The 112243-nt window shown below is 68.0% G+C and carries 109 protein-coding genes (1 of these 109 cut by a window edge); 59 read left to right on the forward strand and 50 right to left on the reverse strand.

The window, feature by feature from the left end:
* Positions 1-402 precede the first annotated feature (402 nt).
* The 5 genes from BW41_RS19200 to rpoN all read left to right on the forward strand — a co-directional run bounded on the left by BW41_RS19200 (position 403) and on the right by rpoN (position 4825).
* Positions 403-1023 carry a ribonuclease D gene (locus BW41_RS19200; protein ID WP_037536786.1) on the forward strand — a complete coding sequence of 207 codons (621 nt, stop codon included), beginning with the start codon at positions 403-405 and terminating at the stop codon, positions 1021-1023.
* Positions 1024-1032: 9 nt separating this feature from the next.
* Positions 1033-1671 (forward strand): LPS export ABC transporter periplasmic protein LptC, encoded by a 639-nt coding sequence (gene lptC, locus BW41_RS19205; RefSeq protein ID WP_037536787.1) that lies wholly within the window; start codon positions 1033-1035, stop codon positions 1669-1671.
* Positions 1672-1677: 6 nt separating this feature from the next.
* Positions 1678-2235, forward strand: a complete 558-nt coding sequence (locus tag BW41_RS19210) for an LptA/OstA family protein (protein ID WP_037536790.1) — start codon at positions 1678-1680, stop codon at positions 2233-2235.
* Between the two features lie 171 nt (positions 2236-2406).
* Positions 2407-3186, forward strand: coding sequence for an LPS export ABC transporter ATP-binding protein (gene lptB, locus BW41_RS19215; protein ID WP_037536982.1), 780 nt, complete (start codon positions 2407-2409; stop codon positions 3184-3186).
* Between the two features lie 160 nt (positions 3187-3346).
* Entirely contained in the window at positions 3347-4825 is a 1479-nt protein-coding gene (gene rpoN / locus BW41_RS19220; RefSeq protein ID WP_037536792.1) for an RNA polymerase factor sigma-54, read from the forward strand.
* 27 nt (positions 4826-4852) lie between these two features.
* Here the strand turns inward: rpoN and BW41_RS19225 are convergent, their stop codons facing one another.
* Entirely contained in the window at positions 4853-5851 is a 999-nt protein-coding gene (locus BW41_RS19225) for a ligase-associated DNA damage response exonuclease (protein ID WP_037536794.1), read from the reverse strand.
* A gap of 126 nt (positions 5852-5977) precedes the next feature.
* Here BW41_RS19225 and BW41_RS19230 point away from each other — a divergent pair, with 126 nt between their 5' ends.
* Complete coding sequence (locus BW41_RS19230) at positions 5978-8383, forward strand: ligase-associated DNA damage response DEXH box helicase (protein ID WP_081793202.1); 2406 nt, start codon at positions 5978-5980, stop codon at positions 8381-8383.
* A gap of 163 nt (positions 8384-8546) precedes the next feature.
* Here the strand turns inward: BW41_RS19230 and BW41_RS19235 are convergent, their stop codons facing one another.
* On the reverse strand, positions 8547-10481 hold the full coding sequence (locus BW41_RS19235; protein ID WP_037536795.1) for a potassium transporter Kup: 1935 nt from the start codon (positions 10479-10481) through the stop codon (positions 8547-8549).
* Between the two features lie 137 nt (positions 10482-10618).
* Here BW41_RS19235 and pdeM point away from each other — a divergent pair, with 137 nt between their 5' ends.
* The gene (pdeM, locus tag BW41_RS19240) at positions 10619-11281 is read left to right on the forward strand and encodes a ligase-associated DNA damage response endonuclease PdeM (RefSeq protein ID WP_037536798.1); all 663 of its coding nucleotides are present in this window, start codon (positions 10619-10621) and stop codon (positions 11279-11281) included.
* 339 nt (positions 11282-11620) lie between these two features.
* On the opposite strand, the gene msrA is transcribed toward pdeM, so the two are convergent.
* The 4 genes from msrA to pabB all read right to left on the reverse strand — a co-directional run bounded on the left by msrA (position 11621) and on the right by pabB (position 15643).
* Positions 11621-12274 (reverse strand): peptide-methionine (S)-S-oxide reductase MsrA, encoded by a 654-nt coding sequence (msrA, locus tag BW41_RS19245; RefSeq protein ID WP_037536800.1) that lies wholly within the window; start codon positions 12272-12274, stop codon positions 11621-11623.
* A 54-nt stretch (positions 12275-12328) separates the two neighbouring features.
* Positions 12329-12475, reverse strand: coding sequence for a hypothetical protein (locus BW41_RS21675; protein WP_200870477.1), 147 nt, complete (start codon positions 12473-12475; stop codon positions 12329-12331).
* A gap of 155 nt (positions 12476-12630) precedes the next feature.
* Positions 12631-13830 carry a pyridoxal phosphate-dependent aminotransferase gene (locus tag BW41_RS19250; RefSeq protein ID WP_037536802.1) on the reverse strand — a complete coding sequence of 400 codons (1200 nt, stop codon included), beginning with the start codon at positions 13828-13830 and terminating at the stop codon, positions 12631-12633.
* A 34-nt stretch (positions 13831-13864) separates the two neighbouring features.
* The gene (pabB, locus tag BW41_RS19255; protein ID WP_037536804.1) at positions 13865-15643 is read right to left on the reverse strand and encodes an aminodeoxychorismate synthase component I; all 1779 of its coding nucleotides are present in this window, start codon (positions 15641-15643) and stop codon (positions 13865-13867) included.
* Positions 15644-15723: 80 nt separating this feature from the next.
* Between pabB and BW41_RS19260 the strand changes: the two genes are divergently transcribed.
* Positions 15724-16392: an MBL fold metallo-hydrolase gene (locus BW41_RS19260; RefSeq protein WP_037536806.1), complete on the forward strand. Its 669-nt coding sequence runs from the start codon at positions 15724-15726 to the stop codon at positions 16390-16392.
* Between the two features lie 108 nt (positions 16393-16500).
* The gene (locus tag BW41_RS19265; protein ID WP_200870478.1) at positions 16501-16881 is read left to right on the forward strand and encodes a hypothetical protein; all 381 of its coding nucleotides are present in this window, start codon (positions 16501-16503) and stop codon (positions 16879-16881) included.
* 66 nt (positions 16882-16947) lie between these two features.
* Here BW41_RS19265 and BW41_RS19270 read toward each other — a convergent pair whose 3' ends face one another.
* The 11 genes from BW41_RS19270 to BW41_RS19320 all read right to left on the reverse strand — a co-directional run bounded on the left by BW41_RS19270 (position 16948) and on the right by BW41_RS19320 (position 27288).
* Positions 16948-17274 (reverse strand): hypothetical protein, encoded by a 327-nt coding sequence (locus tag BW41_RS19270; protein WP_037536809.1) that lies wholly within the window; start codon positions 17272-17274, stop codon positions 16948-16950.
* Positions 17271-18281, reverse strand: coding sequence for a chemotaxis protein CheB (locus BW41_RS19275; protein ID WP_037536811.1), 1011 nt, complete (start codon positions 18279-18281; stop codon positions 17271-17273). Before BW41_RS19275 ends, BW41_RS19270 begins: the two co-directional genes overlap by 4 nt.
* Positions 18282-18373: 92 nt before the next feature.
* Positions 18374-18817, reverse strand: a complete 444-nt coding sequence (locus tag BW41_RS19280) for a chemotaxis protein CheW (RefSeq protein ID WP_037536812.1) — start codon at positions 18815-18817, stop codon at positions 18374-18376.
* 22 nt (positions 18818-18839) lie between these two features.
* Positions 18840-19205, reverse strand: a complete 366-nt coding sequence (locus BW41_RS19285; RefSeq protein ID WP_037536814.1) for a response regulator — start codon at positions 19203-19205, stop codon at positions 18840-18842.
* Positions 19206-19236: 31 nt separating this feature from the next.
* Positions 19237-19794, reverse strand: coding sequence for a chemotaxis protein CheD (locus BW41_RS19290; protein WP_051583721.1), 558 nt, complete (start codon positions 19792-19794; stop codon positions 19237-19239).
* Positions 19791-20831, reverse strand: a complete 1041-nt coding sequence (locus BW41_RS19295) for a protein-glutamate methylesterase/protein-glutamine glutaminase (protein WP_037536817.1) — start codon at positions 20829-20831, stop codon at positions 19791-19793. Before BW41_RS19295 ends, BW41_RS19290 begins: the two co-directional genes overlap by 4 nt.
* Positions 20828-21676 (reverse strand): CheR family methyltransferase, encoded by an 849-nt coding sequence (locus BW41_RS19300; protein ID WP_235199833.1) that lies wholly within the window; start codon positions 21674-21676, stop codon positions 20828-20830. Before BW41_RS19300 ends, BW41_RS19295 begins: the two co-directional genes overlap by 4 nt.
* A gap of 8 nt (positions 21677-21684) precedes the next feature.
* Positions 21685-23814, reverse strand: a complete 2130-nt coding sequence (locus tag BW41_RS19305) for a chemotaxis protein CheA (protein WP_037536988.1) — start codon at positions 23812-23814, stop codon at positions 21685-21687.
* A gap of 11 nt (positions 23815-23825) precedes the next feature.
* Entirely contained in the window at positions 23826-24131 is a 306-nt protein-coding gene (locus BW41_RS19310) for an STAS domain-containing protein (RefSeq protein ID WP_051583722.1), read from the reverse strand.
* Positions 24132-24161: 30 nt separating this feature from the next.
* Positions 24162-25595 carry a methyl-accepting chemotaxis protein gene (locus tag BW41_RS19315; protein ID WP_037536821.1) on the reverse strand — a complete coding sequence of 478 codons (1434 nt, stop codon included), beginning with the start codon at positions 25593-25595 and terminating at the stop codon, positions 24162-24164.
* Positions 25596-25833: 238 nt separating this feature from the next.
* Positions 25834-27288, reverse strand: coding sequence for a methyl-accepting chemotaxis protein (locus BW41_RS19320; protein WP_037536823.1), 1455 nt, complete (start codon positions 27286-27288; stop codon positions 25834-25836).
* Between the two features lie 294 nt (positions 27289-27582).
* Between BW41_RS19320 and BW41_RS19325 the strand changes: the two genes are divergently transcribed.
* Positions 27583-29994, forward strand: a complete 2412-nt coding sequence (locus BW41_RS19325; protein WP_037536994.1) for a TonB-dependent receptor domain-containing protein — start codon at positions 27583-27585, stop codon at positions 29992-29994.
* 3 nt (positions 29995-29997) lie between these two features.
* Here the strand turns inward: BW41_RS19325 and BW41_RS19330 are convergent, their stop codons facing one another.
* Positions 29998-30732, reverse strand: a complete 735-nt coding sequence (locus BW41_RS19330; protein ID WP_051583723.1) for a Crp/Fnr family transcriptional regulator — start codon at positions 30730-30732, stop codon at positions 29998-30000.
* 122 nt (positions 30733-30854) lie between these two features.
* Positions 30855-31838, reverse strand: coding sequence for an aldo/keto reductase (locus BW41_RS19335; protein WP_037536997.1), 984 nt, complete (start codon positions 31836-31838; stop codon positions 30855-30857).
* Positions 31839-31930: 92 nt separating this feature from the next.
* Between BW41_RS19335 and BW41_RS19340 the strand changes: the two genes are divergently transcribed.
* The 11 genes from BW41_RS19340 to BW41_RS19390 all read left to right on the forward strand — a co-directional run bounded on the left by BW41_RS19340 (position 31931) and on the right by BW41_RS19390 (position 44011).
* Positions 31931-32833, forward strand: coding sequence for a LysR family transcriptional regulator (locus tag BW41_RS19340; RefSeq protein ID WP_037536826.1), 903 nt, complete (start codon positions 31931-31933; stop codon positions 32831-32833).
* Between the two features lie 239 nt (positions 32834-33072).
* Complete coding sequence (locus BW41_RS19345) at positions 33073-34770, forward strand: methyl-accepting chemotaxis protein (protein WP_037536828.1); 1698 nt, start codon at positions 33073-33075, stop codon at positions 34768-34770.
* Positions 34771-34798: 28 nt separating this feature from the next.
* A complete protein-coding gene (locus BW41_RS19350) occupies positions 34799-36391 on the forward strand; it encodes a chemotaxis protein CheW (protein WP_037536830.1) in 1593 nt (530 codons plus the stop codon).
* A 7-nt stretch (positions 36392-36398) separates the two neighbouring features.
* Positions 36399-37457: a chemotaxis-specific protein-glutamate methyltransferase CheB gene (gene cheB / locus BW41_RS19355; protein ID WP_037536999.1), complete on the forward strand. Its 1059-nt coding sequence runs from the start codon at positions 36399-36401 to the stop codon at positions 37455-37457.
* A gap of 21 nt (positions 37458-37478) precedes the next feature.
* Positions 37479-38096, forward strand: coding sequence for a HEAT repeat domain-containing protein (locus BW41_RS19360; RefSeq protein ID WP_037536831.1), 618 nt, complete (start codon positions 37479-37481; stop codon positions 38094-38096).
* Positions 38093-38959 (forward strand): CheR family methyltransferase, encoded by an 867-nt coding sequence (locus BW41_RS19365; RefSeq protein WP_037536832.1) that lies wholly within the window; start codon positions 38093-38095, stop codon positions 38957-38959. The genes BW41_RS19360 and BW41_RS19365 overlap by 4 nt, the downstream gene beginning before the upstream one ends.
* Positions 38952-39341, forward strand: coding sequence for a response regulator (locus BW41_RS19370; protein ID WP_037536834.1), 390 nt, complete (start codon positions 38952-38954; stop codon positions 39339-39341). The genes BW41_RS19365 and BW41_RS19370 overlap by 8 nt, the downstream gene beginning before the upstream one ends.
* Positions 39338-41659 (forward strand): chemotaxis protein CheA, encoded by a 2322-nt coding sequence (locus tag BW41_RS19375; RefSeq protein WP_037536836.1) that lies wholly within the window; start codon positions 39338-39340, stop codon positions 41657-41659. Before BW41_RS19370 ends, BW41_RS19375 begins: the two co-directional genes overlap by 4 nt.
* The gene (locus tag BW41_RS19380; protein ID WP_152542426.1) at positions 41656-41946 is read left to right on the forward strand and encodes a hypothetical protein; all 291 of its coding nucleotides are present in this window, start codon (positions 41656-41658) and stop codon (positions 41944-41946) included. Before BW41_RS19375 ends, BW41_RS19380 begins: the two co-directional genes overlap by 4 nt.
* Positions 41934-42302: a response regulator gene (locus BW41_RS19385; RefSeq protein WP_037536840.1), complete on the forward strand. Its 369-nt coding sequence runs from the start codon at positions 41934-41936 to the stop codon at positions 42300-42302. The genes BW41_RS19380 and BW41_RS19385 overlap by 13 nt, the downstream gene beginning before the upstream one ends.
* Before the next feature lie 38 nt (positions 42303-42340).
* Positions 42341-44011, forward strand: coding sequence for a hypothetical protein (locus tag BW41_RS19390; RefSeq protein WP_037536842.1), 1671 nt, complete (start codon positions 42341-42343; stop codon positions 44009-44011).
* Positions 44012-44378: 367 nt separating this feature from the next.
* On the opposite strand, the gene BW41_RS19395 is transcribed toward BW41_RS19390, so the two are convergent.
* Positions 44379-44786 carry a flagellar biosynthesis protein FlgB gene (locus tag BW41_RS19395; protein ID WP_037536844.1) on the reverse strand — a complete coding sequence of 136 codons (408 nt, stop codon included), beginning with the start codon at positions 44784-44786 and terminating at the stop codon, positions 44379-44381.
* Between the two features lie 20 nt (positions 44787-44806).
* The gene (locus BW41_RS19400) at positions 44807-47527 is read right to left on the reverse strand and encodes a hypothetical protein (protein WP_037536846.1); all 2721 of its coding nucleotides are present in this window, start codon (positions 47525-47527) and stop codon (positions 44807-44809) included.
* Positions 47528-47622: 95 nt separating this feature from the next.
* Between BW41_RS19400 and BW41_RS19405 the strand changes: the two genes are divergently transcribed.
* From BW41_RS19405 to BW41_RS19440, 8 genes are all read left to right on the forward strand, one after another.
* The gene (locus BW41_RS19405; RefSeq protein ID WP_037537001.1) at positions 47623-48657 is read left to right on the forward strand and encodes a flagellar motor switch protein FliG; all 1035 of its coding nucleotides are present in this window, start codon (positions 47623-47625) and stop codon (positions 48655-48657) included.
* Positions 48658-48690: 33 nt separating this feature from the next.
* Entirely contained in the window at positions 48691-49353 is a 663-nt protein-coding gene (locus BW41_RS19410; RefSeq protein WP_037536848.1) for a FliH/SctL family protein, read from the forward strand.
* 147 nt (positions 49354-49500) lie between these two features.
* Entirely contained in the window at positions 49501-51018 is a 1518-nt protein-coding gene (fliF, locus tag BW41_RS19415) for a flagellar basal-body MS-ring/collar protein FliF (protein WP_235199836.1), read from the forward strand.
* Positions 51015-51374 (forward strand): flagellar motor switch protein FliN, encoded by a 360-nt coding sequence (gene fliN, locus BW41_RS19420; protein WP_037536852.1) that lies wholly within the window; start codon positions 51015-51017, stop codon positions 51372-51374. Before fliF ends, fliN begins: the two co-directional genes overlap by 4 nt.
* Positions 51374-51814: a helix-turn-helix domain-containing protein gene (locus BW41_RS20735; protein WP_037536854.1), complete on the forward strand. Its 441-nt coding sequence runs from the start codon at positions 51374-51376 to the stop codon at positions 51812-51814. The genes fliN and BW41_RS20735 overlap by 1 nt, the downstream gene beginning before the upstream one ends.
* Before the next feature lie 30 nt (positions 51815-51844).
* A complete protein-coding gene (gene flhA, locus BW41_RS19430) occupies positions 51845-53920 on the forward strand; it encodes a flagellar biosynthesis protein FlhA (RefSeq protein ID WP_037537002.1) in 2076 nt (691 codons plus the stop codon).
* 60 nt (positions 53921-53980) lie between these two features.
* Positions 53981-55630, forward strand: a complete 1650-nt coding sequence (locus tag BW41_RS21315) for a flagellar hook-length control protein FliK (protein ID WP_081793205.1) — start codon at positions 53981-53983, stop codon at positions 55628-55630.
* 9 nt (positions 55631-55639) lie between these two features.
* Positions 55640-56296, forward strand: a complete 657-nt coding sequence (locus BW41_RS19440; RefSeq protein ID WP_037536859.1) for a flagellar hook assembly protein FlgD — start codon at positions 55640-55642, stop codon at positions 56294-56296.
* 75 nt (positions 56297-56371) lie between these two features.
* Here BW41_RS19440 and BW41_RS19445 read toward each other — a convergent pair whose 3' ends face one another.
* On the reverse strand, positions 56372-56659 hold the full coding sequence (locus BW41_RS19445; protein ID WP_037536862.1) for a hypothetical protein: 288 nt from the start codon (positions 56657-56659) through the stop codon (positions 56372-56374).
* Positions 56660-57106: 447 nt separating this feature from the next.
* On the opposite strand from BW41_RS19445, the gene BW41_RS19450 reads away from it, so the two are divergent.
* The gene (locus tag BW41_RS19450; RefSeq protein WP_037536864.1) at positions 57107-59506 is read left to right on the forward strand and encodes an HAD family hydrolase; all 2400 of its coding nucleotides are present in this window, start codon (positions 57107-57109) and stop codon (positions 59504-59506) included.
* A 137-nt stretch (positions 59507-59643) separates the two neighbouring features.
* Here BW41_RS19450 and BW41_RS19455 read toward each other — a convergent pair whose 3' ends face one another.
* The 5 genes from BW41_RS19455 to BW41_RS19475 form a co-directional block, all read right to left on the reverse strand.
* Positions 59644-60528 carry a flagellin N-terminal helical domain-containing protein gene (locus tag BW41_RS19455; protein WP_037536866.1) on the reverse strand — a complete coding sequence of 295 codons (885 nt, stop codon included), beginning with the start codon at positions 60526-60528 and terminating at the stop codon, positions 59644-59646.
* 251 nt (positions 60529-60779) lie between these two features.
* On the reverse strand, positions 60780-61514 hold the full coding sequence (gene flgH / locus BW41_RS19460) for a flagellar basal body L-ring protein FlgH (protein WP_037537005.1): 735 nt from the start codon (positions 61512-61514) through the stop codon (positions 60780-60782).
* A 14-nt stretch (positions 61515-61528) separates the two neighbouring features.
* Positions 61529-61957 carry a flagellar basal body P-ring formation chaperone FlgA gene (flgA, locus tag BW41_RS19465; protein WP_037536868.1) on the reverse strand — a complete coding sequence of 143 codons (429 nt, stop codon included), beginning with the start codon at positions 61955-61957 and terminating at the stop codon, positions 61529-61531.
* Positions 61957-62742 carry a flagellar basal-body rod protein FlgG gene (gene flgG / locus BW41_RS19470; protein ID WP_037536870.1) on the reverse strand — a complete coding sequence of 262 codons (786 nt, stop codon included), beginning with the start codon at positions 62740-62742 and terminating at the stop codon, positions 61957-61959. Before flgG ends, flgA begins: the two co-directional genes overlap by 1 nt.
* 45 nt (positions 62743-62787) lie before the next feature.
* Positions 62788-63528, reverse strand: coding sequence for a flagellar hook-basal body complex protein (locus BW41_RS19475; RefSeq protein ID WP_037536872.1), 741 nt, complete (start codon positions 63526-63528; stop codon positions 62788-62790).
* A 34-nt stretch (positions 63529-63562) separates the two neighbouring features.
* Between BW41_RS19475 and BW41_RS21925 the strand changes: the two genes are divergently transcribed.
* Genes BW41_RS21925 through BW41_RS21170 form a run of 4 tightly spaced genes read left to right on the forward strand, consistent with a single transcriptional unit; the run spans position 63563 to position 66495 of the window.
* Positions 63563-64168: a flagellar basal body-associated FliL family protein gene (locus BW41_RS21925; protein ID WP_235199834.1), complete on the forward strand. Its 606-nt coding sequence runs from the start codon at positions 63563-63565 to the stop codon at positions 64166-64168.
* Positions 64165-65208: a flagellar motor switch protein FliM gene (fliM, locus tag BW41_RS19485; RefSeq protein ID WP_081793206.1), complete on the forward strand. Its 1044-nt coding sequence runs from the start codon at positions 64165-64167 to the stop codon at positions 65206-65208. Before BW41_RS21925 ends, fliM begins: the two co-directional genes overlap by 4 nt.
* Complete coding sequence (locus tag BW41_RS19490; protein WP_051583725.1) at positions 65208-65606, forward strand: DUF6468 domain-containing protein; 399 nt, start codon at positions 65208-65210, stop codon at positions 65604-65606. The genes fliM and BW41_RS19490 overlap by 1 nt, the downstream gene beginning before the upstream one ends.
* 34 nt (positions 65607-65640) lie before the next feature.
* Positions 65641-66495: a MotE family protein gene (locus BW41_RS21170; protein WP_051583726.1), complete on the forward strand. Its 855-nt coding sequence runs from the start codon at positions 65641-65643 to the stop codon at positions 66493-66495.
* Positions 66496-66513: 18 nt separating this feature from the next.
* On the opposite strand, the gene BW41_RS19500 is transcribed toward BW41_RS21170, so the two are convergent.
* On the reverse strand, positions 66514-66927 hold the full coding sequence (locus tag BW41_RS19500) for a hypothetical protein (RefSeq protein WP_037537014.1): 414 nt from the start codon (positions 66925-66927) through the stop codon (positions 66514-66516).
* Between the two features lie 89 nt (positions 66928-67016).
* Here BW41_RS19500 and BW41_RS21175 point away from each other — a divergent pair, with 89 nt between their 5' ends.
* Complete coding sequence (locus BW41_RS21175; protein ID WP_152542429.1) at positions 67017-67247, forward strand: hypothetical protein; 231 nt, start codon at positions 67017-67019, stop codon at positions 67245-67247.
* Positions 67244-69010 (forward strand): hypothetical protein, encoded by a 1767-nt coding sequence (locus BW41_RS19505; protein ID WP_037536873.1) that lies wholly within the window; start codon positions 67244-67246, stop codon positions 69008-69010. Before BW41_RS21175 ends, BW41_RS19505 begins: the two co-directional genes overlap by 4 nt.
* A 1089-nt stretch (positions 69011-70099) precedes the next feature.
* Here the strand turns inward: BW41_RS19505 and BW41_RS19510 are convergent.
* Genes BW41_RS19510 through BW41_RS19520 form a run of 3 tightly spaced genes read right to left on the reverse strand, consistent with a single transcriptional unit; the run spans position 70100 to position 74488 of the window.
* Positions 70100-71014: a hypothetical protein gene (locus BW41_RS19510; RefSeq protein WP_037536875.1), complete on the reverse strand. Its 915-nt coding sequence runs from the start codon at positions 71012-71014 to the stop codon at positions 70100-70102.
* Between the two features lie 14 nt (positions 71015-71028).
* A complete protein-coding gene (locus tag BW41_RS19515) occupies positions 71029-73140 on the reverse strand; it encodes a FlgK family flagellar hook-associated protein (RefSeq protein ID WP_037536879.1) in 2112 nt (703 codons plus the stop codon).
* Between the two features lie 49 nt (positions 73141-73189).
* Complete coding sequence (locus BW41_RS19520) at positions 73190-74488, reverse strand: flagellar hook protein FlgE (protein ID WP_037536881.1); 1299 nt, start codon at positions 74486-74488, stop codon at positions 73190-73192.
* Positions 74489-74643: 155 nt separating this feature from the next.
* On the opposite strand from BW41_RS19520, the gene BW41_RS19525 reads away from it, so the two are divergent.
* The 5 genes from BW41_RS19525 (at position 74644) to BW41_RS19545 (ending at position 78704) form a co-directional block, all read left to right on the forward strand.
* Entirely contained in the window at positions 74644-75048 is a 405-nt protein-coding gene (locus BW41_RS19525) for a flagellar biosynthesis repressor FlbT (RefSeq protein WP_037536883.1), read from the forward strand.
* Positions 75045-76403, forward strand: coding sequence for a flagellar protein export ATPase FliI (gene fliI, locus BW41_RS19530; protein WP_037536885.1), 1359 nt, complete (start codon positions 75045-75047; stop codon positions 76401-76403). Before BW41_RS19525 ends, fliI begins: the two co-directional genes overlap by 4 nt.
* Positions 76387-76812 (forward strand): hypothetical protein, encoded by a 426-nt coding sequence (locus BW41_RS19535; protein WP_037536887.1) that lies wholly within the window; start codon positions 76387-76389, stop codon positions 76810-76812. The genes fliI and BW41_RS19535 overlap by 17 nt, the downstream gene beginning before the upstream one ends.
* Entirely contained in the window at positions 76809-77741 is a 933-nt protein-coding gene (locus tag BW41_RS19540; protein WP_037536890.1) for a hypothetical protein, read from the forward strand. The genes BW41_RS19535 and BW41_RS19540 overlap by 4 nt, the downstream gene beginning before the upstream one ends.
* A 153-nt stretch (positions 77742-77894) precedes the next feature.
* Complete coding sequence (locus BW41_RS19545) at positions 77895-78704, forward strand: sigma factor (protein WP_051583729.1); 810 nt, start codon at positions 77895-77897, stop codon at positions 78702-78704.
* Positions 78705-78784: 80 nt separating this feature from the next.
* Here the strand turns inward: BW41_RS19545 and flaF are convergent, their stop codons facing one another.
* On the reverse strand, positions 78785-79138 hold the full coding sequence (gene flaF, locus BW41_RS20260; RefSeq protein ID WP_051583730.1) for a flagellar biosynthesis regulator FlaF: 354 nt from the start codon (positions 79136-79138) through the stop codon (positions 78785-78787).
* A gap of 172 nt (positions 79139-79310) precedes the next feature.
* Here flaF and motA point away from each other — a divergent pair, with 172 nt between their 5' ends.
* Genes motA through BW41_RS19565 form a run of 4 tightly spaced genes read left to right on the forward strand, consistent with a single transcriptional unit; the run spans position 79311 to position 81980 of the window.
* Complete coding sequence (gene motA / locus BW41_RS19550) at positions 79311-80207, forward strand: flagellar motor stator protein MotA (RefSeq protein WP_037536891.1); 897 nt, start codon at positions 79311-79313, stop codon at positions 80205-80207.
* Positions 80208-80253: 46 nt separating this feature from the next.
* Positions 80254-80643 carry a response regulator gene (locus tag BW41_RS19555; protein WP_037536892.1) on the forward strand — a complete coding sequence of 130 codons (390 nt, stop codon included), beginning with the start codon at positions 80254-80256 and terminating at the stop codon, positions 80641-80643.
* Positions 80644-80681: 38 nt separating this feature from the next.
* Positions 80682-81542, forward strand: coding sequence for an OmpA/MotB family protein (locus BW41_RS19560; RefSeq protein ID WP_051583731.1), 861 nt, complete (start codon positions 80682-80684; stop codon positions 81540-81542).
* Between the two features lie 12 nt (positions 81543-81554).
* Entirely contained in the window at positions 81555-81980 is a 426-nt protein-coding gene (locus tag BW41_RS19565) for a hypothetical protein (RefSeq protein ID WP_037536895.1), read from the forward strand.
* A 125-nt stretch (positions 81981-82105) separates the two neighbouring features.
* Here the strand turns inward: BW41_RS19565 and fliP are convergent, their stop codons facing one another.
* Genes fliP through BW41_RS19580 form a run of 3 tightly spaced genes read right to left on the reverse strand, consistent with a single transcriptional unit; the run spans position 82106 to position 83396 of the window.
* Positions 82106-82876, reverse strand: coding sequence for a flagellar type III secretion system pore protein FliP (gene fliP, locus BW41_RS19570; RefSeq protein ID WP_037536898.1), 771 nt, complete (start codon positions 82874-82876; stop codon positions 82106-82108).
* Positions 82869-83159 carry a flagellar biosynthetic protein FliO gene (locus tag BW41_RS19575; protein ID WP_037536901.1) on the reverse strand — a complete coding sequence of 97 codons (291 nt, stop codon included), beginning with the start codon at positions 83157-83159 and terminating at the stop codon, positions 82869-82871. The genes fliP and BW41_RS19575 overlap by 8 nt, the downstream gene beginning before the upstream one ends.
* Before the next feature lie 3 nt (positions 83160-83162).
* Entirely contained in the window at positions 83163-83396 is a 234-nt protein-coding gene (locus BW41_RS19580; protein WP_037536903.1) for a FliM/FliN family flagellar motor switch protein, read from the reverse strand.
* A gap of 119 nt (positions 83397-83515) precedes the next feature.
* On the opposite strand from BW41_RS19580, the gene flgC reads away from it, so the two are divergent.
* From flgC to BW41_RS19620, 8 genes are read left to right on the forward strand one after another with little or no spacing between them, the layout of a single operon-like run.
* Positions 83516-83923 carry a flagellar basal body rod protein FlgC gene (gene flgC / locus BW41_RS19585; RefSeq protein ID WP_037536905.1) on the forward strand — a complete coding sequence of 136 codons (408 nt, stop codon included), beginning with the start codon at positions 83516-83518 and terminating at the stop codon, positions 83921-83923.
* A gap of 13 nt (positions 83924-83936) precedes the next feature.
* Positions 83937-84308 carry a flagellar hook-basal body complex protein FliE gene (locus BW41_RS19590; protein WP_037536907.1) on the forward strand — a complete coding sequence of 124 codons (372 nt, stop codon included), beginning with the start codon at positions 83937-83939 and terminating at the stop codon, positions 84306-84308.
* A gap of 5 nt (positions 84309-84313) precedes the next feature.
* Positions 84314-84580, forward strand: coding sequence for a flagellar biosynthetic protein FliQ (locus tag BW41_RS19595; RefSeq protein WP_037536909.1), 267 nt, complete (start codon positions 84314-84316; stop codon positions 84578-84580).
* 8 nt (positions 84581-84588) lie between these two features.
* Positions 84589-85332, forward strand: a complete 744-nt coding sequence (locus tag BW41_RS19600; RefSeq protein ID WP_037536911.1) for a flagellar biosynthetic protein FliR — start codon at positions 84589-84591, stop codon at positions 85330-85332.
* Position 85333: 1 nt separating this feature from the next.
* Positions 85334-86398: a flagellar biosynthesis protein FlhB gene (gene flhB, locus BW41_RS19605; RefSeq protein ID WP_037536913.1), complete on the forward strand. Its 1065-nt coding sequence runs from the start codon at positions 85334-85336 to the stop codon at positions 86396-86398.
* A gap of 44 nt (positions 86399-86442) precedes the next feature.
* The gene (locus BW41_RS19610) at positions 86443-87564 is read left to right on the forward strand and encodes a flagellar basal body P-ring protein FlgI (protein WP_037536915.1); all 1122 of its coding nucleotides are present in this window, start codon (positions 86443-86445) and stop codon (positions 87562-87564) included.
* Between the two features lie 8 nt (positions 87565-87572).
* Entirely contained in the window at positions 87573-87896 is a 324-nt protein-coding gene (locus BW41_RS19615; RefSeq protein WP_037536917.1) for a rod-binding protein, read from the forward strand.
* The gene (locus BW41_RS19620; RefSeq protein ID WP_037536919.1) at positions 87893-88315 is read left to right on the forward strand and encodes a flagellar biosynthesis protein FlgN; all 423 of its coding nucleotides are present in this window, start codon (positions 87893-87895) and stop codon (positions 88313-88315) included. Before BW41_RS19615 ends, BW41_RS19620 begins: the two co-directional genes overlap by 4 nt.
* Positions 88316-88357: 42 nt before the next feature.
* On the opposite strand, the gene BW41_RS19625 is transcribed toward BW41_RS19620, so the two are convergent.
* Positions 88358-89545: a helix-turn-helix domain-containing protein gene (locus BW41_RS19625; protein WP_037536922.1), complete on the reverse strand. Its 1188-nt coding sequence runs from the start codon at positions 89543-89545 to the stop codon at positions 88358-88360.
* Positions 89546-89695: 150 nt separating this feature from the next.
* Between BW41_RS19625 and BW41_RS19630 the strand changes: the two genes are divergently transcribed.
* Positions 89696-90427, forward strand: coding sequence for a potassium channel family protein (locus BW41_RS19630; protein WP_051583732.1), 732 nt, complete (start codon positions 89696-89698; stop codon positions 90425-90427).
* A gap of 6 nt (positions 90428-90433) precedes the next feature.
* Here BW41_RS19630 and BW41_RS19635 read toward each other — a convergent pair whose 3' ends face one another.
* The 5 genes from BW41_RS19635 to BW41_RS19655 are packed head-to-tail and all read right to left on the reverse strand — an operon-like array spanning position 90434 to position 96624.
* Entirely contained in the window at positions 90434-90967 is a 534-nt protein-coding gene (locus tag BW41_RS19635; protein WP_037537018.1) for a GNAT family N-acetyltransferase, read from the reverse strand.
* On the reverse strand, positions 90964-91533 hold the full coding sequence (locus BW41_RS19640; protein WP_037536924.1) for a 4'-phosphopantetheinyl transferase family protein: 570 nt from the start codon (positions 91531-91533) through the stop codon (positions 90964-90966). Before BW41_RS19640 ends, BW41_RS19635 begins: the two co-directional genes overlap by 4 nt.
* Positions 91530-95537, reverse strand: coding sequence for a Pls/PosA family non-ribosomal peptide synthetase (locus BW41_RS19645; protein WP_037536926.1), 4008 nt, complete (start codon positions 95535-95537; stop codon positions 91530-91532). The genes BW41_RS19640 and BW41_RS19645 overlap by 4 nt, the downstream gene beginning before the upstream one ends.
* Positions 95538-95587: 50 nt before the next feature.
* Positions 95588-96148, reverse strand: coding sequence for a DUF4337 domain-containing protein (locus tag BW41_RS19650; RefSeq protein WP_037536928.1), 561 nt, complete (start codon positions 96146-96148; stop codon positions 95588-95590).
* Positions 96145-96624, reverse strand: a complete 480-nt coding sequence (locus BW41_RS19655) for a DUF2721 domain-containing protein (protein WP_235199835.1) — start codon at positions 96622-96624, stop codon at positions 96145-96147. The genes BW41_RS19650 and BW41_RS19655 overlap by 4 nt, the downstream gene beginning before the upstream one ends.
* 300 nt (positions 96625-96924) lie before the next feature.
* On the opposite strand from BW41_RS19655, the gene BW41_RS19660 reads away from it, so the two are divergent.
* The 5 genes from BW41_RS19660 (at position 96925) to BW41_RS19675 (ending at position 103372) form a co-directional block, all read left to right on the forward strand.
* Positions 96925-99498, forward strand: a complete 2574-nt coding sequence (locus BW41_RS19660; protein ID WP_051583733.1) for a GAF domain-containing hybrid sensor histidine kinase/response regulator — start codon at positions 96925-96927, stop codon at positions 99496-99498.
* 83 nt (positions 99499-99581) lie between these two features.
* Positions 99582-101222: a histidine kinase famiy protein gene (locus tag BW41_RS19665; protein WP_037536929.1), complete on the forward strand. Its 1641-nt coding sequence runs from the start codon at positions 99582-99584 to the stop codon at positions 101220-101222.
* Between the two features lie 2 nt (positions 101223-101224).
* Positions 101225-101386: a hypothetical protein gene (locus tag BW41_RS21680; RefSeq protein WP_200870479.1), complete on the forward strand. Its 162-nt coding sequence runs from the start codon at positions 101225-101227 to the stop codon at positions 101384-101386.
* A gap of 47 nt (positions 101387-101433) precedes the next feature.
* Positions 101434-102924: a PAS domain-containing protein gene (locus BW41_RS19670; RefSeq protein ID WP_037536930.1), complete on the forward strand. Its 1491-nt coding sequence runs from the start codon at positions 101434-101436 to the stop codon at positions 102922-102924.
* 94 nt (positions 102925-103018) lie between these two features.
* A complete protein-coding gene (locus BW41_RS19675; protein WP_037536932.1) occupies positions 103019-103372 on the forward strand; it encodes a response regulator in 354 nt (117 codons plus the stop codon).
* On the opposite strand, the gene BW41_RS19680 is transcribed toward BW41_RS19675, so the two are convergent.
* From BW41_RS19680 to pcaF, 9 genes are all read right to left on the reverse strand, one after another.
* Positions 103369-103566, reverse strand: coding sequence for a helix-hairpin-helix domain-containing protein (locus BW41_RS19680; RefSeq protein ID WP_037536934.1), 198 nt, complete (start codon positions 103564-103566; stop codon positions 103369-103371). The two genes, BW41_RS19675 and BW41_RS19680, sit on opposite strands and share 4 nt — an antisense overlap.
* A gap of 96 nt (positions 103567-103662) precedes the next feature.
* On the reverse strand, positions 103663-104736 hold the full coding sequence (locus BW41_RS19685) for an aromatic ring-hydroxylating dioxygenase subunit alpha (RefSeq protein WP_051583743.1): 1074 nt from the start codon (positions 104734-104736) through the stop codon (positions 103663-103665).
* A gap of 65 nt (positions 104737-104801) precedes the next feature.
* On the reverse strand, positions 104802-105251 hold the full coding sequence (locus tag BW41_RS19690; protein ID WP_037536937.1) for a MarR family winged helix-turn-helix transcriptional regulator: 450 nt from the start codon (positions 105249-105251) through the stop codon (positions 104802-104804).
* A 40-nt stretch (positions 105252-105291) separates the two neighbouring features.
* Positions 105292-106602 carry an MFS transporter gene (locus BW41_RS19695; protein WP_037537022.1) on the reverse strand — a complete coding sequence of 437 codons (1311 nt, stop codon included), beginning with the start codon at positions 106600-106602 and terminating at the stop codon, positions 105292-105294.
* Positions 106603-106625: 23 nt separating this feature from the next.
* A complete protein-coding gene (locus BW41_RS19700; RefSeq protein ID WP_037536938.1) occupies positions 106626-108764 on the reverse strand; it encodes an acetate--CoA ligase family protein in 2139 nt (712 codons plus the stop codon).
* Positions 108765-108775: 11 nt separating this feature from the next.
* Positions 108776-109615: a p-hydroxycinnamoyl CoA hydratase/lyase gene (locus tag BW41_RS19705; protein ID WP_037536940.1), complete on the reverse strand. Its 840-nt coding sequence runs from the start codon at positions 109613-109615 to the stop codon at positions 108776-108778.
* Positions 109616-109680: 65 nt separating this feature from the next.
* The gene (locus BW41_RS19710; RefSeq protein WP_037536942.1) at positions 109681-111102 is read right to left on the reverse strand and encodes an aldehyde dehydrogenase; all 1422 of its coding nucleotides are present in this window, start codon (positions 111100-111102) and stop codon (positions 109681-109683) included.
* Between the two features lie 72 nt (positions 111103-111174).
* Positions 111175-111645 carry a MarR family winged helix-turn-helix transcriptional regulator gene (locus BW41_RS19715; RefSeq protein ID WP_051583734.1) on the reverse strand — a complete coding sequence of 157 codons (471 nt, stop codon included), beginning with the start codon at positions 111643-111645 and terminating at the stop codon, positions 111175-111177.
* 158 nt (positions 111646-111803) lie between these two features.
* A protein-coding gene (gene pcaF, locus BW41_RS19720) for a 3-oxoadipyl-CoA thiolase (RefSeq protein ID WP_037536944.1) crosses the window boundary here: on the reverse strand, positions 111804-112243 show its end. 763 nt of this gene lie beyond the right edge of the window; the window shows 440 of its 1203 coding nt (coding positions 764-1203); its start codon lies off the right edge, out of view; its stop codon occupies positions 111804-111806.

A 112243-nucleotide genomic window follows, 5' to 3' on the forward strand; every position in this document is an offset into this window, starting at 1 on the left:
CGCCGAAACCGCCGCCGCCGAAGCCGCCCCCGAAATCGCTGCTGCCGCCACCGAAATCGTCGCGCTTGTCGCGACCACGTCCGCCACGATTGCCGCGGCCACCTTTGTCGTAACCCATAACCCTATTCGTCTTCCCGGTTCGCCCGCATCCAATCCGTGACAAGAACCCGTGCGCCGGACGACGAACGCGAGCCCTCGGGCGCGAAACCTATTGCGCCTTGGGAATCGCCATAGCGCAGAAAACAAGTCCCCGCGAATGAAATCGTCGCGTTATTGTCCCATGGCTGCGCGAATATTGCCGCATCGTCGCCGATCCGGCACGCCGTGCCGCACCCGGGCCGGCCTGCCGCGCGCCGACGCTTAATCGTTGAGCATCGCGACGTTGCAGCGTAGGGCGGGCACATGACCGTTCACTTCCACGAGGAAGACCTCCCCGCCGATGTCTTCGCCCCCGGCGCGTCGATCGCCGTCGATACCGAGACGATGGGGCTGATCACGCCGCGCGACCGTCTCTGCGTCGTGCAATTGTCCGATGGCGGGCCGGACGAGCATCTCGTCCGCTTCGGCCCCGACAGCGACTATGCCGCGCCCAACCTCAAGGCGCTGCTCGCCGATCCGGCGCGCGTCAAACTCTACCATTACGGCCGGTTCGACATCGCCGCGCTGCAGCATTACCTCGGCATCGTCGCCGCGCCCGCCTATGACACCAAGATCGCGTCGCGCCTGATCCGCACCTATACCGATCGCCACGGCCTCAAGGAGCTGGTGCGTGAGCTGCTCGGCCAGGAGCTCAGCAAGCAGCAGCAATCGTCTGACTGGGGCTCGCCCGACCTGTCCGACGCGCAGAAGGAATATGCGGCGAGCGACGTGCGCTACCTCCACCGCCTCCAGGCCGAGCTCAACCGGCGGCTGGAGCGCGAGGGGCGGATGGCGATGGCGCAGGCCTGTTTCGACTTCCTGCCAACCCGCGCCGCGCTCGACCTCGCGGGCTGGCCGGAAATCGACATCTTCGCCCATGCGTAGGCGCGTCCGGTGAGCGCGACGGCGCGCCCGATCCGCTCGGCGCGGCAGCGTTGGGCCGCGCCCGGCGGCCGGCAGGACCGGATCGTCACGTTGCTCAACACCGGACTGCCGATCGGCATCGGCGTGCTCGCCGCCTTTCTGGTGCTTGCCCCGCTCACCGCCGCCAACGAAGTCTCGTTCGTACTCGACAAGAACAAGGTCGAGGTCGCCAAGGAGCGGCTGAAGCTGCAGGCGGCGACCTATCGCGGGCAGGACGACAAGGGCCAGGCCTTCGCGCTCAACGCCGGCAGCGCCGTGCAGCAGAGCAGCAGCGTGCCGATCGTCCAGATCAAGGGCATGACCGCCGATCTCGCGCTCGCCGACGGGCCGGCGACGCTGCGCGCCGATCAGGGTCGCTACGACCTCAACACCGAACAGATGAAGGTCGACGGCCCGATCGCGGTGCGCGCCGCCAACGGCTATCGCATCGACACCAGCGATGCGACGGTCGATCTCAAGGCCAAGACGATGCGCAGCGACGGCAAGGTCACCGGCACCGTGCCGCAGGGCACGTTCAGCGCCGATCGGCTGAGCGCCGATCTCGACGGCCGCACCGTCCGCCTGAGCGGCAATGCCCGCTTGCGGATCGTGCCGCGAAAGACGAAATAGCCGGCCATGCGCAAGCCCTTCCCCGCCGCTCCGGTCGTCGCCTTGTCCCTGGTCGCGGCGTCGTTCGCCACGCCGCTGGCGGCGCAGAGCGCGCACAATTCGAACGCGCCGATCGATTTCGGCGCCGATACGATCGAGTTGCAGGACAAGCAGCACCGCACCATCCTGACCGGCAACGTCGCGGTCAAGCAGGCGGAAATGACGCTCAACGCCGCCCGGATGACGGTGGCGACGACCGGCGCGATCATCGGCGGCAGCCCGCAGGTGTCGCGGATCGACGCCTCGGGCGGCGTCGTCGTCCGTCGCCCCGATCAGACGGGCAAGAGCCAATATGCGATCTACGACCTCAACCGTCGCGTCATCACCATGCTCGGCGCGGTGACGCTGACGCAGGGCGGCAATACGGTGAACGGCGGCCGCCTGACGATCAATCTCGATACCGGTCGCGCGGTGATCGACGGCAATTCCGTCCGCGGCGCGGGCGGCGCCGCTCCCGGCGCGACCACCACCACCGCGCCGAGCGGCCGCGTCACCGGCACCTTCTCGGTCCCTAAGCGCAACTGATCGCAAGCCTTCCCGTCCGGCGCGCGCGGGGCACGCACCCGCGCCGGGTGCGCCGGCCGCGACCTAAAGGGTCTTCCCTCGCGCGTCGCGGCGCGCCATGACGCGGCGGCTATGCACGAAGCCTGCCAAGGCTTTGCTAACTCTTTGATGCGAGGCATCGAGTCGATGGACATGGACGCCGCCGTTACCGACCTGCACAGAGCCGAAGCGATCCACGAGCCGCCTGCCAATCGCGGCCTGCAGGCGATCTCGATCGCCAAATCCTATGACAAGCGCGTCGTCCTCACCGACGTGTCGGTCTCGGTCGATCGCGGCGAGGTGGTCGGGCTGCTCGGCCCCAACGGGGCCGGCAAGACGACCTGCTTCTATTCGGTGATGGGCCTCGTCAAACCCGATTCGGGCCGCATCATGCTCGACGGCGAGGATATCACCCGCCTGCCGATGTACCGCCGCGCGATCCTCGGCCTCGGCTATCTGCCGCAGGAGACGAGCATCTTCCGCGGCCTGTCGATCGAGAAGAATATCGGCGCGGTGCTCGAACTGTCCGAGCCCGATCCCGCGGCGCGCACCGCCAAGCTCGACAAATTGCTCGACGAATTCGGCCTCACCCGGCTGCGCGCCAGCCCCGCCATGGCGCTGTCGGGCGGCGAGCGCCGCCGCGCCGAGATCGCTCGCGCGCTCGCCGCCGATCCGTCGATCATGCTGCTCGACGAACCGTTCGCCGGCATCGATCCGATCTCGATCGCCGACATCCGCGATCTGGTGAAGGACCTCAAGCGGCGCGACATCGGCGTGCTGATCACCGACCACAACGTGCGCGAAACGCTCGATATCGTCGATCGCGCCTATATCATCTACGACGGCCGCGTGCTGTTCGCCGGCAGCCCCGAGGAACTCGTCGCCGACGCCAACGTCCGCCGCCTGTACCTCGGCGAGGGCTTTTCGCTGTAACGATGTGGGAGCGGTACGCCCCCATCCCCTCTCCCGGCGGGAGAGGGGCAAGCCACGAAGCGGCGCGGGGTGAGGGCCGGTGCGGAACACGAGCGACGTCTGCGCTCACCCTTGCGCCACCTCCGGCGGCTCCCTCCCCCTGTCATAGGGAGAGGGCAGTATGAGCCTCGCCCCGCGTCTCGACCTCCGCCAGTCGCAGTCGCTGGTGATGACGCCGCAATTGCAGCAGGCGATCAAGCTGCTCGCGCTCTCCAACCTCGAGATCGAGGGGTTCATCGCCGAGGAGGTCGAGAAGAATCCGCTGCTCGAGGCGGCGCAGACCGATGAGGTCGTCCGCCCCGAACGCGTCGAGCGCGACGAACCCGCCGGCGCCGACGAGCTGGTCGGTGGCACGGTTACCGCCGATCCACTCGACGTCGATTACGCCACCGAAAGCCATCAGCAGGACAGCGTCGCCGATGGTGGCGGCGGCTTCGACGGCGCGCTGTCGGCGACCGGCGGCAGCGGCGGGGCGGGCGGCGAGGACGCGCCCGACTTCGATTCCTTCGCGCAGAAGGATGCGACGCTTGCCGACCATCTGCTCGCACAGGCGGGCGCGGTGGTCGACGCCGCCGACTGGTTCATCGCCCAGCATCTCATCGACCAGCTCGACGAGGCGGGCTATCTCACCGTGCCGCTGCTCGACATCGCGACGCGGCTCGGCGCCCCGCTGGCGCGCGTCGAGCAGGTGCTGGCGCAGATCCAGACGCTCGACCCGACCGGCGTCGGCGCGCGCAACCTCGCCGAATGTCTCACGCTCCAGGCGCGCGAGGCGGATCGCTACGATCCGTGCATGGCGCGGCTGCTCGACCATCTCGACCTGCTCGCGCGCGGCGATCTCGCCCGGCTCAAGCGGATCTGCGGCGTCGACGACGAGGATATGGCGGACATGATCCGCGAATTGCGCGGCTATGATCCCAAGCCCGGCTGCCGCTACGGCGGCGAGCCCGCGCTCGGCGTCGTCCCCGACCTGTTCGTGATGCGCACCAAGGCCGGCTGGGGGATCGAACTCAACGCCGCGACGCTGCCGCGCGTGCTGGTCAACCGCCGCTATTATCACGAGCTCAGCCATGGCGCGCAGGACAAGGCGGGCAAGGCGTGGCTGTCCGATGCGCTCGCCTCGGCCAATTGGCTGATCAAGGCGCTCGACCAGCGTCAGCGCACGATCGTCAAGGTCGCCACCGAGATCGTCAAACAGCAGGAGGCCTTCTTCCTCCACGGCGTCTCCCACCTGCGCCCGATGACCCTCGCCCGCGTCGCCGAGGCGATCGAGATGCACGAATCGACGGTCAGCCGCGTCACCAGCAACAAATATCTGAGCTGCGCGCGCGGCGTGTTCGAGCTCAAATATTTCTTCACCTCGGCGATCCAGGCCGCGGACGGCGGCGATGCGGTGTCGGCGGAGGCGGTGAAGAGCGCGATCCGCGCGCTGATCGCCGGCGAGGGCGCGAAGATCCTGTCCGACGATACGTTGGTCGAGCTGCTTCAGGCCAAGGGTTTCGACATCGCGCGCCGAACCGTCGCCAAATATCGCGAGGCGATGGGGATCGGCAGCTCGGTGCAGCGCCGGCGGGCGAAGGCGCTTCAGGGATCGGATTGACGGTCATCGCGCGCGACGATCGCTCCCTCAGTCATCCTCATCCTCAAACCCCACCAGCGCGAGGGCCCGCGCCTTGATCTGACGTTGCTGACACCAATGGACCAGCGCCTCCTCGCGGCCGTGCGTCACCCACACCTCGCGCGGCGCGATCTCGGCAAGCGTCTCGGTCAGTTCGTCCCAGTCGGCGTGATCGGACAGGATCAGCGGCAGCTCGACATTCTTCTGGCGCGCGCGCTGGCGCACGCGCATCCAGCCGCTCGCCATCGCGGTGATCGGGTCGGGCAGTCGCCGCGACCAGCGATCGTTGAGCGCGCCGGGCGGGCACATCACGACATGCCCGGCCATCTCCGCCTTGCTCGCCCCCGCGACGGCGCGCAATTCGCCGAGCCGGACGCCATGTTCGACATACAGGTCGCACAAGCGCTGCAACGCGCCGTGCAGATAGATCGGCGCCTCATGCCCGCGTGCGCGCAATTCGGCGATTACCCGCTGCGCCTTGCCCAGCGCATAGGCGCCGACCAGCACGCAGCGGTCGGGATTGGCGTGCAGCCGCGCGATCAGCTTGTCGATCTCGTCGCCGGTATCGGGGTGGCGGAACACCGGGAGTGCGAAGGTCGCCTCGGTGACGAAGACGTCGCAGGCGACCGGCTCGAACGGCGTGCACGTCGGGTCGGCGCGGCGCTTGTAATCGCCCGAGACGACGACGCGCTCGCCGCGATAGTCGAGCACGATCTGCGCCGAGCCGAGCACATGCCCCGCGGGGACGAAGCCGACCTCGACCTCGCCCATCGTCAGGCTTTCGCCATAAGCGACGGGGTGGCCCGCCTGTTCGCCGTAGCGCGCATCCATGATCGCCAGCGTCTCGGGCGTCGCCCATACCGCGCCATGGCCGCCGCGCGCATGGTCGGCATGGCCATGCGTCACCAGCGCCCGCGCCTCCGGCTCGGACGGGTCGATCCACGCATCGGCGGGGCGCACGTAGATGCCGTGCGGATGCGGTTCCAGCCAGTCGCCCAATCGTGCCATCCGGCTATTACGCGCCAGCATGGCACCGGGTGCCGTCGCGCACGGCCTGACGCTGCTGTCGGGCGACGATCGCCCGATCACCACCCGGCATTCCCCCGCCCCGCCGCGCTCCCTACATAGGCGGCGATGGATCTTCCCCAGCCGCTCGCCCAATGGTTTGCCGCCCGCGGCTGGCGGCCGCGCCGGCATCAGCTCGACATGCTGCGCGAGGGGCGTGCCGGACGGCATGCGCTGCTCGTCGCCACCACCGGCGCGGGCAAGACGCTCGCTGGCTTCCTGCCGACGCTCGCCGAGCTGATCGAGGCGCCGGGCGAGGGGCTGCACACGCTCTACGTCTCGCCGCTCAAGGCGCTGGCGGTCGATATCCAGCGCAACCTCGTCACCCCGATCGACGAGATGGGCCTGTCGCTGCGCGTCGAGACGCGCACCGGCGACACGCCGAGCGACCGCAAGGCGCGCCAGCGCGTCAAGCCGCCGCAGATCCTGCTGACCACGCCCGAATCGCTGTCGCTGCTGCTCAGCTATCCCGACAGCGTCACGATGTTCGAAGGGTTACGGACGATCGTCGTCGACGAGGTCCATGCCTTTGCCACCGGCAAGCGCGGCGACCTGCTGTCGCTGTGCATGGCGCGGCTGCAGCGGATCAGCCCCGGGCTGCGCCGCGTCGCCCTCTCCGCGACGGTCGCCGATACCGACGGCTATCGCGCCTGGCTGGCACCGGACGGCGATATCGATCAGGTCGCGATGGTCCAGGGCGAGGCCGGCGCGGACCCGGATATCGCCATCCTGCTGCCCGAGGATCGGGTGCCGTGGACCGGCCATTCCGGCCGCTACGCCGCCGAACAGGTGATGGCGGAGATCGAGACGCACAAGACCTCGATCATCTTCTGCAACACGCGCAGCCTCGCCGAGCTGATCTTCCAGGATTTGTGGAAGGTCAACACGATGAGCCTGCCGATCGGCGTCCATCACGGCAGCCTCGCGCTGGAAGCCCGGCGCAAGGTGGAAGGCGCGATGGCGTCGGGCCGGCTGCGGGCGCTGGTCGCGACCGCCAGCCTCGATCTCGGCGTCGACTGGGGCGATGTCGACTGCGTCATCCAGATGGGCGCGCCCAAGGGATCGTCGCGGCTGCTCCAGCGGATCGGCCGCGCCAACCACCGGCTCGACGAATCGTCGGAGGCGATCCTCGTCCCCGGCAACCGCTTCGAATATCTTGAAGCGCGCGCCGCGCTCGATGCGGTCGAGGCGGGCGAGCTCGACCCCGACCTGTTCCGCCCCGGTGCGCTCGACGTGCTCGCCCAGCATGTCATGGCGATGGCCTGCGCCGCGCCGTTCGAGGCGGCGGCGCTGCTCAACGAGGTGCGTTCGGCGCTGCCCTATTCGGCGCTGACCGAGGAGACGTTCGAGCGCGTGCTCGGCTTCATCCGCGACGGTGGCTATAGCCTTAAGGCCTATGACCGGTTCAAGCGGCTGACGCAGGAGGCGGACGGGCTGTGGCGGGTCAGTCATCCGCGCTTCGTCACGCAGCACCGGCTCAACGCCGGGATCATCGTCGAGGCGACGATGCTCAACGTCCGCTTCAAGAATGGCCGCAACCTCGGCAAGATCGAGGAAGGCTTCGCCGCGCAGCTCAGCCCCGGCGACACCTTCTTCTTCGCCGGCCTGAGCTGCGAGGTGCAGAAGATCGATACCGAGGATCTGATCGTCCGCGCCTCGTCCAAGCCCGCGCGTATCCCGACCTATGGCGGCAGCCGCATGCCGCTGTCGACCAACCTCGCCGACCGGGTGCGCCGCTTCCTCGCCGACCCGTCCGAATGGCCGCGCTTTCCCAAGGACGTCAGCGACTGGCTGGAGTTCCAGGCGAAGCGCTCGGCACTGCCCCGCCCCGGCCAGCTGCTGGTCGAGACCTTCCCGCGCGAGGGGCGCCATTACATGGTCGCCTACAGCTTCGAGGGCTGGAACGCGCACCAGTCGCTCGGCATGCTGATCACCCGGCGGATGGAGGCGCAGGGGCTCAAGCCCTTGGGCTTCGTCGCCAACGATTATGCGCTCGCGGTCTATGGCATCGACAAGATCACCGATCCCGCCGCCCTGTTCAGCCCCGATATCCTCGAACACGAATTCGTCGACTGGGTGCAGCAGTCGCATCTGCTCAAGCGTGCCTTCCGCGAAGTCGCGGTGATCGGCGGCCTCGTCGAACGCCAGCATCCCGGCAAGCGCAAGACCGGGCGGCAGGTCACCTTCTCGACCGACCTGATCTACGACGTGCTGCGCAAATACGAACCGACGCACCTGCTGCTCCAGGCCGCCTGGGACGATGCGCGGGCGCGGATGACCGACGTCGGCCGCCTCGCCGGCCTGCTCGACCGCGCCGCGGAGACGATGCTGCACGTCGATCTCGACCGGGTGACGCCGCTCGCGGTGCCGGTGCTGACGCTGATCGGGCGCGAGAAGGTATCGACCGGATCGGCCGACGACGCGCTGCTGATCGAGGCGGAAGCGCTGGTGGCGGACGCGATGCGGATCGACTGAGACGGGGCGGAGGTTGCGGGTCCCTCCCGTCCTTCGGCCAGCTCCAGGACTGACGGGAAGGGGAAAGAGGAGGCATACCCCCCACCCCGCTCGCCCTGAGCCTGTCGAAGGGCCTGAGACTCACGCCCTCGCCGCGCTCGGCACCGACGGAGCGGTAATGGGCCTACACCGTCACCTGTTCGCCCAGTTCGAGCACCTTGCCCGGCGGGATCTTGAGGAATTCGGTCGGGTCCGCGGCATTGCGCTGCATGAACATGAAGATTCGGTCCTGCCACAGCGGCATGCCGACATCCGCCTCCGGCTTCAGCGTGTTGCGTCCGATGAAGAAGCTGGTCTTCATCGCCTCCAGGCTGCGCATCTCGGTCTTGCCGCCGACGCCGAGGTCGGCGGGGACGTTGGGCGATTCCATGAAGCCGTAATTGAGCACGACGATCTCGAAATTGTCGTCGAGCCGTTCGCTCGTCCGGCGATGCTCGGCATCGACCACCGGCCGGTCGGTGGTGCGGATGCTCACCACCAGATTGCGCTCGTGCAGCACCTTGTTGTGCTTGAGATTGTGGAGCAGTGCGCCCGGCGCCGAGCGTGGGTTGGCGGTGAGGAACACCGCGGTGCCCGGCACGCGCTCGGGCGGCCGCTTGGCGAGCGCGGCGGCGAGGTCGGCGAGCGGGATGCTCTGCCGCGCCTCGAACGCGCGCACGATGCCCTTGCCGCGCACCCAGGTGTAGATCAGCAGGCCGATCGCCGCCGCGATCACCAGCGGCACCCAGCCGCCCTCGATCACGCGCAGGATGTTGGCGCCGAAGAAGACCAGGTCGAGGCACAGGAACGGCAGGATCGCCGCCAGCGCCCAGGCCCGCTGCCAATGCCAGACGTGGCGCGCGACGAGATAGCCGAGCAACGTCGTCACCACCATCGTGCCGGTCACCGCGATGCCATAGGCCGCCGCCATCGCCGACGAGGTCTTGAACTGGATGATCAGCACCAGCACGCCCACCAGCAGCAGCCAGTTGATCGTCGGCAGATAGATCTGCCCGACGAAATCGGCGGAGGTCTGGCGCAGCTTCATCCGCGGCAGCAGTCCGAGCTGCACCGCCTGCTGGGTGAGCGAGAAGGCGCCGGTGATCACCGCCTGGCTGGCGATGACGGTGGCGAAGCCGGCGAGCACGATCAGCGCGCCGCGCATCGATTCGGGCGCCATCAGGAAGAACCAGTCCTGGTTCTGGAACGGCGTGCCCGCCTGCTGCGCCGCCTCGAGATGCGACAGCGCGAACGCCCCCTGCCCCAGATAGTTGAGCATCAAGGCCGGGAAGACGAGGAACAGCCAGGCGATGCGGATCGGCTTCTTGCCGAAATGGCCCATGTCGGCGGTCAGCGCCTCCGCCCCGGTGACGGTGAGGAACACCGCGCCGAGCACGAACAGCCCGACCGTGCCGTGACTGGCGAGGAAGCGGATGCCATATTGCGGCAGCAGCACGCGGAAGATCGAGGGCTCGTCGGCGATATGCCACAGGCCGAGCCCGCCGATCGTCAGGAACCACAGGATACACACCGGCCCGAACAGCCGCGCGACGATCGCGGTGCCGCGCCGCTGGATAACGAAGAGCGCGACGAGGATCGCGATCGTCAGCGCGCGGATCGTCGCTTCGTCGAAGAATTTGGCGGCGCTCGGGATGGTGCGCAGCCCCTCCATCGCCGACAGCACCGACAGCGAGGGCGTGATGATCGCATCGCCATAGAAGAGCGCCGCGCCCGCCGCACCGAGCACCAGCGCGATCCGGCTGCGCAGGCCGAGCGAGCGCCGCGCCAGCGCCGCCAGCGCAAGCACGCCGCCTTCGCCGTGATTGTCGGCGCGCATCAGGAACAGGACGTATTTGACGGTGACGATCAGCGTCAGCGTCCACAGCGCGAGACTGAGCACGCCGAGAATCTCGCTCGGGTCGATGCCGTCGGCGGCGGATTGCTGCAACGCCTCGCGGAACGCGTAGAGCGGACTGGTCCCGATGTCGCCGAAGACGACGCCGATCGCCCCGATGGTCAGCCCGAGCAGCGCAGGATGCGAAGAACGCTCGGCCACGGGTGCTTCGACAGCGTGCGACATGCGCGCGACTACCCCCTTCAATCCCCTTCCGGCGGAAGGACGGCGCGCTTTACGCCGATTGGAGGGACACGCAAGCGGATTTGCATCGGCTGATACAAGGCCTTGATCCCCTGTCCCATTACGGGCAAGGCGCGGCGATGGTTCCCTTTTCGTTCGGTGGTCACGCGCTTTACGCCCTGCCCGAGGGCGCCTTGCTGTGGCCGGCGCGGCAGGCGCTGCTCGTCGCCGACCTGCATTTCGAAAAGGCGAGCTGGTATGCGGCGCGCGGACAGATGCTGCCGCCCTATGATTCGCTGGCGACGCTCGCCGATCTCGGCCGGCTGGTGCAGGCGACGGGGGCGCGGGAATTGTGGTGCCTCGGCGACAGTTTCCACGACAGCGACGGCTGCGAGCGCCTGCCGCGCGAGGCGCAGCTGCGGCTGCGCACGCTGACCGGCACGCTGCGCTGGACCTGGATCACCGGCAACCACGATCCCGACATCAAGGACCGCTGCGGCGGCGAGACCGCCGACGAGGTGGAGGTCGACGGCCTCGTCCTGCGTCACGAGGCCGATCCGCGCGAGCTGCGCCCCGAAGTGTCGGGCCATTTCCACCCCAAGCTGCGGCTCGCGGTGCGCGGCAAGACGATCGCCCGTCGCTGCTTCGTCGCCACCGAGCGCAAGATCGTCCTGCCCGCCTTCGGCGCGCTGACCGGCGGCCTCGACGTTGACCATCCGGCGCTGACCAAGGCGGTCGGGCGCGGCGCCGAAGCGCTGGTGCCGGTCGAGCAGCGCCTGCTGCGGTTTCCGATCGCCGCCTGACCACGCCGGTCGCGCCATCGGCTGAAGTCCACCGTGGGATCGTTCGGGGCGACTTAGAAGTACCAGCATTCCCGAGCAGGCGGGAATTCAGTGACCAAGCAGAACCGCGCTTGCGGCAGGAAGAACACTGGGCTCCCGCCTCCGCGGGAGCACTGGTCATTCAGTTGCGGCTATTATGAAACATGTTGGCGCAGAGGCGCAGAGTAAAGGCGCACAGTTGGCGCGGCCTTATTAGCTCAGTGCCATCGGATGACGCCGGCACCGCGAACGCAACACTTCTGCGTCTTCAGCGCCTCTGCGCGAACCACCTGGCGCAAGCGAAAGATCGATGCGCCGCCCTTATCGATACAGCGCCGGCAGCCCCGCCTTGAAGGCCGCCACCTTCGGCTTGTCCCAATGGACGATATAGGGGTGGGTCGGATTGCGGTCGTAGAAATTCTGGTGATAGGCCTCGGCCGGATAGAAGCTGCCCTGTTCGATCCGCGTCACGATCGGTGCGCGGAAGCTCTTCGCCGCGGAGAGCTGCGTGATATAGGCGCGCGCGACCGCCGCCTGCTGCGGGCTCTGCGGGAAGATCGCCGACCGATAGCTCGGCCCGCTGTCCGGCCCCTGCCGGTTGAGCTCGGTCGGATCGTGCGCGATGGCGAAATAGACGCGCAGCAGCGTCGCATAGCTGACGACGCGCGGGTCGTAGCTGACCTTGATCGCCTCGGCGTGGCCGGTGCGTTCGGTCGACACCTGGTCGTAGGTCGCGGTACCCGCGCTGCCGCCGGCATAGCCTGCGGTGACCGAGCGCACGCCCTTCACATGTTCGAACACCGCTTCCATGCCCCAGAAGCAGCCGCCGGCGAAGACCGCGGTCTGCGCCCCGGCGCCCGCGGGCACGTCGCGCGCCGCAGCGGGAATCGGCACGACGCGCTCGGCCTCGGCAAAGCCGGTGGAGGCGAGAACGGCGGCGGCGGCGCCGGCGACCGGCAAGAGGATCTTGAGCATATCAGCTAAATGGGGAGCCGCCCGCCGCGCGCCAAGGGCGGGGCGCGGCATGGCTCAGTGCGCCTGGACGATCGGCGACGCCGCGGCGACCGGCGCGACCGGCTGCGCGCTCGCCGGGTGGAGCGTGACGACGCCGACCGCACCGATCGCGAAACCGCCGATGAACTGCCAGAAGAACCGGCTCTTGATTACCTTCTGCATCACGCATGCCTTCGTTGTCGTGCAGGCGGGTCATAAACCCTGCCCAATCATAGACGCGCAGATCGTGGTTCTGCGCGCCGTTCGCAATGTCGTTTATAGAAACGCTGGATTAACCCGCCGTGGCCGGTCCGTTCAGCGCAGAGCAGGGTCAGCGCTCAGCGCAGATCGGCGCAGGCCTGCTGGATCCGCTCGCAGGCGGTGCGCAGCAGCGTGTCCGAGGTCGCGTAGCTGATCCGCATCGCCGGCGACAGGCCGAACGCCGCGCCCTGCACCGCCGCCACCTTGGCGTCGTCGAGCAGATAGCCGACGAAATCCTCGTCGCTGTCGATCCGGCGGCCGTTCGGCGTCGTCTTGCCGATCAGCTCTGCGAACGACGGATAGACGTAGAACGCCCCCTCGGGCCGCGGGCAGTGCATGCCGGGGATGGCGTTGAGCATGTCGACCACCAGGTCGCGCCGCCGCTGGAACGCCTGCGCCCGCTCGCGCAGGAAGTCCTGCGGTCCGGTCAGCGCCGCCACCGCCGCCGCCTGCGCGATCGAACAGGGGTTGCTGGTCGACTGCGACTGGAGCTTGGCGATCGCCTTGATCAGCCACGGGGCGCCGGCGGCGAAGCCGATCCGCCAGCCGGTCATCGCATAGGCCTTGGAACAGCCGTTCACCGTCAGCGTCCGCTCGTAAAGATCGGGGCAGACCTCGGCGATCGTCGCGAAGCGGAAATCGTCATAGACGATATGCTCGTACATATCGTCGGCGAAGATCCAGACGTGCGGGTGGCGCGCCAGCACCGCGCCGAGCGCCTTCAGTTCGTCGACGCTGTATGCGGCCCCGGTCGGGTTGGACGGCGAGTTGAGGATCACCCACTTGGTCCGCTCGGTGATCGCCGCCTCGAGCGCCTCCGGCGACAGCTTGTAATCCTGTTCGGGGCCCGCCACCGCGAACACCGGCGTGCCGCCGGCGAACTGGACGACGTCGGGATAGCTCACCCAATAGGGCGCCGGGATGACGACCTCGTCGCCGGCATCGACCGTCGCGACGATGGCGTTGAACAGCGTATGCTTGCCGCCGACGTTCACCGTCACCTGATCGGTCGTGTAGGTGAGATGGTTGTCGCGCGCGAACTTGGCGACGATCGCCTGCTTGAGCTCGATCGTGCCGTCGACATTGGTATATTTGGTCTTGCCGTCGCGGATCGCGGCGATCGCCGCCTCTTTGACGAAATCGGGCGTGTCGAAGTCCGGCTCGCCCGCGCCGAGGCCGATCACGTCGACGCCGGCCCGCTTCAGCTCGAGCACGCGGCTGGTGATGGCGAGCGTCGGGGACGGGCTGATGCGGCCGAGGGCGGCGGAGGGCTTCATGAGTCGGGCCTTGATGGCGGAAAGGACGCGCGGCCTATAGCGACAGCGCCGCCCCTTTCGCAATCGCAACAACCGCCGGGATCAGCCCGCGCACCGCATTCCCGACAAAAAATGGCGCGGTGAGCGCTTCCGGCGACAGATATCCCTCCCTGGCACGCCCCTTGGCGATCAGATCGGCGCGCAGCACGCCCGGCAGCAGTCCGAGGTTGAGCGCCGGGGTGACCAATTGCCCGTCCGCCGCGGGGACGAACAGCGAGGTGATGCTGCCCTCGGTCAGCAGCCCGTCGGGGCGGACGAACACCACCTCGTCGGTTCCCGCCGCGGCCCGCGCGGCATCGTAGAAGCCGCGGTCGCTGGTCTTGTGGCGCAGCCGGTAATCCTCGACCGCGACCGGCAGCGGCACCAGCGCGACCCGCCACGGCGCGGGCGGCGGCAAGGGCGCCGGCGCGATCTCGATCGCGGTCGCGCCGCCCTGCGCCAGCACCAGCCGGATCCGCGCCGCGGTGCGCAGCCGGAAGGTCGCCGCCTGCAGGTCGTTGCGCGCGCTGTGCCGATTGAAGCGGAAGCCGAGCGCCGCAGCGCTCGCGGTGAGCCGGGCGAGATGCGCCTCGAGCAGGACGACGCCCTCGTCGGGATCGAAGGCCATCGTCTCGATCAGGTCGAGCGGCCGTCGCCCGGCGGTGACGAACGCGCCCTTGGCCACCACCTCCGCCCATTCCTCGTCGGCGCGACTGTCGGCGACGATCCCCGATCCGAGCCCGAGTTCGGCGACCTCCGCCTCCTCGGCGATGCTCAAGGTGCGGATCGCCACGTTGAACGCCGCATCGCCATCGGCATCGATTCGCCCGATCGACCCGGTATAGATGCCGCGCGGCGCAGTCTCGGTGGTGGCGATCACCTCCATGCTGCGCAGCTTGGGCGCGCCGGTGATCGAGCCGCACGGGAACAGCGCGGTGAGCACGTCGACCGCATCGAGCCCCCCGGCAAGCTGCGCGGTGACGGTCGAGGTCATCTGATGCACCGTCGGATAGCTTTCGACGGTGAACAGCGCCGGCACCGCGACGCTGCCCGCGACGGCGACGCGCGACAGATCGTTGCGCATCAGGTCGACGATCATCAGGTTTTCGGCGCGTTGCTTGGCGTCGCCGTGCAGCGTCGCGATCCGCGCCGCATCGTCGGCAGGCGTATCGCCGCGTGTCGCAGTCCCCTTCATCGGCCGGCAGGTCAGCCTGTCGCCCGCGAGCGTGAAGAAGAGTTCGGGCGACAGCGACAGCATATGCCGGTCCCCGGTCGCGATCAGCGCGCCATAGCCCGCCGCCGCGCCGCGCCGCAGCCCGGCATAAAGCGCGAGCGGGTCGCCGGCGATCCTGACGTCCGCGCGCAGCGTGACATTGGCCTGATAGAGGTCGCCGGCATGGATCAGCGCCAGCACCTCGGCCAATGTCGCGTCGTACATGGCGCGATCGATGCGCGGCACGGGCGCCGCCGCCCACGCCGCCTCGGGATCGGGAAGCATGTCCGCCACCGCCGCCGCATCGAGCGCGCGATACGTCTCGAACAGGCCGAACCAGAGCAGCGGCCCGTCGCCGGCCGGCATCGGCACGGCGCGCGGCATCAGCGCCGCGCCCGCCTCATAGGTGAGATAGCCCGCGGCGTGCAGCCCGCGCCCGCCCGCCGCACGGATCCGGTCGAGCGCCGTCAGCACCGCCGCCGGGCTGTCGGCTCGGACGATCTCGACCGGGTCCTCGTAGAGCCGCGCCCCCGCCCCGCCCGCACGGGCATCGTCCAGCAACACAAAGGGGGCGTTCAGCATCCGCTCACAAATGCACGGCCCGCCCCGGTCGGCGCAAGCGGCGATTGCTCCCCTGCCGCCAGATGCTTATCCCCCGCGACATGACCGACACACAGTCCACGCCGCTCAAGGCCGTCATCGTCCAGGTGACGCCGTTCCAGCAGAATTGCACGCTGATCTGGTGCACCGCGACGATGAAGGCGGCGGTGATCGATCCCGGCGGCGACCTGCCGCGGATCAAGGCGGCGATCGCGCAGACCGGCGTCACCGTCGAGAAGATCCTGCTCACCCACGGCCATATCGATCACGCCGGCGAGGCCAAGCCGCTCGCCGACGACCTCGGCGTGCCGATCGAGGGGCCGCATGAGGCGGACCGTTTTTGGCTGGCGCGGCTCGACGACGACGGCCGCAATTATGGCATGACCGGCGTCGTCTTCGAACCTGATCGCTGGCTGGTCGAGGGCGATACGGTGACGGTCGGCGACCTGACGCTCGATGTCTATGAGACGCCGGGGCATACGCTCGGCCATGTCATCTTCCATCATGCGCCGTCGAAGTTCGCGCAGGTCGGCGACGTGCTGTTCCAGGGTTCGGTCGGCCGGTCGGACATGCCCGGCGGCAACCACAAGCAACTGATCGAGACGATCGTCACCAAGCTTTGGCCGCTCGGCGACGATACGGCCTTCATCCCCGGTCACGGCAATCCCAGCACCTTCGCACATGAGCGCGCCAATAACATGTTCGTCAGCGACCGCGCGCTCGCCGAATAGAGCGAGATCAAGACTTGCAGCGGTAACATCATAAGTTGGCCGCGGCGAGGAAACATATTGGCAATATCTCGTTGGCGGCGTGGGATTTCCCCATAAAGGATGCGCCGCATGGCCGTTAAATTTGCCGGAACGATGAACGCGATCAATCGCGGACTGGATAGCACCAAGGCCAATAAGGGCGCCGACATGGTTGAGGATTGGGAAGCCGCGCTGGCCGATCTCGACACCCCCGGCGCGAAGGGCATCCTGCGCGACCTCGGCTCGCTGCGCAAACAGCTCGAAAAGGATACGCCGGATGCGGATCGCATCCATGCCCTGCTCCACCGGCTCGGCGCCGCGACTACCAAGATCGCCGACAAGGCGGACAAGTCGCAGGACAAGCTCAAGTCGCTCGGCGAGGCGCTGACCGAGGCGGGTGAAGACCAGCCCGACGAGGAAGAAGACACCGCCGCCGCCGCCGCTCCCAAGCGCGCGCGCAAGAAGGCGTAAGACCGGCAGGCCCCGTCATCCGGACACGATCCGGATGACGGGGTCGATTTTCAAAAAGCCGGACCGTCACGCCACGTTGCGCGCGTCGATCTCCAGCCCGCGATAATGATGCAGCGCCGCGAGCAGACTCGTCGCCAGCGATTCGAGCGTGATCGCCGCGACCCGATCCTCCGACGAGGCCGAGGACCGCAGCACGTCCGCCATCGCCAGTTGCGCCTGGGTGATGCGATCGATCGCCTGCAGGCTGTGCATGTGCGCCCGCAACGTATCGGCATTGGCGGCGAGATCATAGGCGAGATCGCCGAGCACGCCGGTGAGCGTCGTCAGCTCGTCCGCCAGCGCCTGCGACAGCGCGGGCTCGATCCCGGAGCCGGTGCCGGTTCGGCCGCTCATTTGGAACACAGCCGCATGATCTGGCGCGACAATTGGTCGGGCGGCACGGCCTGCGACGCCATCCGCCGCGTCATCACATAGCCGTCGGTCCGCGGCTCGGCCGGGGCGATGCAATAGCCGCCACCGGCTTGCAGCGCGCGCACGCCGGCATCGCCATCCTCGCCGTCGGCGCCGAGCAGCACGCCGACCGCCTCCGCCCCCGCGGCCTTGGCGACCGCGGCGAACAGGATCGAGATCGACGGCCGCTCGCCCGCGACCGGATCACGCGGCAGCATCCGCAGCCGTCCCTCGGGCCAGCGGTCGACCACGACATGGTGGTCGCCCGGCGGCGCGAGATAGATGGTGCCCTGTTCGATCGCCATGCCGTCCTCGGCGAGGACGATGCGCGGCGCGATCTCCGCGGCGAGCTGGTCGATCATCGTGCCGGCGAGGCCCGCGCCGAGATGCTGGACGACGATGGTCGGCGGGCAATTCTTCGCGAAGCTGCCGAACAGGTCGAACAGCGTCTGCGTCGCCGCCGCCTCGCCGCCGATCGCCAGCAGCCGGCCGTTCCAGTCGATCGACTCCGCCGCCACCGCCTTGCCCATCGTGCCGCTCTTCACCACCGCCCCCTTGGCGGCCTTGATCCGCTTGCCGAGCTTGGCGAGGATCTTGTCGAACTCCGCCGCGACCGCGACCTTGGGCTTGGGGAAACAGTCGATCGCGCCGAGCCGCAGCGCCTCGATCGAGGCCGCCGCACCCGCCTCGGTCCGGGTCGAGAACATGATGACCGGCATCGGCCGCTCGTCCATCAGTTCGGCGAGATATTCGATGCCGCTCATCCCGGGCATCTCGACGTCGAGCGTCATCACGTCGGGATGGAATTGCTGGCGCATCGCGCGCGCCTCGTCGGCGCCATCCGCCGATCCGACGACGACGACACCCGGTATCCGCTCGAGCGCGCCCGACAGCAGCGCGCGCATGGTGAGCGAATCATCGACGACGAGAACCTTGACCGCAGCGGCCATAACCAGGCTTCCTTGAGCGAAATGAAGAGGATTAAAGAAGCGGAAACGTCCGTGGACCCGTCAGCTTTACCAGGTTGCGACCAACCGAACGATCAGGCGGCGTCGGGCAGCGCGATCGTGCCGTCGACCAGTCGTTCGAGCGCCAGCACGAGGATCAGCCGCTGATCGATCGTCGCCAGCCCTTCGAGGAACTGCGCCGCGGGCGTATCGCCGATATCGGGCAAGGGCTGCATGCCGTCGTCGGGCACGGTGACGATATCGTTGACCGCATCGACGATCAGCCCCTGCAACTGCTCGCCGATCCGCACGACGATGATGACGTGCCGCGCCGAGGGATCGGTCATCCCCCAGCCGAGCCGGTGGCTGAGGTCGAGCACCGGCAGCACGACGCCGCGCAGGTTGACGACGCCGCGGACATGCGGCGGCACGTTGGGCAAGGGCGTCGCCGGCGACCAGGCGCGGATTTCACGGATCGCCATGATATCGACGCCGAGGACCTGTTCGCCGATCTGGAAGGTGATGAGCTGGCGGGACATGATAGGGTCTCCTCGCAACGGGTCAGTGCAGCACGCGGCGGATCGCCGCGGCCAGCTTTTCGGGGTGGAAGGGCTTGACGATCCAGCCGGTCGCGCCGGCCTCCTTGGCCCGCTGCTTCTTTTCTTCCGAGCTTTCGGTGGTCAGCACCAGGATCGGCAGGTTGCGATGCCGGTCCTGCTCGCGCACCCGCTCGATCAGGCCGAACCCGTCGAGCCGCGGCATGTTGATGTCGGTGATCAGCAAAGCCGGCTCGGCACCATCGAGCCGCTCCAGCGCCTGCACGCCATCTTCCGCCTCGAGCACCGTATAGCCGAGGTCGGTGAGCGCCGCCCGCAACAGCATCCGCATGCTCGGTGAATCGTCAACGGTCATGATGGTTGTAGACACGGATATTCCTTTGTTCGGTTGGGAGGGCGCATCAGAAGAACTCCACGTCGCCGATCGCGGCGGCGGGCACCGGCACCGGGACGGCGCGCAATTGTTCGACCGGGCGGACATTGGCGATGCGGCAGCGCGCGAGGCCCAGGGTCGGGCGGAACTCGACGCGGCGCGCGCCATAGCCGCCGACATCCTCGCCGACCAAGGCGATCCGCTCGTCGCGCAGGAAGCGGCGGGCGAACAGCGCGTTGGCGGTGCCGATGTCACGGAAGCCGTCGCGCAGCGAGGCGCCGCCATAGATCCGCGCCTTGAGGTTGTGGCGCATCGCGCCCATCGCCATCATCGCATTGATCAGCACCTCCATCGCATAGACGCCATAGCGCTGGAGTGAGGTGACATCGGTATCGCCGCTACCCGGTTCGGCGAGCAGGAAATGGTTGAGGCCGCCGATCTTGGCGACCGGATCGAACAGGCAGGCGGAGATGCAGCTGCCCAGCACGGTGGTCAGCACCGCGTCGGGATCGTCGGACACCTTGGTCTCGCCCTGCATGATCGTGATGCGCCGCAGTCCGTCGACGGTGCGTGCCGCGCCCCTCATGCCTTGCACTCGGACAGCAGGCGCGCCGCGATCCGCGACAGCGGCAGCTGCACCGTCACCGCGCCGATCTGCTGCGCGGCAGCGGGCATGCCGTAGACGACACAGCTGTCCTGATCCTGGCCGATCGTCATCGCGCCGGCCTCCTTCATCTTCTTGAGCCCCTGCGCGCCATCGGCGCCCATGCCGGTGAGGATCGCGCCAACCGCCGACGGCCCGGCCCAGCGCGCCGCCGACAGGAACAGCCGATCGACCGAGGGACGATGGCCGCTCATCTTCTCGTCGGCGACGAGCCGGCATCGGCGCAGCTTGCCGCCGGTGACCTCGAGATGGTGCGTGCCGCCCGGCGCGACATAGACCTGGCCGATTTCGAGCGGCGCGCCCGAGCGGGCGACGCTGACCTGCGGCGCCGACAGCCGGTCGAGCCGCGCGGCGAAGGTCGGCACATAGGTTTCGGGCATATGCTGGACGATCACCGTCGGCGGGCAGCGGACCGGAAAGGCCGACAGCAGCTCGATCAGCGTCTCGACCCCGCCGGTCGACGAGCCGATCGCGATCAGCGAGTCGGGCCGCGGCTCGTAATCGACGACCGGTCGGGCCGGCGTGCTGACGAAGCGCGGCCGGCGCGGGCTGCGGGCGGCGGTGCGCAACAGTTCGGCGAGATCGTCGCCGAGATCCTCGCCGAACGCCTGTTTGGGTTTCTCGCAGCAGTCGAAGGCGCCCAGTTCGAGCGCGCGGATCGTCGCCTCGGCCCCGCGCCCGGTCAGCGTCGACAGCATCACCACCGGCATCGGCCGCAGCCGCATGATCTTCTCTAGGAATTCGAGGCCGTTCATATCCGGCATCTCGATATCGAGCGTGATCACGTCGGGGTTGAGCGCCTTGATCATCTCACGCGCGGTATGCGGGCCGTCGGCGCAGCCGATCACCTCGATATCGTCGTAGCGCGACAGGCTGTGCGCGACCATGGCGCGCATCGTCGGCGAATCATCGACGATCAGCACGCGCGTCGGCGCGGCTCGGGCATGCGAAGCGATCATGACGCTACCTTCTGGAACGTCGTCCGTCCGACGCAGGTGAAACGGGGCGCCACCGTCGCGGCGAGCCGCTCGGAATGGCCGATGTAGAGGAATCCGCCGGGGACGAGATGATCGGCGAGCCGGGTCTGCAACCGCTCCTTGGTCGCCTCGTCGAAATAGATCATGACGTTGCGGCAGAAGATCGCGTCGAACAGGCCGCGCATCGGCCAGGCTTCGAGCAGGTTGAGCTTGCGGAAGGCGACGCGCTCGCGGACCAGGGGATGGACCTCGACGGAATCGCCGACGCGCGTCGTCCACAGACCGCGCAGCATCGGCGGGATGCTCGCCGCCGTCTCCAGCGAATAGCGGCCGGCGCGGGCGGCATCGAGGATCTCGGTCGACAGATCGGTGCCGAGCACGCGCAGATCGGTGCGCGCCAGCCGCTGGCCGTTGCCGCGCTCGTTGCCGAACATCGCCATCAGCAGCGAATAGGGTTCCTCGCCGCTCGAACAGGCCGCCGACCAGATCCGCACCTTGCCGCGCGTCGCCAGCCGCTGGTCGAGCGCCGGCCACGCCTGGTCGATGAAGTGATCGTAATGATGCGCCTCGCGGAAGAAGCTGGTGTGGTTGGTGGTCAGCGCGTCGAGTGCGCGCGTCCGCTCGGCATCGTCCTGGTCGATCAGCGCGACATAATCGGCGAAGCGGGTCAGACCGCGCGCGCGCACCCGCGGCGCGAGCCGACCATAGACCAACTGCATCTTGCCGGGCGGCAGCAGGATGCCCGCCGCGTCATAGGCGAAGGCGCTGATCGCGGCGTGATCGGCGGGCTCGAAGCGGAATTCGGTCGGCCGGTTCGCCGGCAGCATCACCGCACTCATGCGGCGATACCGAGCGGCGCGGCGGTGACGCGGTCGCGCCGCCAGCGCGAGATCAGCGCATCGACATCGAGGATCAGCGCGACGCGCCCGTCGCCGAGGATCGTCGCGCCGGCGAGGCCGGGGATGGCGGCGTAATTCGCCTCGAGGCTCTTCACCACCACCTGGCGCTGGTCCTGGATCGTATCGACCATCAGGATCGCCTGGCCGACGTCCGATTCGACGACGATCAGCACCGCCTGGCTCGGATCGGTTTCGGCGCCCTCGATGCCGAGCTGGTCGGCGACGTAATGGACCGGGACGTAGGACCCGCGCACGTCGAGCAGCGCCGCATTGGGACCGAGCACCTTGACCCCGTCCTGATCGGGCCGGAGGCTTTCGACGATATGGCCGAGCGGGATGACGAAGGTCTGGTCGCCGACGGTGACGATCATGCCGTCGAGCACCGCCAGCGTCAGCGGCAGCGACAGCGCGAAGCTCGACCCCGACCCGAGATGCGAGGTGATGCCGATGCGGCCGCCGAGCGCCTGGACGTTCTTGCGCACCACGTCCATGCCGACGCCGCGCCCCGAGATGTTCGACACCGTCGCCGCGGTCGAGAAGCCGGGCGCGAAGATCAGATTGTCGGTCTCCTCGTCGCTGAGCAGCGCGTCGGGCGCGATGATGCCGCGTTCGATCGCCTTGGCGCGGACGCGCTTGCGATCGATGCCGCGGCCGTCGTCGGCGACGGTGATGACGATCCGCCCCGAATGATGCGCCGCCGACAGCGTGACGACGCCCTCCTCCGGCTTGCCGGCGGCGAGCCGCTCGGCCGGGGTTTCGAGGCCATGGTCGACCGCGTTGCGGATGAGGTGCGTGAGCGGCTCGCCGATCCGTTCGACGACGGTCTTGTCGACCTCGGTCATCTCGCCGACGATGTCGAGGCGGACGCGCTTGCCGGTCTCCACCTCCAGCTCGCGGATGATGCGCGGCACGCGGCTGAACACCGTCTTCATCGGCTGCGCGCGGATCGCCATCGTCGATTCCTGCAGCTCGCGGGTCAGGTGGTCGAGGTCGGTGAGCTCCGAAATCCCCGCCATCGCATGTTCCGACAGGCGCTGCGCGAGCATCGCCTGGGTGATGACCAGCTCGCCGACGAGATTGACCAGCCGGTCGAGCTTGTCGAGATCGACGCGGATCGTCTGCGCCGGCGGCGTCACCGCGGCGCGCGGCGCGGCGGCTTCGGCGGCGACCGGCGGCGCGGCGGGCACGGGCGGCGGCGCGGGCGAGGCGACCGGCGGAATCGGCGTGGGTGCGCCGAGCTCGGCGTCGAGCACCGGCAGCGGCAGGTCGAACGGCAGATCGTCGTTCGCCGGCGCGCCGCCCGCCTTCTCGATTCTGAGGTCGCACGTCCCCATGAATTCGAAGATCGCGCGGATATCCTCCTCGGCGACCGCGGCGGGAACGGTGGCGGTCCAGCCGAGATAGCAGCGCTCGGGATGCAATTGGTTGAGCAGCGGCAGCGCCGACAGATCGACGCTGGTCACCGTCGCGTCGAGCATCGCCAGCTCGCGCAGCAGCAGCAGCGGGTCGCCGCCATTCTCCAGCGCGTCCGATCCGGGGATGAACGTCACCTGCCAGTCGCCGCCTGCCGGTGCCGGCGCCGGTGCCTCGCACATCGCGAACAGATCGTCGAAATCGTCGCCACCGAAGGCGACGGGCGCGAACTCCGGCTCCGCCTCGGCGGCGGGCGCGGGTGCGCCACCGGCGCTGTCGGGCGTGGCGGCGTCGACCAGCCGCGCGAGCATCGCCGCATCGGCCGGCGGTTCGCCGCCATCGCGCGCCGCGGTCACGTGATCGGCGAGCATGTCGAAGGCGCTGACGATCGTGCCGAGCAGATCGGGGGTCAGCGTCAGCGCGCCGTTGCGCACCAGATCGAGCAACGTCTCATATTCATGGGCGAAGGCCTGGAGCCGCTCATGCCCGAACGCCCCCGCGCCGCCCTTGATCGAATGGACCGCGCGGAAGATCGTGTTGATCGTCTCATTGTCATAGTGACCCTGACGGACGGCGCCGAAGCTCGCCTCCATCGAAGCCAGGCCTTCGTCGCATTCCTGAAAGAAGATCAGCTGGATCTCGTCGAGGTTCATCATCCGTCCTTTCAGGCGTCGCGGGCCGTGCCGGCATCGGCCGCGACGTCGAGCGCCTCGTTCAATCCGGCGACGCCGATCATCCGCGCCAGCGCCTCGCTCGGCCGCTCGAGCGTGAAGTCGAGGTCGCGGTCCGCCGCGGTGGCGCGGGCGCTCGCCAGCACCTGCAGGCAGGCGAGGCCGACGCGGCTGACCTCGCTGCCGTCGAGATGGACCGGCTCGCCACGCTCGATCTGGTCGAGCAGCGCGACGCGCAGCGGGCTGGCCGCCGTGGTATCGAGCGTCGCGGGAAGCAGGGACGTGGCGGGCGGAGACATTCGGCTTCGACTTTCCAAGGGGCTGAAGAGCTAGAATTCGGACCAATCGTCACCGGCGACGGCAACGGCGGCGGTGGCGGAACGGCGGGCATGCTGGGCAAGGCGGCGACCTTCGACGGCGGCGCGCTGCTGAAGGTGATGGACCGGATTGCCGACGGCGACCGGCCGGCGGACGGGCGCGACGCGCGGCTCGGCGCGGAAGCGCGCCATCTGGCCGACCAGCTCGTTCGCCTCGCTGGCGAGGTTGCGGGCGGCGGCGGTGGCTTCCTCGACCATAGCGGCATTCTGCTGCGTCACATTGTCCATCTCGCCGACCGCGGTGTTGACCTGCTGCAGCGCGGTCGCCTGCTGTTCGGCGGCGGTGGCGATCTGTGTGACCAAACCGCTGATCTCGCCGAAGCGCGCGATGATCTGCTGCAAAGCGGTGCCGGTCGCGCTGACCAGCGCCACCCCTGCCCCGACCTGTTCGGACGAGGCGGTGATCCGCGTCTTGACGTCCTTGGCCGCTTCCGCCGAGCGCTGCGCCAGCGCGCGCACTTCCGACGCGACCACCGCGAAGCCGCGGCCGGCATCACCGGCGCGTGCCGCCTCGACGCCCGCATTGAGCGCGAGCAGATTGGTCTGGAAGGCGATGCCGTCGATCACCGAGATGATGTCGGAGATTTCATGCGACGCCCGCTCGATCCCGCCCATCGCGGTGACGGCGCGGGCGACGATGCCGCCCGATTCCTCCGCCTCGCCGCGCGCGCTGCCGACGACGGCGCTCGCCCGTTCGGCGCGGGCCGCGGTATCGCGCACCGTCACGGTGATCTGCTGCATCGCCGCCGCGGTTTCCTCCAGGCTCGCCGCCTGCTGCTCGGTGCGCTGCGACAGGTCGTCCGAGGCGCGCAGGATATCGCCCGATCCGCTGTCGATGCTCGCCGCCGCAAGGTTGACCGCGCTGACCGCCGCCATCATCGCCTCCATCGCGGCGTTGAAATCGGCGCGCAGCGACTCGAATTCGGCCGGAAAGTCGGCGGTGATGCGGAAGGCGAGATCGCCCTGCGCCAGCGCCGCCAGCCCCTCGGCGAGCGCCGCCGCCATCGCGCGCTGCGCGCCGGCGGTATTCGCTTCCTCGGTGTTGCGGCGGAAGATCGCCATCGCCCGCGTCATCCGGCCGACGCAATCGGTGTTGTCGGTATGGTCGATCGGCGAACTGAGGTCGCCCGCGGCGAGCGCTTCCATCCGCACCACCGTCTCGACATAGGGCCGGCAGATCAGCCGTCCGGCGTAGAGCGTGATCGCGCACATCGTCGCGACGGTCAGCCCCGACAGCGTGACGTCGACCGCCGGGCTGGTGTGGATCATCCCCGCCGCCGCCGCGCCGGCGATCCCGATCGGGATCAGACCGAGCAGCGCCTGCACCGTCGCCGCGACCCGAAATTTGACACGGATCGGCGCCCGCTTGGCAAACCAGTTCAACATCGATGACGTCCCCCTCGACAGCCGGCGGACCACCGCCGGGCATGTGTCGCAAGACGCTGTCCCAATTGACTTAACAGGGCGTTGAACACTCATTCTGGGTGTAAAGCGACGCCGGCTTGGCGCGGCGGCCCGGCGATGGCCGCGGCCGGCGGGGGCGTGGCGATGACGGCGATGTTCGTCACGATGGTACATGCTGTTCCCCCCCTTTCCGGTCTGCAGGTCGATCCAAGCGGCCGCGTCAGAATTCCGACCAATCCTCCGGCGAGACGGCGAGCGCGGTGCCGCCGCTCGACGACATCGGCGCGGTGCGACGGGCCGCCCGCGCGATCCGCCGCCCGGCATCCGCGGCGCGATCCTGCAGCTGGTGCACCACCGGCACCGCGCGGAGCACCGCCTCGCCACCCGAATGGCCGACGCCGGCGAGCTTGAAGCGCGCCACCTGACGGGCGAGCTCGTCGGCTTCGGCGGACAGGCTGCGTGCCGCGGCGGTGGCTTGCTCGACCATTGCGGCATTCTGCTGCGTCACGCCGTCCATCTCGCTCACCGCGGTGTTGACCTGCTGCAAGCCGGTCGCCTGCTGTTCCGCGGCCGAGGCGATCTCCGCCACCAGCGCGTTGATCTCGGCGATGCGGACGATGATCCGGTCGAGCGCCTTGCCCGTCTCGCTGACCAGCTCGACGCCGGATTCGACCTGCTCGGAAGAGGCGGTGATCCGCGTCTTGACGTCCTTGGCCGCTTCCGCCGAACGCTGCGCCAGCGCGCGGACTTCGGACGCGACCACCGCGAAGCCGCGCCCCGCGTCACCGGCGCGCGCCGCCTCGACGCCCGCGTTGAGCGCGAGCAGATTGGTCTGGAAGGCGATGCCGTCGATCACCGAGATGATGTCGGAGATTTCGTTCGAGGCCCGCTCGATTCCGCTCATCGCGTCGACCGCGCGGCGCACCACTGCACCCGATTGCTCGGCCTCGACGCGCGCCTCCTCGACGACGCCGCTGGCGCGCACCGCACCGGCGGCGGTCTGCCGCACCGTCGCGGTGATCTCGTCCATCGCCGCCGCCGTCTCCTCCAGGCTCGCTGCCTGCTGCTCGGTCCGCTGCGACAGGTCGTCGGAGGCTTGGCGGATGTCGATCGCGCCGCTGTTGATGCCGTTGGTCGCATCGGTCACTGCGCGGATCGTCTCGGCGACCGCATCGAGCGCGCGATTGTAGTCGGTGCGCAGCCGCTCATAGTCGGGGGGAAACTTCTGGTCGATGCGATAGGCGAGATCGCTCGACGCGAGTCGGGTCAGCCCCTCGCCGAGCGCGCCGACGACGATCTGCTGCGCCGCCGCCGCAGCCTGTACCGCCTCGGCATTCTGCTTGAAGACGGTGACCGCCCGCGCCATCCGGCCGATACAGTCGCGGTGATCGCCGAACGGGATCGGCGAGGCGAGATCGCCCGCGGCGAGCCCCTCCATCCGCGTCACCGAGCCGACATAGGGATCGCTGATCACCTTGCCGCTGAACAGCACCACCGCGATGGTGACGAGGAACAGCGTCGCGGCGATGCCGACATAGACCGTTGCCTCGGCCGGCGTCGCCTCCGCGGCGAGATAGGTCGTCAGCACGCCGGTCGCGGCGACCGCCCCGTGCACGCCCAGCAGCACCCGGAACTTGCTGCGTATCGGGGCATGATTAGCGAACCACGTCAACATCTTCAGGTCCTTCGATGAGTGCGGATGAGCCCGCGAAGCATTTGTCCTGGCATCATCTCTGCTCGAATCAGCCACTCACGTTCAAATTGGACCGAATCTGTAAAGACCCCGTTAAATACGCAAGCTGCGCACGGGCCTTTTACAAATATAGACTGATCCGCCGGCGATCGGGTCGCCGGTGCCGACAGGAAGTGGCGATTGTCACCGTGGCGTCGCCGAGGCGTCGTCAAAGCGTCACCAACCATGGCCAGAGCGGTCCCAACGCCAGCGCAGGCGAAGGGGAAAAGCATCATGATGTCACGGCTTTGGTTGGTCAGTGTCGCGCCGGCGGCGCTGCTCGCGGCGGCGCCCGCCTGGGCACAGGATGCGACCGCGACCGCGGGTGCGACGATCGCCGACGATCAGGATCAGACCACTGCCGCGGGCGGCACCGATACCGACATCGTCGTGATGGGCTTCGGCCAGAGCCGGCAGGTGCAGACGGTGAGCGCGATCGACATGGCGCGACTCACGCCGGGCACCTCGCCGCTCAAGGCGGTCGCCAAACTGCCCGGCGTCAACTTCCAATCGGCCGACGCGTTCGGCGCCTATGAATGGTCGACGCGCATCTCGCTGCGCGGCTTCAACCAGAATCAGCTCGGCTTCACGCTCGACGGCGTGCCGCTCGGCGACATGAGCTACGGCAACGTCAACGGCCTGCACATCAGCCGCGCGATCCTTTCCGAAAATCTCGCCGCGACGACGGTGGCGCAGGGTGCCGGCGCGCTCGGCACCGCCTCGACCAGCAATCTCGGCGGCACGTTGCAATTCACCAGCCGCAAGCCGTCCGATACCTTCGACCTCGTCGCCTCGGGCACCTACGGCAGCGACGACACCTGGCGCGGCTTCGCGCGGCTCGACAGCGGCGATCTCGGCGGCGGGCTCAAGGGCTATCTGAGCTACGGCTATCTCACCACCGACAAGTGGAAGGGCTATGGCACGCAGCGCCAGCATCAGGTCAACGCCAAGCTGGTCGAAGACCTTGGCGCGCGCGGCAGCATCACCGCCTTCGTCAATTATTCCGACCGGCGCGAGAACGACTATCAGGATCTGAGCCTCGACATCATCCGCCGGCGCGGGCTCAACGACGACAATATCAGCAACGACTATGCGCTCGCGCTGCAATTGGCGCGCGTCTATCAGAACCAGGCGGCGCTTGCCGCCTATCGGACGGCGAACAACGGTGCGACCGCCGGCTTCGTCGCGCCCTGGTCGGGGGCGGGGCTGACCTTCCCGACCGGTTTCGGCAGCGTCGACGATGCCTATTACGATGCCGCCGGCCTGCGTCGCGACTGGCTGGGCGGCGTCACCTTCGACGGGCGGCTGACCGATCAGCTGTCGATCGTGTCGACCGCTTATTATCATCACAACCGCGGCCAGGGCTCGTGGATCACGCCCTATTCGCCGACGCCGGCGGGCGCGCTCGGCGGCAATGGCGAGACGCTGCCGATCGCATCGGCCGCGGCCTATGGCTATGCCTCGCCGCTCGGCTTCCGCACCACCGAATATGGCATCGACCGCGCCGGCAACCTCACCCGGCTGACGCTCGACACCGGTGCCAACCGGTTCGAACTCGGCGGCTGGTATGAGAGCAACAGCTTCACCCAGGCGCGTCGCTTCTACGGGATGAGCAACACCGCCTCCGACCGCAGCGCCCGCGATTTCCAGTCCAACCCCTATTTCACGCAGTGGAACGGCAAGTACGATACCGAGACGCTGCAATATTATCTCGCCGACACGCTCCGCCTCGGCGCGCTGACGCTCAACGGCGGCTGGAAGGGGATGCGCGTCCGCAATCAGGCGAACCTGCTCACCGGATCGCTGGTCAACGGCAAGATCAAGGCGGAGAACTGGTTCCTGCCGCAGGTCGGCGCGGTGTTCGATCTCGGCAGCGGCGCCGAGCTATTCGCCAGCTATACCGAGAATATGCGCGCCTTCGTCTCGTCGGCGACCTCGGGACCGTTCGCGACGACGCAGGCCGGCTTCAATGCGATCCGCAATACGCTCAAGCCGGAAACGTCGAAGACCGGCGAAGGCGGCGTGCGCCTGCGCCGCGGCGGGTTGCAGCTGTCGGCGGCGGGCTATTACATCCACTTCGCCAACCGCCTGCTGTCGTTCAGCAACGGATCGGGCATCCAGGGCAATCCGCCGACGCTCAACAACGCCGGCAACGTCGAAAGCTATGGCGCCGAACTCGCCGCCAGCTATCGCGTCGCCCGGCCGCTGACGCTGTTCGCCAGCTATTCCTACAACAGATCGACCTATCAGGATAACGTCGTCGCCGCCGACGGCACCCTGCTCTCCCCGACCAAGGGCAAGACCGTGGTCGACACGCCCGAACATATGGCCAAGGGCGAGATCGTCTATGACGACGACCGCTTTTTCGCGCGCGTCGGCGGCGACTATATGACCAAGCGCTATTTCACCTATCTCAACGACCAGTCGGTCGGGGCGCGGCTGCTGGTCGACGCCAGCCTCGGCTATCGCCTGCGCGGCGTCGGCGGCGTGCTGGAAGGACTGGCGATCGAGGGCAGCGTCACCAACCTGACCGACAAACGCTATATCTCGACGATCGGCTCGAACGGCTATACCGCCAGCGGCGACAACCAGACCCTGCTCGCCGGTGCGCCGCGCCAGTGGTTCGTGACGCTGCGGCGGGGGTTCTGACGCTTATCCCGTGCCGAGCAGGCGTCGATATTCCTGCTCGGCATGGCCATAGGTGTCGCCGGCGAGTTCGATCAGCCTGGCGCGGTCGCGCACCACGACGCGGCCGCGAAACGCGCGGATCGCCTGATCCTCTTCCAGCCGGTGCAGCGCCTCGGTGACGCTGCTGCGCCGGACGCCGAGCATCAACCGGAATTCCTCGTGCGTCATGCAGATATCGTCCTCGCGCACGCGGTCGTGATAGAGGAGGATCCAGCGCGCCATCCGCCGCTCGATCGGATGCGCCAGCGACGAGACGATCGTCCGCCCCATCTGCACCATCAGCGTCTGGACAAAGCGCAGCAACAGGCTGCGCAGCCCCGCGCTTTGCGCGACCGCCGCGCCTAGCACCGCGGCGGGGATGCGCAGCGCGCTGCCATGTTCGGCGCGCATCGTCACGTCATAGGGCGAACGATCGTCGCCGAGCAGCACCGGCCAGCCGATGAACCCCTCTGCGCCGACCAGCGCCACCGCATAGCGGCGGTCGCCGTCGAGCGAATCGAGGATGCCGGCGATCCCCTCATCGAGAAAGCAGACGCTGGCGATCCGCTCGCCGGCGCGGGCGATATCGTCCCATACTGCGAACGACACCCGCTCGGCATGCGGCGCCAGCATCGCCCAGTCCGCCGCCGCCATATGCCGGAGCAGCCGGTTGCTGGTGCCCCGATCCTGCGGCCCGACCGCCTTCCACGCCGTTACCATCGCCGACTCTGCGACCCCCTTAGCAGCGGGACGTCAGCCGGCCCGATCCCGGACAGCAACATAGATCGGTCCGGGTTGTTCCTGACCCGGCTTGACGTCGGGGGACGAGGCGTCGCCTCCGCTCAGCGGCGGACGAACTGCTGCTGCGCGGGCGAGTAGCGATCCCCCTCGATCGCGATCCCCGCCAGCGCCGCATCGATCCGCGCCAGCGCGTCGCCGTCGAGCACCACGTCCACCGCCGCAAGATTCTCCTCGAGCCGGTGCAATTTGGTCGTGCCCGGGATCGGCACGATCCACGGCCGCTGCGCAAGCAGCCAGGCGAGCGCGACCTGCGCCGGCGTCGCATCACGCTCCTTGGCCAGGGTCGCAATCAGGTCGACCAGCGCCTGATTGGCCTGCCGCGCCGCGGCGGAGAAACGGGGCAGCTGGTTGCGGAAATCGTCCGCGGCAAAGGTCGTGCTTGCATCGATCGCCCCCGACAGGAAGCCGCGGCCGAGCGGCGAGAAGGGTACGAAGCCGATGCCGAGTTCGTCGAGCAGCGGCAGGATCTCCGCCTCGGGTTCGCGCCACCACAGGGAATATTCGCTTTGCAGCGCGGTCACCGGCTGCACCGCATGCGCGCGGCGGATCGCCTCGGGCGCGGCTTCCGACAGGCCGAAGTGACGCACCTTGCCGGCGGCGATCAGCTCGCGCACCGTGCCGGCGACCTCCTCGATCGGCACGTCGGGATCGACGCGGTGCTGGTAGAGCAGGTCGATATGGTCGGTGCGCAGCCGTCGTAGCGCCGCATCGGTGACCGCGCGGATAGTGTCCGGCCGGCTGTCGAGCCCCTCGGTCGTCACGCCCTTGGCAAAGCCGAACTTGGTCGCGATCACCACCGCGTCGCGCACCGGCGCCAGCGCCTCGCCGAGCAGTTCCTCGTTGGCGCCCTGCGCATAGGCTTCGGCGGTATCGAAAAAGGTGACGCCGCGCTCATGCGCGCCGCGCAGCAGGCGGATCGCCTCGCCCCGCTCGGTCGCCGGGCCGTAAGCGTGGCTCAACCCCATGCAACCGAGCCCCAGAGCGGAAACCGACAGCCCGCTGCGCCCCAATGTCCGTGTCTGCATGACGTCCTCCTCGTTGATGGAGCCGGCGAGATAGGCCGGACGGGGCGGCACGATTAGACCGGCGGCGTCGCTTGGGCCTATGACAGGACGTCATGAGTCTCGATCTCCATCGTGAGGACCTCGGCAGCCTCGCGCTGTTCCTCGTCGTCGCCGAGCAGCGCAGCTTCACCCGCGCCGCGGCGCAGCTCTGCATGTCGCAATCGGCGCTGAGCCATGCGATGCGGCGGCTGGAGACGCGGCTCGGGCTGCGGCTGCTCACCCGGACCACGCGCAGCGTCGCGCCGACCGAGGCTGGCGAACGGCTGATCGAGACGCTGCGTCCGGCGCTCGATGCGATCCACGGCCGGCTCGTCTCGCTCGCCGATCTGCGCGCGCGCCCTGCCGGGACGATCCGTATCACCACTCCCGAACAGCCGGCGCGCACGCTGCTGTGGCCGGCGATCGAGCGGCTGACCGCCGATTATCCCGACATCCATGTCGAGCTCGACGTCGAGCGGCGGCTGACCGATATCGTCGCCGACCGCTATGACGCCGGCGTGCGGCTTGGCGAACGGCTCGAACAGGATATGATCGCTGTGCCGATCGGGCCGCCGCTGCGCATGGCGACGGTGGCGACCCCCGATTATCTCACCCGCCACGGCACGCCGCAGACGCCCTATGAGCTCGGCGATCACGCCTGCATCGGACTGCGCATGACCGACGGCAGCCTCTACGCCTGGGAATATGACCAGGACGGCCGTGCGTTCAGCATCCGCGTGCAGGGGCCGTTCGTCGCCAATGATGTCGACCTGATCCTGCTCGCGGCGCAGGCCGGCCGCGGCATCGCGCATGTGCTCGAGGACCGCGTCACGGCGTCATTGGCCGACAAGCGGCTGGTACGGCTGTTCGACTCCTGGTGCGCGCCGTTCGACGGCTACCACCTCTATTACCCCAGCCGCCGCCAGCCGTCGGCGGCATTCGCCCTGCTGCTGTCGGCGCTTCGGTACCGCGGCTGAGATCAATAAAAATTTTCTTGGTTAATTTTCGCAACGGTGCGCCGCTGCGGAACGCGCTGATTTCAGCGATTATTCCTGATGTCATCAAGCAACAGCGATCCGGCCATGTCGATCGATGTCGCGGTTTTCGCTGGATTTCCAAGCCAGCCATGACGCACGTTGGTTTATGTCCATTTTAAACCCATATTTACGAATCGGCGCTTAGCGGAGCGTATAAAACGCCCTCAACGGAGACAGCCGTGTCCCTCGCCAAGAAAAACGCCCTCGCCACGCCTGTCGAGGCGACCACGCGCGCCGTTACCGTCACCAGCAACAGCGTTCGCCTGACCGCGGAGGCAGAGAAGCGCCGCGCCCGCACCTTCGCGCGGCAACAGAAAGGCTCCGAACGTCTTGCTACGGCCACCGCGGAACTGTCCAGCGGTATCGCGGAAGCCTCTGCCGCATCGGAGGAATTGCGCAAGGCAGCGGAACAGATCAGCGTCGGCGCCGAGCAATCCTCGGCGGCGGCGCAGGAAACGATGAAGGCGATGACGAACGCCACCGCCCTGCTGCGCGACATCAAGACGCGCGCCGACGGTTCGCAGTCGCTGACCCGGGCGCTCTCCGACCTGATCGTCAGCACCAGCGCCGATATCGGGAACTCGCTGACCGCGATCCTCAACGCATCGCAGCGTCAGGAGGCCTCGGTCGAACTGGTCGAGGAGCTCGACCGGCAGGCGGCGGCGATCGGCGAGGTGGTGAAAGCCGTCGCGCGCATCGCGGACCAGACCAATCTGCTCGCCCTCAACGCCGCGATCGAGGCGGCACGCGCCGGCCAGCACGGCAAGGGCTTTGCGGTCGTCGCCGACGAGGTACGCACACTCGCCGAGACCAGCGAGAAATCGGCGCGCGACATCCAGGATCTGATCGCCCAGGTGCAGGACGACGTGAAGCAGGTCGCCGAGGGGATCGAGACCTCCGCGAACACCGCGCGGGCGGAAGCGCAGAAGGGTGAGGCGGTGACCGCCGGTCTCGACCAGATCCGCGCCGAGATGGCGAGCATCATGGCCGGCTGCATCACGATCGCCGATGGCGCCGAAGATGCCGTGCAGGCGGCGAACGAGGCACTCAAGGGCGCCGAGGTGATCGCCGCCGCCGCCGAGGAACAGGCCGCCGCCTGCCAGGAATCGAGCAATACGATCGAACAGCAGACCGGCGCGCTCGAACAGAGCGAACAGGCGGCGCAGGCCGCCGCCCAGTTAGTGGCCGCCGCCGTCGAAAAGGGCGAACAGATCACCAAGCTGCTCGACGAGAACAAGACGATGGTCGGCGCGATGATGCAGGGCGTCGCCGCCTCGGTCGACGCCGGCCGCGCCAGCCGCGATCAGATCACCGCGCTCGAACAGGTCAGCCGCCGCATCGACAAGATCGTCGATGCGATCACCACCGTCTCGATCCAGACCAACATGCTCGCGGTCAGCGGCTCGGTCGAGGCCGCGCGCGCCGGCGAATTCGGCAAGGGCTTCGCCGTGGTGTCCACTGACATCCGCAATCTCGCCCGCGATTCGGCGGAGAATGCCGAGCGGATCAAGGATACGGTCAAGGGTATCCAGGACACGATCGCCCTCGTCCGCACCGACCTGCAGGACATCGCCGACACCGCCGCGAACGAGGTCGAGAAGAGCCGGGCGATCTCGACCGGGCTCGAGCGAATCGCCACCGACGTCGTCGAGGTGACGCGCGGCAACGAGGCGATCGCCGACGCGACGGTGCTGGTGTCGCGCGCGCTCGGCGAAACCCGCGTCGCGGTCGAACAGATCGCCACCGCCGCACAACAGGCGGTGCGCACCTCGAACGAAGCGAGCATCGCCGCTCGCGAACAGGCGCGGGGCGCCGAGGTGCTCGCCGCGGCGATCGAGGAAATCGCGTCGCTCGCCGACGAATTGCAGGCGGCGTGAAGCGCGATCGCGAGGAAGGTACCGGCGCATGACCGACATTCCGACCGCGGCGGCAGAGCCCGCCGCCCCCACGGCCGCGGGCGACAGCCGCAGCGACCTGCATCAGTTCGTCATCTTCCACAGCGCCGGCGAGATGTTCGCCGTGCCCTTGGGACAGGTCAAGGAGATCATCCGCGTCCCCGACGTGGTGCGCATGCCGCTCAGCCCGCCGGCGCTGCTCGGCCTCGCCAATCTGCGCGGCTCGGTGCTGCCGGTGCTCGACCTGCGCCATCTGTTCGGCCTGCCGCCGGCGGAGACCGACGATGCGAGCCGCGTCGTCGTGCTCGACCATGGCCATCCGGTCGGGATGCTGGTCGATCGCGTCGCCAATGTCGTGACGGTCGACCGCGAGCGGCTCGAACCGGTGACGCAGGTGCAGGCGACGATCGATACCGAATTGCTCACCGGCATGATCAAGGACGAAGACGGCCGCGGCATCGTCATGGTGCTCGACGTCGCGCGTTCGATCGGCCGCACCTTCGCCGCGGCGGCCAGGGGCATCAACCTCGCTGAGGCCGCGGGGCCGGGTGCGGTGGCGATCGCCGACGCCGCCGAGGAGCATCTCGCCGATGAGGATCAGCTCGTCAGCTTCGAGGTCGACGGCCAGGAATATGCCTTCCCGATCGGCGAGGTGCAGGAAATCGTCCAGCTCCCCGCGGCGATCACCCAGGTGCCGGGCACGCCGGGTCACGTGCTCGGCGTCACCACCCTGCGCAACCGGCTGCTGCCGCTCGTCTCGCTGCGGACGATGTTCGACCTGCCGAGCGAGGCCTTTACCGAGGCGAACAAGGTCGTCGTGGTGTCGCTGCCCGGCAGCGGCGACCAGGACGGCGCGGCGCTGTCGGTCGGCGTGGTGATGGATCGCGTCAAGGCGGTGCTGCGCGTCGACCGCGCGCTGGTCGAGCCCGTCCCCGCCGCCTTGCAGCCGCCCGGCGGCACCAGCGACATTCGCGCGATCTGCCGCCTCGATGACGGGCGCCGGCTGGTGTCGGTGCTGTCCGCCGATGCGATGTTCGACGCCAGCGATCTGCACACGCTGCGCACGGTGCAGGGCGAGTCTGCCGCCGATGCGGACCTCGCCGAAGGAGATCAGACGATGAGCGAGACGCACGAAGACGCGCAATATGTCATCTTCCGCCTGACCGGCGAGGAATATGGCGTGCCGGTGGAATCGGTGCAGGAGATCGTCCGCGTCCCCGACCAGCTTACCCATGTGCCGGGCACCCCCGATTATGTCGAAGGCGTGATCAACCTGCGCGGCACGGTGCTGCCGGTGATCGACCAGCGCCGTCGCTTCGGCCTTGAGGAAGCGGCGCGCTCCGATCGCCAGCGGATCATGGTGTTCCTGATCGACGGCCGCCTCGTCGGCTTCATCGTCGACAGCGTCTCCGAGGTCGGCCGCATCCCGGAGGCGACGATCTCGCCCGCCCCCGAATTGTCCGGCAGCCGGGCGCGCGTCGTGCGCGGCGTCGCCAATCTCACCGCGCAGGGACGGATGATCCAGTTGCTGGCCGTCGACGGGCTGATCGACAGCGATGCCGACCAGCTTCTCCCCGACGATCTACCGCGGATCGCCGCGTGAGCCGATCATGACCCGTGTTCTCGTTGTCGATGATTCGGCGCTGATGCGCCGCCATTTAGGTCAATTGCTCCAGCAACAGCCCGGTTTCGACGTCCGTACCGCGCGCAACGGCGTCGAGGCGCTGTCGATCGTCGAGGATTTCGATCCCGAGGTCGTCACGCTCGACGTCAACATGCCCGAGATGGACGGCATCACCTGTCTGTCGCGGATCATGGTCGGCAGCCCGCGGCCGGTGATCATGGTCTCCTCGATCACCGAACAGGGCGCCGAAACGACGTTGCAGGCGCTCAGCCTCGGCGCGCTCGACTTCGTCCAGAAACCGGGCGGCACCATCTCGCTGTCGCTCGACGAGATCGCCGCGCAGCTCGTCGCCAAGGTGAAGATGGCAGCGGGCGCCCGCGTCCGTGGCCGTATCGTGGCGCAGCCAAAGGCCCCGCCGCCGCGCGCCATCGTCGCGCGCGGCACGCAGGAGATGGGGCTGGTGCTGCTCGGCGTGTCGACCGGCGGTCCGGCCTTGCTGGAGACGATCCTGCCGGCGCTGCCCGCGACGCTGCCGTGGCCGGTGCTCGTCGCGCAGCATATGCCGAGCAGCTTCACCGGGGTGTTCGCGCGGCGGCTCGATGCGCTGTGCGGAATCACGGTGCAGGAAGTACGCGCGCCGACGCCGTTGCAGCCGGGCAACGTCTATATCGCGCGTGGCGACGCCGATATGATCGTGACGCTGCGCGCTGGCCAGCTCACCGCCATGTCGGTGCCGGCGGGCGAGCAATATCGCTGGCACCCCAGCGTCACCCGCCTGGTCGACAGCGCGGCGCAATGCGTCCCCGCCGACCGGCTGATCGGCGTCCTGCTCACCGGCATGGGCGACGACGGCGCCGAGGCGATGGCGCGCTGGCATCGTCAGGGGATGCGGACGATCGCGCAGGATGCCGACAGCTCGGCGGTGTTCGGCATGCCCCATGAGCTGATCCGCCGCGCGGGCGCCAACATCGTCCTCGCCAGCGACGCCATCGCCGGACAGATCGCCAGATGGCTCACCGCCGGCCGTCGCGCCGCCGCGTCCTAACCGCCGAACAGGAACCGCCCGATGCCCTTGGTCAAGGTCCCCGCGAACGATCCGCAGACCGTCGTCGACGACGCCGCGGCAGGATCACTCGCCCATCTCGTCGCGCTGCTCGCCGCGCCGGGCGGGGCGGATCGCCGCGCCGCGGTGCGCGGCCTCGAAGCGCATGACGAAGGCATCGCGCCACTCTGCGCACGGCTCGCGATCGAAACCGCGGCGAGCGTGCGGGAAGCGATCGTCGCGACGCTGATCCGCCGCCGCTCGACCGCGGTGGTCACCGCCCTGCTGCCGCTGCTGCGCAGCGACGAGGCGCCGCAACGCAATGCCGCGCTCGAAGCGCTTGCCGCGATGCCCGACGAGGTCGCACCGCATGTCGAGCCATTGCTGCGCGATGCCGACCCGGACGTGCGCATCTTCACCGCCAATCTGCTCGGCGTGCTGCCGCACCCGCAGGCGGAGGCGTGGCTGCTCACCGCGCTCGCCGACGATCACGTCAACGTCTGCGCCGCGGCGATCGACGGCCTCGCCGAGATCGGCAGCGCGGCGGCGCTGCCCGCGCTGCGCGCGCTGCCCGCCCGCTTTCCCGACGACAGTTTCATCGCCTTCGCCGCGGCGGTCGCTGCGCAGAGGATCGACGCATGACCGCCGTTCCCCACGCCGCCGCCCCGCCCCCGGTCATCTCGCCGACGGATTACCTCAAATTCTGCGAATTCTTCTATCGCAAGACCGGCATGATGTTCAGCGAGGCGAAGACCTATTTCGTCGAACGGCGCCTGCAGGATCGCATTCTCGCCACCGGCAACTCCAGCTTCCGCGAGTATTTCACGCTGGTGCGGTTCGAGCTCAACGGCGCCGAGATGCAGAACCTGGTCAATGCGATGACGGTCAACGAGACCTATTTCTATCGCGAGGACTATCAGTTCGAGGCGCTGGTGCGCCACGTGCTGCCCGAGCTGACGCGCCACCGCGCGCCCGGCGAGCCGATCCGCATCTGGTCGCTGCCCTGCTCGACCGGCGAGGAACCCTATTCGATCGCGATGCAGATCCTGGAACATTGGCCACAGGCCGATGCCTATGACATCCAGATCTTCGCCTCCGACATCGACAGCCGAGTAATCGCCGATGCCCGCACCGGCATCTACAGCGAACGCGCAGTCCATCGCCTGTCGGCGCAGCTCAAGGGCAAGTATTTCACGCCCCACGCCGACGGCTTCCGCATCTGCGCGCCGCTACGCCAGTCGATCGACTTTTCGGTGGTCAATATCGCCGATCCGGCGGCGATGCGGCGGTTTCGCGACATGGATGTCGTCTTCTGCCGCAACATGCTGATCTATTTCGACGACAGCTCGCGGCGCACCGCGGTCGAGGCGCTTTATGACAGCATGCGGCCGGGCGGCGTGATCTGCCTCGGCCATTCCGAGAGCATGAGCCGCATGTCCTCGATGTTCGAGCCCCGCCGCTACGGCAGCACCATCCTGTATCAAAGGCCCGCGGACCATGACTAAGCCCGCCACCGGCAAGCGTATCCTGATCGTCGACGACGGCATGACGACGCGCCTCTATTATCGCTCGGTGCTCGAAGCCGCAGGGTTCGCCGTCGACGAGGCGGCGAACGGGCTCGAAGGGCTCGAACGCGCGTTGCTCGATGCGTTCGACCTGCTGATCGTCGACGTCAACATGCCCAAGATGGACGGCTATGCGATGATCGCGCGGCTGCGCGGCGACAGCACGATGCACGCCGTGCCGATCGTCACGATCAGCACCGAGGCCGCGGGCAGCGACGCCGACCGCGCCTATGAGGCGGGCGCCGATCTCTATCTCGTCAAGCCCGCCGCCCCGGCGACCTTGCTCGAAACCGCCCGGCTGCTCACCGGAGTGGCTGCATGAACGATACGCTGCTGGCGCGCTTCATTCCCGAAGCGCGCGAACTGCTCCAGGAGGCCGCCGCCGGCCTGCTGACGCTCGAACGGCATCCCGACGATGCCGATGCGATCAACGCGGTGTTCCGCGCGGTGCATACGCTCAAGGGCTCGTCGGGGCTGTTCGAGGTGCCGGCGCTGACCCGGCTCGTCCATGCCGGCGAGGATCTGCTGTCCGCGGTCCGGATCGGCAGTTTCGCGCTGCGTCCCGATGTCGTCGACCAATTGCTCGACAGCTTCGATCAGGTCGGCGTCTTCATCGAACAGCTGGAAGCGGACGGCCGGCTCGCCGCCGATGCCGATCGCATCGCCGCGCGTGGCGCCGGGCTGCTGCGCGCGCATCTCGGCGAGGCCGAACCGGTCGCCGCCACGCCCGACACGCCGCTCGAGATCGCACCGGCGGACTGGCTCGCGGATATCGACGCCGCGTCGCTCGCCGCGGCGCGCGCCCGCGCCGACGCCGGCGAAACGATGCTCGTCGTCCGCTACGAGCCGGACCCCGGCTGTTTCTACACCGGCACCGATCCGGTCGCCTCGATCCAGACGCTGCCCGATATCGCCGCGCTGGCGATCGCACCGCGCGCACCCTGGGCACGTGGGGCCGACTTCGATCCCTATCATTGCAACCTGCGGCTCACCGCGCTGACCGGCGCGACGCGCGAGACGGTCGAGCAGGTGATGACCTATGAGCTCGATCAAGTCGCGATCCGGCTGCTCTCCGCGCCGCCGCCGGCCGTGGTCTCCGCCCCCGCCCCCGCCGCGCCGGCCGTTCCGTCGGACGGAACGCTGCCGCCGGTCGCGCATGTGCTGGCGACGCAGAGCCGCATCCTCGGACGGATCGGCTATGATCCGCTGCGGCTGCCGTCGACCGCGACGATCATCGCCAATCTGCTGCGCAGCCTGGGCCGCGAGGCGCGTCTGCCGGCGTGGGAGGCGGCGCTCGCCGAAGCGCATCGCGACGCGGACGTCGCACCGCTGCTCGCCTTCCTCGCGACGCTCGACGCCGCCCATGCGCCGCCGCCCGCGCCGATGGCCGCGCCGGTGCCGGTCGCCCCGCCCACCGCCGGCGAACCGGCCGCCGCGCCGCATCACGACGGCGCGCGCGCGCCCTCGCGGACGCTCAAGGTCGATCAGGGCAAGATCGACCTGCTGATGACGCTGATCGGCGAGCTCGTCGTCTCGAAGAACGCCCTCCCCTTCCTCGCCCGCCGCGCCGAGGAGGTGCACGGCTCGCGCGACATGGCGCGCGAGATCAAGGAGCAATATGCGATCATCGATCGGCTGACGCAGGAGATGCAGGGCGCGATCATGCAGGTGCGCATGCTGCCCGTCGCCGAGATCTTCGATCGCTTTCCGCGGCTGATCCGCGATATCGCGCGCCGGCTCGACAAGCAGGTGACGCTGGCGGTCGAGGGCGCCGACACCGCCGCCGACAAGACGATCGTCGAGGCGCTCGGCGATCCGCTGCTCCATATCGTGCGCAACTCGCTCGATCACGGCATCGAGCCGCCGCAGGCCCGCCTCGCCGCGGGCAAGCCAGCGATGGCGACGGTGCGGCTGCGCGCCTTCCAGGATACCGACAGCGTCGTCATCGAAGTCAGCGACGACGGCCGCGGCATCGATCCCGTCGCGATCCGCGACATCGCGGTCGCCAAGGCCGTGATCGGCCGCGACGAGGCCGACCGGCTGAGCGACCAGGAGGCGGTCAACCTCATCTACCGCCCCGGCTTCTCGACCGCGGCGGCGGTCTCCGACCTGTCGGGTCGCGGCGTCGGCATGGATGTCGTGCTGAGCACGGTACAGAAGCTCGGCGGCCGTGTCGCGGTCACCTCGCAGCTCGGTAGCGGCACGACGACACGGCTGACGCTGCCGCTGAGCATGGCGGTGACGCGGGTGATGGTGGTCGATATCGGCGGGAGCCTCTACGGGATTCCGATGGACATGGTCGTCCAGACCGTCCGGCTGGCGCCCGACGCGATCCGCCGCATCAAGCATGACGAGGTGTGCGTGCTGCGCGACGAGGTCGTGCCGCTGGTGCGGATGGCACAGCGGCTCGGCGTCACCGCCGCCACCCGCGACGGCGACGACGATCGGGGCGAGGCGGTGCTCGTCTGCCGCGTCGCCGACCGCACCGTCGGCCTGGTGATCGACGATTTCCGCGAAGGCATGGACGTCATCCTCAAGCCGATGAACGGCATCCTCGCCAGCGTACCGGGCTATTGCGGCACCACCCTGCTCGGCGACGGCCGCGTGCTGCTCATCCTCGATCTTCAGGAGATGCTGTGATGCCGATCCGCTACGCGCGCCGTCGGGCGCATTTCGAAGGCCGCTGCACCGTCGAGGAAGCGCTCGACCTCACCGCCTTCCTCGCCGCGGACGCCGACGCCAAGGTGTCGGTCGGCCGCTGCACCGGCATGCACGCCGCGCTGGTGCAGGTCCTGCTTGCGCACGGCGTCAGGGTACAGGGCAGGAGCCTTGCACCCGACATGATCCGCCTCATGCCCATCCTCGGCGGCGCCGGCGCGCCGTCCGCCCCTCACGATCTTGCCCCGGAGCCAGAATGTCTATCCTGATCGTCGACGATTCGCCATCGATGCTGATGAGCGTCGGCATGACCCTGTCCGCCACCACGCTCACCGTCCACAAGGCGGAGAGCGGCGAGGCGGCGCTCGCCACCTTGCAGGGCGGGCTCAAGCCGGCGATGATGCTCACCGACCTCAACATGGGCGAGATGAACGGCATCGAGCTGGTGCGCGCGGTGCGCAAGCTGCCCGGCTATGCCTTCATGCCGATCGTGCTGCTGACCACCGAATCGAGCCAGGATATGCGCAATCTCGCCAAATCCGCCGGCGCGACCGGCTGGCTGACCAAGCCGGTCGAGGGCGAGGCGCTGCTGACGATCGTCCGCAAACTGGTGCCCGCCGCCTAAGTGCGGCGGTTTCGCTGATCCGGTAGCAAGGACGTCCGATGATCCATTCCCCCGTTCCGCCTCCCGATCACGGGCTGGCGGACGAGCTTGCCGCACTCGCGGCGGGGCTCGACGGCCGCTTCCTCCACGCCGGCTCGGCGCTCGCCCATGCGGTCGAGTCGATCCAGCGCGTCATCGCCGCGCTCGATGCGGTGACGCTGGCGATCGACGACGATACCGCCGCCGCCGCGGTCACCGACCTGCGTGCGATCGCACAGCGGTTCACGTCGCTGCCCGAAACGCAGGCGCGCCGCGACGCCGATCTCGCCGGCATCGACCGGCAGGTCGACCTGATCCGCAACCAGGTGCTGGAGGTGCGGCAGACGCTGAAGCTGCTCGCCATCTACGGCCCCAATATCAAGATCGCCGCGTCGGGCGAGCCGGTGTTCCTGCGCTTCGTCGACAATATGCTGCTCTGCCTCGCGCAGGGCGAACAGCATCTCGTCGAGATCCTTGCCGCGCTCGCCACGCTGGCCGAGGGGCTGGCCGACGGCCGGCGTTCGGCACGGCGGTTGCTCGCCGAATGCGATCGCGTCGTACCCGAGGTGCCCGACCGGCTCGAACGCAACGCCGCCGAACTCGACGCCTATCTCGTCGGGCTCAAGGCGGTGGCACGCGAGGTGTCGGGAGTCGCGCGCGGGATCGAGGGGCGGATCGCGGTGGCGCTCAACGCCTTGCAGATCGGCGATATCACCCGCCAGCGGATCGAGCATGTCGTGATGATGATCCGCCAGGCCGGCGCGCTCGCTTGGGACGATCCCGCCGCGGTACAGCCCGTCGCCGCGCATATCCACGCGCTCGCCGCCGCGCAGATCGATGCGCTGGCGGGCGATTTCGAGCGCGACGCCGACCGGCTGATCCAGGCGCTTGCCGCGCTCGGCGACGACACCCGCGACCTGCTCGAAGTCATCAGCGCGCAGGAAAGCGGCGGCAGCGTCGGCGTGCTCACCAGCCTCGACCGCGACGTGTCCGAGGTCAGCGAGCTCACCCGTCACCTGCTTGACGCCGATCGCCGCGCCAATGCGATGGTCGACATGACCACCGGCGCGGTGCGCGCGCTCGGCGACCGGTTCGAAGGGCTACGGCTGATCCGCCGCGACGTGCAGAATATCGCGGTCAACACGCGCCTGTTGTGCCGGGGCTTCGGCATGATGGGTCGCGCGGTCGCGGTGATCGCGGTCGAGGTCGGCGCCTGTGCCGGTCAGCTCGACACCGCAACGACGCAGATCGGCCGGGCGATGACCGCGCTGGCGCAGGCGGGCGAGACGATCGCGCGCGCGCAGGCGGAACAGGGCGAAGGCGCCGGCGAGCGGCTCGCGCATGCGCTGGCGGCGGTGCACGACGGCTGCGAACGCAGCGAGCGCGGCGTGCGCGACGGCGGCACCGACGCGCGCGCGCTGATCGCCGCGCTCGACACGACCGGCGGTACGCTGTCGGGCGAGCTCGCGGTCGGCGCGGCGATCCGCGCGGCGGGCGACCGCCTCGCCACGCTCGCCGCGCCCGCACCCGACGACCTGCCCGAGCCGGTCGATGCCGCGCTGCGCGACCTGCTCGGCGCGATCGCCGGCACCTATACGATGGCGTCCGAACGCGATGTCCATGCGGGCTTCCTGCTGCCGGGCATGACGATCGCGGTTGCCGAACCGGTCGATGACGACGGCTTGTTCTAAGGAGGAAGCGGGGAGCGCTTGGTGTCGGGTGGCCCGTTTGTCCGAAGGCGTCATCTTCCGTTGCTCGAACGGGGGCATGCCGCGCTTCGACTGTGGAGAGAAGCTGGCACCCGGCGGGGGATTGGGCGAGCGCGGCTATCGGCTCGCACCCGCGGCCTGCGCCACCGTGCCGATTGCCCGTGCTGACGACGTCGCTGATGTCCCGCGCCGTACCTTCCCCCGCTGCCAAATCGCAGACGGAAGAACGTGCGGCCCGACGAGGCCAACACATTCCTCTTCGCCATCGGCTCCCATCGTTCGCCGAAACCGAACCGCTAGATCAGCCCCGCCAGCGGCCGAACGATCGATGCGCCGGCCCCGTCCGGGATCAATGCCCGATCGCGATCTGGATCAGCCCGAGCTGCTTGCGGTAGAGGTCGGTCATCGTCTGGAAGTCGGCCTGGATCTGGCCCATTTTGAGCAATTGATCCTCGAGCGTCACGTTATTGCCGTCCGGCTTGGTTTCGGTGACCTGCGTATCCGCGATCACCGATCCGGTTGCCGGCGGCGGCGCACCGAGCGCGACCATCGCGCTGGTCGCATTGATCCGCGGCCGAGTGACGTGCGGCACGCCCTTGTTGACCAGCATGGCCGAGAAATCCGGTGCCTCGACCTCCTGCGCGCGGAAGGCGGGCGTTTCGCTATTGGCGATATTCTGCGCGATGACGCGCTGCCGCTCGGCGAGATGCTTCATCGAGCGGGTCAGGCCGCTGATCAGCGAGATGGCGTCGGACATGGGGTGATCCTTCGAATGGCTCAGTAAAGACTGCTGCTGTCGGAGCCGCCGGTCAGGCGCGCGAGGGCGGCCTGCCAATTGGCGAGCTGGGCGCGCTGATAGGCCGTCGCGCCGCCGCCGTTATTGCCATTGACCATCGTGGCCTTGAGCTTGTCCCAGTAAAGCGAGCGATAGGCGGTCTTGGTGATGGAGATTGCGTCGTCGATCTTGCTCGCAGCGGTTTTCGCCTCGGCTGCGGTCGTGAGATTGAGCGTCGTGTTGAGCATGAGGAGAAAACTGCCGCCCGGCTTGACGCGCGGATCGGACTTTTTGCGCGGGGCGTCCTGATGCAGCCGCACCGGGTCGATGCCGAGCTTTGACAGCGCATCCGTCTGCTTTGGCCCCGACATCAACTTCAGCGTATGTCCCGCCTGTACGGAGAAGGTCAGTTCGGTCAGACCATTTTCGTCAACCGGGGCGGATAGCATGACCGCATCGTAATCGAGGTAGCGCCGCAATTTCATCCGCAGGCTGATCATCGTCTCGCCGGCGTCGATCGTCACCCGATGCGCGACATGATCGTCGAGCTGGATCATGAAGGAATCGCCCTCCGCCAGGCCGAATTGCGCCTCCAGCGACGTGGCGATCGTTCCGTTCAACGCGCCGCGATGCAGGCCGATCGCGCCAAGCGCGCTATCGCCACCGACCGCATTGGTGACGATGACCGGCTCGGTGGTGGAGAGATAGGTTCCGAATTGCGACGTCGACTCGACGCTGCCGCTCGTCGGGTCGATCCGCGCGATAAAGCCGTCCACCTTGCCTCGCCGGGTCCCGTCGAGGTCGCTGGTCGTCCGGCCGCCGACGAAGATCTTCCCGTTGAGATAGGTGACGCTGTCGACCTGATCTTCCCCCGCCGCGCCGATATAGATGGTCTTCGCATTGCTCAGGTCCGACTTGAACGTCGTCACGAAGCCGTCGCTGCCATGGCCGCTGTCGAGCGCAGCGGCATTGGGCAACGTCACGCTGGTCGCGCCTGCGACCGCGACCGAACCGTCGGCCGCGATGGCGATCGCCCGCGCGTCGGCATCGCCGATCGTCACGTTCGCCACGTCCTGGCTCAGATCGGCCGGATCGATCTGCCGCAGCCGTGACGTGCCGCTCTCATTGGTCAGAACGAGCAGCTTGCCGGTACTGTCGACCTTGAGCGCGCGGACAGTGTCGAGGCCGGCACTATCGATCCTGCGATCGGCGAGATAATGACCCCTCGCATCCAGATGGTAGATCGCCGCCGCACTGCCACCATCGCCGGAAACGCGCCCGCCGACGAAGATCGATCCATCGTCCGCCACCGCAACCGCAGTGCCCTTGTCGTCGCCCATCAACGGTATCGTATCGGCGAATACCTTGTCTCCGCTGCTGTCGAAGCGCGCGACCAGCATGTCGCTGTTTTCACCACGACTGCTGCCGAACGGCCCGGATACGGTGCCGGACACGACGATGTCGCCATTGGCGGCCAGAGCGATCGCGGCGCCCTGCGCCTCCCCGGCGACGCTCAACGCATGCTGCCAGACGATATTACCCTCGCTGTCGACCTTCGACAGGAACAGGTCTTCGTTTCCCTTCGAGCGATAGGCACCCATATCGCCCTTGGTCGTCCCGACGACATAGCTGAACCCGTCCGCTGCGGTGATCGATGCCTGCGCCTGCAAGGGTGCGAATACCGTCGGCAGCGCCGCGTCTGCATCGTCAGCACGATGATCACGCGCCTCGTTGACCTTGGCGCGGGCTGCCGTCGTCCGGTCCTGCGCCGCCTTGGTCGCGATCCGATCGGTCGCGGCGATCGAACCCAGCGCCTGGCGCGACAGATCGCCCGAGACGTTGGTAAAGCGCGTGATCGCCGCCGCCCCCGGCCCGTCGTCCGAATGGCTGCCGTTGACGACCATCACGGCATCGGCGGCGTTGGATTGCTGCACCGACACCGTCGCGCCGTAAGAGGAATTCATGGTCAGCGCATATTTGCCGGCCTTGCCGGTGAAGTCGTCGCCTCCCACGTAGGCGACGTCGAACTTGACCCCATAGGCATAGCCGCTTGCCGCACCGGCGATGGCCGTATTGAACGCTTGCGCCACATCGCGGAGGCTGGGCGTCGTCGTACCCAGGCTCGATAGGTCGACGGTGACGACATCGTGGTGACCGGCGGAGTCCAGATTGACCGTAAACACCTCGTTGCCGGTCAGGCCGGGCACCGCGGCGGTGGAGGCGGAGACGACCGCCTTGCCTTCGACGCGGCTGACGTCCTGGCTCGGCAAGGCCGGCGCGCCCTTGACGCGTGACGAGGTTTCCCCGAAGCCGATCGACAGCAGCTTGCCCGGTGCATTGGCAAGGAAGGCCTGCACGTCGTGCAGCCCCTTCGTGAACGCCTTCTGCAATTGCGTGCGCTCCAGGTTGGAAATGCCACGCTGCGCGGCGGCGTCGGCCAGCTTCTTGAGCCGATCCAGCGCCCGGAAGGTGATGAAGCTCGTCTCGACATCGTCCGAGCCCTTGGCTTCGAGCGTGTTGGCCGGATCGATGATCGATCGCATCACCGCCACCTGTCGCGCGGCGTCCATCGGATCCGCATAGGGGCTCGGCGGCTTCACGCCGATCCACGGCGCCACCGTCGCGCGGGTGGTGAATGCCTTGCGGGCGATCCTCACCGCCGCCGTGTCAGGAAGGCCGGCGCCCGAGAAGAGCGCCCCAAATCCACCGCCAGACAGTGCCATTTTCACGTCCTCCACCAGAGCCGCGACGCATCGCTCCTATAAGATAGACGCAAATGCGCGCGCGCCGACGCGAACGACGCAAAATCGAGGTGTCCATGAACATGATCGCGCCGGTGATCGAACCGATCGAACTCAAGAAATATTCGGGTCTGCAGCGCGCTGGCGCGCTGATGCTGGCGCTGGGCCAGACCCATGGCGCGCCGATCTGGGAGCAGCTGACGCTCGACGAGATCACCGAGCTCTCCTCGTGCATCTCGCAGCTCGGCCGCATCCCGGTGGCGGTGATCGAGCATCTGCTCGTGCAATTCTCCGGCGAGGTGACCGGGATGACGTCGCTGCACGGTTCGTATGACACGACCGAGCGCCTGTTGTCCGGGGTGCTGCCGGAAGATCGCGTCCGCGAGATCATGGAGGGGATCCGCGGGCCGGCCGGGCGCACGATGTGGGACAAATTGTCGAACGTCAGCGAGAACCTGCTCGCCGCCTTCCTGCGCAACGAATATCCGCAGACGATCGCCGTCATCATGCAGAAGCTGCGCCCCGACCATGCCGCCCGGGTGCTTGCCGAATTGCCCAAGGAGCTGTCCGCCGACGTCATCCTGCGCATGCTGCGGATGGACACGGTGCAGAAGGACGTGATCCAGGAGGTCGAGCAGACGCTGCGCAGCGAGTTCATGTCGAACCTCGCCCGGGCCAACCGTACCGATCCCCACGAGACGATCGCGGAGATCTTCAACGCGCTCGACCGCACGTCGGAAGAGCAATTGATGGCGGCGCTCGACGAACGCGCGCCGGAATCGGCGGAGCGTGTCCGCAGCCTGATGTTCACCTTCGAGGATCTCGGCAAGCTGCTGCTGCCCGCGGTGCAGACCCTGGTGCGCAACGCCAATAAGCGCGAACTGACGCTCGCGCTCAAGGGCGCGCCCGAGGATATCCGGCGGCTGTTCCTGTCGAGCATGACCGAACGCGCCGCCAAGCTGGTCCGCAGCGACATGGCGGCGATGGGTCCGGTCCGCGCCCGCGACTGCGAGGAGGCGCAGGCCAATCTGGTCCGGCTGGCGAAGGCGCTGGCCGATCGCGGCGAGATCGCGCTCTTCGATTCGAAGAGCGACGACGCGATGATCTACTGACGATTGGATTGGCTGGTTAGGGGTCGCTGAGCGATGACGAACGTGCATGCCCATGTCGAGCCGTTCGGCTTCGACCGCATCTTCCACAATGCCGACCCGGGGCGCGCCGGATCGGCGCCGTCCGCCGCCGACATGGAGGCGCTGCTGGCGCGTCTCGATTCGATGGAAGGGGAACAGCGAGCGGCGTTGGCGCGGGCGCGCAGCGACGCCTTTCAGGCGGGCCTCGATCAGGCGCGGCGTCAGACCGACGTCGCGCTGCTCGCCGCGGTCGATGCGGTCCATGCCGGGCTCGACGATCTCGACGCGCGCTTCGCCGCGGTGCGCGCCCACCATGCCCGGGCGGCGGCGGACGTCGCGCTCGCCGCCGCGGAAGCGCTGGCCGGCCATGCGATCGACCGGGCGCCGCTGCGTGCGGTCAGCGAGGCGCTCGACCGCGCGCTCGACCAGATCGCGCGCGGCACCCCCCTGTCGGTACGGATCCATCCCGACCAGCACGAGGCGCTCGCCGCGCTCCTGACCGAGCGGCAGCGACAGGACCGCCGCCAGTTGCAGCTCATCGCGCTGCCCGATGCGACGGTGCCTCCGGGCGACGCGGTGATCGCCTGGGACGAAGGCGGTCTGGCGATCGACGCCGCCGCCCGTCGCGCCGCGGTGCTCGCCGAGCTCGAACCCGCGTTGCGCGGCGATCCGGCCTGAGATTTTTTCGCCGGTCAAAAGCTGGCCGGAGCATCGACACTATAATGGAAGCAACCGGGACGGCGTGTCCTTGGGCAATATATGAGGCCGCCCTTGCAAGGTTTGCGATCCCAGATCGCGCAGCTTGGCACGCGTCGCCTGATGCTGATGGGAGCAGTGGCTTTAGCACTGCTCATCGGCGTCGGCGCGCTGGCGCTGCACGGTTCTTCCCCGAAGATGGGGTATCTGTTCACCGATCTCGATCCGTCGGCGGCGCAGTCGATCAGCGAGAAGCTGAAGGCGCAGTCGACCCCCTTCCAGCTCTCGCCGGACGGCACCGCGGTGATGGCGCCGGTCGACAAGCTCGCCGAACTGCGCATGCAGCTCGCCTCCGAGCGGCTCGGCGGCAAGATCGGCTATGCGATCCTCGACGACGAACAGCCGTTCGGCGTCTCGTCCTCGCGTGAGAAACTGAACGAAACCCGCGCGATCGAGGGCGAACTCGCCCGTTCGATCGAAAGCCTCGACAATGTCGATCACGCGCGCGTCCACATCGTGATGCCCGACCGCGACCTGTTCTCGACGCAGGAGCGCAAGGCGACCGCGGCGGTGACGCTCAAGACGCGCAGCCGGCTGCCCGGCGAGGCGGTGCAGGCGATCCGCTATCTGGTCGCCTCGTCGGTTCCCGACCTGTCGCCCGAAAGCATCTCGGTGGTCGACCAGCAGGGCGCGCTGCTCGCGCGCGCCGGCGACGCCACCGATGCGGCGGGTTCGCAGATCGAGGAACGCCAGGCGTCGATGGAGGGCCGGCTGCGCAGCCAGATCGAGCATCTGCTCGAGCCGGTGGTCGGCGTCGGCAAGGTGCATGCGCAGGTGGCGGTCAGCCTCGATCGCGATCAGACGCGCGAGGAGGCCGAGACCTATGACCCCGACCAGCAGGTCATCGCGCACCAGGTGACGGTCGAGTCCAACGATCAAAATCAGCAGAACCAGGCCAATGCCCCCGGCGCGACGGTGAGCAGCCAGCTTCCCGACAGCAACGGCGCGGTCAACGGCACCGGGCAGGACAGCCAGCGTTCGGCGAAGACCGACACGTCGGAGGACACCAGCTACGAGAACGGCCGCAAGCACCTGGTCAGCGTTCGCAATCCGGGCAAGATCGACCGGCTGACCGTGGCGGTGATGGTCGATACCGGTGGCAAGGCGCTGGCACCGTTGCAGAGCCAGCGGCTGACGCGGCTGGTGCAGAATGCCGTCGGGTTCGATGCGCAGCGTGGCGACAGCGTCGCCGTCGAAGGCATGACCTTCGTTCCGACGCCCGAGGAGGAAGCGGCGAAATCGGCGCTGCCGTTCGGGCTGACCGGCGACAGGCTGATCAATCTCGTCGAGGTCGCGATCATCGGCGGCCTGCTGCTGCTCGGCCTGCGCATGGCGCTGACCCGGCTCAGGCCCGTCGACGGCGAGGGTCGTCAGCCCGCGCTGATCGATCTCGCCGCCGAGCCCGTCGACGGCGAAAGCCAGGACGAGCTCGCGGATGAGGATGAGGTGACATTGCTCGACCACGACATTTCCCTCGCCAACGTCGACGGCCGGATCCGCGCCTCCACGATCAAGAAGATCGGCGACGTGATCGCGACCAATCCCGCCGAATCGACGTCGGTTATTCGCAATTGGATGAACGCATGAACGACCATGACACGCTCGATCAGGACGCCCAGCTGAGCCAGCTCGCGCCGACCCAATTCGACAATGATGTGGCGGAGGAGCCTGAGGCCGCTGCCGACGTGCAACCGACGGCGAATGATCTCCACGCGGTGTTCGACGTGCCGGTGCGGGTGCAGGCGGTGCTTGGCCGGGCGCGGATGAACATCGGCACGCTGCTGCGGCTCAAGACCGGCGACGTCGTCGAGCTCGACCGGCGCGTCGGCGAGCCGGCCGACATCTTCGTCAACAACCGGCTGATCGCACGCGGCGAGGTGGTGCTGATCGATGGCACGCTCGGCGTCACGCTTACCGAGATCATCCACCAGGATCGTAGCTGATGCCTGACGGCGCCGATGCCGGCCCATTGTTGCTGATCGGCGCCCCCGATGCGGTGCTCGATCTCGCGGCGGGGCTGGCGCGGGCGCCCCGTACGCGGCTGTCGGTTGGTTACAGCGCGCCGGACCTGCTCCGCCTGTATCGCCGCCGCCGCCCTCATCTCGTCGCCGTCGACCTGACGCTCGATCTGCCCGAGGTGGTCGCGCGGCTGCGCGAACCGCGGCGACCGGGCCACGCCGGGGCGACGGACCCGATCGCCGCATTCGTCGGCCGGCCGCTTGCCGACATCGAGCGCGCGCTGATCCTCGCGACATTGGCACGCTGCCACGGCAATCGCACCCGGGCGGCGGCGATGCTCGGCGTGTCGGTGCGCACCTTGCGCAACCGGCTGCACCAGTTCGAGCACGATGGCGCGACGCACCGTATCGGCGCCGACGGCTGACCCGGCGTCCCCTTCGTCCAGAGATTGATGATGCTGCCCAGATTGAGACAGGCCCTCCAGACCTTCGGCCCGAGCCGCGACATCGCCGTCGCGCTCGGAATCGTCGCGATCATCGCGATGCTGATCCTGCCGATCCCGGGCTGGCTGCTCGACTTCGGCCTTGCGCTGTCGATCACGGCCTCGGTGCTGATCCTGATGACCGCGCTCTTCATCGACAAGCCGCTGCAATTGTCGAGCTTTCCGACGATCCTGCTGATCACGACGATGCTGCGGCTGGGCCTCAACCTCGCCTCGACGCGGCTGATCCTCGGCCACGGTCACGAAGGCCCGCAAGCGGCGGGGGGCGTGATCGGCGCGTTCGGCACCTTCCTGATGGGCGGCCAGACGGTGATCGGCCTCACCATCTTCCTGATCCTGGTGGTGATCAACTTCGTCGTCATCACCAAGGGCGCGGGCCGCATCGCCGAGGTCGCGGCGCGCTTCAGCCTCGACGCGATGCCCGGCAAGCAGATGGCGATCGACGCCGATCTCAACGCCGGGCTGATCGACGAGGGCCAGGCGCGCGAGCGTCGTACCGAGCTGGAGGCGGAAAGCGGCTTCTACGGCGCGATGGACGGTGCCTCCAAATTCGTGAAGGGCGATGCGGTCGCCGCGCTGGTCATCACCGGGATCAATATCGTCGTCGGTCTGATCGTCGGCGTCATCTTCCATGGCGTCCCGCTCGCCGACGCCTTCAAGACCTATACCGTGCTCACCGCCGGCGACGGTCTGGTCAGCCAGATCCCGGCGCTGATCGTGTCGACCGCGGCGGGTCTGCTCGTCTCGAAGGGCGGCATGTCGGGCAAGACCGGCACCACGCTCATCGATCAATTGGGCAGCGATCCCAAGGCGTTCGGCGTCGTGGCCGTGCTGCTCGGCGGGCTGGCGGTCATTCCCGGCCTGCCCTTCGTGCCGTTCGCGGCGCTGGGCGGTCTCACCGGCTGGCTCGCCTGGTCGATGCACCGCCGGCGGTTGGCGCAGGCGGCGCAGGCGCAGCTCGCCGAGGCCGCAAGCGGCGGATTGCAGCGCGAGGAGCCGATCCAGGAGACGCTGGCGATCGACGCGATGCGTATCGAGCTCGGCTATGCGCTGCTGCCGATCATCAACCATTCGGTGACCGAGCCGCGGCTCGACGATCAGGTGCGCGCGCTGCGCCGGCAGATGGCGATCGATTACGGCTTCGTGCTGCCGTCGGTGCGCATCACCGACAATATGGCGCTCAAGCCCAACGAATATGTCGTCTACATCAAGGAGACCGAGGCGGCGCGCGGCGAATTGCGGATCGACAAACTGCTCGCCATCAATTCGGGCCAGGTGCCGGCGGGACTGGCCGGCGAGATGACGCACGAACCGGTGTTCAACCTGCCCGCTTTGTGGATCGACCGCTCGCTGCGCGACGAGGCCGCGCTGCGCGGCATGACCGTGGTCGAAAGCGGCACGATCATCACCACCCACCTGACCGAATTGGTCAAGGATGCGATCGCCGACCTGCTCTCCTACGCCGAGACGCAGAAATTGCTCACCGAGGTGCATCGCGACTGCGAGAAGCTGTACAACGAGCTGGTCCCGACCAAGATCAGCATCTCGGCGATCCAGCGCATCTTCCAGCTGCTGCTCGCCGAGGGCGTATCGATCCGCGACGTGCCCTCGATCCTCGAAGGCATCGCCGAGGCGGTCGCGGTCACCCAGAACGTCACGCATATGGCGGAACATGTCCGCACCCGGCTGGCGCGGCAGATCTCGGCGCAGCAGACGCGCAACGGCGCTATTCCGATCGTCACGCTCGCGCCACGCTGGGACGAGGCGTTCGGCGAGAGCATCGTCGGCCAGGGGGACGATCGCCACCTCGCGATGGCGCCGTCGCGGCTGCAGGAGTTCATCACCTCGGTGCGGGACACGTTCGACCGGCTCGCCAGCGAGGGCGAAATCCCGTGCCTGCTGACCACCGCCTCACTGCGCCCGTTCGTCCGCTCGATCATCGAACGCGTCCGCCCGGCGACGACGGTGCTGTCGCAGGACGAGATCCATGCACGGGCGCGGATCCGCAGCCTCGGCATGGTCAATTGATCCTGCCCGCGCGGACGGTGTGCATCCTATAAGAGGGATTATGACTATGGGATTTGTCGCATGACCGTCAACGCCATCATCCAGAGTGATCCGAGCACGACATACCTGCCGTCGACCGGCGCCCCGACGGATGCGACGTTCACGACGCTGCTTGGCGCAATCGATCCGACCATGACGGGTACGCCTGCCGAAACCGCCCCTCTCCCCGTCGCCGACATGCCGGATGCGCATCCTTCCGATACAGCGATCGCCGCAAATCCATGCAGTCATGCCCTCGATCAAACCCTGCTCATGCAGGCGGCGACGGCCCCCTCGCCAGCCCAGCCGTTGGACACAGGGGATCTCACCGACACCGGGCTCGTGACCCAGTCGCAGACCGCTGACGGCGGGCCATCGGACCGAGCCATACCGCTCGCAGCGCCCATGGCGGCGGATAGCCCCCAGGCAGCCGAACCCGTCGCGACGGCCGATGGCACGCCGATGCCAACGGTACGCGCCCGGCCGCAACAAGCCGCGGCGCCCGTCATCACGCATCCTGTCGCGGTTGACACCCTCCGTCTACGCGCTGCCGACCCTGCCGTTACAGCCGGCTCGCCCGCCGTCGCCACGGAAGGTTCAATCCACGCGGTCACGCCGAACGATACGACGACGGCAACCATGGGCCATGATGACCTTTCGGTCGAGACGGCCCCCTCGCCGGGCGACCACGCCTCGACCAATGCGGTGCCAGCGGAAACCGCCGCCCCGCAGGCTGCGCCTTCGACGGGCAAGACCCCGACCGCCGCCGCCGGACAGACGGTCGCGGCGCGGCATCTGAACGCGCCGATCGCCCTGTCAATTGCAGACGGCGATCCGCAGGATGCGGGTGACCCGCCGTCCGAGGCCGCGCCCATCACGGTCCGCGCCGAGCGCGACACCGACGTATCGGACGCCCCTGCTCCTTCCCGCGACGCGGAGCCTAGCCCCGCCCCCGCCACAATATGGGCGTCGGCGATGACACCCGCGCTCGTCCAGCCCAATTTCACCAACGCATCGGCCGCGACCGACCCGGCGGTCGCGGCGGCGGTTCCGACACGGGCCGGCAATGCTTCGATCGCGTTGAAGACGACCGCGTCCGCAGCGGATGCGGCCGCCGACAGGGACGACAGTTCCGCAACCAAGCCCCCCGCCTCCGCCGCAGCAGCGCCGAATTTGGTCGAAGCCGCAATGCTCGCACCGCGTCAAGCCGATGCGCCACCCCGGTCGGTGCAGGCGGCGCAGGCTGCGCCGTCGGCCGACGCGACCGTCACGGCTCGGCCGGGACGGATGGGCCGCGAACTCGGCGTACAGATCGCTCATCATGTCGCCGCCGGCCGGTCTGCGGTGACGATCCGGCTCGAGCCGGACACGATGGGGCGGATCGACGTCCGGCTGAGTTTCGATGACAGCGGCCGACTGAACGCCACCGTCCACGCCGCCAATCCGGCGTCGCTCGATCTGCTGCGACGCGAGGCGGGCGATCTCGGTCGCGCCCTGTCCGATGCCGGTATCCGCACCGATGTCGCGGGATTCAGCTTCGGGTCGGGTCAGAGCGGCGCGGGCGGGCAGTCGGGCCAGTCGCAACCCCGGCTGCCGCAGGCGCAGGCCTATTATGCCGGCGGGCCGGTACAGGACGAGGCGCCGGCCTTCCGCGCACTGCGCACCAGCGATCGTGTCGACATCATTGCATAGGAACCTTCGATGACCCAGATTGCCACCACCGCGACCACCGCGTCGCAAGTGCCAAGCGCGGCGCAGAAGACGCTGGCTCCCGATCTCAACATGTTCCTCAAGATGCTCACCACGCAATTGCAGCATCAGGACCCGCTCAGCCCGATGGATACGGCACAATATACGCAGCAGCTCGTGCAATATTCGCAGGTCGAACAGGCGTTGCAGCAGAACAGCACCCTCAAGAGCATCCTCGGCAATCTCACCGCGCAGAGCATGGCGCAGGCGTCCAATCTCGTCGGCCGCGAGATCGTCATGGACAGCAACGTCGCGGGCTTGGCAGGCACTGCCCCGGCGGTGTGGAACTACTCGCTCGGCCAGGTGCCGGCGACGCTGACGGCGACGATCACCGACGCCAGCGGCCATATCGTCAATCAGACGACGCTGACACCGTCGGCGCTTGGCGACGTCACCTGGGACGGCAGCACGGCGAACGGCCACGCCAAGGATGGTGCCTATACGCTGACACTCAAGGCGCAGACGGCGGACGGCAATGACCTTCCCGTCACCATCTCCACCAAGGGGATCGTCGGCGAAGTCGTTCAGAATAGCGGCACCGTCTTGCTCGGGATCAACGGCATCCACCTCCCCCTCGCCAAGATGATCAGCGTCGCCGCGGCAAGCTGAGATTCCCCGCCGGCATCGCCGGCATATATAAGGCCCTGCGTGCCCGTAACGGCGTCACGCAGGGCGCTTGCCTGATCACGGCTCCGTGGCGCTGCAGCGCAGCCGGATGGTGACGAGATCGCATCCCGCAATCTGCTCCGGAACGAGCAACAGGGCGAGGCAATCCTCGATCTGCGGATCACTCTCTTCGCCGATCGTGTCGACGATCGCTTCGGCGTCCAGGCCGGTCCGCAGCAGGTGCCTCTGCGCGGCAGCCCATAACCAGCCCGGCTCCGGTATCGCGACGGTCAACGCGATGTCACACGTCACCGCCGCGGCGGTGCGCGCCTCGTCCAACGTCCGCTGACGCAGCGAGCGATACATTGTCCTGCCCCCATGACGCACGGCCCCCCGTGCTCCACTCTGTTCCACTGCACGTTGCGCCCCACGCCAAGGCGGAGGACGGCATCGTCACAGCGAAACCCCCGCGGCAGGCCAAACACCACGATTCCTACCAATAGGTTAATCGGACAGTATGACGCTAAATCGTCATTTGCATTACAGCTAAAATACTCTTGTTATATCAATAGACTTTACGGCGGCGCTGACGCGCAACCGAGGATATCTGCCCACCCCGAATATGATTTATTGTCCTTTTATGCCGGCATAATGCGCGCGACCGGTATTCGCGCCGATGCCATACGGGCTGAATTGATGAGGGGCACGGCTCCAGACGCGCATTGCCTGTCCGCAAGTGCCGGGTGGGGCTTCCTAATCCTATAATGGAGAGATGCCTGCTGTCCCGGTCAGCGGCGTTTAACGGAGACCCCTATGATCCACACGACCGTTCGGCCGGCGGCGCTCGCCACCCTGCTCGCCGACGTTCCCGAAACGATCCGCGTCCTGTCGCTCGACTGTTTCGATACTCTGCTGTGGCGCAACGTGCATCAGCCGGTCGATATCTTTACCGACCTGCCGCTGCCCGGTGGCCTTGAAGCGCGCATGCTGTCGGAGGAAGCGGCCCGTCAGCGCGCGTTGCTGATGCGGCAGCGCAAGGATGTGACGCTCGACGATATCTATCGCCAATTGCTTCCCAAATCACAGGCGGAAGAGCATGACGCGATGATCGAAGCGGAAATGGCGGCAGAGGCCCGGCATGGCTTCATCTTCGGCCCTACCCGCGACCTGATCGTCGATGCCAAGCGCCGCGGACTGACGGTGATCATCGTCTCAGACACCTATCTGACCGAGACGCGGCTGCGCTGGCTGATCGAACAATTGGCCGGTCCGGACTTGCTGACGATGATCGACCATGTCTTTTGCTCGTGCGACTATGGGATGGGCAAGTCCGGCGGCCTGTTCAAACCCGTGATCGCGGCGCTCGGCGTTCCGGCCGATACGATCCTTCACGTCGGCGACAACCCGCATTCGGACAAGCGCGCTGCGACAGAGGCCGGCATGCACAGCGCTCATCTCATTCAGTTCGACGAGGTTGCCGACGATCGGTTGCGGCTTGAGTCCTGTGCCGCGATGGTACTCGACCCGTCGCTGCGTGCCCGCAGGATCCTGCTCCAGGCCCATCGTCCGCAGATCGCGTTGCGCGCGCAGAATGAACCGCATTTCGCGCTGGGGCATGACGTACTTGGTCCGATCCTGCACGGCTTTGCGGTCTGGCTGCGCGACACCGCGGCGGCAGTCGAGCGCGACACCGGCAAGCCGGCCAAATTGCTGTTCCTGATGCGCGATGGCTATATGCCGCACCGGGTCTTTAAAACCCTGTTCCCCGAATGGCGCGACCGTTGCGCGTCGGCGGAGATCAGTCGCTTCGTCGCCACGGCAGCCAGTTTTGTCGATGCCGATGCCATTGAGGACTATCTCGTCCTATCGGTTCCAGCTCGCAATATTCAGAGGCCCGGCGACAATCGGGCGCTGACCAAACAATTGCTTTTCACTGAAGCCGAGCGCGATCGGCTCGCGGATATCGTCGATCCGCGGGTGTTCGTGCGCAAGATGATGTTGCCGGCCAATCGCGACAAGATCATCAAGCGCTCCGCCAGCATGGCAGAACGCTTGCGCGCTCATCTGCGGACCAAGGGCGTCACAGATGGTGACGCCATCATCTTCATCGACCTCGGGTATAACGGAACGGTTCAGAATGCGATCGAGCCGATGCTGACGCGGACGATGAAATTGGACGTCTTCGGCCGCTATTTTTTGTTGGTCGAGACTTTACTGTCCGGGCTCAACAAGGAGGGATTATTCGATCTCAGCCATTTCGATACGGCAATGCTGCGCGCCCTGTACGACAATATCTCGCTCGTCGAACAGATGTGCACGGTGTCGCGAGGCTCGGTAATCGACTTCAAGCCCAACGGGACACCGATTTACGCCGACATCACCCTCGATTCCGACCAAAACGCGCGTCGTGATAAGATCCAGGACGGCTGCCTCGCTTATATGGCAACGCTCGACACGGCGACTGTGCGCCCGGCGGCCTCGACCGATGTCGAAGCCTGGCGGCGCACCCTGACGGGAACCCTCGGACGCCTGCTCTTTCTGCCCAACGCCGATGAGGTGGCCATTTTCGGCAAATTCCGCCTGGACGTGAATATGGGGACCAAGGAGCATGTGCCGATGCTCGACATCGCCGCCGCCGAGGATGGGCTGAGGCGGCGCGGTCTCGGCTACCTTTCGACCGCGGGGCGAATTTTCCTCGAAGCCGAACTGCGCGGGCAAGGTATCTTCACCGGGTTGGGGATGATGACAAAGAGCCGACACTTGCTCGATCTGCGCCAAACGGATTTCACCGCGGGGGAAACGCCGCTGCCGGTCGTGCTGCTCGATGGCGGTGAACCGATCCATGATACGGTCAAAGCCTATCCGACCGCAGGAGGCTTCTTCCGGGCAGTCGTTCCGATCGGGCCGCGCCGGTATTCCGTCGGTGTGCAATTCGGCCACATCTGTTCGGTAGTGCAGGTCGTCGAAACGGCATTCCAACGCGTCGACGATATGCTGGCGGTATATGAGCGTGCGCGCATGATCGCCGCAACGCCGGTGACGAACGCCATGACCGAAATCGCCGCGACGGTTTACACAGCGCAAGGTCGCGAAGCGTTCATGCTGTTGCCCGCCCCCGCGGCCAAAGCGGGCTTCGACGGCAATCTGGTGCTCAGCATCGTGTTCCGGCCGATCGCCGGGGTAGAGGCGTCGCCGCAACGGCATGCCGCCTGACCCTCCGGCCGCGCGCGAAGATGCCTCGCGCGCGGCCTTTGTTCGGTTGCACGCGAGACACAAAAACCGGGGTGGCATACATGCCACCCCGGTCGTTTTGACCGATATCGCCTCGAAGAACGCCGAGGCGGATCGGGTTAGCCGCGGAACAGCTGGAGCAGAGCCTGCGGCGCCTGGTTGGCGATCGACAGAGCCTGCGTGCCGAGCTGCTGCTTGACCTGCAGCGCCTGGAGGTTTGCCGATTCCTTGGCCAGATCGGCGTCGACCAGATTGCCGATGCCGCTGTGCAGCGTGTCGGTCAGCTTGCTGTTGAACTGCAGCGAGCGGTCGATACCACGCGACGCCGCGCCGAGCGCGGTCAGCGTCTTGTCGAGGATGACCTTGTCCTTCGCGAGGTCGATGATCGCCTGCTTAGCGCCAGCCTGCGTGTCGATCTTGCTGGTGGTCTTGATCGAGTTGAAGCCGGCGGTGGCATCGTCGAGCTTCTGGTTGTCGACCGTGACGGTGTCCGGCGCCCAGATGCCGGCGGGGATGCCCGACCCGGATCCGAGGGCCGAACCGCCGTACAGCGAACGCAGCGCGGAGACGCTGCCGCCGCCGCTCGTCTGCAGGATGTTGATGTTGTTGAAGCTCGCGGTCTTGATCAAAGACTTCACGTCTTCCTGGAACTTCAGATAGTCGTTCTGATACTGGGTGCGGTAATCAGCGCTGGCGCCGGGATCTTCCGCCTTGAGCGCGGCCGAACGCATCTGGTTGAACAGATCGCTGATCGCTTCCGTAGCGTTGATCGCGGTGTCGACGACGCTCTTCGCGGTGTTCAGCGACGAGGTGATGGCGTCGAGACCGATTTCGTCACCGCGCAGGCCCTGCGCCAGGTTGTAGACGGCCGAATCCTCACGGGTCGACGAGACGCGCAGACCCGAGTTGACGCGCGCCTGCGTCTGGTCGAGCAGGCGGTTGGTGTGGTTCAGATACTGAAGCGCGACGGCAGCGCCGACGTTCGTGTTGACGAGATTGCTCATGGTCTATCCTTCTGGGATGTGAAGACCGATTCTTCGGTCTGTTCCGGCAGTATTCCGGAGCGTGAACGTGGTCGGACGACATGCCCGATCACACTCCCATGATAGAAAGAGCGGGATCGTCACCCAAATCACTGACGATTTTTATTTGCCCGCACCCGGCGAATTGACGAGGCCTATTAATCAACAGTTTAGCACCGGCGCTCGAAGAGACGCCGGTGCCGTTTGTCTTATGCGTGTGAGGGACCTGACGGTCAGAACGGGAACAGCGCGTCGTAGATCTGTTGTCCCCAGCGTTGCTGCTGCGCATTGGTCAGCTGGCCGCGGCCGCCGTAGCTGATCCGCGCTTCGGCGAGCTGGGTGTTGAGGATGCTGTTATCGCGCGCGATATCCTGCGGCCGGACGATTCCGGAGACGAGCAGTTCGCGCAGCTCGAAATTGACGCGCACCTCCTGCCGACCGTGGACGATCAGATTGCCATTCGGCAACACGTCGGTGACGATCGCGGCGATCGTCGTGTCGATCTGCTCACTGCGCGCGGTATTGCCCGCGCCGCTCGACTTGGATTGCGACGAGCCGTCGACCAGCGATGAATTGTCCTTGGAGAACAGGCCGAGCAGATTGGGCAGGCCTGCGGTCTCGCTGCCGCCGCGGCTGCGTGTCGTGCTGTTGTCGAGCACCGCCTTATCGGCGATGCGGATGCGCACGGTCAGCACGTCACCTTTGCGCGAGGCACGCTGGTCGTGGAAGAAGGCGCCCGCGCCGGTGCGGAACAGCGAGGAATTGGCGACCGGCGGGGTGAACTGGCCGTCCGTGCTGCCGGCGCGATGCTGCCCCCCCTGATTGCCGAGCGAGGGTTCGAGCAGCGGTGAGGCGACATCCTGCTCGGGCGACAGCCGCGGCGGGTGGCCGATCTCGCGCAGCCGCCCGACCGCGCCACAGCCACTCAACAGGCCCGCAGCGACGATGACGGTCACGATAGGACGCATCGGAATATCCTTCTTCATCGAGCGATCAGGCCGACATGCCCCTCGCTCTCGACCACCGCGTCGAGCGTGCGGTTGTTGATCTGGCTGACGACCCGGACCGGCTCGCCCAGACCACCGCCGGTCAGCGCACGGCCCGTGGTGGTGATCGAGAGCGGGCCGCTGTGCAGCGTGATCGTCACGCCGTCGCCACGGTGCACCAATTGCGGTACGCTCAGATCGCCGCGCCGCACCACCTGCCCTGCCGGCAACGGATGCGTCGCCTCCAGCCCGTCTGCCGCCGCCGGGGCAAGCGCCCCCTGCGCCTGCCCGGCCGGGCGACGCTCGATGACGAAATCCGACGCCGCGACGCGGGTGCCGCGATCGATGGGATGCGCGAGCACCGCGACGGGCACGCCCGCCGGTGCCGCCGCCTGGGCGGCGAGCAGAGCAAGAAGGGTCGGCATCAGCGCAGCTGCGTGGTGACCGAGAGCATTTCATCGGCGGTCTTCACCACCCGGCTGTTCATCTCATAGGCGCGCTGTGCCGCGATCAGCGAGGTGATCTCTGACACCGGATTGACGTTCGACGCCTCGACGAACTCCTGCCGGATCGTGCCATAGCCGATGTCGCCCGGGTTGGCGGTGTTGGGCTGACCCGATGCATCGGTCTGCTTGAGCAGGTTTGAACCGATCGCCTCCAGCCCGGCCTCGTTGATGAAGGTGGTGAGCTGCAACCGGCCGATCGTCTGCATCGTCGTCTGCCCCGGCATCTTGACCTGGACCTGCCCGACCGTCGACACGCTGACCTGTTCGGCGCCCTGCGGGATGGTGATGCCCGGGTTGACGCGATAGCCGTCCGACGTGACCAGTTCGCCCTGGTCGGACAGCTGGAACGAGCTCGCCCGCGTATAGGCAAAGTCACCGTTGGGCAGGGTGACCTGGAAATAGCCCTTGCCGTCCACCGCCATGTCATAAGGGTTGCCGGTGTGCGTCAGCTCGCCCTGTTCGTGGATGCGATAGACGCCACCGGTGCGCACGCCCGCGCCGATCTGGATGCCGGTCGGAATGCGGGTGCCGTCATTGCCCGATTCGGCGCCCGGACGCGACACCTGCTGGTACAGCAGGTCCTGGAACTCGGCGCGCTGCCGCTTGAATGCGGTGGTGTTCATATTGGCGATGTTGTTCGAAATGACGTCGACGTTGGTCTGCTGGGCGAGCATGCCGGTCGCCGCGATGGAAAGAGCGCGCATCGTTGAAAGTCCTTTTGAGATCGTCGGAGAGATTGGCGTGGAAGATCAGCTCAGCCGGCCGAGCCGCTGGATCGCGTCGTGGCGCAGATCGTCGAGGCTCTGGCTCATCTGCTGGCTGACCTGATAGGAGCGCAGGATGTCGATCAGTGCGGTCGTCTCGACGATCGGCTCGACGTTCGATCCCTCGACCCCGCCGCTCTTGAGCTGCACCTCGGCGGCGGAGAGGATGCGGCTGCCGGTGCCGGTCATCATGCCGTCGCCGCGCGGCATCACCATCCGCTCGTCGGCGAAGACGGCGAGGCCGAGCCGCCCGAGCGGTCCGGTCGCGCCGTGCACGGTGCCGTCCTCGCCGATCGTGACGCGCGCTTCCTCGCCGGTCGGCACGCTGATCGGCGCGCCGCGATCGTCGAGCAGGGGATAGCCCGCCGAACTGGTCAGCCGGCCGTCCGCGGCGATCTTGATGAAGCCGGCGCGCGTATAGGCGACGCCCGCCGGCGTGCTCACCGTCAGATAGCCCGGCCCCTGGATCATCACGTCGAGCGGATTGCCGGTCGCCTGGAACGGGCCTGGCGCGGTATCGTGCACCGCGCCGAAGTCGAGCACGAACGAGGTGTTGCGCGCATCGCGCACCTGCGCCTGCCGGGCGCGCTCGACGAATTCGCGGAAGACGGGACGTTCGCGTCGGAAGCCCACCGTATTGGTGTTGGCCATGTTGTTGGCCGCGACGTCGAGCCGCCGCCGCAGCGCCTGCTCATGGCTCAGCAGAACATAGGATGAGACGTCCATAAAGGTGATCTTCCCGAAAAAACGTCAGTCGTTTGTGCCGGCCGGACCGGTGCCGCCCGCCGATCCTATAATAGAGGCGGAACCGGCCGGACGTCGTTCGACGCAGCAATTCGCGCTCGTCCGGACCAGCCTGAAGGGGATCACGGTGATCGATAGCGGTTACGACGTTGCAGACGACCGGCGGACGGACGATGGCGCCAGCGATACGGGGGAGCGCGCGCGTGCGCTGTGGCTCGCCGTCGCAGGGGGGCTGGCGGTATTGGTGATCGCCGCGGCGTTCTTCCTGTTCGCGGGCAAGACCCAGAGCCACGCGGCACCGTCGGCGTCCGAGTCCGAAAAGGCGATGATCGACGTGCCGACGATGGTGGTCAGCCTGCGCGCCAGCGACGGCCGGGCGCACCTGCTCAAGATGCACGTCATCCTGCTCGCCACCAGCGCCGACAAGGTGCCCGCGGTGCGCACCCGGCTGCCGCTCTATGTCGACGCGCTGCAGCCCTTTCTGCACGAATTGCGGCCCGATGATCTCAACGGCTCCTCGGCGGTCTTCCGCGTCAAGGAAGAGATGCTGAGCCGCGCCGCCGACGCGTTCGGCGACGGCGCCGTGCGCGATGTCCTCATCCAGGATCTGATCCAGCAATGACCGCCACCACGACCAGCACCGGCGATCCCGCGCCCGACGCCGACGCGCCGACCGTCGCGACAGACGCGTCAGACAGCGAACAGGCCGGCACCTTCGATCAGGCGAAGATCGACGCCCTCTTCGGGTTCGACCCGCTCCCCGCCGTCAAGCCCAAGAAGGGCCTGCGCGCGATGGTCGAATCCGACATCATCAGCCACGAGCGGATGCCGATGCTCGAGGCGGCGTTCGAACGGCTGGTGCGTCTGTTCGCCACCAGCATGCGCAACATCACCTCGGACGCGATCGATGTCGCGCTCGAACAGGTCACCTCGATCCGCTTCGGCGAATTCATGAACCGGGTGACGCTGCCGGCGATGATCGCGGTGTTCAAGGTGCCGCAATGGGAGAATTACGGCGTCGTCACGATCGACACCGGGCTGATCTATGCGGTGGTCGACGCCCTGCTCGGCGGGCGCCGCGGCAGCGCGCCGCAACGCGTCGAAGGCCGCGCCTTCACCTCGATCGAGACGCGGCTGGTGGCCCGGATCATCAAACTGGCGCTCGACGATTTTGCCCGCGTGTTCGAGCCGATCGAAGCGATCTCCATCGAACTCGAACGGATCGAGACCAGCCCGCGCTTCGCCGCGATCGCCGGACCCAGCAATATCACCGCCGTCGCGACGTTCAGCGTCAGCATGGAGGATCGCGGCGGCAGCTTCAGCATCCTCCTGCCGCACGCCACGCTCGAGCCGGTGCGCGAGAAGCTGCTGCAACGCTTCATGGGCGAGAATCCCGGTCGCGACCGATTGTGGGAAGCGCATATGGCGCATGAACTCTGGCGCACCGACGTGACGATCGATGTCGTGCTCGGCGAACGGCAGATGCGTCTCCACGACGTCACCGCACTCGCGATCGGCCAGACGATCCGGCTCGATCGCGGTCCCGACGATATGCTCGAGGTGCATGCGGGCGGCGTACCGCTCGGTCACGGTCATATCGGCCAACGGCGCAGCAATATCGCCGTCCGCATCGTCACCGATATCGCCAAGGGATTCCATTGATGAACTTCGTCTTGCTCACCAATCTGGTACTGATCGTCCTGTGTGCCCTCGTCACATTCCAGGCGACGCGGTTGATGCGCCGCATCCGTGAGATGCGCTCCGACGATCTGCAGGGCACCGTCGCCGCGCTGGACCATGCCACCCAGGAAGCGTCGCAGGTGCTCGGCGAGATGAAGCAGCTGCTCGCGACCGATGTCACATCGGGCTTTCGGACGATCCGCGCCGCACAGGCGTTGCAGGACGAATTGTCGGTGCTGATCGGCATCGGCAATGCGCTCGCCGATCGCATCATCGAGGCGTCTGACATCGTCCGGCCCGCAGCCGAAGCGGAGGATGAGTCTCCCGCGTCTGCCTCCGCCGACGGAGAAGCGGTGGGCGCGACCATCGGCCTGCATTGATCGCATGCTGCCCCTTCGAGCGAAAGTGAACGCCATGACCCGCCCTTCCCATCCCGCCGCACCCCGCCCCGCCGGCGCGCCGCGCCGCCGCGCGTCGCTGCTCACGTTGCTCGTTCCGACCGCAGCGACCTGTGCGATCGCCAATGCGGTGGCGATCGCCGCGCCTGCGGATCAGCCAACCCGCCTCGGCAGCGCGATCAGCCAGGCGATGCGGGCCAGCGACAAACGCTATGCCGAACGCGAACGGGCGCTGGTGTTGCGCGAGCGCGCGCAGCAGGCGGCCGAAGCGCAATTGCAGGCCGCGCAGGCCGCCGGCGGCGGCGGCGAGGCCGGGAAGACGACGGGCGACGCCTATGACGAATTGGCGCGCATCTATCAGGCGATGAAGCCGGCGCGTGCCGCACCGATCTTCGAGCGGCTCGGCAGCGAGGTGCAGCTGAACATCGCGCGGCGGATGCGCGGTCGCAGCGCCGCGTTGCTGATGGCGAGCATGGACCCGGTCGCGGCGGCGCAACTCAGCATGGCGCTGGCCGGCCATCCGGTGCCGCCGACCCCGCCGCCGCCGTTGCGCCGCGCCGACATGCTGGCGCTCGCCCCCTCGCCGTCCGGGCAAATGATGCCGGACCGGTCCGCCGCGCCGCGCCTCGCCATCGCCACGCCGACGCGGCCGCGGGTCGACCGGCCGGCGCCGGCCCTGCGCCCGCAGCCGGGGCGCGGCTATGCCGCCGCCGGCGACTCGGCGAGCAGCGAACGCATCCTCCCTGCGCCGTCATTGTCGCCGGGCTCAGGCGTCTCGACGCCCGCCGCCCCGGCACTCACCGCCAATATTGCGCCGCGTACCACCCCGGCGACGCCGACGCCGCTGCCGGCCGCAACGGCACCGCATTGAGCTACCGGACGCCGCCGTTCAGGCGGTGGCGCCGGCCCGGACGATCAGCACCTGCAGCACCCGCGGATCGGTCGCCTTGAGCGCCCGGTTGAGCGACTGCCGCAGGATCGCAACATCGACCGGCATATACCCCGAGGCATTGAGCCGGGCGAACTCGATCGTCGTCGTCAACGCGACCGCGCGCAGCCGTGGCTGGATGTCGCGCAGCGCATTGCCGACCGTCGGGTTCGCCGTTTCGATGACGATCCTGACCGTGATTGCGCCCTCGATATCACCCTCGCCGAAGATCGGCGTCACCATCTCGTCCATCGCCACGAAGCGCTTGTTGCTGGTGATCAGCACCTCGCTCAACTTGTTCCCCGGCAGATCAAGCGCATTCGCCTGACCGACGAGCAGGAGCGCGGGAAGCAGGGCAATTCGAACGGCACGCATGTCGGTCTCCGGCAACGGATCAACGGCCCGCGCCGCTAAGCGGCGTGGTCCGCTTCTATAATAGGGGGGAACCAGACGGAGCCGTTCGGATGAGCCAAGATCAGCGCCCGCCGCGGGTGCGCCTAACCCGCGTCACCGAAGCGACCACTCCCCGACCCCGCGGGGAACGGCCCGGATTTGACGCGGACGAATCCGTATCGATCCCGCGGCCACGGCACCGCCTGATCCCGTGGAGCACGGTGGTGATGTTCATCATCGCCTGCCTGATCGGCGGCATGCTCACCGCCGTATTCGATCTGCCAGGATATCTGTTGTCATGAAGCTGTCTGCGTTTCTCGTTACGACCGTCGCGCTCGTCACGCCCGCCGCAACGCCCGTCCCGCCCGCGACACCTGCCGTCGCCGCGACGCCAGGATCGCAGACGGCGCGCATTCCGGGCTTCGCCGCGCAATTGCAGCAGGATCCGCGGCTCGGCATGGCGACGACCGGCACGGCCCTGCCGAACGATGAGATCTGGCGCGCGATGACGCGCAACCACGATATCGATCGTCAGCGTGCCCGTTGGACCTATGTCCGCAGCCTGATCGCGCGGCAGCGGGGTGCGGAGGCGATCGGCGTGCTCGACGTCATGCAGGAGGACGACCCCGATCTGCGCCTGGTCGACAGCTTCCAGCTCGCGCGCGGGGCGGCGCTGGTCCTGTTCCATCGGCCGGATGCCGCGATTGCGGCGCTCTCCGCCGGCGGGCTGCCACGCCAGCGTGAAGCCTGCGCCTGGCGGGCGCGGGCGCTTGCCGATGCCGGCCGCGCCGCGGAAGCGCTGCCGACGGTCAATTGCGCTGCGGCGGCGATCCAGGCGCGACCGCTTGCCCAACGCCGGCCGTTTCTGCTCGCCGCGGCGCGCGCCTCGCTCGAGGCGGGGCAGCCGCATGAGGCCTTGCTGTGGCTCAGCGCCTTGCCCGAGGCGGATGGCACGGCCAATCTCTTGCGTGGACGCGCGCAAGGTGCCCTCGGCGAAGCGATCGCGGCACGGCTGCGGCTCGACCAGGCAGCGAAGAGCCGCGATCCCGCCGTCCGTACCGAGGCGCGGCTCGGCCGGATCGAGCTCGCCGCCGCGAATGGCTGGGCGTCGCCGACGGTGCTGCTGCGCCAGCTCGACGATCTGCGCTTTCGCTGGCGTGGCGACCGGATCGAGGAACGCGCGCTGAGGCTCGGCTATAACATCGCGATCCAGCATCACGACCTGCCCGACGCGCTCAACACCGGCGCGACGTTGTTCCGCTATTTCAGCCGCTCGCATCAGGGTCCGGCTTTGCTCGGCGAATTGCAGGCGCAGATGGCGAGCACGATCGAGCCCGGCAGCTCCGTCCCGCTCGACAAGGCGGCAGGGATGTTCTGGGATTATCGTGATCTACTGCCCGGAGGCGCCGAAGGCGACGCGATGGTTGCGGCATTGGCGGCGCGCCTGCAGGCTGCCGGCCTCTACGCGCGCGCCGCGCAATTGCTCGATCATCAACTGACCACGCGCGCGATCGATCTGACGCAGGGACCGCTGTCGATCCGTGTCGCGACGCTCTACATTCTTGCCGGCCAACCGGACCACGCCCTCGACGCGATCCGCCGCTCGAACCACAAGGATTATCCGGCCGCGCTGGTCTTCGATCGCAAGCGGCTCGAAGCGGTCGCACTCGATCAGCTCGGTCGCCCGCTCGAGGCGGCGGCCGTCCTGCAGGACGTGCCCGATGGTGGGGCGATCCGCGCCGAGATCGCATGGAAGCACCAGGACTGGTCGCGCGTCGTCGCCGAGACGCAGCCGCTGCTCCCGACCGGGCCGCTCGGCGCGGTCGGTCAGGCGATCGTTCTGCGCCGGGCGATCGCGCTGGCGATGCTGCATCAGAAGGAGGCGTTACAGGCGTTGCGCGAACGCTATGGCGCAGGTTTCGCGCGTCTGCCGAGCGCGCCGGTGTTCGCGACGCTGACCGGAGCCGATCCGGTGACACCGGCCCTTTTGGCGCGTGCCATGGCGGCCCTGCCATCGGTCAGCCCCGCCGGCGATGTCGGCGACCTGCTGACGATCAACGACTGACGGGGTACTGCGCCGCCCGCAAGGCAGCGCAGGATAACGGCAGGTGCATGCGGCACCTATGTCGGGTCACGGCGGTGCAGGACAGTCGATCCCGGCGGGCGTGGTTCGTGCCCCCATCGCCGTCAGCCGGAATGACGGTGGTTGTCGTGCCACCCGGATGGACGACGGCAGTGATAGATTGCGCACCGCAGCGCAGCCGGACACTGCGGGGAAGATTACTGCTATCGATCCGTCAGCAGATCGTCCGCGATCGTTCCAACGGCGGGGACCTGGGCTGATGCAGGGCTGCCGTTCACCATAGAACCCTTTGGGTGACATGGCGTCTGACGTGTGTGCCGGATAGGGAACGGACAATGATCGCGATGCGACCTCCGCTCGAGCGTAGCAGCGCGCACCGGGCCTATGATCGTCGACCGCTCTGGGCGACGACGGACTTGCTTTGGGGACGGCAGGCGCTGACGCAACGAACCTCCCGTATTGGGCTGGAGCCATCGCTCTACCATTGCGACCATCACCGTCGCCGCCAAGGCCTGGGGTTCGCCCAGGTCGAGGCCCAGACCGGGCAGAACGATAGCCGAGGAACGGTTGCGACCGACCCCGCCCCGCCTCCAGACTTACCCGCTCGGCGGCACGCGCAAAGGAGGCCTTCGCCACTTCATTCGGACCGCGCCCGCGAACGGCGCACCAGCAAGCGGCAGGGACTGACCGACGCAGCAGGACATGCTCCTATCCTGCCGAATGATGACACGGCCGACATAACAACGGCTCAGGCGGCGATCGAAGCTACCAGCCGGTCGCCTCGACACACGCATGACCGACCGCGCTTGTGACAGCGAGGCCATTCGGTTTGCCATAGAGGTTGATAACGTCGGGATCGCCGTCCCATGCACCCGCAGATGCAAGCTTCCGATCCCCCACGACCTCAATGCTTGTCCAACCCAAAACCTTGTGATCGATTTTGATGCCGCCTCAAGGATTTCCGCCGCGTCACATCCCGCCAGAAGCAGATCATCCATGCGGCATAGCGCCACGTCATGCCGGCCGATCATCCGCTCGGGCGGCAGCATCGCTGCCACCCGCCCGGGCGACTTACGGAAGAAGGAAGTTCGCCAGCGACAGGGTGTTGAGCTTGGTCAGGGCCGCATAAGAGGCATTCAGCGCCATCGAACGCGCCGACAGATCGGTCGCGACCTGACGAACGTCGGCGTCGACGGCATCACCGATGACGCCATTGAGCAAGGTGATACGCTGCTCGGCGCTATCGGCGAGGCCTTCGACATGTTTGCGGAGATCGCCGTTACGGCCATTGGCCTTCTTGAGCGGTTCGAGGCCCTTGTTGATCTGGGCTATCGCCTTGCCGATCTCGTCCTCCTGGGCCGACGTCAGCTGCTTGGGCAAATCGCCGAGGCCTGCCAGTGTTTGAAAGGCCTCGACAATGCCGGTCCCTACCTCGTCGGCGGTGATACCGTAACTAAGATCGGTATCACCGTCGATATGCGCCGTCGCGCGGGTCTGATCATTGGCAAAGGCAGCCGCCGGTGATCCGAGCGTCAGCAGATCAGCCAGGGTCTTGGGGACGAAAGGCAAGGTTTCCGTCTGGCCGCCCGCGAAAATCGGTACACCGGCCTCACTGCTGTTGAGCGCTGTGCGGAAGGTATCGAACGCCTCCTTCGCCGCCTGGGCGACACCGCCGCCATTGTGCTGACCGATGGCGCTCAGCAATTTGCCGCTCAGGTCATTCAGGCTGTCGTGTACGCCGGTCAGCGCCAGATCATAGAGACTGAGCGTCGAACCGACGCGCTGGGACACGTCTTTTTGCGCCTGTTGCTGCGCGCGCATCGTCGCGGCGGTCAGCATTCGTCGCGTATCGGCACCGAGGTCGGCGTAGGTCTGCACCTTCTTGAAGGTGCCGAGTTCGAGATTGGCGTTGGCGACGCTTTCCTGCCCGCGCGCAATGGCGCTGTTGAGCATGATCTGCGTCGGCAAGGTGGCGACCCGGGACATTGGCTCTTCCTTCTTTAGCGCATCATGTCGATGAGCGTTTGATACATGTCGCTCGCCGTGGTCAGGACGCGGGCGGCGGCCGAATAGCTGTTCTGCAACACCACCATGTTCGCCAATTCCTCGTCGATATTGACGCCGGCGAAGGTGTCGCGCCGGTGGATGGCTTCGTCGCGGCGCGCGGTCGCGTCCGCAGTGGTGGCCTTGGCCTGCGCCGCATCGATGCCCATGCGCGAGAAGACATCGGCAGCAAGATTGGAGATCGTCACGCTGCCTCCGGCGCCACGATCCTGCGCCTCTGTCAGCGCCGCGACATAGCGCGGTGCGCCGCTGCAATCGCCCGCACCGATCCCCTTCTCCCCGACCGCCGCGCTGGTATCGAAGGTGCCCGTCGGCAGACGGCTCGCGTCGACCGCGACCACCGCATGCAGCACGGCATTGGTCGCGCTGGCGGCTGCGCCGGGCAAACCGCTCAGCGCGGTGAAGGTTACCCCCGTCCCCGAGCGGTCCGTGGAATCGGCGGTGACGAGCGCGGAGACGCCCGCTGCGGCGGTGGTGGCGGTAAAGGCGATGCGACCGCTGGCGTCGAGTGCGAAGCTGCCGAAGCCGCTCAAATGGGCATTGAGATCGTCGATGACGTTCTGGAACGTCTGCCCGTTCGCACCATTGATTGTATAACCCGCCAGTTCGCGCCCGGCAGGATCGCGCAGCACGATATGCGCCGTTTGCCCGGGGGCGAAGCCGGTCGCGTCGCTGCCGATGAAGCCCGGTGGCACGAGCGGATTGTGATCGGCGCGAATGACGTCGTTCAAGCCGAAGAATTGGGAGAAACCGACGCCGGCACGATCACTCGGCGTCGTCGGATCCTGGGCGACGACAATCCCGGCGCCGCTGCCTGCCGCCTTGAGCGTCAGCGTGCCATCCGCCGCCAGACTGGCGCTGCCATTTGGCGAAAGCCCTGCGTTGATGGCGTCAACCGCGTCCTGGACCGTCGCGCAGGCACTCAGGTCGACCTTCGTCCGGGCGATGATCTTGCCGTCGCTTGCCGTCACGGCGACGACGGCGGCACCGGTGAACCCCAGTCGGTCACCCGCGACCAGCCCACTCGGCCGGCCCGTCAGGCTGGCAGGCGCGGGCGAGGCGGTGCTGGCGTTCGATGCCGTATTGAGCGAGCGGGCGGTTTCGCCGGCAAGACGGGCGATCTGGTTGGTATAGCCCGGCAATACCGCGTCACGAAGCTGCAGCAAGCCGCCGAGCTTGCCGCCCACGGCGGCACCCGGAACGGTCTCGCCGGTCGAGGCGCCCATGTCCCCGGTGTCCGTGGCGAAGCGCAGAGTGATCGCAGGATAGGCCGAGAGCGCAGCGTCGCTGCTTCCGGCATTGGGATAATCGAGCTGACGCAGCCGGCTGTCGAGCAAGCGCTGGCCCGAGCTCGTCTCGATCAACACCTTGCCGTCGGGCTGGTTGATCGTATGGACGTCAACCAGCCCGCTCAGCTCCTGCAACGCCGTTAGACGTTGATCGGCGAGCCCGGAGACGCTCCGGCCGGACAATTGCAGCCGTGAGATATCGTCATTGTAGACATGGATCTGCCGAAGCAGCGTGTTGACGCGCAACACCGTGTCGCCGACATCGGATGCGACGTCGGTGCGCAGCGACGTGATATCATTCGCCAGGCGACCGACGCCGCCGAGGAATTCGCCGGCACTCTGCAGGAAGGCGTTACTATATTGATGCGGGTCCTGCGACCCGGTCATCTTCGTCGCCTTGGCGATCAGATCATTGAGCTGCGTCGGCAGGCCGAAGCTCGTCGTGTCGTCACTGCTGCCGCCCGGCGAGCCAAGATAGGCCTGCACTCGATCGAGGAATTGGTAGAGCGCATCCGCCCGTCCCGCATCGCCGCCGCGGCGATAGACGGCCCCTTCGAGATAGGTGTCGGCGATCCGGCTCGGCTCGGTGGTCTTGACACCGCTCATCCGGCCAAGGCCGACGTTGGTCAGCGGATCGACCCGCTGCCGGGCATAGCCCGGCGTATTGGCATTGGCGATGTTGTTGGAGACCGCGCCCAATCCCGCCTGTGAGGCGGAAAGACCCGAAGCGGCGGCGCCGAGGATATCGCTCAGGGACACGGCGGCAATTCCTTATTGATCGAAGGACAAGGCAACAGCGAAACGGAACTCAGCGCTTCATCTCGCTGAGTTCCTGGAGCATCTGATCCACCGTGGTGATGATCTTCGACGACGCGCTATAGGCGCGTTGGAAGCGGATCATGTTGGTGAATTCGTTGGCGAGATCGGCGGTCGAGCCTTCGACCATCTTGGATGCGATCTTGCTGCCGCTATGCGCTCCGACCGGATTGATCGCCGCCGTGCCGGATTTATCCGACACCTGATAGGCATTGCCCTGCAGGGCGGCGAGTCCGTCCGGATTGGCGAAGGTCGCGAGCGGCAGCTGATAGATCGGCCGCATCGTGCCGTTCTCGAAGACCGCACTGACCAGGCCGGTCTCGCTGACGTTGACGTCGGTGACCGTCCCCATCAGCCCGCCGTCCGCGCCCGAGAAGGTCAGCAGCGACGCGTCGCTTGACTGGGTGAGACCGTCGAGCTTGCCGTCACTGCCGAGCGCCATCGTGATCGGCGCGGTACCGGCGCCGTTGGTCCAGGCCGGCGACAGATCGGCGAACAGGGCCGGCGACGAATTGGCGCGATCGAGCGTGCCGTCGCCGTTGAACTTGACGTCGCCGCTGGCCAGCAGACCGTTGGCTGCACTGACGTCGCTCGCGGGCACCGCGTAGATTTCCGCCTTCCAGCTGTTCGGCGCGGTCTTGAGGAAGGCCAGCCGCAGCTGATGCGCCCCGCCCTGCGCGTCATACACGGACACCGGGCTCGAAAAATTCGGCGCCACCGTCCCGGTCGCGAGATTGCCCGCCGCATAGGTGCCGGTGAAGGCCGGCGTCGTCGATTGGAGATTGGCGCGGAAGGTCAATTTGGTCGACGGCAGCGCCGCCCCCGACAGCTTCTCGTAATTGATCGGCTGCAGATCCTTGGTCGTGCCGGTGTTGACGTATTGCCCCTTGGAGTCGGTCGGCCAGCCGAGCAGGTAATAACCGGCGGTATTCTGCAGGAAGCCGTTCTTGTCCTTCGAGAAGGAACCGGCGCGCGTATAGGCGATGACGTTGGAGCTCGCATCCGCGCCGACGACGAAGAAACCGTTGCCGCCGATCGCCAGATCCGAATTGCTGTTCGTCGGCTGCGGCACCCCGGCATAGGAAATGCGGGCATGGGTGACGGTGTTGACGCCACCGGCCGAATAGTCGCCGCCAGTGGAACCGCCGCCGACCATCGTCTTGAATTCTGCGCTGGTCGCCTTGTAGCCGACCGTATTCACGTTGGTGATATTGTCGGCGACCGTGCTCATCGCGGCGGACTGGGCGTTGAGCCCCGAAACACCAGCGGACATTGCAGAATAAAGGCCCACGTCATTCTCCGTGCGTCATGGCGCGGGCTCCGTCGTCCCGCCTCCCTGCCATTGTAGGATATGCCGCCACCGCACCAAAACGCCTGCTCGCTTTTGCCGGAATACCGTCAGGCGCGCGACCATCCTATAATGGCCGGCAGGGGAGCTCGATCGGTATGGCGTTGCACATCACTCTCAAGGACAGCGAGAAGATGATCGTCAACGGCGCGGTCATCCGGGCGGTCGGCCGGACGCAGATCTGCGTCGAGAATCCCGCGTCGATCCTGCGCGGGCGCGACGTGATGACGCCCGAGGAGGCGAACACGCCGGCCAAGCGGCTCTATTTCGCCTGTATGATGGCCTATATCGATCCCGATCATATCGATCGCCACCGCGACACGCTGCTGATGCTGATCAGCGATCTGCTCAACGCCTTCGAATGGATGGAGGCGAAGGCGATCTGCGCCGCCTTCGCCGAGAAGGTGGCGCGGATGGATTACTATGCCGGGCTGACCGATTGCCGCTGGCTGATCTCCTACGAGGCCGAGGCGATCGCCCGCCTGTCGGAGACGCCGGCATGAGCGCCGCACCCGATATCGATCTCGCCGCGATCGCGGCGGGCCTGCGCGCCATCCATCCCGATCAGCGCTACGGACGCGTCGTGACCGTGCGCGGCGCGCTGATCGCCGCGGAGGGGCTGGCCGGCGCGGCGCAGATCGGCTCGCGGCTGCGCGTCCACGCCGCCGGCGGTCCGGTCGAGGCGGAGGTGACCGGGCTCGATCGCGGCATCGTCCATTGCCTGCCGTTCAGCGATCCGCAGGGCATTGCGGCGGGCGCGCGCGTCGATCTTGCCGCCGGCCAGTTCACGCTGCGCCCGTCGGACGGCTGGCTCGGCCGCGTGATCGACGGGCTCGGCCGGCCGATCGACGAGGGTCCGCCGCTACCGCTCGGCGCGCAGGCCGTGCCGATCAAGGCGTCGCCGCCCCCCGCGGCGTCGCGGGCACGGATCGGCAGCAAGATCGAGACGGGCGTCACCGCGCTCGATCTGTTCGCGCCGCTGTGCGGTGGCCAGCGGCTCGGCCTCTTCGCCGGCTCGGGCGTCGGCAAGTCGACGCTGCTGGCAATGCTGGCCCGCTGGACGCAATGCGACGTCGCGGTGATCGGGCTGATCGGCGAGCGCGGCCGCGAGGTGCAGGAGTTCGTCGAGGACGACCTCGGCCATGAGGGGATCGCGCGCAGCGTCGTCGTCGTCGCGACCTCGGACGAGCCCGCGCTGATGCGGCGGCAGGCGGCATGGACGACGCTCGCGGTCGCCGAACATTTCCGGGCGCAGGGGCGCAACGTGTTGTGCATGATGGATTCGGTGACGCGCTTCGCGATGGCGCAGCGTGAGATCGGGCTGGCGAGCGGCGAGCCACCGACGACCAAGGGCTATACGCCGACGGTGTTCGCCGAACTGCCGCGGCTGCTCGAACGCGCCGGCCCCGGCCTGCCCGGCCAGGGCTCGATCACCGGGCTGTTCACCGTGCTGGTCGACGGCGACGATCATAACGAGCCGATCGCCGATGCCGTGCGCGGGATCCTCGACGGCCATATCGTCATCGCCCGGCGTATCGCCGAACGCGGCCGCTATCCGGCGATCGACGTGCTCAAATCGATCTCGCGCACGCTGCCGCAGGCGCATAGCGACGTGCAGAACCGGCTGCGCGACGGCGCGCGGCAGGTGCTCGCCACCTATGCCGACATGGAGGAGATGGTGCGGCTCGGCGCCTATCGTACCGGCAGCAACCCGGAGGTCGATCGTGCGATCCGCCTCGCCCCGCGGATCGAGGCGCTGCTCAACCAGCCGCGCCACGATCGCGGCGATGCGGCGCACAGCTTCGCCGCCCTCGCCGACATTCTGGAAGCAGAGAACCGACATGACGACGCCGCTTGATGGCGCGCTGCGGGTGCAGCAGCGGGAAGCCGAGGCCATACGCGTGACGATCGCGCTCGAGGTCGAACGCGCGACGCTGGCGCGGGACGCCAGCGTCCAGGCGCAGGTGCTGGTCGCCGGCGAGCGCGCCATCGGCGCCGCCGCACCGCTGCTGCCGACGGACAATTACCTGATGCGGATGCGCGCCACGCAAAAGACGTTGGCCGCGACCGCGGACGAGGCGGAATCGCGGCTCGAACGGCTTCAGGAACGGGCGATCGAAGCCTATGGCAAGGCGCGCGTCATCGAAATGGCGGTCGATCGGCACCGGCAGGAGGCGGCGCACCGCCGCGCCGCGGTCGAGCAGCGCGAGCTCGACGACGTCGCCGGGCGGCGTGGCGATGCCGGCTGGCCGGCGGTCGACCAATGATCGAACGGGTCGCCTTCGCCGCGCTCGCGCCGCAGGTCCGTGCCGACCTGATCTACGAACAGGCGCGTGCAGAGGCGAACGAGTCGCTGTGGCAGGCGGTGATGACCGATATCAATCCGCCTGAGCCGCAGGGTGAACGGCGGCCGCTGACCGGCGAGGCCGGATTGCGGTCGCTGCTCGTGCTGCTCGGCGGCGACCTCAACCCGCGTCCGCCGCTTGCCGCCGCGACGCGACCGCCCGATACGGTCACGCCCGAGGGGGACGCGGGATCGCGACGCGACCGGCAGCCGCGCCGGTGGGATTCGTCCGCCAACATCGGCTATGCCGAGACGATCGACGCCGCCGCGTCGAGGACCGGTCTGCCGGCCTCGGTGCTCACCGCGATCATCCACGCCGAGGCGGCGACGGATGCCGGGGGCCGGTGGCAGACGATGTCGCGCAATCCCCATTCCAGCGCCGCCGGGCTGGGCCAGTTTCTCACCGGCACCTGGATCTCCGAAACGGAGCGGCGTGGTACCTGGCTGCACGCTGCGGCGGAAGCGCGGGGCTGGCTCGATGCCGGCGGGCGGCTGCTGGCCAGTGCGCGATCGCCTTTGCTGGCATTGCGGTACGACGGCACCGCCGCGATCCAGGCGATCGCCGATTATGCCGCGCACAATCTGGCGACGCTGCAGGATGCCGGCGTGGCGATGAATCTCTCGACACCGGACCTCGCGCGCGGCGCCTATCTCGGCCACCATCTCGGCGCGCGCGACGCGATCCGCTTCCTGCGCGGACAGATGGACCCGAGTCGCGCCCGGCTGCTGCTCAGCGCCCAGATCGGCAGCGTTGCGGCGGAACGCCGTATCGCGGCGAGTGGCGATCCGGTCGCCGCGCATCGCGCCTGGCTCACTTCCTATATCGATCGAGCGGTCCGGACCATCTCCTGACCCGCACCGCTTCGGGTCGTGTGTCGCGGCTCGATTATGGAACCAAATATGTTACATTTATATGGAATTATACTTCTGTTAAGAATCGCAACCTAGCTTCCAGATCAACGGCGCGGCGGGGGCCGCGCCGTTGCCAAGCGGGAGGCACTTTCCATGTCTAAGACCACACTCGCGCTAGAAAGCGCGGTGGCGGACGTTATCGCCCATCGACCGAAGCAAGGGGAGCGCGCCAGCGCACGCAGCCGCTACGAAGAAGACAAGGCTTTCCTCCGCATCATGAAGTTGATTGCCCCACGGGTGCGGCATTTCATCCGACAATATGGATTGGTCGCCCATTGGGATGATGCGGAACAGGCCTGCGCCATTGGCGTCCACCGGGCAATCCAGGCCTATGATCCGGAAAAGGCGCAATTCACCACCTTCGTCAATTGGCAGATTCGCGGCGAGCTGCAGAGCCTGCGCTTCCGGCTGATGACGGATCAGCGGATCTCCGCGCAAAAGGTCCATGCCACCACCGTATCGCTGCATCTCAGTACCGTGGGGCCGGAGGGCGAGGAGACGACGCTCGAATCCCTGATTCAGGATGACGTCGCGCAGATTGAGGTGGAGATGCGCGCCTCGGATTATCTGGCGCGCAAGACCCTGACGACGCTGGTCGACGGCTATATCGACCAACTCCGTCATATCGGCGAGGAGCAGATCCTGCGCCGGCCGCGTCCCAAACGGCGCCCGGCCGATGCCTATGGTCGCAAGGTCCTCAACTGGGCGGAGGGTCTCGAACCGGAGATCGAAGCGCTCAAGCAACGGCTCGAGCGCGATCGCAAGATCATCGAACAGCGCCTGCTTGATCCCGACCCCGATGCCGCGGCGGAAGCGGCCGGTGTCTCCAAGGAGCGGGCGCGGCAGATCTCAAAACGCGCGATCCGCAAGATCGGGGAAACCGCCGCACGCGCGATGAAGTGACCGGCAGGCTCGGCGGCGCCCCGGCGAACACGGCCGGGGCGCCGAACGGCACCGCCCGGTCAGCCGCAGCAGCCTCCCGCTCAGAGCGACGGCTCGCTCGAAAGCCCTTCCATGATGGCGGTATTGACGCTGATCAGCGCGTCGATCGAATCGCGGCGGCGCATCACGTCGCTGGTATGGCGATCGACCCACAGGGAAAGCGAGATGATGCTCGCACGCAGGTCGCTCGGGAGTTTGTTGCCCGGCGACGCGCACAGCACGGCGAGCGTGGACCATAGCCGCCGGTTCTGATGCAGCGGCTGCATCAATTCGACGCCTTGCCATCCCTGGTCCCTCGCCTCGATCAACTGATGCGTCACCTCACTGATCAACCGATATTCCAGCGCCCGCGGCGTGGCCGACAGCGCCTGCACACGTTGATAGGCGTCGAGCATGAATCCTCCAGTCGCTATGATCATATTCTAACCCGTACATTCTAGGAACATCCGCCGGTCCGGCGGCTCCGCGACCGGAATATTTCAGCGCTTCGTCCGAAGCGGCGGCGGCGATCCTATAATCAGACCGGGCCTTCGCCCGATCTGTCCCGTCGTTTATCTGGAGTGCTTCATGCTCAGCGGCATCGGTGTCGTCGTAACGTTGCTATGCGTGTTCGGCGGCTTTCTGATGGCGGGTGGCAACATCTCGGTCGTCCTGCAGGCGCTGCCGCACGAGTTGATCACCATCGCCGGCGCCGCGATCGGCGCGTTCATCCTCGGCAACTCGTTGCCGGTGGTACGCAAAGCGCTGACCGGGATCGTCCACACCTTCCGCGGTCCGCGCTGGAAGGAGCGTGACTATCGCGACCTGCTCGCCATGCTGTTCGCGCTGCTCACCACCTTCCGCAACGGCGGCGGCATGGCGATCGAGAAGCATGTCGACGCACCCGACGACAGCCTGATCTTCTCACGCTATCCCCGCCTGCTCGCCGACCGCGCGCTGATCCTGTTCATCTGCGACTATCTGCGCATGATGACGGTGAATTTCGAGGATCCGTACCAGATCGCCGAAGCGATGGAGAATGACATCGAGCGGCATCATGCCGAAGAGATGATGCCGCAGCATGCCTTGCAGCTCACCGCGGATGCGCTGCCCGCGCTCGGGATCATCGCCGCGGTGCTCGGCGTGATCAACACGATGGGCTCGATCGATCAGCCCACGCAAATCCTCGGCGGAATGATCGGCAGCGCATTGGTCGGGACGTTCCTCGGCGTGTTGCTCGCCTATGGCCTGGTCGGGCCGATCGCCTCCAAGCTGCAGCAGACGCTGGAGGCGGAACAGCGGCCCTATACGCTCGTCAAGACCGCGGTGATCGCTTACGCCCAGCGCCTGCCGGTGCAGGTCGCGGTCGAACTGGCGCGCCGGATGACACCGACCGAGTTCGCGCCCTCCTTCGAGGAACTGGAGGCGGCGCTCGACGAAGCCCGCGATCAGCTTGCCACGATGCAATTGCAGCAGGCGGCGTGATGCCCCTCCTCTTCCGAAGCTTTGCTCCTTCTCAGGGAATTTGAACATGCCGGCGGCTTCAGCAATCAAGGTCATGGTGGTCGACGACCAGGCAAGCATGCGCGCGATGATCCGCAGCGCGCTTCAGGATCTCGGTTTCCGCGACATTCGCGACAAGGCGGAAGCGGGCGATGCGCTCGAAGCGATCAAGGCGGATCGCGTCCACCTGATCATCTCCGATTACAATATGCCGGGGATGAACGGTATGGACTTCCTGCGCACCGTGCGAGAGGATCCGGTCATCGGCAAGACCGCGTTCATCATGCTGACCGGCTCGTCGGAAAAGGACATCGTCCAGCAGGCAGCGGCGCTCGGCGTCAACAATTACGTCGTCAAACCGTTCGCCCCCGCGGCGCTCAAGGAGAAGATCGAGCGCGTGTTCGGGGAGTTGAGCTGAGTCATGGCGATGCTCCAGCCCCTTCGCGCGGTCCAGCCATGAGCAACACCACCGTCGCCGACGATCTGATCATCCGCCCGCGCCGCAGCCGTCGCAAGAAGCGCGTCCAGGCTCATCATGGCGGTGCATGGAAGGTCGCCTATGCCGATTTCGTCACGGCGATGATGGCCTTCTTCATGCTGCTCTGGCTGTTGAGCAACGCCAATAAGAGCCAGCTCAAGGGCCTTGCCGATTATTTCTCGCCGACGGTCTCGACCGCTCCGCCCAGCTCCGTCGACGAACAGACCGGATTGCAGATCGGTCAGAGCGGCCGGCTGCGGCGCGCGCCGAGCAATGATGCCGAGTCCGTCGGCGTGCGTACGCCCAATGACGGCCCGAACGGCGCCGCCCGCGGTGGTTCGGCGTCGATCTCCGACGCGATGAAGCGGGTGTTCGCCGACGAACTGCGCGTCGCCCTGCAAGGCGATTCGGCCTCGCAGCACAGCGTCCAGGTGATGCCGATCCGCGACGGCGCGCGGATCAACCTCGTCGATACCGCCAACCGGCCGATGTTCGTCGGCCCGACCGCCACGCTCAATCCTTTCGCGCGGGCACTCCTCGCCAAGGCGGCGCAGCAGCTTGCCCGCTCCAATGCGCAGATCGCGATCGAGGGTCATACCGATGCGACCGGCGGCAACAGCGATGCCAACTGGCAATTATCGACTGCGCGCGCGCTTGCCGCGCGCAAGGCGATGATCGACGCCGGTCTGCCCGCGGCGCGTTTTTCGGAAGTGGTCGGCAAGGCGGGGACCGAACCGGTCTATCCCGATCAGCCCGAACGATCCGAGAATCGCCGCATCACGATCATCGCGCTCGCCGAGCCATCTGCCCTGCCACGCGACAGCAGCTTCACCTTCTGACGAAAGACCCCCATGCAGAAATCCCTCCAGCTGCTGCTCGTGCCGGCGCTTGGCCTCGCGGTCGGCGCCGGCGGTGCGTTTGCCGTCCGTGTCGCGCAGCTTGCGCAGGAATCGGCGGCACAGCGGAGCAGCGTCTTCATCCCGGCCGGCACGATCCTGTTGCCGCTGGTCCGGCCGGACGGCCATCTGTCGGGCTATGTCAACGTCACCACCCAGATCGAGGTGATGACCGCCGCGCAGGACAAGGTGCGCGCCGACATGCCGCTGCTGCTCGATGCGATCAATCTGCGCGCCTATCGCACCCCCCTCGCGACCGGGGCGGACGGCCAATTCCCGCGGATCGAGGCCTTCCGCAAGCTGGTACTCGAATCGGCCATCGCCACGTTCGGCGCCGATCGCGTGCGCCGTGCCGTCATCATGCAGGTGCAGCCGACCTGATTGCGATCCCGACAAGCCTCCCGAACCGACCATGACATCGCCCGCCACACGAACCGCGTGTGGCGGGCGATAGCATATTCAGGGCGGGTCGAGAGGCGGGGGGACGATCCGCAGCCCCTCGCCCCTCACCCACCGTGTGCGAAACTGCGGACCAGGGAACCGGCGACCAGCGACCAGCCGTCGACCAGCACGAAGAAGATGATCTTCAGCGGCAAGGAGATGGAGGTCGGCGGCAGCATCATCATGCCCATCGCCATCAGCACCGTCGCCACCGCCAGATCGATCACCAGGAACGGCAGCAGGAGCAGGAAGCCGATCTCGAACGCGCGCCGCAGCTCGGAGATCATGAAGGCCGGCATGATCGTCGGCAGCGGCAGTTCCGCCACCGGCACCTTCGGCGCGTGCGACAGTTCGACGAACATGTGGAGATCGTCGCGGCGGACGTGCTGGAGCATGAAGGTCTTGAACGGCTTGGCGGTCCGCTCCAGCGCCACCGTCTCGGTGATCGCCCCGCGGTTATAGGGGTCGACGCCGTCGTGCCAGGCCGCGGTGAAGGTCGGCGCCATGACGAAGAAGGACAGGAACAAGGCGAAGCTGATCAGCACCGGATTGGGCGGCGTACCGGGCGCGCCGATGCCGGTACGCAGCAGCGACAGCGCGACGACGATGCGGGTGAACGAGGTCACCGTCATCAGGATGCCCGGCGCCAGGCTGAGCACGGTCAGCGTCAGCAGGATCTGCAACGCGCGGCCCGACATCGAGCCCTGCACCAGCCCGGCGGCGGCGCCCTGCGCCTGCGTCGCCGCCTGGCCGAGCGACTGCGCCAGTGCGGGCAGCGGCAGCGCGAGCAGCGTGACGGCGGCGAGCGCCGCCGGCAGCCAGAGCGACCTACGCATGCGCACCCCCGATCGCCGGCACCGCCTCGCCGAGCGCGACGACGCCCTCGGGCGCGATCATCACCAGATGCTCGCGTTCGTCGCAGCGGATCAGCGCGACCGACCGCCGCCCGTCGAGCGCCAGCCGCTCGACCAGCGTCAGCCGCCGCGCGCGTCCCGGCGGCTGTGCCCAGCCTGCCGGCAGCTTGATGTCATAGCGGCGCACGGCCCACAGCGCGCCCGACAGCAGGCCGAGGATGAGCGCGAGCGCGCCGATCGCGCGCAGCGCGGACAGCAGCTCCATCGATCAGGAGGCCTTCTGGATGATGTCGGTGATCTCGAGCGACATGCGCTCATCCTCGACGAGGATGCGGCCGCGCGCGACGAGCTCGTCGTCGACATAGACCAGCGTCGGGTCATCCTGCCCGCAGTCGAGCGGGATCATCGCCCCCCGGCTCATCTTGAGCACCTGGTAGACGGGCAGCTGGGTCGATCCGAGAACGATCGAGAGTTGCACGGGAACAGCTTCAAGCACGGACATTCGGCTCTCCTTCCCACCGTTTATAGGATATTTGTCGGGCGGTCGCGGCGGCTGGCGGGGAATCTTCCTATAAACCAAGCGTGCGGGTGCCGGCTGGGCACCTGTGGTTCGGGGGACCTATGGATTTGCTGTCGTCGATCGGCGTTTCCGCATCGGGGCTGCACGCGCAGGCGCTGCGCATGCGGGTGATCGCGGAGAATCTGGCCAATACGGATTCGGTGTCGCGCACGCCGGGGGGCGCCCCGTACCGTCGTCGCGTCGCGACCTTCAAGGCGCATCTCGATCGCGCGCTCGGCGCGACGACGGTGCAGGTCGCCTCGATCACCACCGACAAGTCCGATTTCTCGCGCATCTATCAACCGGGCAATCCCGCCGCCGACGCGGCAGGCTATGTCCAGATGCCCAACGTCAACGGCCCGATCGAAATGGCCGACATGCGCGCGGCGCAGCGGTCGTACCAGGCCAATATCAACGCGATCGAAGCGGCGCGCAGCATGACGATGCACACGCTCGATCTGATCAAGTAAGAGGATCACCTTTATGTCGATCGGCGCTCTCGACGCCGCCGCGGCCTATGGCCGCGCGCTCACCGCCCTGCCCGGCATCGGCGCCTCTGCCGACCTGCTCCCCGATGCGGGCGAGACGACCGCCGCGCATCCGCCGGCGGAGGTCGGGGCCGTCGCGCACACCGGTACGACCGGCTTCGGCGGCATGGTCCAGTCGATGATCGGCGAGACGGCGACCGCGTTGCGCACCGCCGAGACGGAGAGCGCCAAACAGGTCGCCGGCAAGGGCGATCTGATCGACGTCGTGACCGCGGTCGGAGCCGCCGAGACGGCGCTCAACACGATCGTCGCGGTGCGTGACCGCATGGTCAGCGCCTATGCCGAAATCATGCGCATGCAGATCTGATCGGCATGAACGCGTTCCAGGCAGCCGAATTCGGCCGCGCGGCGATGCTGCTGGTGCTCACCGTCGCCGGACCGATGCTGCTGACCGGGCTGATCGTCGGCGTCGCCATCAGCCTGTTCCAGGCGCTGACGCAATTGCAGGAAACGACGATCACTTTCGTCCCCAAGCTGCTCGCGATCGGCATCACGCTGCTCATCAGCCTGCCGCTGATCGGCCGCGCGATGGGGGCGTTCATGGCCCGGATCGCCGATGCGATCATCACCGGCGGCTGAGCGCGGCGATGCCAGACCTGTCGATCCAGATCACCGTCTTCCTCATCCTGTTCGCACGGATCGGCGCGGTGGTGATGGCACTGCCGGTGTTTTCCGATGACAGCGTTCCCGCTCAGATCCGGCTGCTGCTCGCGCTCGGCCTGACGCTCGGGCTGGACGGGCTGCTCGCTGCCCGGGTGCCGGTGCCGGCGGGCGGCGGCGCTCTGATCGCCGCGGTGGTGACACAGGCGGTCATCGGGATGGCGATCGGCATGCTCGTGCGTATCGTGTTCAGCGCGGCGACGATGGCGGGTGCGATGATCAGCCTCCAGATCGGTCTGTCGTCGGTTCTGGTGCCGGATGCAGGCGGTCAGGTGCCGCTGCTCTCCCGCTTCGTTGCGGTCAGTGCGACGGTGGCGTGTATGGCGATGGGGGTCCACCATCTGTGGATCGCCGCGATCGTCCATTCCTACGATCAGTTTCCGGTCGGCCTCCTTCCCGTCGCGGGCGATCTCGCGCATCTCGCAGTGCTGGCGACGGCGCGGGCGATGGCGCTGGCGGTCAATCTGTCCGCGCCGCTGATCGTCTACGCGATCCTGTTCAACACCGCGCTCGGCCTCGCCGCGCGGATGGCGCCGACGTTACAGGTCTTCTTTGTCGCGCAGCCGCTCAACATCCTGTTCGGACTGACGCTGCTCGCTGTCACCTTCGGCGTCGCGCTCACCGGCTTCTGCCAGGCGATGATCGGCTTCGTTCGCGGGCAGTTGCTGTAAGATGGCCGGCGACAAGGATCAGAAGACCGAGGATCCCACCGACAAGAAGCTGCGGGACGCCGCCAAGAAGGGCGATGTCGCCAACGCGCCCGAGGTGCGGCACGCGACGATGTTCGTCGGCGCGATGATCGTAGCCGGCGGCATGGGCGGATGGACGCTGCTCCGGCTGGCGGGCACCTGCATCGCCTTGTGGGGGCGTGCCGACAATTACACGATGCAGGGCGACGGCGCGCGCGACATCGTCATCGGTGTCGGCATCGCCGTGCTCCGCGCGCTCTGGCCGGTGCTTGCCTTGCTGTTCGCGCTGGCGATACTGCCATGGTTTCTCCAAGGGCGACCGACGTTGGTATGGAGCCGGGTCGGCCTGAAATGGTCGAAGCTCATGCCGAGCAGCGGCCTGTCGCGTCTGTTCGGTCGCCCGGCGTTGGTGGAATTCGCCAAGACGCTCGTCAAATTCATCACGATCAGTGTGATCGCGGCGATGCTGATCCGCCCGCATCTCGTTGCGCTCGACCAGCTGATCGGCGCGTCGCCGCAGGCGATCGTCCGGACGACCGGCTTGCTTCTCTTCGCCCTGGTCCGCGCGATCGGACTGGCGGTGGTCGCGCTCGCGGTGGTCGACTTCGTCTATCAACGTCGCGCCTTCCTGCAACGGATGAAGATGAGCCGGCAGGAGGTGCAGGACGAATATCGCCAGAGCGACGGCGATCCCAAGATCAAGGCCCGCATCCGCTCCATCCGCATGGCGCGCAGCCGCAAGCGGATGATGGCGGCGGTACCGACGGCGAGCGTCGTCGTCACCAACCCGACGCATTATGCGGTCGCGCTCAAATATGATCATGGCGTGATGGCCGCGCCGGTGGTGATCGCCAAGGGCCGCGACCGAATCGCGCTGCGCATCCGCGAGGTCGCCGCCGGGGCCAACGTGCCGATCGTCGAAAGCCCGCCGCTCGCCCGTGCGCTCTATGCGTCCGCCGAGCTCGACCGGCCGATTCCGGTCGAACATTATGCCGCGGTCGCAGAGGTGATCAGCTACGTCATGCGGCTCGCGCGGCAACTGGCGTGAGGCGCCGCGTCCGCACGGGTTCCGATCATCCTATAAAGGGGGTGATGCCACATGCTCTTCGCCTCCTGGCCACCTCGCTGGCCGCCCTCGCCGCGCTCGTCTCGAGCCAGCCGGCGGCGGCCGGCCCCGTCTCGCGGATCAAGGATATCGTCGACGTCCAGGACGTCCGACCCAATCAGTTGATCGGCTATGGTCTGGTCGTCGGCCTGCAAGGCACCGGCGACCGATCGCAGAACATTCCCTTCGCCGTCGAGACGGTGCAGTCGATGCTGGAACGGATGGGGATCAACATTCGCGGCGACGCGATGCGGACGCAAAATATCGCCGCAGTGTCCGTCACCGCGACCTTGCCCGCCTTCGCCCGCGCCGGCAGCAAGATCGACGTGCAGGTCGGCGCGATGGGTGACGCCAGCAGCCTGCAAGGGGGATTGCTGCTCGTCACCTCGCTGCGCGGACTGGACGGCGAGATCTACGCCGTCGCGCAAGGGCCGCTGTCGGTTTCGGGCTTCCGCGCGCAGGGCGCCGCCGCCTCGATCAGCCGCGGCGTCACCACCGCGGCGCGGATCGCCGGCGGGGCGATCGTCGAGCGCGAGGTTCCCTTCACGCTGCGGTCGGCGACCACGCTCAAGCTCGCGCTGAAGAACCCGGATTTCACCACCGCCTTCCGCGTCGCCGAGGTGATCAACCGCCGCTACGATCGTGCCGCGCGCGTGCTCGATCCCGGCACGGTCGAACTGACTCCGCCCGCCGGCTCGGCGGACCACGTCATCGATCTGGTGGCGGGCGTCGAGGAACTGCCGGTCGAGGTCGACCTGCCTGCGCGCGTCGTGATCAACGAGGCATCGGGCACGGTGGTGATGGGGGCCGACGTCCGGATCAGCCCGGTGGCGATCGCGCAGGGCGGCTTGACGATCAGCATCGCCGAAACCCCGATCGCGTCGCAACCGGGGCCATTTTCCAACGGTACGACCGAGGTGCTGCCACGCACCCAGATCGGGGTGACCGACGGCAACGGGCGCGGGCTCGGCGTGTTGCACAATGCCACGTCGCTCGTGTCGCTGGTCGCCGGCCTCAACGCCTTCGGCGTCACCCCCCGCGATCTGATCAGCGTGTTGCAGGCATTGCGCACCGCCGGCGCGCTCCAGGCCGAAATCGAGGTCCAATGATGTCCAGCATGACCGCCACGCCGCCGGCCGCCGCCGTCGCACCCGCCGCCTATATGGCGCTGTCCGCTCCGCGGTTGCCGCGTGCCACCGCCAAGGCCGGCGATGCCGCCGCGACCGCCCAGTCGTTCGAGGCGGTGTTCGTCGGCCAGATGATCCGCATCATGATGGACACCGCGCCCGCCGACGGCCCGTTTACCGGCGGTCACGGCGAGGAGATGTTCCGCGGCGTGCTCGCCGAGAAGATGGGCGATGCGATCGCGGCGCGCGGTGGCTTCGGCCTCGCGCCCACGGTGATGACGCGGATTCTCCGCATGCAGGGTGCCACGGCATGATCGCGCGGCTGATCGACATCCTCGAATCGCTGGTCATGCTGATGAGCGAGGAGACGCAGTTGCTCGAGGGCCAGCCGTTCGGCCGCTCGCTGCCGGAGATCGCCGCCACCAAGGTCCGGCTGGTCGGTCAGCTCGAACAGATGACCGCCGCCTATCAGCGCAATCCCGACGAATGGCAGCCGATGCTCAGCGGTGAACCGCGCGACCGGCTGATCGCGCTGCTCGCCGAGCTGGAGGCGATTTCCGGCGCCAATGCCGCCGCGCTCGAACGACAGATCGATCTGTCGGTCGAGATGATCGGCGCGATCACCGCCGAGGCGAAGCGGCTCGCCGGTCGCGCCACCTCGACCTATGGTGCGCAGGGTCATCTGTCGCGGTTCGACCCGACCATGCCGATCGCGATCAACTCCAGTTATTGAGCCGCGATGACCGGGGGCGCGTCATCACCGCAGGCGACCGGCTCAGTCGAGCAGCACCGCGACGACGCTGCCGATATCGGCAGGATCGAGCCGGTCGAGTTCGATCTCGCGCTCGGGGTTGAGGCTATAGCCGATCATCCGCCCCTGCCGGTCGAAGGTGACGACGAGCAGCCGCAACCCGTCCGCCTCCCGCACGCAGGCAAGGCCGCCCGACGAGGGGAAGCGATCGGGATCGACGACGACGACCGCATGCGCCGGCAGCGCCGGTCCCAGCGTCGCGCGACAGACACGCAGGCCATAGGCCTTCTCGCCGGCGTGACGCGGTGCCTCGACGCTGCGTCCGGCGGTGACCCGCTCGATCAACCCGTCGCCGCGCGGCGCGCCGAACACCGGCACCAGTCGAACCGTCGCGACGTCATCGCGCTCGATCGCGGCGAGCACCGCCGCATCGCCATCGCGCGGCTGCGGCTCGCGCGGGACGATGCGGAACGGATGCGCGGCCTTGGCGCGCGGGCCGGGCGGCGGCGCATCGCGCAATTCGGTGCGGAGCAGTGCGATGCGCGCGCGTGTCTTCTCGATCCGCGCGGCCCGGCTCGCCGCGACCGGCAACCAGTCCCGCAACTGGCCGGCGGCGTCCGCCTCTTCGACCATGCGGCGCAGCGCCGCGGCATCGGCGACGCCGAGCAGGCCGCAGATCGCCCGCACCGTCTGCGCATTCCACCGCGACAGCGGCTTATAGCCATTTTCGAGCCGCGACAGGATCACCGGGGCGATGCCGAACTGGCGCTCGACCTGCGGGATCGACAGCGAGCGGTCGGCGTCGCGCCGCGCGCGGATCGCCGCGGCGAGCAGCACCGCGAACCGATCCTCGGCGATCTCCTCCTCGGTCCACCCCTGCAATTCGGTCGCCCAATCGGCGACGTCGAAGCCGGGTGCGTCGATGTCGAGCAGCAGATCCTCGGCCGGCACCCGCAGCGCGGTGGCGATCCGTTGCAATTCCGCCGGTTTGGCGAAGACTTCGCCGCGTTCGATCTTGGACAGCCGGACATAGGGGATGTCGGGCAGCGCCGCCGACAGGCCGAGCAGGCGGGCGAAGCCATGTTGCTTGCGTAATTCGCGGATCGCATTGGGAAATACGATCGAGCGGTAGCGGTCGATGGCCCCGTCATCTGCCGCAACCTGTTGAGCGGCAACCTCTTCTTCCGGTCCGGCGATGCTGGTGCGGGTCATTGTCGCAGCTTGTGCCGCAGAAACGCGGCGATGTCGATCAATCTGGAATCCATTTTGCCGGCAAATCGGAGGCTTGCGACGGTGCCGGCCGAGCAAGACGCGGTTCAGCCACGCCGCTCTACCGGACGGCCCGCTGCTGGAGACGATGCGATGCCCGAGCCGAAGATGCCGACGCCGCCGATCACGCCGCCGCTGTCCGACTATGAACGCCGCGTCGATCACAGCCTGTCCGCCTTGCTCGTCCTGCAAGGCCTGACGCTGTTCATCGTCGTCCCGCTCGCACAGAGCCTGGCGTTCGGGCGGACGCTGCTCGATGTCTGTCACCTCGGCTTTGCGCTGATCTGCATCACCGTGCTCACCCGCCGACGGCTGTGGCGGATCGTGCTGCTCGTCTCGATCGCGCTGCTGACCGGCTGGCCGGTGCTGAGCCGCGCCATCTCGGCGACCCTGCCGCTCAGCACCACCGAACAGCATGAGGCGATCGCCTTTGCTGCGCTGCTGTTCAACGCCGCGGTCACCGCGGTGGTCGCGCCGCACGTCTTCGCCGCCGGGCGGGTGACCGCGCATCGCGTCCGCGGCGCGGTGTTGCTCTACCTCAACGTCTCGGCATTGTTCGCGATTCTCTATAGTGCGATTGCGATGCACGCGCCGGGGGCGTTTGCCGGGAGCGGTTTCGAACCGCATGGCGCGAGCAGCTCGACCGCCGCCTTCACCTATTTCAGCCTTGCGACGATCACCACCACCGGCTTCGGCGACATCGTCCCCGTCGCGCCGCTCGCGCGCAGCCTCGCCAATCTCGAATCGGTGATCGGCCAGCTCTTCCCGGCGACGCTGCTCGCCCGCCTCGTCGCGCTCCACCTCGCACACGAGGAGCGCGACTGAGCGCGATCAGCGGCGCGCCACCGCCGCCTCCGCCGCAGCCAGCGCCGCATCGCGTTCCTCGGCGAGCGCGGCCGGTGTCGTCGCGACGAGGTCGTAATGCAGCTCGTGCATCGTCATGCCGCTCCGATAGCCCTCCGGCCACACCCGGGTGATCGCAAAGCCGTGGCGGCGGAAGAAGGGTGCCACCAGATCGGAGGTATCGACCGTGACATAGCGGGTCGGCGGCGCGGCGTGGCAGGCGATGTCGAACAGCCGCGCGAACAGCAGCAGCCGCCCGAGCCCGGCGCCATGCCATGCCCGCCCTGCCATGCCCCAATAGAGCAACGCCTTGTTATAATGGTCCCACAGCTCATAGCCCCCGAAGGCCGCGGGATCGCCGTCGACGGTGACGACGAACGCGGGCCCGTCGGGTTCGTCGAGCGTCTCCTCGAGCCAGGCGCGGTCGCCGGCACCGAAATATTCGGGCAGATTGCTGTCGAAGATCGCGAGGACCGCCGCACGATCCGCCGCCGTATAGCGCCGTACCGCGACCCGGCTCATGCCGCCGCCCATAGAGCGATCGTCTCGATCGCGCCGCCGTCGTCGCGCGTCCAGCAGCGCGAGATGCCCTCGAACCGCGCGGTCGCGCGGCTTGCGTCGTGCAGGCGGGTCCGGATCGCCTCAGGCGCGATGCGGCGCGGCGTGCCGATCAGCTTGGCGTGCGCCTCCTTGATCGTCCAGCGGCGCAGCCAGCCGCGCGATTGCGCCGCGGGCGGCACCGCGCGCAACTCCGCCGCCTCCTCGTCGGTGAGCATGTCCCACAGCGGCGGCGCGGCGTCGACCGGCTCGTGATCGACCGCGATCGGCTGCAACGCCGCGCCGATCAGGCAGACCTCGCCGCGATGCGACAGGCTGACGTGCCAGCCGCCGGGACTGGCGACCCGCGGCGCGCCCGCGGCGGTCCGCGCCAGCCGCACGTCCTCCGCCGCACAACCGGAAAGATGCGCGACCAGCGCCTGCATCCGGCCCGCCCGCGCGCCGGCCGTCGCCTGCGTCCGCCACGCCACCGGCGCCTGCCCGTCCCAGTCGAGCGCCGCGAGCGGCCCGTCGTGCCACAGCGGCATCATGCGCCGGTCGCGATCCGGGCGGGGCTGCCCTCCCAATTGGTGCCGTCGGGCAGGGTTTCGCCCTTCATCACCACCGACAGGTCGCCCAATTGCGCATCGGCGCCGACCTCGGCATCGTAGAGCACGATCGCGAGCGAGCCGATCGTCGCGCGGTCACCGACGCGGATCGGGCCGACCTTCATCACCCGATCCTCGAACAGATGCGTCTGGAGCCCGGCGAAATCGTTGAGCGCGACATCGTCGCCGATCGTCACCAGATCGTGCTCGGTCAGGTCGGTGGTGTCGATATAGCAACGCCTGCCGACCTTCGCGCCCATCAGCCGCAGGTAGAGGCCGATCCACGGCGTCCCGCGCAACGGCTCGAGCAGATTGGCGACGGCGAGATTCTCATAGGTCGCGGTGACGAGTTCGGTGCGCCAGACGAAGGTGCTCCACAGCGGCGCGGTCGTCGCCTTGTAGCGGCCGACCACCAGCCATTTGAGTGCCAGCACGAACGCCCCGCAGGCCAGACAGAAGCCGACGTAGAGGAAGGGGAAGGCCAGCCCGATCACCAGCCCGCCGCGTTCGAGATCGTCGAGGTCGCCGACCACCGACAGCAACAGGCTGAAGAAGACGAGAAAGGCGGTCAGCGACAAAGTCGTGCGCACCGCCTCGATCGACAGGCGGGTGGCGATCAGCCCGCGCGACGGATTGAAGCGCGCGCCCTCGTCGAACATCGTCGCGACCTGCCGCACCGGCAGCTTGATCGCCGGCGAACCGAACCAGGTGCTGCCGCTCTCGGTCGCCTGCGCGGGGTCCTCGGGCGGTTTGGAGAGGACGCCGATCAGCACCTCGTCGCCGATCTGCGCGCCACTCGGCAGCAGCGCCGAATTGCCGATGAAGCTGCGCCGGCCGATGCGGGTATGCGCCAGCTCGATCGTGCCATGGCCGATCCGCGCCGCGCCGAAGATGACGGAATCGGCGATGAAGCTTTCCGCGCCGATCTCGACGAGATCGGGGACGATCGCGCTCGCGGTCGAAATCTCCGCACGCCGCCCGACCTTGACGCCGAGCGCGCGATACCAGGGAATGACGTAGAGCGTCGCGAAGATCGGATGGAGCAGCCGCAACGCAAGGTCGTTGATCTGCTTGACAAGCCAGTAGCGGACGTAGAACCAGCTATCGAGCCGGTAGGTCGCCGGCGCGACCTTGCCGAGGATCAGCCGCTTGGCGGCGACGGTCAGCACGCACATCATCACGACATAGGTGGTCGCGAGGAATGGCGAGACGAGCATATAGGTATAGCCGGTCGTCGCCCAGTCGAGCTCTATCAGCGCGATCAGGCCCGGCGCGATCGGCAGGATGGCGATGATCGGCAGCAGGAAGGCGCCGACCAGCAGCCCGAGCAACGGCCCGACCGGCTCGCGCCCCACCCGCGGTGGCCGCGGCAGGGCGTCGCCGGCATGCGCGGCGGGCGATCCGGTCCAGCGCTGGCGCGCAGGGATGACGGTATCGGCCTGCAACGCCGACATATCGTCGAGCACCGCATCCTCTCCGACGGTCGCGTTGCGGCCGACCACCGCCTGCGAGCCGACGAAGGCGCCCGGCGCCAGCGTCACCCGCCCGAGCCGCAGCAGCCCGCGCTCGACCGAGCTGGTGGCGAGCACCGCCTGATCGCTGATGATCGCATCGTCGCCGACCTCGAGCAGGTCGGCGGTGTCGATCACCCCGGTGCCGATATGGACACGCGCGCCGATCTTCGCGCCGAGCAGCCGGTAATAGCCGCGGATCATCGGCGTGCCCGCCAGATAGGGCGTCGCGGTGACGCCGATGATCCGCCGGATCAGCCACCAGCGGAAATAATAGCCGCCCCACAGGGGATAATCCCCCGCCTTGAAGCGCCCGACGATCAGCCATTTGAGCGCGATCGACAGGAACATCGACGCGATCGGCACGATCGTGAAGAACAGGCCGGAGAGGATCAGCGCGCTGATCCGGTCGAGCCGGCCGGCGAGATGGGTGTAGGCGATATAGGGCGAGAACCATTGCAGCCCGGCGAGCGTGTAGATCGGCAGCAGCGCCACCGTCTGCGCCGCGACGCACAGCCAGCGCTTCCACGGCGCGATATGATGGAAGCTGTCCGCCGCCTGCACCGCGACCGGTGCGGTGCCGCCGATGCGCTGCGCCAGCGCGCGGATCGTCGGCGCGGCATAGACGTCCTCGAGCGACAGGCCCTGCAGCCCCGGCACCTTGCGCGCGGCGGAAACCAGCCGCGCCGCCTTCAGCGAATGGCCGCCGAGATCCTCGAACAGATCGTCGAGCACCGAGACCGGCTGCGGCGCGAACGCCTCGGTCCAGACGCGGTGAAGCATTTCCTCCATCGGCGTCGCCGGCGCGACCAGCGCGCGGCCGGTGGTGACGGTGACCTCCGGCTTGACCAGCGCCTTGCGGTCGACCTTGCCCGAGGCGGGCAGCGTCGGCAGCGCGGCGAGGATCTGATAAGCGGCGGGCCGCATGTAATTGGGCAGCCGCTCCGCGACGAGCGCGCGCAGCCCGGCGATGTCGATCGCCTCGCCGCCGCGCGCGACGAGGAAGGCGGCGAGGAATTCGGCGCCGTCGTCGTCCTTGAACAGATGCACCACCGCCTGCGCGACGCCGGGCCATTCGCCGATCACCGCCTCGATCTCGGCGAGCTCGACGCGGAAGCCGCGGATCTTGACCTGCGTGTCGATCCGCCCGACGAAATCGATGTCGCCCGCCGCATCGAGCCGCACCAGATCGCCCGAGCGATAGATGCGCTCCGGCGCGCCCGACACGCCGTCGAACGGCGTCATCGTGAACTTCTCGGCGGTGAGGTCCGGCCGGTTGACGTAGCCGACGCCGACGCCGGGGCCGCCGATCACCAGCTCGCCCTCCTGCCCCGCCGGCACCGGCTGCAACGCCGCGTCGACGATCCAGGCGGTATAGCCGGGCAGCGGCTTGCCGATGGTGATGCGCTGGCCCGGCTGCACCTCGGTCCAGGTCGCGGTGACCGAGGTTTCGGTCGGGCCATAGGTGTTGAGCAGCCGCAGCCCCGGCCGGGCCAGACGCCGCGGCAGATCGGGCGGGCAGGCCTCGCCGCCCATGTTGATCAGCCGCAGCGTCGGCACCGGATGCTCGACCAGCGCGATCAGCGACGGCACGACGTGCCAGACCGTCGCCTGCGCCTCGGCGAGCGCGATCGCGACATCGGGGCCGCTGCTCGCCAGCGCCTCGGTGGCGACGAGCAGCCGCGCGCCGACGAAGAAGGCGCTCCACATCGTCTCGACCGACATGTCGAAGGCGAGGCTGAACCCGCCGAACACCACGTCATCGGGGTCTAGTGCGAGGATCGCGCTTTCCGAACGGACGAGATGGCAGGCATTGGCATGGGTGATCATCACCCCCTTGGGCCGGCCGGTCGTTCCCGAGGTATAGATGATATAGGCGAGGTCGTCGGGCTCGGCGCCGGTCTGCTCGCGTTCCAGCGGCACGATCGGCTCGGCGGCGAGCTCGCCCAGTTCGGCATCGATCGCCAGCGTCGCGCCGCCGAAGGCGTCGGCACGCGCGATCATGGTCAGCGTCAGCGCGGCGCCGCTGTCCTCGACGATGTAGTCGATCCGGTCCTGCGGATAGCCCCAGTCGACCGGCACATAGGCGGCACCGGCGCGCAGCACGCCGAGGATCGCCATATATTGGTCGAGCCCGCGCGGCAGGCACAGCACGACGCGGTCGCCGCGGCCGATCCCCATCGCGCGCAGCCGCTGCGCCAGCGCGATGCTGCGCCGGGCGAGCGTGTCGTAGGTCCAGCGCGTGCTGCGGCCATATTCCTCGCTCGCGCCGAGCAGGTGCAATGCGCAGGCGCCGCCGCTGGTCCGGCAGGTCGCGTCGAACAGCTCGTGGAGCAGTTCGTCGCGCGCATAGGGTTCGTCGGGGCGCAGCGCCGGCGCGGGCGTGATCGGCGCCTCGATGGTGTGATCGGGCAGGGCGAGATCGAGGGTGCTCATGCGAAAGGCTTGCCGTCCAACATATCGATCCTTGGGAATGTCATCGCCGGTCAGAACCAGGCGGCGATGCTGAGCGCGACGCCGATCAGTGCGAACGCCGACGCGCCGGCGAGCAGCCAGCGCCGCCGGGTCAGCGCGCTGATCGAGGCGAGCGCGATGCCGATCTGGAGGAAGGTCATCGCGATCGCGAGCTTGGTGTGCGGCCGCAGCGCCCGCCGCGCCTCGGCATCCGCCTCTTCGGAGCGGCGGTCATAGCCTTCCGCGGTCGTGCGCAGCGCCTGCCCGCGCCTGGCGTAGCGGGCCGCGTCCGCGGCATAATCGTGCGTCGACGCGGGGGCGAGCGCGGCGCTGGTCTCGGCGAGGTGACGCTTGAGATCCTCCGCCTGATAATAGGCCCAGGCATCCGAGGCGCGCGCCTTCATCAGCACCGCCTCGTTCTTGTAATAGAGCGCATCGTTCTGCTCGTGCCCGCCGAGGAAGCTGACGATCGCGCCGAGCGTCGCGAGGATCGCCGAGAACAGCGCGATCTTCTGCGCGAGCGGCTCGTGGCGGGCGTGATGCTCGACCGCCTCGTCATGCGTCCCGCGGACCTCGAATTCCTCCTGCGTCATGCCCCACCCTGTCCGGGCATCTCCGCCTCGTCGAGATGTTCGCGGATCGCCCGGCCCGACAGAAAGACCTCGGTCGCGAAACAGGCAAGCGCGACGATCGCGGCGACCAGCGCGGCGCCGAACAGCCCGAACAACACCGTGGCGGTGCCGGTATCGCGCAGCACGCCGAAGAAGATCGTCGCCGCCGCGCAGCAGGTCAGCCCGCCGGCCGCCGCCGCGCTCAGCACCGCCGCGTCGAGCACCTTCGACCGCAGCCGCAGCCGATCCAGCTCATAGCGCGTGCCATGACCCGCCGCCTTCAGCGCATGGACGCGATCGAGCACGCGCGCGAGCCGCGTCGAAAACACGTTGAGCAGCGAACCGACGGCGGTGAGCAGGAAAATCGGCGTCAGCGCGAGCTGGATGACATGCGCCGCGCTGTTGAGGGGCGCCGGCGTCATCGGCGCGGCGCCGCCGCCATGGATGCGGCGGCGCACCAAAGAGACCCGTCGCGCCGCCCCGCCCTGCCCGTCATCGCATCCCACTCCTATTGGCCCGTCCATAACGGCCATGCTTTATATTAGTCGCGTCGTCGGCAAAGATCGAAACCGGACATATTCCCTCTTTCTTGCCAAATTGCTGAACGGGACGCGACGGGCTGCGGATTATGCCCCGCAAATCGCGGGTAATCAGGCTTTTCGTCGTGCCGCCGTGCGTCTACAACGACGCGTCTCTGGCGTGGGCGCGGCGTGGATGATCGTGCGGCACGCCCCCGTTTGCAGGATCACGCTGCCCTCATGCCGGCCCATTCCGCTCTCTCCATCCGTCCTGTCGCCACCTTCGACTTCCTCAACGGCGGCGGCGCGTGCGGAGAGCTGATCCGCGAGCGCGACTGGTCGGCGACGGCGCTGGGACCGATCGACTATTGGCCGGCGAGCCTGCGCACCACGGTCGCGATCCTGCTGCGCTCGCCGGTGCCGATCGTGCTGCTGTGGGGCCCGGCGGGGGTGATGCTGTACAATGACGGCTATTCGGTCTTCGCCGGCGGCCGTCATCCCGATCTGCTCGGCAGCGAGGTGCGGCTCGGCTGGCCCGAGGTCGCCGAGTTCAACGATCACGTCATGACCGTCGGCCTCGCCGGCGGCACGCTCCATTATCATGACCAGGAGCTGACGCTCCACCGCCACGGCCGGCCCGAGCAGGTCTGGATGGACCTCGATTATTCGCCGGTGCTCGACGAGAGCGGCAGGCCCGGCGGCGTCATCTGCGTGCTGGCCGAGACGACGCGCCGCGTCGCCAGCGAGCGCCGCACCGCCTTCCTGCTGTCGCTGGCGGATGCGCTGCGCCCGCTCGACCATGCCGATGCGATCATGGACCTCGCTGCCGAACGGCTCGGCGAACGGCTCGACGCCAGCCGCGTCTTCTATGCGGAGATCGCCGGCGGGCAGATGACGGTGACGTGCGACTTCGCCCGCGGCGTCGGCTCGATCGTCGGCACGCATTCGCTCGACGCCTTCGGTCCCGATCTGCTCGGCGCCTATCGGCTCGGCACCCCGGTCGTGGTCCGCGACGTCGGCGCCGATCCCCGGCTCAATCAGGAGGCGCGCGACGGCCTCACCCAGCGCGAGGTCGGCGCGTTCATCGACGTCATCCTGTTCGAGGAGGAAGCAGGCGTCGGCCTGCTCGCGGTCCAGTCGGCGACGCCGCGCGTCTGGACGGAGGCGGAGGAGAGCCTCGTCCAGGAGGTCGCCGAGCGGGTCAAGACCGCGGTCGAGCGCGCCCGCGCCGCCGATGGCCTGCGCCGCCTCAACGAGACGCTCGAGGAGCAGATCGCCGTCCGCTCGGCAGAGCGGGACCGGCTGTGGAACCTGTCGCAGGACATGCTGGCGCGCGCCGATTACGCCGGGATGATGTCCGCGGTCAGCCCGGCCTGGTCGCGCGTGCTCGGCTGGAGCGAGGCGGATCTGCTCACCCGCGGCTATGCGAGCTTCATCCACCCGGAAGACGGGCCGCAGACGTTGGCGGCGATCGCGCGGATGGCGGAGACACGGCGGCCGACCCGGTTCGAGAACCGCATCGCGACGCGCGACGGCGGCTGGAAGGACATCGAATGGACGGTCGCGCCCGAGGAGGACGGCGTCCATTTCGTCGCGGTCGGTCGCGATCTCAGCGTCACCAAGGCGCGCGAGGCGGATCTGGAGGAAGCGCGCGAGGCGCTGCGCCAGAGCCAGAAGATGGAGGCGATGGGCAGCCTCACCGGCGGTGTCGCGCATGATTTCAACAATCTGCTCACGCCGATCATCGGTTCGCTCGACATGCTGGTGCGCAAGGGCATCGGCTCGGCCCGCGAGCGGCGGCTGATCGAGGGCGCGCTGCAATCCGCCGAGCGCGCCAAGACGCTGGTGCAGCGCCTGCTCGCCTTCGCGCGCCGCCAGCCGCTGCAACCCACCGCGGTCGACGTCGTCCGCATCGTGCAAAACATGGCCGGGCTGATCGGCGCGACGCTCGGGCCGATGATCGACGTGCGCGTCGACCTCGTCGACCTGCCGCCGGCGCGGGCCGATCTCAACCAGCTCGAAATGGCGCTGCTCAATCTCGCGGTCAACGCGCGCGACGCGATGCCGGGCGGCGGCGAGCTGACCATCGCCGCACGCGCCGAGAGCGTCGAATCGCGCAACGGCCACGGCCTTGCCGCCGGCGAGTACGTCCGGCTCAGCGTGCGCGATACCGGTGTCGGCATGGACGAGGAGACGCAGCGCCGCGCGATCGAGCCGTTCTTCTCGACCAAGGGGATCGGCAAGGGCACCGGTCTCGGCCTGTCGATGGTCCACGGCCTCGCCGCGCAGCTCGGCGGCGGGCTGACGATCGCGAGCGCGCCGGGTCATGGCACGACGATGAACCTGTGGCTGCCGATCAGCGCCGCCGCCATCCGGGACGACGCGGCGAACGCCGAACCGCTCGCCGCGCCGCGCCGCATCGGCACCGCTTTGCTCGTCGACGATGAGGAACTCGTCCGGCTCAGCACCGCCGACATGCTCACCGACATGCAATATGAGGTGGTCGAGGCGGGGTCGGCGGAAGAGGCGCTGCGCCTGCTCGACGGCGGCCTCGCCCCCGACATCCTCGTCACCGACCATCTGATGCCGGGGATGAGCGGCACCGAACTGGCGCGGCGGCTGCGGTCGAGCCGCCCCGGCCTGCCGGTGCTGATCGTCTCGGGCTATGCCGAGGAAGACGGCGTCGATGCCGATATCCCGCGCCTGACCAAGCCGTTCCGCATCGCCGAGCTTTCCGCCTGCCTCGCCGCGATCATTGCGATGCCGCCGGAGTCTGGCGCGCCCAACCGTGGCGATGGCGCGATAAACACATAGATTGGGAACAAAGGTCAATCTCGGTTGTTTCGGCCCGGTGGCCGGCACTTCGGAGCATGCCCTCCCTCTTGTCCCGGACGCTCATGGTAGACGAAACGACCGAAACGCCCCCCGGCGGCCCGCCGCCCCACCTTTCGGGCGCCGCCAATCACGACATGGGCGACGACAGCAACAGCATCTTCTTCGCCGCGGTCAAGACGACGCGGATGCCGATGATCGTCACCGATCCCAATCAGCCGGACAATCCGATCGTCTTCGCCAATCCCGCCTTCATCAACATGACGGGGTATGAGTGGCACGAGCTGGTCGGCACCAACTGCCGGTTGCTGCAAGGGCCGGACACCGATCGCGAGACGGTCGCCGAGATCCGCCGGGCGATCGAGCGGCGGCAGGAAACCTCGGTCGAGCTGCTCAATTACAAGAAGAACGGCGCCGCCTTCTGGAACGCGCTGTTCATCTCGCCGGTGTTCGATGCCGACAACAAGCTGATCTATTTCTTCGCCTCGCAGCTCGACGTGACGCGCCGCCGCGATGCCGAGGAAGGGCTGCGCCAGGCGCAGAAGATGGAAGCGGTCGGCCAGCTTACCGGCGGCGTCGCGCACGATTTCAACAATCTGCTCACCGTCATCCAGGGCTTCAGCGATGTGCTGCGCAGCCAGATCGACGGCGACGGCGAGTTCGACCGCGCCAAGGCCTCGCGCTCGATTAACGCGGTGATGCAGGCGGCGGAGCGCGGCGCGACGCTGACGCAGCAGTTGCTCGCCTTCTCGCGCCGGCAGAAACTGCAGGGTCGCGTCGTCAATCTCGTCGACCTGATCGACGAGCTCCAGCCGCTGATCGAGCGTACCGCGGGCGGGCTGGTCAAGGTCCGCATCCAGCATCAGGAAACCACCTGCAACGCACGGATCGACCCGACCCAGGCGGAACTGGCGATCATCAACATCCTGCTCAACGCCCGCGACGCGATGCCCGATGGCGGCACGATCACCATCGAGGTGCGCAACCGGTCGATCGAAGCGGGCGACAAGGGGTTCGGCGAGCTCGAAAGCGGCAATTACGTCGCGGTGACGATCACCGACGAGGGTACCGGCATGTCGCCCGAGGTGCTCAAGCGCGTCACCGAACCCTTCTTCACCACCAAGGATCAGGGCAAGGGCACCGGGCTCGGCCTGTCGATGGTCTATGGCTTCATGAAGCAGTCGGGCGGCTCGCTGCGCCTCTATTCGGAGGAGGGCCACGGCACCACGGTGCGGATGTTGTTCCCGTGCGAATATGGCAAGGCCGACCCGATCACCGCGCCGGCGTCGCGCTCGCTCGCCGACAAGCGCGGCAGCGAGACGGTGCTGGTCGTCGAGGATCAGGTCGATGTCGGCGACTATGCCGAAACCGTGCTCTCCGAATTCGGCTATACCGTGCTGCGCGCGGAAAATGCCAATGAGGCGCTGGCCCTGCTCGACGGGGCCGGCCATATCGACCTGCTGTTCAGCGATCTGATCATGCCGGGCGGGATGAACGGCGTGATGCTGGCGCGCGAGATCAAGCGGCGGCGGCCGAAGATGCGCGTGCTGCTCACCACCGGCTATGCAGAATCGTCGATCGAGCGCGTCGACGCGCGCGGTGCCGAATTCGAGCTGATCCAGAAGCCGTACAAGCGCAGCGAACTGGCGACCAAGGTACGTCAGGTGATCGAAGGGCCGACCGGGATCGGCAGCCACGGGGGATAAAGATGGAAAGCTATTACCGCGACCAGGCGACGATCTGCGCCGAACAGGCGTCCGCCACCAGCCTGCCCAACGTCATCGCCCGGCTGCGCCGGTCGGAGGCGGCATGGCTGGCGATGGCGGACCGCGCCGCCCGTCATACCGAGATCAAGGCGGCAAAGGCATGATACCGGCGTTTGCGGCCAAGGTAATCCCAGGCTAGAACGTTCTCGTTTTGGACCGTCAACCGCTTCCCCTTGCCCCGATCCAGCCGTATCAGCCGACGCCTGCCGTGCAGGCGGCGATCGACGCCTATGCGCGCGGTCTGGACGCCTGCGATCCGATGCAGGTCGGCTTCGCCATGACGCCGGTGGCGATGGTGGTCAGCGATCCGACCTTGCCCGATTGCCCGCTCATCTACGTCAATCCGGCATTCGAGCGGCTGACCGGGTTTCCGGCGGAGGAGATCCTCGGCCGCAACTGCCGCTTCATGCAGGGGCCGCTGACCGACGCCGATGACATCGTCCGCCTGCGCGAAGCGATCGCGCAGCGCGTGCCGATCGAGCTCGACCTGCTCAACCATCGCCGTGACGGGACGCCGTTCTGGAACCGGCTGATGGTCGCCCCGGTCTTCTGCGACGACGGCTCGCTGCGCTATTATGTCGCGACGCAGATCGACGTCACCGTCGAGCGGCATCGCGTGCTGATGCTCGAACAGGACCGCGAGGCGCTCGCTGCCGAGGTGGCGCAGCGGGACGCCGATCTCGCCGCGCATAATGCGCGGCTGCGGCTCGCGCTCAAGGCGGGCGGGCTCGGCACCTGGACGCTCGACCTGCCCGAGATGGTGCTGACCGCCTCGTCGGGATGCAAGCGCATCTTCGGCCGGCCGCTCGGCGAGCCCTTCACCTACGAACAATTGCTCGCCGCCATCCATCCCGACGATCTGCCGATGATGCGCGCCGCAGTCGAGCGGACGATCACGCATGGCGAACCCTATCACATCGAATATCGCATCCTCACCGCGGCGGGCGATCAGCGCTGGGTGTCGATCCAGGGCGACCTGCAGCATCGCGCCGACGGCACGCCGCTGGCGATGACCGGTTTCTCGACCGATATCTCGACGCGCAAATTCGCCGAGGAGCATCGCGCCGTGCTCGCGCGCGAGCTAACCCATCGCGTCAAGAACACGCTCGCCACCGTCAATGCGGTGGTCAGCCAGACGCTGCGCGACGCCGTGTCGCTGGAGGATGCCGCCGCGGCAGTGACCGGCCGGATCGCCAGCCTCGGCGCCGCGCAGGAGCTGCTGATCCAGGACGAGGTCGAGGGCGCATCGATCGGCGACATCGTCGATCGCGCGCTGCTGCCGTTCAAGGACCGTGACGGTGCACGCTTCGCGGCGCATGGCCCGTCGGTGCGGCTGACGCCGGAGATCACGCTGGCGCTGGCGATGGCGCTGCACGAGCTTGCCACCAATGCGATCAAATATGGCGCGCTGTCGGTGCCCGAGGGGCGCGTCGCGATCGAATGGTCGATCCGTCACGAAGACGGCGAGCGGCGGCTGTTCTTCTGCTGGGCGGAACATGACGGGCCGCCGGTGACGCCGCCGAGCCGCACCGGCTTCGGCACGCGGATGATCGAACGCGTGCTGCGCCGGCATGTCCGCGGCGGCGCGGCGATCCATTACCCGCCGACCGGCGTCCGCTTCGAGATCGAGGCGGCGGTCTAGCCGCACGGCCGGCGCTGCGGCCGATGTGTCACAGTTGCTGACAAATCGGTACGCTACCGAACATATCGCCCCCCGCGATCATTGAGACAGGACCATGTGTCATGTGCTCATCATCGAGGATGATTGGTTTATCGCCGATCATATCGCCCAGCTGGTCGAGAGCGCCGGCGCGGTGACGATCGACATGGCCGATTGCGAGGAGGATGCGGTGGCGCAGGCGCTTGCCCGTCGACCCGCGGTGATCATCGCCGACGTCACGCTCGCCGCCGGCACCGGCCCCGCCGCGGTCGACCGGATCACCGCGCAGGCGGGCGAGATACCGGTGCTCTTCGTCACCGGCGAACCGCGCGCGTTCCGGCCGCGGGCGACGTCGATGCGCGTGCTGCACAAACCGGTCGACGACCGCCTGCTCATCGCCACCTTCCGCGCGATCGCCCCGCCCGCCTAATCGGCGACGGTCAGCGCGGCGCGACTGTCGTCGATCTTGCCGGCGAGCCCCGGCACCTCCTCGAGCTGCCGCAGATCGGTGAACCGCCCGCGCTCGCCGCGATAGCGGACGATCTCGAAGCCATGGCCGCGCAGGCCCGGCACCGCATCGAGCTGCTCGGCGGTGGCGGTATTGACGTTGACGCTATCGCTCATGCCACCGTGATCCGCCCTGCCGCTGCCGGGGTCAAGCCCGTCCCGCGCGATCCTGCGGGGTCCCGGCGGCCTCGCGGCAGCCGCCGGGGCGGCAGATCAGAAGTGGGCGGGCGACGGCACGGGCTCGGGCGTCGGCGGCACCGGTTGCGCCTCCTCCTGCTGCGCGCGGATCAGCCGTGCCAACACCTGGCGCGAGCGGACGCCGCCGGCATCGATCGAGAAGCCGCGCAGCTTCATCCCCGGATTGCGCTCGATCGAGCGCTGCTGCGCCTCGAGCACCTCGACATCCTCGGCGAAGACGCGGCCCTGCTGCGCCTTGAACCGTTCGGTGAAGCCCTGATCGCGAATGTCGAAATTGCGCGCCATGCCCCAGAAATAATGCGTGGTCGTCTCGCTCTCGGGAGTCAGCGCGTCGATCACCATGCCGCGCACGCCCTGGTCGTGATCCTCGATCGTCGCCCCCGCCCCGACCGGCGCGACGCCGACGTCGATCAGGATCGACGAGGGCGCGATGAAGCGGCAGATCTGCCAGCGGTCGACCGGGCCGTCCTGCTTGAGCGCGTCGCGCCAGAAGGGCGGCGCATTGACCCCGGGCATCCAGCGGGTGACGAACACCTCTTCCCCGCGCACCTCGGTCTCGATCGCCGCCTCCATCAGCTCGGGCTGGCCGATCGATCCCTGATGCGTGTAGGTCTCGTGCGTCAGGTCCATCAGATTGTCGATCACCAGCCGGTAATCGCAGGCGATCGGATAATAGCCGCCGTCGAACGTCCAGTCGGGGTGCGAACAGGGCCAGAAGTCGGGCACCAGCGTGTCGTCGGCGCGCGCCGGATCGCCGATCCACACCCAGATCAGGCGATGCCGCTCGACCACCGGATAGCGGCGCACGCACAGCGCCTGATTGGGGCGTTCGCCCTTGATCGGCATTTCGAGCACCGCGCCGTCGGGATCGAACAGCATGCCGTGATAGCGGCAGCGCAGATTGTCGCCTTCCTTGAGGCCCATCGACAGCGGCAGCATGCGGTGCGGGCAGGCATCGTGCAGCGCGGCGATCGACCGGTCGAATTTGCGGTACAGCACCACCGGCTCGCCGCAGATCGTCCGCGCCATCGGCTGACGGTCGACCTCATGATCCCAGGCGGCGACATACCAGCGGTCTTGCAGAAACATCACGCTCTCCATTGTCCGCTCCTCTGGCGGAAGCCCGGCGATCGTCTGCCGATATAGTTGCGATGTCAACTATCCCGATCGAGACGATCGACGTTGGCGTATAATTTGCCGAGCAGCGCGATCAGCTGGTCGCGCTCCGCGGCATCGAGCCCGGCGAGCAGCGCCCGCTCGCGGTCGAGTGCGATGCGGATGATGGCGTCGTGCATCGCCTCCCCCGCCGGGGTCAGCGACAGCGCGCGGCTGCGGGCGTCGGCGCGGTCGGGCACGGCCTGGACGAGGCCGAGCGCCTGCAGGCGGCCCGTGGCCCGGCTGGCGGCGGCCTTGTCGATGCCGCTCGCCTCGCAGATCGCGCCGGCGCTGGCGGTGCCGCGCACCTTGAGATTGGCGAGCAGTCGCCATTCGTTCACGCCGATGCCGAAGCGCGCGAGATAGATGCGTGAGGCACCGCGCGACAGCTTGTTGCCGATCGACGACAGGAAGAAGGGGACGTAACGGTCGAGGTCGAGCTGGGGCATCGCACCGGCATGACGGCTCCTCCCCGCGCCGACAAGCGCGCTACGCCGCGCGCCGCCGCGGCAGCGCGAGCAAGGCCAGTGCGGCGATCGCCGATCCCCCCGCCATACAGTCGGCGACCAGCGCGAGATCGCCGCCCGCGGCGAACAGCAATCCGGCGACGATCGGCCCGAGCGCGGCCCCGGCGCGTCCGACGCCGATGACGAAGCCGGTGCCGCTGCCGCGCGCGGCGACCGGGAAGGAGTCCGCGACCAGCGCATAGAGGCCGACCACCGCCGCATTGGTGAAGACGCCGACCAGCGCCGCCGCCTGTTTGAGCGTGCCGAGATCGCCCGCCGCCCGGCCGAAGACGATGACGCTCGCGACCGCACCGACCAGCGCCGCCAGCACCAGCGGCCGCACCGGCCAGCGCTTCGACAGCAGGCCGAGCAGCACCGCGCCCGTCAGCCCGCCGACATTCGCCCAGACCAGCACGCCGCCCGCCACCGCCGCCGGATGCCCCAGATCGACGACGATTTTCGGGATCCACTTGAGCGTGAAGTAGAAGGTCATGATGTGCGCGAGATAGGCGAGCGTCAGCAGCAGCGTCGTGCCCGCCAGCCCCGGCCCGAACAGCGCCCGCCAGCCGCCGCGCGCCTGGGCCGCCGCCGGGTCGGGGAGCGTCGCCAGCACCGGCTCGCCGCGTTGCGCGAGCAGCGCATTGACCCGCGCCAACGCGTCGCGCGGCTGCCGCTCGACCAGATAGCCGATCGTTTCGGGCAGCAGCCACCACGCCAGCGGCAGGAAGGCGGCGCTGACGATCGCGCCGAAGACGAAGACGTCGCGCCAGCCGCCGCCCGCCAGCAGTGCCGAGGCGATCGTCCCGCCGACGATCGCCCCGAGCGGATAGCCCGCCGCCATGATCGTCACCCCGAGCGAACGGCTGCGCGCATTCGCCTGTTCGGCGACCATCGCATTGGTGGTGGCGAGCATCCCGCCGATGCCGAGGCCGGTGACGAGCCGGACCAGCGACAGCGTGACGATACCGCCGACCAGCGGCGCCAGCGCCATCCCCGCCGCCATGATCGCGAGGCAGGCGAGGATCACCGGCCGCCTTCCGATCCGGTCGGCGACGCGGCCGAGCAGCACCGATCCCGCCGCCATGCCGAACAGCTCCATCGACAGCACGACGCCGAGCGCGGCGCGATCGACCTGCCATTCGGCGGCGATGCCCGGCGCGGCGAAGCTGATCGCCAGCACGTCGAACCCGTCGAGCGCGTTGAGCAGCACGCACAGGGCGATCGCGACCATCTGTCGCCAGTGCATCGCCCCCGTCTCGATCCTCTGGCGGGGATCGACCCCGCCGCCGCCCATCGCCGTCACCACGCTGTCTCCTGTTAGCTGGGCTCCACCGCCATCAAGGCGTCGAGCGCCACGACACTGAGGCCGGCGCCGGCCGGGTGGAGGATCACCGGATTGAGATCGACTTCCCGGATGCGCGGATGCGCCACCATCACGTCGGCGAGCCTTAGCACCAGATCGGCGAGCGCCGCGACGTCGAGCGCCGGCGCGCCGCGCCAGCCGTCGAGCAGCGCGGCGGCCTGCAGCCGGCGCAGTCCGGCGACGACCTGCGCGTGCGTCATCGTCGGCGCGAACAGCTGCACGTCCTTGAGCACCTCCGTCTGCACGCCGCCGAAGCCGGCGAGGATGACGGGCCCCCAATCGGGATCGTTGCGCGCACCGACGATCATCTCGGTGCCGCGCGCGCCCATCGCCTCGACCAGAATACCGTCGAGCGTCACGCCGGGCAGGTGGCGCGCGACATCGGCGATCATCCGGTCCCAGCCGGCGGCGACCGCCGCGCCATCGGTGAGATGGAGGATGACGCCACCGGCATCGCTCTTGTGGCTGAGCGCCGCCGATTGCGCCTTGAGCACGACGGGATAGCCGAGCGCCTCCGCCGCGGCGCAGGCGGCATCGCGGCTCGTCGCCAGGCGCGAGGCCGGAAAGGTGAAGCCGCAGGGGGCGAGCAGCGCCTTGGCGGCATGTTCGGGGATGACGCCGCCCGCCTCGGGCAGCGCGAGCGGCGGCGCCGCCGCGGGCACGCGCGCCGCCGGGGCGGTGGCATCGACCAGCCGGGCGATCGCCCGCAGCGCGCGCTCGCTCGACGGGAAGCACGGCACGCCGCGTGCGCGCAAGGCGGTGACGGCCTCCTCCCCGATCGGCGCGCCCTCGTCGAGCCCGGCATAGATCACCGGCTTGTCGGCACCGTCGCCGAGCGCGGCAAGGATCGGCGGCAGCTTGATCGCCATCGTCACCGGATCGGTCTGGATCAGCCCGATCAGGATCGTATCGACGCGATCGTCGGCGAACAGCGCGGCGAGCGTGCGGGTATAGAGATCGGGATCGACCAGCCCCTGCGCGGTCAGGTCGAGCGGATTGCTCACTCCGACGAACTCGGGCAGCGCCGCGCGCAACGCCGGCGCCGTATCGTCGCCGAGCGCGGCGAGCGGCAGATCGAGCGCTTCGGCAAGGTCAAGCATCAGCGCCTTGAACGCCCCCGATTCACCCAGCACCGCGGTGCCGCCCGCCGGCAGGCGCGGACAGCGCAGCGCGATCTCGGCGACGTCGCTCAATTCCTCCAGCGTCTCGGCGAGCACGACGCCCGCCTGGCGGACGAGCAGCCGCATCACCGCATGATCGCCCGCCATCGCGCCGGTATGCGTCGCCGCGCTCTCGCGCGCGGCGCTCGACGTGCCGGGATGGAGCAGCACGATCGTCTTGCCCGCCGCCCGCGCGGCACGCGCGGCAGCGAGGAAGCGCGCCGGCTGGCGGAATTGCTCGACGATCATCGCGATCACGCGCGTGCCGGGTTCGTCGACCAGATAGTCGACATAATCCTCCACCCCGCTCGCCGCCTCGTTGCCGGTCGATACCGAGAAGGTCAGGCCGAGCGTGCGTGCGGCGAAGACGGTGCCGAGCACCGCCGCCATCGCGCCCGATTGCGAGACGACGCCGATCCCCGCCTGTCCCGGCGCGGGCGGGGTCGCCACCGTCTCGACGAAGGTCAGCGGCACGCCGTCGGGATGATTGACCATGCCGAGGCAGTTCGGCCCCTCGACCACCATCCCCGCTTCACGGGCGATGCGGCCGATCTCCGCCTGTTCGGCGAGCCCCGCCGCGCCGCCCTCGGCAAATCCGGCGGAGAAGATCACCGCCGCGCCGACGCCGCGCGCCGCCAGTTCGCGCACCGCATCGAGCACGCCGGCGCGCGGGATCGCCAGCACCGCGACGTCGACGCCTTCGGGCAGCGCCGCGATCGACGGCAGGCAGCGCCGTCCGCCGATTTCCTCCCGGCGCGGGTTGATGAGGTGGATCGCGCCGTCGAAGCGATGGCGATCGAGGTTGGCGAGCACCGCCGCGCCGAGGGCCCCCGGCTTGTCCGACGCACCGACGATCGCCACCGACCGCGGGCGCAGCAGCCGGGCGATCGACGGCGACGGAGTAAGGGACGGTGCCGGGGCATCGATCGACATCGTCTCGCTCCTCAGCCGCGCGTCTTGGTCTTATCATAGGCGCCCAGGCCCGGCTTGTAGCTCTTGTCGTCGATAAATTGCCGGATGCCCTCCTTTCGCCCCTCGTTGTCGTAGCTGTTCGCCGCCTCCTGCGCGCGGATCAGATAATCCTCCGCCTCGTCATAGGTCATCACGCCGACGCGGCGCACCGCGTCCTTGGTCGCCTTGAGCGCGACCGGGTTCTTCTTGGCGAGCACCTGCGCCACCGCGGTGACGCGCGCCTTGAGATCGGCGAGCGGCAGCGATTCGTTGACCAGCCCCCATTCCGCCGCGGTGCGCCCGTCGATCGTCTCGCCCATCATCGCGTGATACATGGCGCGGCGGAACGACAGCAGCTCGACCGCGACCTTGGTCGCGCCGCCGCCGGGCAGGATGCCCCAGTTGATCTCGCTGAGCCCGAACTGCGCCTCGTCGGCGGCGAAGGCGAGGTCGCAGGCGAACAGCGGGCCGTAGCCGCCGCCGAAGCACCAGCCGTTGACCATCGCGATCGTCGGCTTCTGATACCAGCGGAGCCGCCGCCACCAGCCGTAGCTCTCGCGCTGCGCCCCGCGCGTGCCGGCGAGGCCGAGCGCCTCGGTGTCACGGAAATATTCCTGAAGGTCCATGCCCGCCGACCAGGCGGTGCCCTCGCCGGTCAGCACCAGCACCGCGACGTCGTCGCGGAATTCGAGCGCGTCGAGTACCCGCATCATCTGGCGGTTGAGCTTGGGACTCATGCTGTTGCGTTTCTCGGGCCGGTTGAAGCGGACCCAGGCGATGCCGTCCTCGACGGTGAAGGCGACGGTTTCCTCTTCGGTACGTTCGATGGTCATGACACAGGTCTCCAGGCGCCGCGACGCGCGACGCGACGGTGGTTAGGAATACGATAATTGTAGGATCAGATCGGGAAGTGGCCGGGCTGCGTCTCGATCGTCACCCAGCGCAATTCGGTGAAGGAGTCGATGCCGGCGCGGCCGCCGAACCGCCCGTAGCCCGAACCCTTGGTGCCGCCGAACGGCATCTGCGCCTCGTCGTGCACGGTCGGGCCATTGACGTGGCAGATGCCCGATTTGATCGCGCGGGCGACGCGCAGGCCGCGCGCGGTGTCGCGGGTGAACACCGCCGCGGACAGGCCATATTCGCTGTCGTTGGCGAGCCGGATCGCCTCCGCCTCGTCGGCGGCGCGGATGATGCCGACCACCGGGCCGAAGCTTTCGTCGCGGAACAGCCGCATCGCCGGCGTGACGTGATCGATGACATGCGCCGGCATCAGCACACCGTCCGCCTCGCCGCCGACCAACTGCCGTGCGCCGCCCGCCAGCGCGTCGTCGATCAGCGCGCGGACGCCGTCGACCGTCCTGCGATCGACCACCGCGCCCAGCGGCGCCTGTCCCGCACGCGGATCGCCGACCGGCATCGTCTTGACCTTGGCGGCAAACTTCTCGGCGAAGGCATCGGCGACGGCTTCGACGACGATGATCCGCTCGGTCGACATGCAGATCTGGCCCTGGTTCATGAAGGCGCCGAACGCCGCCGCCTTGACCGCCTCGTCGAGGTCGGCATCCTCGAGCACCAGCAGCGGCGCCTTGCCGCCGAGTTCGAGCAGCACCGGCTTGAGCTGTTCGGCGCAGCGTTTGGCGATGATCCGACCGACATGCGTCGATCCGGTGAAATTGCCCCGCCGCACCGCGGGGTGATCGATCATCGCGCCGACCACCTCGCCCGCATCCGCCGGCGCGTTGCTGACGATCTGAACCACATTGTCGGGCAGCGCCTCGGCGAAGGCCTCGACGATCAGCTGATGCGTGCGCGGGCATTGTTCCGATGCCTTGAGAACCGCGGTATTGCCGCAGGCGAGCGGCACCGCCAGCGCGCGCACGCCGAGGATGATCGGCGCGTTCCACGGCGCGATGCCGAGCACCACGCCGGCGGGCTCGCGCAGCGCCATGGCGATGCAGCCGGGCTTGTCGGACGGGATGACCTCACCGCCGATCTGCGTGGTCAGCGCCGCCGCCTCGCGGATCATGCCGGCGGCGAGCATCAGGTTGAACCGCGCCCAGCCTTCGGTCGCGCCGATCTCCCCCATCATCGCCGCGACGAAATCGTCGGCGCGCGCCTCGAGCGCCGCCGCGGCGCGGGTCAGCGCGGCGCGACGCGCGGTCGGGCCGGTCTGGCTCCAGCTGTCGAAGGCGGCGGCGGCGGCGTCGCAGGCGGCGACGGCATCGGCGGGGGATTGCGCGGGCGCGGTGGTCGCGACCGCGCCGGTCACCGGATTGTGGCGCGTGAAGGTGGGCCGTTCCAAAGTCGCTGCCGTCGACATGTCCGCTCCTGAGTCTTATTTGTTATGGAGCATACCTAAACCGATGGCCGGGGCAAGCGGGATTTTACGCGATCATCCGCCGGCCCGCTCGATCCGCGTCAGCAGCGCGATCAGCGTCTGCCGTTCGTCCGCGGTAAGGTCGCGCAACAGCAGGTCTTCATGCTCGCGGATCCGTTCGAGCGCGGTCTCGATATGCGCCGCGCCGGCCTGGGTCAGCTGGAGTTCGAAGGCGCGGCGGTCGTCGCGCGCGACCCGCCGCTCGATCAGCCCCCGATCGACCAGATCGTTGACCAGGCTGACCATATTGGGCCGCTGGATGCCGAGCACCTTGCCCGCCGCGCCCTGGTTGATGCCGGGATTGTCGCGGATCGTCGACAGGATGCCGAACAGCACCTGCCGCATGCCGAGATCGCCGAGCGCATCGGCGAAATCGGCGGCGAACAGCGACGAGGTGCGGCGGAGATGATAGCCGACCAGCGTATCGAGGACGTTCAGCCTGACCGCTGCCGCATCGGTCGCCTGATCGGTTGTGCCTGTTTCCATTGGCGAAGGTGATAGGATCAAGCCCGGCGCCTGACAACGGCGCGGGCGGGCAGCCACCCGTCGCCGGTACGAGGCGCATCCCGTCACCGACTCGGGCGGGATGCGATGCCGGATCGCCACGGCGACGGGCCGCCCGACCGGTCACGCGCCCGGGCCGGCTAGACCCGCTCGAACAGCAAGGCGACGCCCTGGCCGACGCCGACGCACATGCAGGCGAGTCCATAGCGGCCACCCTCGCGCTGCAGTTGTTCGACCGCGGTCATCGTGATCCGCGCCCCCGACATGCCGAGCGGATGGCCGAGCGCGATGGCGCCGCCGTTCGGGTTGACGCGCGGATCGGCGGGATCGACGTCGAGGTCGCGCAGCACGGCGATCGCCTGCGCCGCGAAGGCCTCGTTGAGCTCGATCACGTCGATCTGATCGAGCGTCACGCCGCCACGGCGCAGCACCTTGCGCACCGCCTCGACCGGCCCGATCCCCATCACCCGCGGCGCGACGCCGGAGGAGGCCATGGCGATCACCCGCGCCCGCGGCACGAGGCCGTGCGCCTGCGCGGCCGCCGCCGAGGCGACGAGCAGCGCCGCCGCGCCGTCGTTGA

Source organism: Sphingomonas sp. RIT328 (assembly GCF_000632225.1).
In the GTDB taxonomy this organism is placed as follows: Bacteria; Pseudomonadota; Alphaproteobacteria; order Sphingomonadales; family Sphingomonadaceae; genus Sphingomonas; species Sphingomonas kyungheensis.

What these genes read in the sequence shown, in the direction of transcription:
- BW41_RS19200 (WP_037536786.1), top strand. Translation starts at nt 403, where the DNA reads ATGACCGTTCACTTCCACGAGGAAGACCTCCCCGCCGATGTCTTCGCC.
- BW41_RS19210 (WP_037536790.1), top strand. Translation starts at nt 1,678, where the DNA reads ATGCGCAAGCCCTTCCCCGCCGCTCCGGTCGTCGCCTTGTCCCTGGTC.
- lptB (WP_037536982.1), top strand. Translation starts at nt 2,407, where the DNA reads ATGGACGCCGCCGTTACCGACCTGCACAGAGCCGAAGCGATCCACGAG.
- rpoN (WP_037536792.1), top strand. Translation starts at nt 3,347, where the DNA reads ATGAGCCTCGCCCCGCGTCTCGACCTCCGCCAGTCGCAGTCGCTGGTG.
- BW41_RS19225 (WP_037536794.1), bottom strand. Translation starts at nt 5,851, where the DNA reads ATGGCACGATTGGGCGACTGGCTGGAACCGCATCCGCACGGCATCTAC.
- BW41_RS19230 (WP_081793202.1), top strand. Translation starts at nt 5,978, where the DNA reads ATGGATCTTCCCCAGCCGCTCGCCCAATGGTTTGCCGCCCGCGGCTGG.
- BW41_RS19235 (WP_037536795.1), bottom strand. Translation starts at nt 10,481, where the DNA reads ATGTCGCACGCTGTCGAAGCACCCGTGGCCGAGCGTTCTTCGCATCCT.
- pdeM (WP_037536798.1), top strand. Translation starts at nt 10,619, where the DNA reads ATGGTTCCCTTTTCGTTCGGTGGTCACGCGCTTTACGCCCTGCCCGAG.
- msrA (WP_037536800.1), bottom strand. Translation starts at nt 12,274, where the DNA reads ATGCTCAAGATCCTCTTGCCGGTCGCCGGCGCCGCCGCCGCCGTTCTC.
- BW41_RS21675 (WP_200870477.1), bottom strand. Translation starts at nt 12,475, where the DNA reads ATGCAGAAGGTAATCAAGAGCCGGTTCTTCTGGCAGTTCATCGGCGGT.
- BW41_RS19250 (WP_037536802.1), bottom strand. Translation starts at nt 13,830, where the DNA reads ATGAAGCCCTCCGCCGCCCTCGGCCGCATCAGCCCGTCCCCGACGCTC.
- pabB (WP_037536804.1), bottom strand. Translation starts at nt 15,643, where the DNA reads ATGCTGAACGCCCCCTTTGTGTTGCTGGACGATGCCCGTGCGGGCGGG.
- BW41_RS19260 (WP_037536806.1), top strand. Translation starts at nt 15,724, where the DNA reads ATGACCGACACACAGTCCACGCCGCTCAAGGCCGTCATCGTCCAGGTG.
- BW41_RS19265 (WP_200870478.1), top strand. Translation starts at nt 16,501, where the DNA reads ATGGCCGTTAAATTTGCCGGAACGATGAACGCGATCAATCGCGGACTG.
- BW41_RS19270 (WP_037536809.1), bottom strand. Translation starts at nt 17,274, where the DNA reads ATGAGCGGCCGAACCGGCACCGGCTCCGGGATCGAGCCCGCGCTGTCG.
- BW41_RS19275 (WP_037536811.1), bottom strand. Translation starts at nt 18,281, where the DNA reads ATGGCCGCTGCGGTCAAGGTTCTCGTCGTCGATGATTCGCTCACCATG.
- BW41_RS19280 (WP_037536812.1), bottom strand. Translation starts at nt 18,817, where the DNA reads ATGTCCCGCCAGCTCATCACCTTCCAGATCGGCGAACAGGTCCTCGGC.
- BW41_RS19290 (WP_051583721.1), bottom strand. Translation starts at nt 19,794, where the DNA reads ATGAGGGGCGCGGCACGCACCGTCGACGGACTGCGGCGCATCACGATC.
- BW41_RS19295 (WP_037536817.1), bottom strand. Translation starts at nt 20,831, where the DNA reads ATGATCGCTTCGCATGCCCGAGCCGCGCCGACGCGCGTGCTGATCGTC.
- BW41_RS19300 (WP_235199833.1), bottom strand. Translation starts at nt 21,676, where the DNA reads ATGCTGCCGGCGAACCGGCCGACCGAATTCCGCTTCGAGCCCGCCGAT.
- BW41_RS19305 (WP_037536988.1), bottom strand. Translation starts at nt 23,814, where the DNA reads ATGAACCTCGACGAGATCCAGCTGATCTTCTTTCAGGAATGCGACGAA.
- BW41_RS19310 (WP_051583722.1), bottom strand. Translation starts at nt 24,131, where the DNA reads ATGTCTCCGCCCGCCACGTCCCTGCTTCCCGCGACGCTCGATACCACG.
- BW41_RS19315 (WP_037536821.1), bottom strand. Translation starts at nt 25,595, where the DNA reads ATGTTGAACTGGTTTGCCAAGCGGGCGCCGATCCGTGTCAAATTTCGG.
- BW41_RS19320 (WP_037536823.1), bottom strand. Translation starts at nt 27,288, where the DNA reads ATGTTGACGTGGTTCGCTAATCATGCCCCGATACGCAGCAAGTTCCGG.
- BW41_RS19325 (WP_037536994.1), top strand. Translation starts at nt 27,583, where the DNA reads ATGTCACGGCTTTGGTTGGTCAGTGTCGCGCCGGCGGCGCTGCTCGCG.
- BW41_RS19330 (WP_051583723.1), bottom strand. Translation starts at nt 30,732, where the DNA reads ATGGTAACGGCGTGGAAGGCGGTCGGGCCGCAGGATCGGGGCACCAGC.
- BW41_RS19335 (WP_037536997.1), bottom strand. Translation starts at nt 31,838, where the DNA reads ATGCAGACACGGACATTGGGGCGCAGCGGGCTGTCGGTTTCCGCTCTG.
- BW41_RS19340 (WP_037536826.1), top strand. Translation starts at nt 31,931, where the DNA reads ATGAGTCTCGATCTCCATCGTGAGGACCTCGGCAGCCTCGCGCTGTTC.
- BW41_RS19350 (WP_037536830.1), top strand. Translation starts at nt 34,799, where the DNA reads ATGACCGACATTCCGACCGCGGCGGCAGAGCCCGCCGCCCCCACGGCC.
- cheB (WP_037536999.1), top strand. Translation starts at nt 36,399, where the DNA reads ATGACCCGTGTTCTCGTTGTCGATGATTCGGCGCTGATGCGCCGCCAT.
- BW41_RS19360 (WP_037536831.1), top strand. Translation starts at nt 37,479, where the DNA reads ATGCCCTTGGTCAAGGTCCCCGCGAACGATCCGCAGACCGTCGTCGAC.
- BW41_RS19365 (WP_037536832.1), top strand. Translation starts at nt 38,093, where the DNA reads ATGACCGCCGTTCCCCACGCCGCCGCCCCGCCCCCGGTCATCTCGCCG.
- BW41_RS19370 (WP_037536834.1), top strand. Translation starts at nt 38,952, where the DNA reads ATGACTAAGCCCGCCACCGGCAAGCGTATCCTGATCGTCGACGACGGC.
- BW41_RS19375 (WP_037536836.1), top strand. Translation starts at nt 39,338, where the DNA reads ATGAACGATACGCTGCTGGCGCGCTTCATTCCCGAAGCGCGCGAACTG.
- BW41_RS19385 (WP_037536840.1), top strand. Translation starts at nt 41,934, where the DNA reads ATGTCTATCCTGATCGTCGACGATTCGCCATCGATGCTGATGAGCGTC.
- BW41_RS19390 (WP_037536842.1), top strand. Translation starts at nt 42,341, where the DNA reads ATGATCCATTCCCCCGTTCCGCCTCCCGATCACGGGCTGGCGGACGAG.
- BW41_RS19395 (WP_037536844.1), bottom strand. Translation starts at nt 44,786, where the DNA reads ATGTCCGACGCCATCTCGCTGATCAGCGGCCTGACCCGCTCGATGAAG.
- BW41_RS19400 (WP_037536846.1), bottom strand. Translation starts at nt 47,527, where the DNA reads ATGGCACTGTCTGGCGGTGGATTTGGGGCGCTCTTCTCGGGCGCCGGC.
- BW41_RS19405 (WP_037537001.1), top strand. Translation starts at nt 47,623, where the DNA reads ATGAACATGATCGCGCCGGTGATCGAACCGATCGAACTCAAGAAATAT.
- BW41_RS19410 (WP_037536848.1), top strand. Translation starts at nt 48,691, where the DNA reads ATGACGAACGTGCATGCCCATGTCGAGCCGTTCGGCTTCGACCGCATC.
- fliF (WP_235199836.1), top strand. Translation starts at nt 49,501, where the DNA reads ATGGGAGCAGTGGCTTTAGCACTGCTCATCGGCGTCGGCGCGCTGGCG.
- fliN (WP_037536852.1), top strand. Translation starts at nt 51,015, where the DNA reads ATGAACGACCATGACACGCTCGATCAGGACGCCCAGCTGAGCCAGCTC.
- BW41_RS20735 (WP_037536854.1), top strand. Translation starts at nt 51,374, where the DNA reads ATGCCTGACGGCGCCGATGCCGGCCCATTGTTGCTGATCGGCGCCCCC.
- flhA (WP_037537002.1), top strand. Translation starts at nt 51,845, where the DNA reads ATGCTGCCCAGATTGAGACAGGCCCTCCAGACCTTCGGCCCGAGCCGC.
- BW41_RS21315 (WP_081793205.1), top strand. Translation starts at nt 53,981, where the DNA reads ATGACCGTCAACGCCATCATCCAGAGTGATCCGAGCACGACATACCTG.
- BW41_RS19440 (WP_037536859.1), top strand. Translation starts at nt 55,640, where the DNA reads ATGACCCAGATTGCCACCACCGCGACCACCGCGTCGCAAGTGCCAAGC.
- BW41_RS19445 (WP_037536862.1), bottom strand. Translation starts at nt 56,659, where the DNA reads ATGTATCGCTCGCTGCGTCAGCGGACGTTGGACGAGGCGCGCACCGCC.
- BW41_RS19450 (WP_037536864.1), top strand. Translation starts at nt 57,107, where the DNA reads ATGATCCACACGACCGTTCGGCCGGCGGCGCTCGCCACCCTGCTCGCC.
- BW41_RS19455 (WP_037536866.1), bottom strand. Translation starts at nt 60,528, where the DNA reads ATGAGCAATCTCGTCAACACGAACGTCGGCGCTGCCGTCGCGCTTCAG.
- flgH (WP_037537005.1), bottom strand. Translation starts at nt 61,514, where the DNA reads ATGCGTCCTATCGTGACCGTCATCGTCGCTGCGGGCCTGTTGAGTGGC.
- flgA (WP_037536868.1), bottom strand. Translation starts at nt 61,957, where the DNA reads ATGCCGACCCTTCTTGCTCTGCTCGCCGCCCAGGCGGCGGCACCGGCG.
- flgG (WP_037536870.1), bottom strand. Translation starts at nt 62,742, where the DNA reads ATGCGCGCTCTTTCCATCGCGGCGACCGGCATGCTCGCCCAGCAGACC.
- BW41_RS19475 (WP_037536872.1), bottom strand. Translation starts at nt 63,528, where the DNA reads ATGGACGTCTCATCCTATGTTCTGCTGAGCCATGAGCAGGCGCTGCGG.
- fliM (WP_081793206.1), top strand. Translation starts at nt 64,165, where the DNA reads ATGACCGCCACCACGACCAGCACCGGCGATCCCGCGCCCGACGCCGAC.
- BW41_RS19490 (WP_051583725.1), top strand. Translation starts at nt 65,208, where the DNA reads ATGAACTTCGTCTTGCTCACCAATCTGGTACTGATCGTCCTGTGTGCC.
- BW41_RS21170 (WP_051583726.1), top strand. Translation starts at nt 65,641, where the DNA reads ATGACCCGCCCTTCCCATCCCGCCGCACCCCGCCCCGCCGGCGCGCCG.
- BW41_RS19500 (WP_037537014.1), bottom strand. Translation starts at nt 66,927, where the DNA reads ATGCGTGCCGTTCGAATTGCCCTGCTTCCCGCGCTCCTGCTCGTCGGT.
- BW41_RS21175 (WP_152542429.1), top strand. Translation starts at nt 67,017, where the DNA reads ATGAGCCAAGATCAGCGCCCGCCGCGGGTGCGCCTAACCCGCGTCACC.
- BW41_RS19505 (WP_037536873.1), top strand. Translation starts at nt 67,244, where the DNA reads ATGAAGCTGTCTGCGTTTCTCGTTACGACCGTCGCGCTCGTCACGCCC.
- BW41_RS19510 (WP_037536875.1), bottom strand. Translation starts at nt 71,014, where the DNA reads ATGTCCCGGGTCGCCACCTTGCCGACGCAGATCATGCTCAACAGCGCC.
- BW41_RS19525 (WP_037536883.1), top strand. Translation starts at nt 74,644, where the DNA reads ATGGCGTTGCACATCACTCTCAAGGACAGCGAGAAGATGATCGTCAAC.
- fliI (WP_037536885.1), top strand. Translation starts at nt 75,045, where the DNA reads ATGAGCGCCGCACCCGATATCGATCTCGCCGCGATCGCGGCGGGCCTG.
- BW41_RS19535 (WP_037536887.1), top strand. Translation starts at nt 76,387, where the DNA reads ATGACGACGCCGCTTGATGGCGCGCTGCGGGTGCAGCAGCGGGAAGCC.
- BW41_RS19540 (WP_037536890.1), top strand. Translation starts at nt 76,809, where the DNA reads ATGATCGAACGGGTCGCCTTCGCCGCGCTCGCGCCGCAGGTCCGTGCC.
- BW41_RS19545 (WP_051583729.1), top strand. Translation starts at nt 77,895, where the DNA reads ATGTCTAAGACCACACTCGCGCTAGAAAGCGCGGTGGCGGACGTTATC.
- flaF (WP_051583730.1), bottom strand. Translation starts at nt 79,138, where the DNA reads ATGCTCGACGCCTATCAACGTGTGCAGGCGCTGTCGGCCACGCCGCGG.
- motA (WP_037536891.1), top strand. Translation starts at nt 79,311, where the DNA reads ATGCTCAGCGGCATCGGTGTCGTCGTAACGTTGCTATGCGTGTTCGGC.
- BW41_RS19555 (WP_037536892.1), top strand. Translation starts at nt 80,254, where the DNA reads ATGCCGGCGGCTTCAGCAATCAAGGTCATGGTGGTCGACGACCAGGCA.
- BW41_RS19560 (WP_051583731.1), top strand. Translation starts at nt 80,682, where the DNA reads ATGAGCAACACCACCGTCGCCGACGATCTGATCATCCGCCCGCGCCGC.
- BW41_RS19565 (WP_037536895.1), top strand. Translation starts at nt 81,555, where the DNA reads ATGCAGAAATCCCTCCAGCTGCTGCTCGTGCCGGCGCTTGGCCTCGCG.
- fliP (WP_037536898.1), bottom strand. Translation starts at nt 82,876, where the DNA reads ATGCGTAGGTCGCTCTGGCTGCCGGCGGCGCTCGCCGCCGTCACGCTG.
- BW41_RS19575 (WP_037536901.1), bottom strand. Translation starts at nt 83,159, where the DNA reads ATGGAGCTGCTGTCCGCGCTGCGCGCGATCGGCGCGCTCGCGCTCATC.
- BW41_RS19580 (WP_037536903.1), bottom strand. Translation starts at nt 83,396, where the DNA reads ATGTCCGTGCTTGAAGCTGTTCCCGTGCAACTCTCGATCGTTCTCGGA.
- flgC (WP_037536905.1), top strand. Translation starts at nt 83,516, where the DNA reads ATGGATTTGCTGTCGTCGATCGGCGTTTCCGCATCGGGGCTGCACGCG.
- BW41_RS19590 (WP_037536907.1), top strand. Translation starts at nt 83,937, where the DNA reads ATGTCGATCGGCGCTCTCGACGCCGCCGCGGCCTATGGCCGCGCGCTC.
- BW41_RS19595 (WP_037536909.1), top strand. Translation starts at nt 84,314, where the DNA reads ATGAACGCGTTCCAGGCAGCCGAATTCGGCCGCGCGGCGATGCTGCTG.
- BW41_RS19600 (WP_037536911.1), top strand. Translation starts at nt 84,589, where the DNA reads ATGCCAGACCTGTCGATCCAGATCACCGTCTTCCTCATCCTGTTCGCA.
- flhB (WP_037536913.1), top strand. Translation starts at nt 85,334, where the DNA reads ATGGCCGGCGACAAGGATCAGAAGACCGAGGATCCCACCGACAAGAAG.
- BW41_RS19610 (WP_037536915.1), top strand. Translation starts at nt 86,443, where the DNA reads ATGCCACATGCTCTTCGCCTCCTGGCCACCTCGCTGGCCGCCCTCGCC.
- BW41_RS19615 (WP_037536917.1), top strand. Translation starts at nt 87,573, where the DNA reads ATGACCGCCACGCCGCCGGCCGCCGCCGTCGCACCCGCCGCCTATATG.
- BW41_RS19620 (WP_037536919.1), top strand. Translation starts at nt 87,893, where the DNA reads ATGATCGCGCGGCTGATCGACATCCTCGAATCGCTGGTCATGCTGATG.
- BW41_RS19625 (WP_037536922.1), bottom strand. Translation starts at nt 89,545, where the DNA reads ATGACCCGCACCAGCATCGCCGGACCGGAAGAAGAGGTTGCCGCTCAA.
- BW41_RS19630 (WP_051583732.1), top strand. Translation starts at nt 89,696, where the DNA reads ATGCCCGAGCCGAAGATGCCGACGCCGCCGATCACGCCGCCGCTGTCC.
- BW41_RS19635 (WP_037537018.1), bottom strand. Translation starts at nt 90,967, where the DNA reads ATGAGCCGGGTCGCGGTACGGCGCTATACGGCGGCGGATCGTGCGGCG.
- BW41_RS19640 (WP_037536924.1), bottom strand. Translation starts at nt 91,533, where the DNA reads ATGATGCCGCTGTGGCACGACGGGCCGCTCGCGGCGCTCGACTGGGAC.
- BW41_RS19645 (WP_037536926.1), bottom strand. Translation starts at nt 95,537, where the DNA reads ATGAGCACCCTCGATCTCGCCCTGCCCGATCACACCATCGAGGCGCCG.
- BW41_RS19650 (WP_037536928.1), bottom strand. Translation starts at nt 96,148, where the DNA reads ATGACGCAGGAGGAATTCGAGGTCCGCGGGACGCATGACGAGGCGGTC.
- BW41_RS19660 (WP_051583733.1), top strand. Translation starts at nt 96,925, where the DNA reads ATGCCGGCCCATTCCGCTCTCTCCATCCGTCCTGTCGCCACCTTCGAC.
- BW41_RS19665 (WP_037536929.1), top strand. Translation starts at nt 99,582, where the DNA reads ATGGTAGACGAAACGACCGAAACGCCCCCCGGCGGCCCGCCGCCCCAC.
- BW41_RS21680 (WP_200870479.1), top strand. Translation starts at nt 101,225, where the DNA reads ATGGAAAGCTATTACCGCGACCAGGCGACGATCTGCGCCGAACAGGCG.
- BW41_RS19675 (WP_037536932.1), top strand. Translation starts at nt 103,019, where the DNA reads ATGTGTCATGTGCTCATCATCGAGGATGATTGGTTTATCGCCGATCAT.
- BW41_RS19680 (WP_037536934.1), bottom strand. Translation starts at nt 103,566, where the DNA reads ATGAGCGATAGCGTCAACGTCAATACCGCCACCGCCGAGCAGCTCGAT.
- BW41_RS19685 (WP_051583743.1), bottom strand. Translation starts at nt 104,736, where the DNA reads ATGTTTCTGCAAGACCGCTGGTATGTCGCCGCCTGGGATCATGAGGTC.
- BW41_RS19690 (WP_037536937.1), bottom strand. Translation starts at nt 105,251, where the DNA reads ATGCCCCAGCTCGACCTCGACCGTTACGTCCCCTTCTTCCTGTCGTCG.
- BW41_RS19695 (WP_037537022.1), bottom strand. Translation starts at nt 106,602, where the DNA reads ATGGGCGGCGGCGGGGTCGATCCCCGCCAGAGGATCGAGACGGGGGCG.
- BW41_RS19700 (WP_037536938.1), bottom strand. Translation starts at nt 108,764, where the DNA reads ATGTCGATCGATGCCCCGGCACCGTCCCTTACTCCGTCGCCGTCGATC.
- BW41_RS19705 (WP_037536940.1), bottom strand. Translation starts at nt 109,615, where the DNA reads ATGACCATCGAACGTACCGAAGAGGAAACCGTCGCCTTCACCGTCGAG.
- BW41_RS19710 (WP_037536942.1), bottom strand. Translation starts at nt 111,102, where the DNA reads ATGTCGACGGCAGCGACTTTGGAACGGCCCACCTTCACGCGCCACAAT.
- BW41_RS19715 (WP_051583734.1), bottom strand. Translation starts at nt 111,645, where the DNA reads ATGGAAACAGGCACAACCGATCAGGCGACCGATGCGGCAGCGGTCAGG.